At 73.4% G+C, this 113331-nt stretch carries 104 protein-coding genes and 3 pseudogenes (2 of these 107 cut by a window edge); 50 read left to right on the forward strand and 57 right to left on the reverse strand.

Annotation, left to right across the window (positions count from 1 at the left end; translation table 11 throughout):
* The 10 genes from aroB to PYR91_RS01985 all read right to left on the reverse strand — a co-directional run.
* Positions 1-88 carry the beginning of a 3-dehydroquinate synthase gene (gene aroB / locus PYR91_RS01940; RefSeq protein ID WP_279777275.1) on the reverse strand. 989 nt of this gene lie to the left of the window's left edge, so the window shows 88 of its 1077 coding nt (coding positions 1-88); its start codon is at positions 86-88; its stop codon lies beyond the left edge, outside the window.
* Positions 85-591 carry a shikimate kinase gene (locus PYR91_RS01945; RefSeq protein WP_279777276.1) on the reverse strand — a complete coding sequence of 169 codons (507 nt, stop codon included), beginning with the start codon at positions 589-591 and terminating at the stop codon, positions 85-87. Before PYR91_RS01945 ends, aroB begins: the two co-directional genes overlap by 4 nt.
* The gene (aroC, locus tag PYR91_RS01950) at positions 588-1766 is read right to left on the reverse strand and encodes a chorismate synthase (protein ID WP_279777277.1); all 1179 of its coding nucleotides are present in this window, start codon (positions 1764-1766) and stop codon (positions 588-590) included. Before aroC ends, PYR91_RS01945 begins: the two co-directional genes overlap by 4 nt.
* A gap of 130 nt (positions 1767-1896) precedes the next feature.
* Positions 1897-2556: an A24 family peptidase gene (locus PYR91_RS01955; protein ID WP_279777278.1), complete on the reverse strand. Its 660-nt coding sequence runs from the start codon at positions 2554-2556 to the stop codon at positions 1897-1899.
* A 287-nt stretch (positions 2557-2843) separates the two neighbouring features.
* Positions 2844-3416 (reverse strand): SseB family protein, encoded by a 573-nt coding sequence (locus tag PYR91_RS01960; protein WP_279777279.1) that lies wholly within the window; start codon positions 3414-3416, stop codon positions 2844-2846.
* Between the two features lie 214 nt (positions 3417-3630).
* Entirely contained in the window at positions 3631-4737 is a 1107-nt protein-coding gene (locus tag PYR91_RS01965) for a ring-opening amidohydrolase (RefSeq protein ID WP_279777280.1), read from the reverse strand.
* 72 nt (positions 4738-4809) lie between these two features.
* On the reverse strand, positions 4810-5679 hold the full coding sequence (locus PYR91_RS01970) for a carbamate kinase (RefSeq protein WP_279777377.1): 870 nt from the start codon (positions 5677-5679) through the stop codon (positions 4810-4812).
* A gap of 167 nt (positions 5680-5846) precedes the next feature.
* Positions 5847-6245, reverse strand: a complete 399-nt coding sequence (locus PYR91_RS01975; RefSeq protein WP_279777281.1) for a Fic family protein — start codon at positions 6243-6245, stop codon at positions 5847-5849.
* Complete coding sequence (locus PYR91_RS01980; protein WP_279777282.1) at positions 6242-6445, reverse strand: CopG family transcriptional regulator; 204 nt, start codon at positions 6443-6445, stop codon at positions 6242-6244. The genes PYR91_RS01975 and PYR91_RS01980 overlap by 4 nt, the downstream gene beginning before the upstream one ends.
* Before the next feature lie 71 nt (positions 6446-6516).
* Positions 6517-7701 carry a pyridoxal phosphate-dependent aminotransferase gene (locus PYR91_RS01985; RefSeq protein WP_279777283.1) on the reverse strand — a complete coding sequence of 395 codons (1185 nt, stop codon included), beginning with the start codon at positions 7699-7701 and terminating at the stop codon, positions 6517-6519.
* An 85-nt stretch (positions 7702-7786) separates the two neighbouring features.
* On the opposite strand from PYR91_RS01985, the gene PYR91_RS01990 reads away from it, so the two are divergent.
* The 4 genes from PYR91_RS01990 to PYR91_RS02005 are packed head-to-tail and all read left to right on the forward strand — an operon-like array spanning position 7787 to position 10556.
* Entirely contained in the window at positions 7787-8773 is a 987-nt protein-coding gene (locus tag PYR91_RS01990; RefSeq protein ID WP_279777284.1) for a DUF418 domain-containing protein, read from the forward strand.
* 40 nt (positions 8774-8813) lie between these two features.
* Positions 8814-9653: a carbon-nitrogen hydrolase family protein gene (locus tag PYR91_RS01995; protein ID WP_279777285.1), complete on the forward strand. Its 840-nt coding sequence runs from the start codon at positions 8814-8816 to the stop codon at positions 9651-9653.
* Positions 9654-9663: 10 nt separating this feature from the next.
* Positions 9664-10122 (forward strand): hypothetical protein, encoded by a 459-nt coding sequence (locus PYR91_RS02000; protein ID WP_279777286.1) that lies wholly within the window; start codon positions 9664-9666, stop codon positions 10120-10122.
* Complete coding sequence (locus PYR91_RS02005; protein WP_279777287.1) at positions 10119-10556, forward strand: hypothetical protein; 438 nt, start codon at positions 10119-10121, stop codon at positions 10554-10556. The genes PYR91_RS02000 and PYR91_RS02005 overlap by 4 nt, the downstream gene beginning before the upstream one ends.
* Here the strand turns inward: PYR91_RS02005 and PYR91_RS02010 are convergent.
* The 4 genes from PYR91_RS02010 to PYR91_RS02025 all read right to left on the reverse strand — a co-directional run bounded on the left by PYR91_RS02010 (position 10529) and on the right by PYR91_RS02025 (position 15049).
* Positions 10529-12085, reverse strand: coding sequence for a carboxyl transferase domain-containing protein (locus tag PYR91_RS02010; protein ID WP_279777288.1), 1557 nt, complete (start codon positions 12083-12085; stop codon positions 10529-10531). The genes PYR91_RS02005 and PYR91_RS02010 overlap by 28 nt on opposite strands.
* A gap of 145 nt (positions 12086-12230) precedes the next feature.
* A complete protein-coding gene (locus PYR91_RS02015) occupies positions 12231-13388 on the reverse strand; it encodes a CoA transferase (protein ID WP_279777289.1) in 1158 nt (385 codons plus the stop codon).
* A gap of 203 nt (positions 13389-13591) precedes the next feature.
* The gene (locus tag PYR91_RS02020) at positions 13592-13735 is read right to left on the reverse strand and encodes a hypothetical protein (protein ID WP_279777290.1); all 144 of its coding nucleotides are present in this window, start codon (positions 13733-13735) and stop codon (positions 13592-13594) included.
* 279 nt (positions 13736-14014) lie between these two features.
* Complete coding sequence (locus PYR91_RS02025; RefSeq protein WP_347942822.1) at positions 14015-15049, reverse strand: sensor histidine kinase; 1035 nt, start codon at positions 15047-15049, stop codon at positions 14015-14017.
* A 479-nt stretch (positions 15050-15528) separates the two neighbouring features.
* On the opposite strand from PYR91_RS02025, the gene PYR91_RS02030 reads away from it, so the two are divergent.
* Together PYR91_RS02030 and PYR91_RS02035 are read left to right on the forward strand one after the other, a co-directional pair.
* The gene (locus PYR91_RS02030; RefSeq protein ID WP_279777292.1) at positions 15529-16329 is read left to right on the forward strand and encodes a DUF2786 domain-containing protein; all 801 of its coding nucleotides are present in this window, start codon (positions 15529-15531) and stop codon (positions 16327-16329) included.
* Between the two features lie 159 nt (positions 16330-16488).
* Positions 16489-18453: a DUF6571 family protein gene (locus PYR91_RS02035; protein WP_279777293.1), complete on the forward strand. Its 1965-nt coding sequence runs from the start codon at positions 16489-16491 to the stop codon at positions 18451-18453.
* A gap of 926 nt (positions 18454-19379) precedes the next feature.
* On the opposite strand, the gene PYR91_RS02040 is transcribed toward PYR91_RS02035, so the two are convergent.
* Entirely contained in the window at positions 19380-20747 is a 1368-nt protein-coding gene (locus PYR91_RS02040) for a hypothetical protein (protein ID WP_279777294.1), read from the reverse strand.
* Between the two features lie 281 nt (positions 20748-21028).
* Between PYR91_RS02040 and PYR91_RS02045 the strand changes: the two genes are divergently transcribed.
* From PYR91_RS02045 to PYR91_RS02055, 3 genes are all read left to right on the forward strand, one after another.
* A complete protein-coding gene (locus PYR91_RS02045) occupies positions 21029-21457 on the forward strand; it encodes an ATP-binding protein (protein WP_279777295.1) in 429 nt (142 codons plus the stop codon).
* Positions 21458-21600: 143 nt separating this feature from the next.
* Positions 21601-21957 carry a hypothetical protein gene (locus PYR91_RS02050; protein ID WP_279777296.1) on the forward strand — a complete coding sequence of 119 codons (357 nt, stop codon included), beginning with the start codon at positions 21601-21603 and terminating at the stop codon, positions 21955-21957.
* Complete coding sequence (locus tag PYR91_RS02055) at positions 21954-22382, forward strand: MerR family transcriptional regulator (protein WP_279777297.1); 429 nt, start codon at positions 21954-21956, stop codon at positions 22380-22382. The genes PYR91_RS02050 and PYR91_RS02055 overlap by 4 nt, the downstream gene beginning before the upstream one ends.
* Positions 22383-22549: 167 nt before the next feature.
* Here the strand turns inward: PYR91_RS02055 and PYR91_RS02060 are convergent.
* From PYR91_RS02060 to PYR91_RS02085, 6 genes and pseudogenes are all read right to left on the reverse strand, one after another.
* Positions 22550-23071, reverse strand: a pseudogene (locus PYR91_RS02060) (putative protein N(5)-glutamine methyltransferase); the annotation flags it as partial.
* Between the two features lie 369 nt (positions 23072-23440).
* Positions 23441-23707, reverse strand: a pseudogene (locus PYR91_RS02065) (putative protein N(5)-glutamine methyltransferase); the annotation flags it as partial.
* A 535-nt stretch (positions 23708-24242) separates the two neighbouring features.
* Complete coding sequence (locus PYR91_RS02070) at positions 24243-26069, reverse strand: hydantoinase B/oxoprolinase family protein (protein WP_279777378.1); 1827 nt, start codon at positions 26067-26069, stop codon at positions 24243-24245.
* 53 nt (positions 26070-26122) lie between these two features.
* Positions 26123-28234: a hydantoinase/oxoprolinase family protein gene (locus tag PYR91_RS02075; RefSeq protein WP_279777298.1), complete on the reverse strand. Its 2112-nt coding sequence runs from the start codon at positions 28232-28234 to the stop codon at positions 26123-26125.
* A gap of 96 nt (positions 28235-28330) precedes the next feature.
* On the reverse strand, positions 28331-29233 hold the full coding sequence (locus tag PYR91_RS02080) for a hypothetical protein (protein ID WP_279777299.1): 903 nt from the start codon (positions 29231-29233) through the stop codon (positions 28331-28333).
* Between the two features lie 300 nt (positions 29234-29533).
* Positions 29534-30202 carry a carbon monoxide dehydrogenase subunit G gene (locus tag PYR91_RS02085; protein WP_279777300.1) on the reverse strand — a complete coding sequence of 223 codons (669 nt, stop codon included), beginning with the start codon at positions 30200-30202 and terminating at the stop codon, positions 29534-29536.
* Between the two features lie 184 nt (positions 30203-30386).
* On the opposite strand from PYR91_RS02085, the gene PYR91_RS02090 reads away from it, so the two are divergent.
* Positions 30387-31391 (forward strand): methyltransferase, encoded by a 1005-nt coding sequence (locus PYR91_RS02090; protein WP_279777301.1) that lies wholly within the window; start codon positions 30387-30389, stop codon positions 31389-31391.
* 17 nt (positions 31392-31408) lie between these two features.
* Here PYR91_RS02090 and PYR91_RS02095 read toward each other — a convergent pair whose 3' ends face one another.
* The 4 genes from PYR91_RS02095 to PYR91_RS02110 form a co-directional block, all read right to left on the reverse strand.
* Complete coding sequence (locus tag PYR91_RS02095; protein WP_279777302.1) at positions 31409-32368, reverse strand: NAD-dependent epimerase/dehydratase family protein; 960 nt, start codon at positions 32366-32368, stop codon at positions 31409-31411.
* 468 nt (positions 32369-32836) lie between these two features.
* Positions 32837-34378 carry a tetratricopeptide repeat protein gene (locus PYR91_RS02100; protein ID WP_279777303.1) on the reverse strand — a complete coding sequence of 514 codons (1542 nt, stop codon included), beginning with the start codon at positions 34376-34378 and terminating at the stop codon, positions 32837-32839.
* A 36-nt stretch (positions 34379-34414) separates the two neighbouring features.
* Positions 34415-35179 (reverse strand): hypothetical protein, encoded by a 765-nt coding sequence (locus PYR91_RS02105; protein ID WP_279777304.1) that lies wholly within the window; start codon positions 35177-35179, stop codon positions 34415-34417.
* A 52-nt stretch (positions 35180-35231) separates the two neighbouring features.
* Positions 35232-35978, reverse strand: a complete 747-nt coding sequence (locus PYR91_RS02110) for a Crp/Fnr family transcriptional regulator (protein WP_279777305.1) — start codon at positions 35976-35978, stop codon at positions 35232-35234.
* Between the two features lie 285 nt (positions 35979-36263).
* On the opposite strand from PYR91_RS02110, the gene PYR91_RS02115 reads away from it, so the two are divergent.
* Positions 36264-37751: a cytochrome ubiquinol oxidase subunit I gene (locus PYR91_RS02115; RefSeq protein ID WP_279777306.1), complete on the forward strand. Its 1488-nt coding sequence runs from the start codon at positions 36264-36266 to the stop codon at positions 37749-37751.
* Between the two features lie 9 nt (positions 37752-37760).
* Complete coding sequence (cydB, locus tag PYR91_RS02120) at positions 37761-38714, forward strand: cytochrome d ubiquinol oxidase subunit II (RefSeq protein ID WP_279777307.1); 954 nt, start codon at positions 37761-37763, stop codon at positions 38712-38714.
* A gap of 50 nt (positions 38715-38764) precedes the next feature.
* On the opposite strand, the gene PYR91_RS02125 is transcribed toward cydB, so the two are convergent.
* From PYR91_RS02125 to PYR91_RS02155, 7 genes are all read right to left on the reverse strand, one after another.
* A complete protein-coding gene (locus PYR91_RS02125; protein ID WP_279777308.1) occupies positions 38765-39151 on the reverse strand; it encodes a peptidase inhibitor family I36 protein in 387 nt (128 codons plus the stop codon).
* A gap of 248 nt (positions 39152-39399) precedes the next feature.
* The gene (gene cutA / locus PYR91_RS02130; RefSeq protein WP_279777309.1) at positions 39400-41790 is read right to left on the reverse strand and encodes an aerobic carbon-monoxide dehydrogenase large subunit; all 2391 of its coding nucleotides are present in this window, start codon (positions 41788-41790) and stop codon (positions 39400-39402) included.
* A gap of 13 nt (positions 41791-41803) precedes the next feature.
* Positions 41804-42301, reverse strand: a complete 498-nt coding sequence (locus PYR91_RS02135; protein WP_279777310.1) for a 2Fe-2S iron-sulfur cluster-binding protein — start codon at positions 42299-42301, stop codon at positions 41804-41806.
* Entirely contained in the window at positions 42294-43166 is an 873-nt protein-coding gene (locus PYR91_RS02140) for an FAD binding domain-containing protein (RefSeq protein WP_279777311.1), read from the reverse strand. Before PYR91_RS02140 ends, PYR91_RS02135 begins: the two co-directional genes overlap by 8 nt.
* Positions 43163-44533, reverse strand: coding sequence for a solute carrier family 23 protein (locus tag PYR91_RS02145; protein ID WP_279777312.1), 1371 nt, complete (start codon positions 44531-44533; stop codon positions 43163-43165). The genes PYR91_RS02140 and PYR91_RS02145 overlap by 4 nt, the downstream gene beginning before the upstream one ends.
* 247 nt (positions 44534-44780) lie before the next feature.
* The gene (locus PYR91_RS02150; protein WP_279777313.1) at positions 44781-44906 is read right to left on the reverse strand and encodes a hypothetical protein; all 126 of its coding nucleotides are present in this window, start codon (positions 44904-44906) and stop codon (positions 44781-44783) included.
* Positions 44907-45174: 268 nt separating this feature from the next.
* Positions 45175-46740 (reverse strand): PucR family transcriptional regulator, encoded by a 1566-nt coding sequence (locus PYR91_RS02155; RefSeq protein ID WP_279777314.1) that lies wholly within the window; start codon positions 46738-46740, stop codon positions 45175-45177.
* A 147-nt stretch (positions 46741-46887) separates the two neighbouring features.
* Here PYR91_RS02155 and PYR91_RS02160 point away from each other — a divergent pair, with 147 nt between their 5' ends.
* The 4 genes from PYR91_RS02160 to PYR91_RS02175 all read left to right on the forward strand — a co-directional run bounded on the left by PYR91_RS02160 (position 46888) and on the right by PYR91_RS02175 (position 53486).
* Complete coding sequence (locus PYR91_RS02160; protein ID WP_279777315.1) at positions 46888-47805, forward strand: DUF2877 domain-containing protein; 918 nt, start codon at positions 46888-46890, stop codon at positions 47803-47805.
* 145 nt (positions 47806-47950) lie between these two features.
* Complete coding sequence (locus PYR91_RS02165) at positions 47951-49276, forward strand: FdrA family protein (protein WP_279777379.1); 1326 nt, start codon at positions 47951-47953, stop codon at positions 49274-49276.
* Entirely contained in the window at positions 49273-50655 is a 1383-nt protein-coding gene (locus PYR91_RS02170; RefSeq protein WP_279777316.1) for a DUF1116 domain-containing protein, read from the forward strand. Before PYR91_RS02165 ends, PYR91_RS02170 begins: the two co-directional genes overlap by 4 nt.
* A 176-nt stretch (positions 50656-50831) precedes the next feature.
* Entirely contained in the window at positions 50832-53486 is a 2655-nt protein-coding gene (locus PYR91_RS02175) for a serine/threonine-protein kinase (protein WP_279777317.1), read from the forward strand.
* Between the two features lie 27 nt (positions 53487-53513).
* Here the strand turns inward: PYR91_RS02175 and PYR91_RS02180 are convergent, their stop codons facing one another.
* Together PYR91_RS02180 and PYR91_RS02185 are read right to left on the reverse strand one after the other, a co-directional pair.
* On the reverse strand, positions 53514-55316 hold the full coding sequence (locus PYR91_RS02180) for a metallophosphoesterase (RefSeq protein ID WP_279777318.1): 1803 nt from the start codon (positions 55314-55316) through the stop codon (positions 53514-53516).
* Between the two features lie 262 nt (positions 55317-55578).
* Positions 55579-57171, reverse strand: coding sequence for an FAD-binding oxidoreductase (locus tag PYR91_RS02185; protein ID WP_279777380.1), 1593 nt, complete (start codon positions 57169-57171; stop codon positions 55579-55581).
* A 188-nt stretch (positions 57172-57359) separates the two neighbouring features.
* On the opposite strand from PYR91_RS02185, the gene PYR91_RS02190 reads away from it, so the two are divergent.
* The 3 genes from PYR91_RS02190 (at position 57360) to PYR91_RS02200 (ending at position 60434) form a co-directional block, all read left to right on the forward strand.
* A complete protein-coding gene (locus tag PYR91_RS02190) occupies positions 57360-58880 on the forward strand; it encodes a glycerol-3-phosphate dehydrogenase/oxidase (RefSeq protein WP_279777319.1) in 1521 nt (506 codons plus the stop codon).
* Positions 58881-59095: 215 nt separating this feature from the next.
* Positions 59096-60010 (forward strand): sucrase ferredoxin, encoded by a 915-nt coding sequence (locus PYR91_RS02195; protein WP_279777320.1) that lies wholly within the window; start codon positions 59096-59098, stop codon positions 60008-60010.
* A 112-nt stretch (positions 60011-60122) separates the two neighbouring features.
* Positions 60123-60434: a WhiB family transcriptional regulator gene (locus PYR91_RS02200; RefSeq protein WP_093171423.1), complete on the forward strand. Its 312-nt coding sequence runs from the start codon at positions 60123-60125 to the stop codon at positions 60432-60434.
* Between the two features lie 134 nt (positions 60435-60568).
* Here PYR91_RS02200 and PYR91_RS02205 read toward each other — a convergent pair whose 3' ends face one another.
* The 5 genes from PYR91_RS02205 to PYR91_RS02225 all read right to left on the reverse strand — a co-directional run bounded on the left by PYR91_RS02205 (position 60569) and on the right by PYR91_RS02225 (position 66046).
* Entirely contained in the window at positions 60569-61255 is a 687-nt protein-coding gene (locus tag PYR91_RS02205) for a phosphoribosyltransferase family protein (RefSeq protein WP_279777321.1), read from the reverse strand.
* Positions 61256-61370: 115 nt separating this feature from the next.
* The gene (rsgA, locus tag PYR91_RS02210) at positions 61371-62480 is read right to left on the reverse strand and encodes a ribosome small subunit-dependent GTPase A (RefSeq protein ID WP_347942832.1); all 1110 of its coding nucleotides are present in this window, start codon (positions 62478-62480) and stop codon (positions 61371-61373) included.
* 206 nt (positions 62481-62686) lie between these two features.
* On the reverse strand, positions 62687-63940 hold the full coding sequence (gene glyA / locus PYR91_RS02215; RefSeq protein WP_279777323.1) for a serine hydroxymethyltransferase: 1254 nt from the start codon (positions 63938-63940) through the stop codon (positions 62687-62689).
* A 121-nt stretch (positions 63941-64061) separates the two neighbouring features.
* On the reverse strand, positions 64062-65099 hold the full coding sequence (locus tag PYR91_RS02220; RefSeq protein ID WP_279777324.1) for a YihY/virulence factor BrkB family protein: 1038 nt from the start codon (positions 65097-65099) through the stop codon (positions 64062-64064).
* 146 nt (positions 65100-65245) lie between these two features.
* A complete protein-coding gene (locus tag PYR91_RS02225) occupies positions 65246-66046 on the reverse strand; it encodes a TIGR03084 family metal-binding protein (RefSeq protein ID WP_279777325.1) in 801 nt (266 codons plus the stop codon).
* Positions 66047-66125: 79 nt separating this feature from the next.
* Here PYR91_RS02225 and PYR91_RS02230 point away from each other — a divergent pair, with 79 nt between their 5' ends.
* The 8 genes from PYR91_RS02230 to PYR91_RS02265 all read left to right on the forward strand — a co-directional run bounded on the left by PYR91_RS02230 (position 66126) and on the right by PYR91_RS02265 (position 72104).
* Positions 66126-66251, forward strand: coding sequence for a hypothetical protein (locus PYR91_RS02230; protein ID WP_279777326.1), 126 nt, complete (start codon positions 66126-66128; stop codon positions 66249-66251).
* 315 nt (positions 66252-66566) lie between these two features.
* Positions 66567-68249: a nitrite/sulfite reductase gene (locus PYR91_RS02235; protein WP_279777327.1), complete on the forward strand. Its 1683-nt coding sequence runs from the start codon at positions 66567-66569 to the stop codon at positions 68247-68249.
* A gap of 28 nt (positions 68250-68277) precedes the next feature.
* A complete protein-coding gene (locus PYR91_RS02240) occupies positions 68278-68421 on the forward strand; it encodes an Insertion element protein (RefSeq protein WP_279777328.1) in 144 nt (47 codons plus the stop codon).
* Between the two features lie 58 nt (positions 68422-68479).
* On the forward strand, positions 68480-69208 hold the full coding sequence (locus tag PYR91_RS02245) for a phosphoadenylyl-sulfate reductase (protein ID WP_279777329.1): 729 nt from the start codon (positions 68480-68482) through the stop codon (positions 69206-69208).
* Complete coding sequence (locus PYR91_RS02250; protein WP_279777330.1) at positions 69190-70092, forward strand: sirohydrochlorin chelatase; 903 nt, start codon at positions 69190-69192, stop codon at positions 70090-70092. Before PYR91_RS02245 ends, PYR91_RS02250 begins: the two co-directional genes overlap by 19 nt.
* A gap of 217 nt (positions 70093-70309) precedes the next feature.
* Positions 70310-71191: an SPFH domain-containing protein gene (locus tag PYR91_RS02255; protein ID WP_279777382.1), complete on the forward strand. Its 882-nt coding sequence runs from the start codon at positions 70310-70312 to the stop codon at positions 71189-71191.
* Positions 71188-71466 (forward strand): hypothetical protein, encoded by a 279-nt coding sequence (locus PYR91_RS02260; protein WP_279777331.1) that lies wholly within the window; start codon positions 71188-71190, stop codon positions 71464-71466. The genes PYR91_RS02255 and PYR91_RS02260 overlap by 4 nt, the downstream gene beginning before the upstream one ends.
* A gap of 5 nt (positions 71467-71471) precedes the next feature.
* Entirely contained in the window at positions 71472-72104 is a 633-nt protein-coding gene (locus PYR91_RS02265) for a GPP34 family phosphoprotein (RefSeq protein ID WP_279777332.1), read from the forward strand.
* 36 nt (positions 72105-72140) lie between these two features.
* On the opposite strand, the gene PYR91_RS02270 is transcribed toward PYR91_RS02265, so the two are convergent.
* The 3 genes from PYR91_RS02270 to PYR91_RS02280 all read right to left on the reverse strand — a co-directional run bounded on the left by PYR91_RS02270 (position 72141) and on the right by PYR91_RS02280 (position 74555).
* Entirely contained in the window at positions 72141-72959 is an 819-nt protein-coding gene (locus PYR91_RS02270; protein WP_279777333.1) for a DUF1707 domain-containing protein, read from the reverse strand.
* A 94-nt stretch (positions 72960-73053) separates the two neighbouring features.
* Entirely contained in the window at positions 73054-73995 is a 942-nt protein-coding gene (locus tag PYR91_RS02275) for a maleylpyruvate isomerase family mycothiol-dependent enzyme (RefSeq protein ID WP_279777334.1), read from the reverse strand.
* 2 nt (positions 73996-73997) lie between these two features.
* Complete coding sequence (locus PYR91_RS02280; RefSeq protein WP_279777335.1) at positions 73998-74555, reverse strand: sigma-70 family RNA polymerase sigma factor; 558 nt, start codon at positions 74553-74555, stop codon at positions 73998-74000.
* A 131-nt stretch (positions 74556-74686) separates the two neighbouring features.
* Between PYR91_RS02280 and PYR91_RS02285 the strand changes: the two genes are divergently transcribed.
* Positions 74687-76315: an isovaleryl-CoA dehydrogenase gene (locus PYR91_RS02285; RefSeq protein ID WP_279777336.1), complete on the forward strand. Its 1629-nt coding sequence runs from the start codon at positions 74687-74689 to the stop codon at positions 76313-76315.
* A gap of 363 nt (positions 76316-76678) precedes the next feature.
* On the forward strand, positions 76679-77059 hold the full coding sequence (locus PYR91_RS02290; RefSeq protein ID WP_279777337.1) for an STAS domain-containing protein: 381 nt from the start codon (positions 76679-76681) through the stop codon (positions 77057-77059).
* Between the two features lie 10 nt (positions 77060-77069).
* On the opposite strand, the gene PYR91_RS02295 is transcribed toward PYR91_RS02290, so the two are convergent.
* The 4 genes from PYR91_RS02295 to PYR91_RS02310 form a co-directional block, all read right to left on the reverse strand.
* Entirely contained in the window at positions 77070-77798 is a 729-nt protein-coding gene (locus PYR91_RS02295; protein WP_279777338.1) for a GAF and ANTAR domain-containing protein, read from the reverse strand.
* 85 nt (positions 77799-77883) lie between these two features.
* Positions 77884-78615 (reverse strand): GAF and ANTAR domain-containing protein, encoded by a 732-nt coding sequence (locus PYR91_RS02300; RefSeq protein WP_279777339.1) that lies wholly within the window; start codon positions 78613-78615, stop codon positions 77884-77886.
* A complete protein-coding gene (locus tag PYR91_RS02305) occupies positions 78615-79106 on the reverse strand; it encodes an STAS domain-containing protein (protein ID WP_279777340.1) in 492 nt (163 codons plus the stop codon). The genes PYR91_RS02300 and PYR91_RS02305 overlap by 1 nt, the downstream gene beginning before the upstream one ends.
* A 265-nt stretch (positions 79107-79371) precedes the next feature.
* Positions 79372-80244 carry an aldo/keto reductase family oxidoreductase gene (locus tag PYR91_RS02310; protein ID WP_279777341.1) on the reverse strand — a complete coding sequence of 291 codons (873 nt, stop codon included), beginning with the start codon at positions 80242-80244 and terminating at the stop codon, positions 79372-79374.
* A 131-nt stretch (positions 80245-80375) separates the two neighbouring features.
* Between PYR91_RS02310 and PYR91_RS02315 the strand changes: the two genes are divergently transcribed.
* The 4 genes from PYR91_RS02315 (at position 80376) to glgX (ending at position 84364) form a co-directional block, all read left to right on the forward strand.
* Entirely contained in the window at positions 80376-80819 is a 444-nt protein-coding gene (locus tag PYR91_RS02315; protein WP_279777342.1) for a helix-turn-helix domain-containing protein, read from the forward strand.
* 155 nt (positions 80820-80974) lie between these two features.
* The gene (locus PYR91_RS02320) at positions 80975-81358 is read left to right on the forward strand and encodes a YchJ family metal-binding protein (RefSeq protein ID WP_279777383.1); all 384 of its coding nucleotides are present in this window, start codon (positions 80975-80977) and stop codon (positions 81356-81358) included.
* A gap of 226 nt (positions 81359-81584) precedes the next feature.
* Entirely contained in the window at positions 81585-82013 is a 429-nt protein-coding gene (locus tag PYR91_RS02325; protein WP_279777343.1) for an OsmC family protein, read from the forward strand.
* 236 nt (positions 82014-82249) lie between these two features.
* Positions 82250-84364 (forward strand): glycogen debranching protein GlgX, encoded by a 2115-nt coding sequence (glgX, locus tag PYR91_RS02330; protein WP_279777344.1) that lies wholly within the window; start codon positions 82250-82252, stop codon positions 84362-84364.
* Between the two features lie 9 nt (positions 84365-84373).
* Here glgX and PYR91_RS02335 read toward each other — a convergent pair whose 3' ends face one another.
* A complete protein-coding gene (locus PYR91_RS02335; RefSeq protein ID WP_279777345.1) occupies positions 84374-84772 on the reverse strand; it encodes a hypothetical protein in 399 nt (132 codons plus the stop codon).
* Positions 84773-84945: 173 nt separating this feature from the next.
* Here PYR91_RS02335 and PYR91_RS02340 point away from each other — a divergent pair, with 173 nt between their 5' ends.
* The 4 genes from PYR91_RS02340 (at position 84946) to PYR91_RS02355 (ending at position 87843) form a co-directional block, all read left to right on the forward strand.
* Positions 84946-85668: a pyrimidine reductase family protein gene (locus tag PYR91_RS02340; RefSeq protein ID WP_279777346.1), complete on the forward strand. Its 723-nt coding sequence runs from the start codon at positions 84946-84948 to the stop codon at positions 85666-85668.
* 32 nt (positions 85669-85700) lie between these two features.
* On the forward strand, positions 85701-86771 hold the full coding sequence (locus PYR91_RS02345) for an ATP-dependent DNA ligase (RefSeq protein ID WP_279777384.1): 1071 nt from the start codon (positions 85701-85703) through the stop codon (positions 86769-86771).
* Between the two features lie 272 nt (positions 86772-87043).
* On the forward strand, positions 87044-87280 hold the full coding sequence (locus tag PYR91_RS02350; RefSeq protein WP_279777347.1) for a hypothetical protein: 237 nt from the start codon (positions 87044-87046) through the stop codon (positions 87278-87280).
* Positions 87277-87843 carry a Clp protease N-terminal domain-containing protein gene (locus tag PYR91_RS02355; RefSeq protein ID WP_279777348.1) on the forward strand — a complete coding sequence of 189 codons (567 nt, stop codon included), beginning with the start codon at positions 87277-87279 and terminating at the stop codon, positions 87841-87843. Before PYR91_RS02350 ends, PYR91_RS02355 begins: the two co-directional genes overlap by 4 nt.
* Here the strand turns inward: PYR91_RS02355 and PYR91_RS02360 are convergent.
* On the reverse strand, positions 87840-89189 hold the full coding sequence (locus tag PYR91_RS02360; RefSeq protein WP_279777349.1) for a 6-phospho-beta-glucosidase: 1350 nt from the start codon (positions 89187-89189) through the stop codon (positions 87840-87842). The two genes, PYR91_RS02355 and PYR91_RS02360, sit on opposite strands and share 4 nt — an antisense overlap.
* A gap of 25 nt (positions 89190-89214) precedes the next feature.
* The gene (locus PYR91_RS02365; protein WP_279777350.1) at positions 89215-89982 is read right to left on the reverse strand and encodes a DeoR/GlpR family DNA-binding transcription regulator; all 768 of its coding nucleotides are present in this window, start codon (positions 89980-89982) and stop codon (positions 89215-89217) included.
* Positions 89983-90115: 133 nt separating this feature from the next.
* On the opposite strand from PYR91_RS02365, the gene PYR91_RS02370 reads away from it, so the two are divergent.
* The 5 genes from PYR91_RS02370 to PYR91_RS02390 all read left to right on the forward strand — a co-directional run bounded on the left by PYR91_RS02370 (position 90116) and on the right by PYR91_RS02390 (position 94483).
* Entirely contained in the window at positions 90116-91273 is a 1158-nt protein-coding gene (locus tag PYR91_RS02370) for a PfkB family carbohydrate kinase (RefSeq protein WP_279777351.1), read from the forward strand.
* Positions 91274-91399: 126 nt separating this feature from the next.
* Positions 91400-92236, forward strand: coding sequence for an LLM class F420-dependent oxidoreductase (locus PYR91_RS02375; protein WP_279777352.1), 837 nt, complete (start codon positions 91400-91402; stop codon positions 92234-92236).
* Between the two features lie 119 nt (positions 92237-92355).
* The gene (locus PYR91_RS02380; RefSeq protein WP_279777353.1) at positions 92356-93264 is read left to right on the forward strand and encodes a hypothetical protein; all 909 of its coding nucleotides are present in this window, start codon (positions 92356-92358) and stop codon (positions 93262-93264) included.
* Between the two features lie 155 nt (positions 93265-93419).
* Positions 93420-93728 (forward strand): hypothetical protein, encoded by a 309-nt coding sequence (locus PYR91_RS02385; protein WP_279777354.1) that lies wholly within the window; start codon positions 93420-93422, stop codon positions 93726-93728.
* The gene (locus tag PYR91_RS02390; protein ID WP_279777355.1) at positions 93725-94483 is read left to right on the forward strand and encodes a hypothetical protein; all 759 of its coding nucleotides are present in this window, start codon (positions 93725-93727) and stop codon (positions 94481-94483) included. Before PYR91_RS02385 ends, PYR91_RS02390 begins: the two co-directional genes overlap by 4 nt.
* Positions 94484-94497: 14 nt before the next feature.
* Here PYR91_RS02390 and ligD read toward each other — a convergent pair whose 3' ends face one another.
* The gene (gene ligD, locus PYR91_RS02395) at positions 94498-95511 is read right to left on the reverse strand and encodes a non-homologous end-joining DNA ligase (RefSeq protein ID WP_279777356.1); all 1014 of its coding nucleotides are present in this window, start codon (positions 95509-95511) and stop codon (positions 94498-94500) included.
* Between the two features lie 101 nt (positions 95512-95612).
* Here ligD and msrB point away from each other — a divergent pair, with 101 nt between their 5' ends.
* On the forward strand, positions 95613-96014 hold the full coding sequence (gene msrB / locus PYR91_RS02400) for a peptide-methionine (R)-S-oxide reductase MsrB (RefSeq protein ID WP_279777357.1): 402 nt from the start codon (positions 95613-95615) through the stop codon (positions 96012-96014).
* Positions 96015-96295: 281 nt separating this feature from the next.
* Here msrB and PYR91_RS02405 read toward each other — a convergent pair whose 3' ends face one another.
* The 3 genes from PYR91_RS02405 to hemG form a co-directional block, all read right to left on the reverse strand.
* A complete protein-coding gene (locus PYR91_RS02405; RefSeq protein WP_279777358.1) occupies positions 96296-96919 on the reverse strand; it encodes a hypothetical protein in 624 nt (207 codons plus the stop codon).
* A 138-nt stretch (positions 96920-97057) separates the two neighbouring features.
* Entirely contained in the window at positions 97058-97699 is a 642-nt protein-coding gene (hemQ, locus tag PYR91_RS02410; RefSeq protein ID WP_279777385.1) for a hydrogen peroxide-dependent heme synthase, read from the reverse strand.
* A gap of 168 nt (positions 97700-97867) precedes the next feature.
* Positions 97868-99313 carry a protoporphyrinogen oxidase gene (hemG, locus tag PYR91_RS02415; RefSeq protein WP_279777359.1) on the reverse strand — a complete coding sequence of 482 codons (1446 nt, stop codon included), beginning with the start codon at positions 99311-99313 and terminating at the stop codon, positions 97868-97870.
* 218 nt (positions 99314-99531) lie between these two features.
* On the opposite strand from hemG, the gene PYR91_RS02420 reads away from it, so the two are divergent.
* Positions 99532-100545, forward strand: coding sequence for a DUF4349 domain-containing protein (locus PYR91_RS02420; protein ID WP_279777360.1), 1014 nt, complete (start codon positions 99532-99534; stop codon positions 100543-100545).
* A gap of 210 nt (positions 100546-100755) precedes the next feature.
* On the opposite strand, the gene hemE is transcribed toward PYR91_RS02420, so the two are convergent.
* Positions 100756-101793: a uroporphyrinogen decarboxylase gene (hemE, locus tag PYR91_RS02425; RefSeq protein ID WP_279777361.1), complete on the reverse strand. Its 1038-nt coding sequence runs from the start codon at positions 101791-101793 to the stop codon at positions 100756-100758.
* Between the two features lie 721 nt (positions 101794-102514).
* On the opposite strand from hemE, the gene PYR91_RS02430 reads away from it, so the two are divergent.
* The 5 genes and pseudogenes from PYR91_RS02430 to PYR91_RS02450 all read left to right on the forward strand — a co-directional run bounded on the left by PYR91_RS02430 (position 102515) and on the right by PYR91_RS02450 (position 107904).
* Positions 102515-103117, forward strand: a complete 603-nt coding sequence (locus tag PYR91_RS02430; protein ID WP_279777362.1) for a DUF3000 domain-containing protein — start codon at positions 102515-102517, stop codon at positions 103115-103117.
* Entirely contained in the window at positions 103114-104364 is a 1251-nt protein-coding gene (locus PYR91_RS02435) for an HRDC domain-containing protein (protein WP_279777363.1), read from the forward strand. The genes PYR91_RS02430 and PYR91_RS02435 overlap by 4 nt, the downstream gene beginning before the upstream one ends.
* A 209-nt stretch (positions 104365-104573) precedes the next feature.
* Positions 104574-105716 (forward strand): annotated as a pseudogene (locus PYR91_RS02440) (Gfo/Idh/MocA family oxidoreductase); the annotation flags it as partial.
* A gap of 215 nt (positions 105717-105931) precedes the next feature.
* On the forward strand, positions 105932-107068 hold the full coding sequence (locus tag PYR91_RS02445; protein ID WP_279777386.1) for a DUF993 family protein: 1137 nt from the start codon (positions 105932-105934) through the stop codon (positions 107066-107068).
* Positions 107065-107904, forward strand: coding sequence for a sugar phosphate isomerase/epimerase (locus PYR91_RS02450; protein WP_347942837.1), 840 nt, complete (start codon positions 107065-107067; stop codon positions 107902-107904). The genes PYR91_RS02445 and PYR91_RS02450 overlap by 4 nt, the downstream gene beginning before the upstream one ends.
* 13 nt (positions 107905-107917) lie before the next feature.
* Here PYR91_RS02450 and PYR91_RS02455 read toward each other — a convergent pair whose 3' ends face one another.
* The 3 genes from PYR91_RS02455 to dxs form a co-directional block, all read right to left on the reverse strand.
* Entirely contained in the window at positions 107918-108928 is a 1011-nt protein-coding gene (locus PYR91_RS02455; RefSeq protein WP_279777364.1) for a LacI family DNA-binding transcriptional regulator, read from the reverse strand.
* A 111-nt stretch (positions 108929-109039) separates the two neighbouring features.
* Positions 109040-110515, reverse strand: a complete 1476-nt coding sequence (locus tag PYR91_RS02460) for an amino acid permease (RefSeq protein ID WP_279777365.1) — start codon at positions 110513-110515, stop codon at positions 109040-109042.
* 314 nt (positions 110516-110829) lie between these two features.
* Positions 110830-112734: a 1-deoxy-D-xylulose-5-phosphate synthase gene (gene dxs, locus PYR91_RS02465; RefSeq protein ID WP_279777388.1), complete on the reverse strand. Its 1905-nt coding sequence runs from the start codon at positions 112732-112734 to the stop codon at positions 110830-110832.
* 245 nt (positions 112735-112979) lie between these two features.
* Between dxs and PYR91_RS02470 the strand changes: the two genes are divergently transcribed.
* A protein-coding gene (locus PYR91_RS02470) for a neutral zinc metallopeptidase (protein ID WP_279777366.1) crosses the window boundary here: on the forward strand, positions 112980-113331 show its 5' portion. Its footprint extends 443 nt past the window's final position; 352 of the gene's 795 nt are visible here — the first part of the coding sequence; the start codon lies at positions 112980-112982; the stop codon falls past the right edge of the window.

A 113331-nucleotide genomic window follows, 5' to 3' on the forward strand; every position in this document is an offset into this window, starting at 1 on the left:
GCAGGCCGGGCAGCTCCGCCAGCACGCCGGCGCCGACGACGACGTCGTACGGCCGCTCGCCGCGCACGGTGATGCGGGTGCTGGTCAAGCCGGGAGCCCCTTCACGATGTCGTCGGCGATCTCCTCGGGCGCGCGCCCGTCGGTGCCGACCGTCAGCGAGGCGAGCCGCTCGTACACCGGGCGGCGCTGCTCCATGAGCTTCCTGAGCGTGCTGCGCGGGTTGAGCACCAGCAGCGGCCGCGCCTGGGCGAGGCCGACGCGCTGCACGGCGTCGGAGAGGCCGACCTGCAGGTAGACCACGAAGTGGCCGGCGAGCTGCTCCTGGGTGCCCTCGTCCAGCACGGCTCCGCCGCCGAGCGACAGCACGCCGTCGTGCTCGGCCAGGGCGGCGCGGACGGCGGCCTTCTCGAGCTCGCGGAAGCGCTCCTCGCCGTCGTCGAGGAAGATCTCGGACACCGGCTTGGCCGCCACGGCCTCGACGTCGGCGTCGGTGTCGCGGAAGCCCGTGCCGAGGCGCTGGGCGAGCAGGCGGCCGACGGTGGACTTGCCCGACCCGGGAGGGCCGATCAGCACGGCTCGGGGAGAGGTCACTTGATCACCATGGAGGAGAGGTAGCCGGACAGGTTGCGGGCGACCTCCTCGGCCGAGTCGCCGCCGAACTTCTCGACGGCGGCGTCGGCGAGGACCAGCGCGACCATCGCCTCGGCCACGATGCCGGCGGCCGGGACCGCGCAGACGTCGGACCGCTGGTTGATGGCCTTGGCGGGCTCGCCGGTGAGCACGTCGACCGTGGACAGGGCCCGGGGCACCGTGGAGATCGGCTTCATCGCCGCGCGGACGCGCAGCGGCTCGCCGTTGGTCATGCCGCCCTCGACGCCGCCCGCGCGGTTGGTGACGCGGCGCACGCCGCCCGGCGTGTTCTCGATCTCGTCGTGGGCCCGCGAGCCGCGGCGGCGGGCGGTCTCGAAGCCGTCGCCGACCGCGACCCCCTTGATCGCCTGGATGCCCATGAGGGCGGCCGCGAGGCGGGAGTCCAGGCGGCGGTCCCAGTGGACGTAGCTGCCGAGGCCGGGCGGGAGGCCGTAGGCGACCACCTCGACGACCCCGCCGAGGGTGTCGCCCTCCTTCCTGGCGTCGTCGATCTCCTCGATCATCGCCGCGCCGGCCTCGGGGTCGAGGCAGCGGGCGGGATGGTCGTCGACCGCGGCCAGCTCGGCCGGGGAGGGGATCACGCCGTCGGGCGCCTCGGCGGCGCCGATGGCCACGACGTGGCTGACGATGTCGACGCCGAGCGCCTGCTTGAGGAAGTTGCGCGCGACCTCGCCCAGGGCGACGCGCGCGGCGGTCTCGCGGGCGCTGGCGCGGTCGAGCACCGCGCGGGCGTCGTCGAAGCCGTACTTCTGCATGCCCGACAGGTCGGCGTGGCCCGGGCGGGGGCGCGACAGCGGGGCGTTACGGGCCTGCGCGGCGAGCAGATCGGGATCCACCGGGTCGGCCGCCATGACGGTCTCCCACTTGGGCCACTCGGTGTTGCCGACGCGGATGGCGACCGGGCTGCCGAGGGTCTGGCCGTGGCGGACGCCGCCGACGATGGTGACCTCGTCCTGCTCGAACTTCATGCGGGCGCCCCGGCCGTAGCCCAGGCGGCGCCTCGCCAGCGCCCGCTGGACGTCGGCGGTGGTGACGCCCACCCCCGCCGGCAGCCCTTCGAGGATCGCGACGAGCTCGGGCCCGTGGGACTCGCCTGCGGTCAGCCAGCGCAACATGGTGACAAGTCTTCCACGTGCCGCCCACTGCCCTCGCCGCCCGCCACCACCGACCCAGCCCGCAGGAACGACCCACGGCCGGGCCCCTCAACCGGAACCGGACCCCGAAGCACCCGGCGCGACGTGAGCTTCAGCGCCAGGCGGCGGCCAGGGTGGCGAGCAGGATGAACGGGCCGAGCGGGAACTGGGTGCGCAGCGTGCCGCGCCGGGTGGCCAGCAGGCCGACGGCGTACAGCGCGCCGAGTAACTGCCCGCCCAGGGCGGCGACGAGCCAGGCGTCCAGCCCGAGCGTGCCGGCCAGCAGCCCCGCCAGGCCGGCCAGCTTGACGTCACCGAGGCCGAGCGCCTCCGGCCGGGCGAACCACAGGACGGCGTAGGCGCCGCCCAGGGCCAGCGCGCCCAGCAGCCCGTCCGCCAGGCGCCCGGTGGGCAGCAGCAGGGCGGCCAGCACGGGGTAGGACGGCAGCGTCAGGACGTCGGGCAGCCGGCGGGTGCGCCAGTCGATCATCGCGAGCGCGCACCCGGCGACCGCCGCGTACAGCCAGGCGGCGAGCCATGGCGTCCCGGCGAACCTCCAGGCCAGCAGCGCGCACACGGCGCCGCCGGCCACCTCGGCCACCGGCGGCCACGCCCACCGCGGCCCGCGCGCCGACCGCCGGAACGCCTCGCGGGCCTCCGCGCGGCGCTCCTCGCGTGTCCCGCCCTCCGGCCCGAACCCACCGGCCAGCCGCCGGGCCCAGGCGCCGGCGACCACCCCCAGGACGGCGGCCGCGACGACGATGAACCCCACCCGCCGACCCTAACCAACCCACCCCCCGCCGACCCCGGGAACGCAGGACTGTCAGCGTCCGCCCGTGAGCCGCGGTCGCGGCGAGACGACAGGCCGCCGCCGTGACATGGCGCCTCCGGCGCAGCCCTCCAGGGACCCGGCCCACAGCCCACCGTCGCGCGAGCGACCGCCCTCAGCCGTCCGGACGGTCGTCAGCGACACCCATGCCGGTCCCCCGGGCGCGCGCCGTCGATTCCGACGAAGGGGAAGCCCGCACCGCCCTATGGCGGGTCCCCCGTGACGAAGGGTCAGCGGCTGCCCCGGCGCAGGCGGTGGAAGAGGCCGCGCTTGGGGGGAGGCACCCGGGCGACGGTGACGTCGGCGTGCTGGGCGAGGCCGCGCAGCAGCGCCTGGACGCCTTCGGGCCCGGCGACGTCGCCCGTGGCGGCCAGCGCGTGCAGCAGGGCGCCCTCGATGACGAACGGGACGGGACCGGCGACGTCGAGCACCACGGCGGCGGCGTCCTCGCCGAGCGCCGCCCCGCACACCTGCGGGGTGCGCGCCTGGATAGGACGGGCGTCCGCGCGCCAGAGCCGCATGGAGGCCGACCCGGTGAACGCGGGCACCGCCTTGCGGCCGTCGGCGCCTACCAGCACCGGCAGCGCCATCTCGCTCTCCTTGTCGCGCCGCAGCCCGTGCTCCCCGGTCTCCGACGCCGTGAGCACCGCCACGACGGGGACCAGCAGGCGCGCCGCGCCGAGCGCCGACGCCACGACCGCCGCGTCGGCCTCCCCGGCGGCGTAGGCGGCGAGCGCCGAGGCCACCGACGGATCGGCGGCGCCGTCGTCGTCGGGCACGGGCGGGCGCGGAATGGCTGGCACGACCCGGGAGCTTACCCGCCGCCACACTTCACGACCCACGCCCGCCGTCCACCCACGACCGGGCCGGCGGGTCGGCCAGGGCCGGACCGGCCAAGTCGCTCCTGCGGCGCGGGGGCGGCCCGCCTCCCACACCGGCGACGCCGGTGGTGCCGCCCATCGCCCCTTGGAGGTTTTCCGCGGGTGTGCCGCCGGCCCCGGGCCGGCGCCTCGCGGGTCAGCCGAGGTCGGCGATGGCGGCGACGGGGCCGCCGCCGGAGGGGCCCTGGTGCACGGCGGCGACGGAGACGAACACGGCCGGGTCGCCGGTGACGCTGGCCGCCACGCCGCCGACCGTGGCCTTGATCTGCCGGTGCCAGTGCACGTCGGAGTCGTCGAGCATGATGTTCCTGCGCCCGCGCACCCGCCCGCTCGGGTCGGCCTCGCATTTCATGAAGACGTTGACGAGCCTGCCGCCGAGGTCGCTCGGGTGCGGCCGGTCGGGCAGCTCGATGCCGCTGGCCCTGATGGCCTCCCAGATGCCGTCGGCGTCCAGGGCGTCCTTCATGACGCTGTGCCCGATGCGGTACCGGCCGCCGATGCCGCGCACGTTGCCGACCACGACGATCTGCGCCCGGTCGAGCTCGACCCCGGAGGAGCAGGACGCGACCGCCGAGTACAGCGACAGGTCGCGGTGGATCTGGTCGGCCCGGGGGGTCTCGATCTCGCCGAGCGCCACCGCGATGCCGAGGGCGGTGGTGGAGTTGGAGATGTCCATCGAGGGGCCGGTGTCCTCGATCACGACGTCCTGGCCGCGCGACCTGGCGTCGGTGATGGTGGCGAGGGTCAGCAGCGGGGTCTTGGTCTGCACGTAGTGGACGTCGGCGGGGTCCTCGATGCCGGCGATCTTCATGGCCTCGCGCACCCCGGCGGCGACCTTCTCCACCATCGCCGGGCGCCCGATGTCCTCGGGCAGGATGACCTCGCTCATCGCCACGCCCACCGAGACGCGCGGCTCGTCCGACGGCTCCACCCGCGCCGGGTCCACGGAGGCGAAGATCGTGGCGTGCGGGCTCAGCACGCCGTCGGTGCCGCCCGACCACACCAGCGGCACCTGCGCGACCTCCTCCGGGGTGCGCGTCCCCTTGTTCAGCAGCACCTCGCGGAAGGCCCGGTCGGCGAGGATGCGGGTGTAGTCGTTGACGCCGCCGTTCCCCTCGGTCTTGCCGATGACGGCGAGCACGCGGTCGGCCTCGATCACCCCCTCGTCGATGAGCGCGGCGAGCCCCGACGCGTCGGTGACGCTCTCGATGGCGACCTTGCGCACCTCGATCGGATCCGGCATGTCAGCTACCTCCAAAGTCGTCACGAATGAAAGCCCGGGTGGGCGGCCGTCCCCGGCGTGGCCGTGCGGGGGTCACCCCTCCACGACGGTGCCCGCGCCGCCGGTCAGCGCCTCGCCGAGGTGTTCCAGCGAGGTGATGACGGCCCGGCCCCCCTCGGCGGCGAACTCCAGGGCCGCCGCGACCTTGGGGCCCATGCTGCCACTGGCGAAGTGCCCGGCCGCCTGCAGCTCACGCATCCGCGCGGCCGTCGTCCGGCCGATGGGGCGCGCGGCGGGCGTGCCGAACCCGGCGACGGCCGCCGGCACGTCGGTCGCGATGACGAGCACCGTCGCCTCGACGGCGCGGGCCAGCACCGACGCGGCGGCGTCCTTGTCGACGACGGCCTCGACGCCGGTGAACGACCCGTCGTCCCGCCGGACGACCGGCACTCCCCCGCCCCCGGCGACGACCACCGTGTAGCCCGCCGCCATGAGGGCGAGGGCCGCGGGGGCGTCCAGGATCTCCAGTGGCCGGGGCGAGGCGACGACGCGCCGCCACCCCCTGCCGGGGAACTCCCGCCAGGTCTCGCCCAGCGCCTGGAAGCGGCGGGCCTCGGCCTCGGCGAAGTAGCGGCCGATGGGCTTGACGGGGTCGCGGAAGGCCGGGTCGGCGGCGTCGACGAGCGTGCGGGTGACCACGACGGCCGTGCGCGGGCCGAGCGCGTTGAGGATCAGGACGCCGATCGTGGCCTGCGTCTGCGCGCCGCACCAGTCGAGCGGCACGGGCGGCACCACCGCCGCCGCGATCTGGTTCTTCAGCAGCAGGTTGCCCACCTGGGGGCCGTTGCCGTGGGTCAGCACGACCCGGTGGCCGGCGGCGATCAGGGCGGTGACGTGGGTCATCGCGCGCTCGACCGCCCGCCGCTGGACCGCCGGCGAGGCGTCGCCGTCCGGCCCGGTCATGGCGTTGCCGCCCAGAGCGATCAGCACCCGTTCACCCACGATGCGAAGCTATCCAGCCGGGACGTCCCGCTCATGGGCCATCATTGCCCACGAACCCCCGTTTCTTCGGAAAGTCTCGCCAGCGCCAGACCGCTCCCGGCCACGTGGCCGTCACACCGGCGCGGCCGTCACACCAGGGCGGTGAAGCTGCGCAGCACCCGGGCGATCTCGTCCAGCTCGGCGTACCGGCCGCGGGCGACGGCGGTGACCAGGTCGTGCGCGGCGTCGTCGCCGGTGTCGAGCTCGACGCCGTTGTAGGCCAGGAACACCACCGTGCAGATCCAGGCGGTCTTCGCGCCGCCGGTGGCGAACGGCCGGTGCACGGCCAGCGACTGCAGCAGCGCCGCCGCCTTGACCATCACGTCGCCGTACGCCTCGTGGCCGAACATCGACGCCTGCGGCCGGTGCACGGCCGACTCGAGCAGGCCGGGGTCACGCAGCCGCGGGGCGGCGCCGAGGACCAGCCCGGCCAGCTCCACGACCTGCCCGGCCGTCAGGTAGCGCGTCGCGGGCGCGCCCCGCGTCAATCGCCGAGCCGGTCGAGGACCGGCCGCCAGCGGCACGCGGCGGTGGAGCCGAGGCGGCGCACCTCCTCGTCGGCGTCGTGGCGGGCGATGTACTCCTCCACGGCGGCGTGCACCACCTGCTGGACGCTGCGCCCCTCCTTGTCGGCGCGCAGGCGCAGGGCCTTGAGGTGCTCCTCGCTGAGGCGAAGCGTCATGGTCATACCCTCCACGGTGCGCGTGCGGTACCGGTCGGCTTCGGCACGGTGAGTGTATGACTATTTACACAGGGTTGTCAGCCGATTTCCCGGCGCAGGCCGGCGAGGCGGCCCACGGCCTCGTCGATGATCTCGTCCCGCTTGCAGAACGCGAAGCGGATGAACCGCCTGCCCTGCTCGGGGCGGTCGTAGAACACCTGGGTCGGGACGGCGACCACGCCGATCAGCTCGGGCAGCCGCCTGGTCAGCTCCATGCCGTCGGTGAGGCCGAGCGGCCGGATGTCGGCCTGCACGAAGTACGTGCCCGCAGGCCGGAAGGTGGTGAACCCGGCAGCGTCCAAGCCCGCGATCAGGCGGTCGCGCTTGCCGGCGAGCGCCGCGCGCAGCCCTTCCACCCAGCCGAGCTCGTGGCGCAGCGCGTACGCCGCCGCGAGCTGCCAGGGCCCGCCGGAGGTGAAGGTGAGGTACTGCTTGACGCGCTGGACCGCGGACACCAGCTCCGCGGGCGCGCAGAGCCAGCCGGTCTTCCAGCCGGTCACCGAGAACGTCTTGCCCACCGAGGAGATCATGATCGTGCGCTCGCGCATGCCGGGGAGCGAGGCGAGGGGAACGTGCTCGACCCCGTCGTAGACGAGGTGCTCGTACACCTCGTCGCTGATCGCGACCAGGTCGCGCTCCTGGCAGACGGCGGCGATCGCCGACAGCTCCTCGCGGGTGAACACGGTGCCCGTGGGGTTGTGCGGGGAGTTCACCATGACGGCCCGGGTGCGGGGGCCCACCGCCGCGCGCAGCTCGCCGGGGTCGAAGGTGAACCTGCCGCCGTCGGGGCGCAGCGTCACCGGCCGGCGCACGGCCCCGGCCAGCGCGATGGCGGCGGCGTAGGAGTCGTAGTAGGGCTCGAAGACGACGACCTCGTCGCCCGGCTCGCACAGCGCCAGCACCGAGGCCGCCAGCGCCTCGGTGGCGCCCACGGTGACCAGCACCTCGCCGTCGGGGTCGTACAGGAGCCCGTAGTGCTCCTTGCGGTGCTCGCAGACCGCCTGCCGCAGCTCGGGGACGCCGGGACCCGGCGGGTACTGGTTGACCCCGGCGCGGATCGCCTCCACCGCCCGCTCCAGCATGCCCTCGGGCCCGTCGGTGTCGGGGAAACCCTGCCCGAGGTTGATCGACCCGGTGCGCACCGCCAGGGCCGTCATCTCCGCGAACACCGTCGTGCCGAACTCGCGCATGCGTGCGACCAGAGGCTCGTTCACGCCGGACATCCTAGCGAACCACGACACGCTACCCTCGTCGGATGACCGCCAGGCCCGCGCCCGCCCCCGGCCCCCGACGCCCGGGCCGCGGCGGGTGAGCCGGGTACGCGAGCTCGACGTCGTGCGCGGCTTCGCCGTGTGCGGCATCATGCTGGTCAACACCTGGCAGCTCACCGTCGAGCACGTCGAGCGGGAGAGCGCCACGGCGCCCGACTGGATCGTCGAGAACCTCATGCAGAGCAGGTTCTACCCGATCTTCTCCTTCCTGTTCGGCGTGAGCTTCTGGCTCTTCATGCGCTCGGCCGCCGAGCGCACGCCGTACCCGAGCGTGGTCATGCTGCGCAGGCTCGCCGTCCTGGCCTGCCTCGGGCTGGCGCACCAGTTCGTCAACCCCGGCGAGGTGCTGCTGCCGTACGCGCTGACCGGCGCGGTCCTGCTGCTGCCGCTCTCCTACCTGCCCCGGTGGGTCGTGGCGGCGGCGGGGGCGGCGGGCACGGTTTGGGCGGTGCTGGCCCACGCGGGCGGCATCTGGCTGGTCCCCGGGCTGTGCGTGCTCGGCATGGCCGCGGCCCGGTTCCGCCCGCCGCGGCGGGCCCTGCCGCCCGTGTTCGTGGTCGCAACGGTGCTCGCCGTGGGGCTCACCGCGCTGTGGGAGTACCTGTACGCGCGTCCCGCGCAGTTCGCCGCCTTCCCGTACGCGCTGAGCCTCTACTCGCTGGCCGGTCTGGCCGCGGCCGTGGCGTACTGCGCCGGGCTGCTCCTGCTGCTGCGGCTGCGTCCCGGCTCCTTCGCCGTCCTGGAGTCGCTCGGGCGGGTGGCGGTCACCGCCTACCTGTCGGGCACGCTGCTGATCATGGCCGCGCTGCCGCTCCTGGTCCGCGACCCCACCCGCGTCGGCGCGCTGGTCGCCGGCGTGCTCATCGCGGCGGCGCAGGCGGGCCTGGCCTGCTGGTGGCTCGCCCGGCACCGGTACGGGCCCCTGGAGTGGGCGTGGCGGTGCGCCACCTGGGGGGAGATCGTCCCCAACCGCCGCGCGCCCGCCGCTCCGGCCGGTGAGAAGGTCGTGCCGCCCGCGGGGTAGACCGCCGGTGCGCCGCGGGCCCGGGCCTTACGCTTGAGCCGTGACCCGCATCGCCCTGTGCCAGATCCCGGTCTCCGCCGACCCCAAGACCAACCTCGAACGCGTGCGCGACGCCATCGGGCGGGCCGCCTCCCGGGGCGCGGCGCTCGCCGTCTTCCCCGAGGCCACGCTGAGCCGGTTCGGCGAGGGGATCGCCGAGTCGGCCGAGCCGCTCGACGGCCCCTTCGTGACCGCCGTCGCCGACGCCGCGCGCACGCACGAGGTGGCCGTCGTGCTCGGCACCTTCGAGCCGGCCGGCGAACGGGTGTACAACACCGCGGTCGCCCTCGACCGGCGCGGCCGGCTGCGGGCCGCGTACCGGAAGATCCACCTGTTCGACTCCTTCGGCGCCCGCGAGTCCGACCTGGTCGCGCCGGGCGACACCCCGGTCGTCGTCGAGCTGGAGGGCCTGCGGCTTGGCCTGGTCACCTGCTATGACATCCGCTTCCCCGAGCTGGCGCGCGCCCTGGTCGACCGGGGGGCCGACACCTTCGTGGTGATCGCGGCGTGGGGCTCGGGCCCGCTGAAGGAGGAGCACTGGCACACGCTGGTCAAGGCCCGGGCCATCGAGAACACCATGTGGACGGTCGCCGTGGGGCAGGCGCCCAGCCCCGAGGCCCGCGACGGCTTCGGCGTGGGCAGGAGCATGCTCGTCGACCCGATGGGCGTGGTGCGCGCGGACCTCGGCCCGGCGGCCGGCGTCCAGGTGGTGGAGGTCGACCAGGCCGAGACCGTGCGGGCGCGCGCGACGCTGCCCAGCCTGGCGCACCGGCGCCCTGATATCTGCCGGGGCGAGGATATTTCTCCGGGCGGGCCGATCGCCGAGGTCGGCAGATCGTAAACTACCGGTTGTGAGTGAGCTGGCGCCCGGAACCCCGATGCAGAAGGTCATTCCGCCCCGGCTGCTCGTGCCCTATCTCTCGGGGCAGCGCACGGTCATCTCCGGGTACGTCTACCGGGTTCAAGACTGCTCGCGGCTGTCCAGCCCCGAGCAGCTCGTCTCGGCCCTCGACCTCGCGTTCGAGGGCTCGGAGCTGACACCGTCGGTTCCCGAGCTGTACGTCATGCGGTGGCATTCGCGCGACATCGATGCCTATGTCGTCCCCTACGGCGCCCACATGGGCGGAGATTGGAACGATTCGCCGCCGTTCGCGGGCAACGGCTTCACCACCTCGCGCCAGCACGTGGTGCCCCAGTTCCACACGACGCCGATGCCCATCCCGGCCGGAGCGGAGATCCAGCACGTGACCGAGCGGGGCGAGCGGCGGTTCGCCGACTACGACGGGCTCACCTGGCGGCCCGCGGCATGAGCCCCATCGAACCCGTGGGCCTCGGCTTCATCGCCCACCAGGCGGAGCAGACCTACGCCGCCGCGCTGGGCCCCGGCCCCGACGACGTCATCCTGTTCAGCGAGGAGTCCCGCGAGGGGTTCGGCAGCGCCGGCGGCTACTGGTGGCGGCAGGTCCGCCGCGAGGAGCTCGAGTGGCTGGTGCTGCTGCGCACGGTGGGCGCGTTCGGCGGTGAGCCCTGCGTGGTGCTCGACGAGGACGACGACGGCCTGCACATCGCCTACACCGGCCACAGCGGGCTGAAGGCCGAGGCGCTGGGCTACTGGATGGTCGACCACGGCGCCTACGAGGTGGTGGTCCCGCACGAGGAGGTGCACAGCATCCGCGTCGAGCGGGTCCCCATCCCCTGCCGTCCGGCCCGGCCGGGTCAGCCGGCCGCGCCGAGCGCCCTGTAGCGGGCGACGCGCGCGGCCAGGCGGTCGCCGGGCGGGCGGCGCGTCAGCGCGGTGATCTCCTCCTCCAGCGCGCCGGCGACCCGCGCGCAGAACGCCTCGGGCTCGTAGGCGGCGTCCGGAAACTCCGGCACGATGCGGTCGACGATGCCGGAGCGCCGCAGGTCGGACGCGCCGACGCCCTGGGCGGCGGCGATCTCGGCCGCGAACTCGGTGGTCCGGTAGAGGATCACCGAGGCGCCCTCGGGCGGGAGCGGGGACAGCCAGCCGTGCTGGGCGCACAGCACCCGGTCGGCGGGCAGCAGCGCCAGCGCCGCACCGCCGGCGCCCTCGCCGAGCAGCAGGCACACGGTGGGCGCGTCCAGCATCACCAGGTCGGCCAGCGAGCGGGCGATCTCGGCGGCGAGCCCGCCCTCCTCGGCCGGCTTCGACAGCGCCGCCCCGCCGGTGTCCACGACGGTGACCAGCGGCAGTCGCAGCTCCGAGGCGAGCTGCATGCCCCTGCGCGCCACCCGCAGGCCCGCGGGGCCGAGCTTGCCGCCGTCACGCCGCCGGCGCCTGTCCTGCCCGATCACGACGGCGGGAGCCGCCCCGAACCGCGCGAGCGCGAGCAGCACGCCGGGGTCGTTCTCCCCCTCGCCGGTGCCGTTCAGCGGGGTGACGTCGCGCGCGCCCAGCCTGAGCAGCGCCCGCACCCCCGGCCGATCGTCGCGCCGCGACCGCGTGATCGCCTCCCACGCGCCGACGGCGACCCCCTCGGCCGGGGAGCCGCCGTGCCCCGCCGCCGCGCGTTCGCCCGGCGCCGGCTCCGGCGTCCCCGGCCCGGGCCGCGGCGCGTCCTCGGCCTCGCCGGGCGCGCACAGCACCGCCAGGACGCGGATCGCGACCTCGCGCGCGTCGCCCGCCGACACCACGGCGTCGACGAGACCGCGCCGGAACAGGTTCTCCGCCGTCTGGACGCCCTCGGGGAACGGGTGGCCGTGCAGCGACTCGTACACCCGGGGGCCCAGGAAGCCGATCAGCGCGCCGGGCTCCGCGGCGGTGACGTGGCCGAGCGAGCCCCACGAGGCGAACACCCCGCCGGTCGTCGGGTGCCGCAGGTAGACGATGTACGGCAGCCCGGCGGCGCGGTGGGTGGACACCGCGGCGCTGATCTTCACCATCTGGACGAAGGCGAGGGCCCCTTCCTGCATCCGCGTGCCGCCCGAGGCGGGCGCGGCCAGCAGCGGCAGCCCCTCGGCCGTCGCGCGCTCGACGGCGCGCACCAGGCGCTCGGCCGCCGCCACCCCGATGGAGCCGGCCAGGAAGCTGAACTCACACGCCATGACCGCCACGCGCCGCCCGCCGAGGAACCCCTCGCCGGTGACCACCGACTCGTCGTACCCGGTCTTGGCGCGGGCGGCGGCCAGCTCCTGCGCGTACGGCGAGCCCGGCGCCGCGGCGTCCTCGACCGGCTCGTCCCAGGACTTCCACGACCCGGCGTCGAGCACCGTGCCGATGAGCGTGCGCGCGTCGGGGCGCTCCGGCCTCATCGGCGGCCCCCGCCGCACCCGGCACGCCGACGGAGCCCCGGCACCGGCACGCCTCCCGCTTCGCCGGCCGGTCGAGCACGGCCCGCCCGCCCGCCACCGGCGCGGGTGGCGCCGCCCCCGGCCCGCTGGCGGAGCACCGGCACCGTCACGCCTCCCGCTTCGCCAGCCAGTCGAGCACGGCCTGGTCGTCCGCGCCCAGCTCGGGGGGTGCCCTGTGCTCGGCGGGCGGCTCGCCGTCGAACCGCAGCGGCGAGCCCGGCAGCTCGACGGTGCCCAGCACCGGGTGGTCGACGGTGACCACGAGGTTCTGCGACCGCGTCTGCTCCCAGGCGTACACCTCGTCGAGGGTGCGGACCGCGCCCGCCGGGATGCCCAGGCGGGACAGCTCGGCCAGCCAGTGCGCGCGGTCGTGGCGGGTCAGGGCCTTCTCCATGTCGGCGACCAGCTCGTCGCGGTGGGCGAACCGCTGCCTGTTGACGGCGTACTCGGGGGCCTCGGGGTCGATGCCGAGCAGCGGGGCCAGCCTGCGCCACTGGGCGTCGTTGGCGGCCGCGATCTGGATGATGCCGTCGGCGCAGCGGAAGGCGCCGTAGGGCGCGATGGAGGCGTGGTGGTTGCCGTTGGCCCCGGGGACCTTGCCGCCGACCGTCCAGGCCGTGCCGTGATAGGAGTGCACGCCGACCACCGAGGCCAGCAGGGAGGTGCGCACGACCTTCCCCCGGCCGGTGCGCTCCCTCTCGTACAGGGCTGCGAGCACGCCGTACGCGCCGTGGATGCCCGCGAGCAGGTCGGCGATGGAGGCGCCCACGCGGTAGGGCTCGTCGGGCGAGGGGCCGGTGAGGCTCATCAGGCCGGCCTCGCCCTGGGCGATCTGGTCGTACCCGGGCCGGCCGCCTTCGGGGCCGTCGTGGCCGAAGCCGGTGATCGACAGGACCACCAGGCGCGGGTTCAGCTCGTGCAGCCGCTCCACGGGGAAGCCGAGCCGGTCGAGCACGCCGGTGCGGAAGTTCTCCACCAGCACGTCGCTCTGCCGGACCAGACGGGTGAGCAGCGCGGCCCCCTCCTCGGTCTTCAGATCGAGGGTGATCGACCTCTTGTTGCGGTTGGCCGCCAGGAAGTACGTGGAGATGTCGCCGTCGGGGCCGGCGAACGGCGGACCCCAGCCGCGCGACTCGTCACCGCCGCCGGGATGCTCCACCTTGATCACCAGCGCGCCGAGGTCGCCGAGCATCTGGGTGCCGTGCGGTCCGGCGAGTGCGCGGGAAAGGTCGAGGACGACGATGTCGCTGAGAGGTCCCTGCAAGGTCAGCCTCCACGGGTCGGGGAGAGCCGCGCCGGTGGCGCTCCGCCCTCCACCCGCAAGCCTGCCAGGTTCCGGCCGTCGCTCGACACCCCGGTTCCCCACCCCACCCGGCCGCCCGTCTCATCCCGGGGCGGCCGGTCCGTCCACCCCGGCCCGTCACCCACGCGGGTGGTGGCCTCCGGCGGCGGGCGGGCGCCCGTGGCTCAGTGCGTGCGGCGCGAGCGCAGCCGGTCCATCAACTGGCGCAGCCTCTGCTGGTTGCGCGGGTCGCGAGCCATCGTCTTGGCGCGCGCCACATGCTGCTGCCCCTTGGGGCTGCGAAAGTAGAGCTTGATGCGGTCGATCATGGTCGCCATCTCTCCACCACCGTTCCTCGGTCACTGTTTCACAGAGACGGCTACCCCCAACGCCGCTTATCAATCACACAAAGTGCACGCCAGCGATAAAACAGGACAACGAGTGACGTTTGATGACCGCTCCCTATAGCTCGCCTTCCCAGCCCACCGGCGCGCCCCGCACCGGCCGGCACGACCACCGGACGACGCGACGATTCGCCGACCGCCACGGGGCGGCGGGCAGGTCAGAGCGCGGCCGGGGGACGTTCCGGCACGACGGCCGCCGCACCGTCACACGGTGAGGGGCAGGTCGAAGTACAGGCGGGTGGACATGCCGGCGGCATGGTGGTGGACACGCGTCAGATCGGCCAGCTCGTTCACGATCAGCAGGCCGCGGCCCCGGCCCGCGCCGTCGTCCGCCGGGAGCCGTCCCGCCAGCGGGTCGGAGATGTGCCCGGTGTCGTCTATCTGGCACACCAGAGCGCCGTCCTCGGTCCACACCGACAGCGTCCCGGGCGCGCCGGTGTATTCGGCGGTGTTGGTGGCCAGCTCGTTCACCGCGATGAGCACCTCGGTGACCCGGTCGTCGTCCAGTCCGGCGGCCCGCGCCCGGGCGGCCGTGAAGCTCCTGAGCACCGGAAGCATGCCGACCCCCGAGAACCGGTGCGTCGCGGCGTGCTCGGGCGGCGCGGGAAGCGGCCGGTCGAACAGGGCGGCGGCCTCCAGCGGGTCGGTGTACGACGGGCTGTCCCAGACGGCGGCCCCGTCCCCCAGCAGCGGATGGGTGCGGGCCGCGTCGGCGATCGCCTGCTCGGTGAGCCGCGAGGTGTCGTAAGGGCACAGGAGCGCGGCGTCGTGTCCGGCGAAGGCGAGGTTGATCAGGGCCTCGTGCACCACGCAGGGCGGGTACGCGAGGTCGCTGCGCCCCTTCCACACCGGCTCCCCGATGATCCACACTCGACGGCCCGGATGCCCGGCGGCGAAGGCCAGCAGCACGGCCGGGATGATGCGGGCGGGGTTGCGCCCTTCGACCGCCATGTCCGCGAACCGCACACCGCCGCTCCGGGGCCCGAGCTCCGCGCGGATGCGCTCGCCGCCGTCCCCCGGCACGACCACGAGCACGGGCTCCCGACGCTCCAGCGCAGGTGCGAGCCATCCCGCGCACGCCCGTGCGTAGTGCTCCTCATCCCGGTAGAGAAGCCCGATGTGACGGAAGAATCCCCCGGACGAAACCGGTCCAGCCTTCGACGACGCCGTCACGAAACGCCCCCCGCCCCGCCGCGACACCGCCATGGCCCGTGGACCATCCTGCGGTGACGCCCCCATTCCGCCACTACCGCTCCGCCGCGACGGCGTCACGCCTCGACCCGCCCGGCGCCCGCACCGCGGTTCCGCGACCGCCGCCCCGCGACGAGCGCGTCATGCCGGTGCGGCCGTTCGCCGCTCGTCAGCGCTCGCCCGCCAGACGTGCCCGCCAGGCCGCGACGTCTCAGCAGACGGGTGCATGGACCCCCTTCATCGAAGCGCCACGGCGTGACCTATCACGACATAAGTGATCTTGACCGCAAGTCACCCAAACTACGTTAACCGAACCCGTCAGAATCGGTAATGCCCCATCCGGCGCCCGCCCCCGCCGTCCACTAGGTTGGGACCACTCCTGAGACCTGAGAGAAAGAAGAGGTCAGCGTGCCCCTTCGTGCGGCCCCCACCCTTCCGGCCCGCACCCGTGCGCCCCTCCGCCTCCATCCCGCCCCGGCCCCGGCCCGCCGGTTCCGCGAGGCGGCGCGACGGCGTCGGCGGTCCGGTTGACCCGCGGTACGGGCGGCACCCCCGGCAAGATCACCGAGCGGGTCCGGAGGCTGCTCGACCTGGCGGAGCACCCGAACACGGGCGAGGAGGAGGCAGCGCTCGCCTCCGCGCACGCGGCCGCGCTGATGCTCAGGTACGGCCTGGTCGCCTCCGCCGTCAGGCGCGGCGCCACCGGGCGCGCGGAACACATCGACGGCATCGAGTTCGAGGTCTCCAACCGCGGCGGGCACGCCCGCGAGCGCTGCTGGGCCCTGCACCTGATCTGCGACGCCCTCGGCTGCAAGGGCGCCCAGCGCTGGACCGGCGTCAAGGGCCGCGGCATCCGCGGCGCCAAGCACGTCACGATGACCGTCATCGGCCCCGAACCCGTGCTCGACAGCCTGCGCGTCCTCCTGCCCTCCCTCACCCTGCAGATGGAGAACCAGGTCGCCCCCGCCCTGCGCCGCTTCACCGCCACCCGACTGGCCCACCTGACCGCCAAGGACCACCGCGCCCGCGCCACCGCCGACTTCCGCCGCGCCTTCTACGTGGGCTTCGGCTCCGGAGTCTCGGCCAAGCTCCGCGCCCGCGTAACCGAGATGACCGCCCAGGTGAAGGGCACCAGCGCCGAACTCGTCCTCCTCGACCGCACCCCCCTGGTCCAAGCCGAGTTCACCCGCCGCTTCCCCGGCCTGAGAAGAGCCCGCACCACCCCCCTCGACGCAGACGGCTACACCACCGGCCAAACAGCCGGCCACCAAGCCGACCTCAACGACCACACCCTCGACACCGATCCGACCGCTCGGCGCAGCCTTTGACATCCCGCTTCATGCCGCGCTGAACGGCGCTGCGCCGACTGTCTCAGCTGACGAGAGCATGGGCCGGCGTCCCTTTGATGGGTTCGGAGTCATCGGTAGCTCGCTTTGGGTTACGTTGGTGAGCTGGCGTATCGGTGTGCCGGAGGGGGCGAGAACCGCGTGACCACAGTGCCACCGGGGACAGGGCCGCTGTCGCCCGACTTCACGGGCATCGACCCGGACCTGATGGACACTCTGATCTCCGAGATGAGCCGAGCCCGCGGTGTCATCGGCGAACGCACCGAAGCCATACGTCGCCTGTTCGCCGCCAACGGCGTCCCGGCGACGTCCCTGGCCCCGATAGGCGAGGTGGAACGCTGGATCGACGAACACCTCCCGGACCTCCGCCGCCGCAACGATGTGGCTCGTAGAACCGCCGCCCTCCCCACCTGGTCCCCCGCCGCCTTGGGCGCCCTCACCTCCTACGACGAGACCGCTCTTCTCCCGGCCACCGAGGCACAGCGCCTCGGCCGTCAACTCGCCGCGGAGTACAAGCGGCTCGACCCGGACGCCATCTGGAATTCAGGCCTGAAAGAGAGATACCAGGCGATCGTCGAGAAACTGGCCGCCCACGCCAACGACCCAGCTTTCACGACCGCCTTCTACGCGGCGCTCGGTCTGGAAGGGACGCTCCAGTTGCCTGTGATGCTGCGGCAGAACCTCGGCCCGCCGGGCGAGGCCACCCTGGCAGCGCCGCGCCCCGACGATGAGGTCATCGGCGCAGCGAGTCACGCCTTCGCGACGGCTGTATCGGCAAGCTCACCCGCGCCAGGATTCTCCGCCATCAAAGACGCACTGACCGGGCCGGCCTTGTCAGGCCCCCAGCGGTTCGGCATGAGCCTGTTGCTGAGCGCAGGAGCATTTCCCACCGAATGGTTGTCACAGGCGGTACTGGCACGGGGATTGGCTGAGCCCCGCAAAGTGAACCCGGGCTTCCTCTACGCCCTAGGCAACAATCCGGCGGCTGCGCGGCTGGCGATCTCAGCTGTAACCAGTGGCGATCAGGCGAAGTTGACCCATTTCATCAAGGAACTCAGCTCGCGAACCACCCATCCATACGCCACCGACGGCGAGGCTGACGCGTTCGGGCGCATGCTTGCGGCCATCTCCGGCGCCTACGACGAGAAGGACGGCGAACACAGCAAACAGGCCGCCATGTACGCCTTCACGGTTATGACCGTAATCAATGATCTAGAGGTCGCGGCGGCAACCCGGGTACATCTGGCGGAGATCGCGGGTGCCTACGCCACGGAGATCGCTGAGGGCGCCGACCTGGGCGACGAGAACCAACTGCTGCCCAGTGCTTTCGGAGATGTGAACTCCTCAATTCCTGGCCTGAAGCCCGCATTCCGCTTGAGCCCGGAAGACACCTATCGTTTCATCAAGACCTTCGCCGACGGCGAGGCGAACCAGCTACCCTTCACCGAAGGCATGGGCAATCTGACCCGCCGCCTGGTAGCCGAGGGCGTTCCCGCCATGCTGAAAGAAGAAGACACGACCCGACTGGACGAAGTATTCGCCGCGCTAGGCAACGTACGCGGCCTGCAGCTCGCCGCCGAGGAAACGATAGCCACAGCCAAGGACGAAGCGACGGAACGCACCGGAAAGATGTTCAGTTGGGGATCAGGAAACGCATTAGGTGTTGTGGGCCTGGTTGTGCCACCCGCCGGAGCCCTTGCGTGGACCACCCTAGGTGCCGTCTGGTCCACCGCAGACACTCTGAAGCCAGAGAAGAAGAAGGAGGCGGACAAGGTTGAGGAGTTCGATGATCTGGAAACACTCGGCCGCCGTCACGCAATCGCGCAGTTGCTCATGGATGGCGGCTTCTCACCCAACGTACCTGCGCACGACTACCAGTCGAGCAGTCATCCTCGAAACCTCATAGCTACGCAGAACGGAAAGCTTCGCCCATTTCCTGAGATCGCACAAGATTCAGATGCCTTGCGAAGCTTCGAATCCTGGCTCATCGAAAATGGCCTGGGAAAGGCCAAGCGAAGCTTCGCGAGCATTGCGGACGACTTTGCCGCGAACTTCGACGGCCACAAGAGTCACGCGCGAGCACGATCAACACATTTCAAACAATAGCACCTCAAGAAGAGGCCAAGCAAGTCGTTTCACCGGCTATGGCATATATGCCACTGGATGGCGAGTCCAAAGTGAGCGCCACCTTCAACGATTCATCAGCTACCCTTATCGGGCTGCTCATGTCACCGGAACCTACGATCCGGTATGACGCCAAATGGCTTACGGTGCCAAGGAGCATCGACCGAAGGGTTTCAGCATTTCGCTCAGGCAGGTCGTTTCCAGTCGCCGCAAAGGTCTGCCTGTATTTACCGTCAGCACACGGGATATTTTTACCCCCGGGGTCCACTATTCTGACATTCTGGGCGTTACGCTCTTCTAGCACACGAAGAACATGTTTTTTCAACGTCTGACCGGCTTGTGCAGCAGTAGGCCCCTGATCGGTCGTGCAGCCAGCCATGGGCAGGAGCACCAGCATCAGCGGCCAGACGAGACTACGTTTGAATGGTCTGGACCTGAGCGCAGTTCGCACAATCTTCGCCTCCACGTCTGGCCGAAACCAGGCTTTCGCCTTCATAATCTCAGACAGAACCAGTGTGCATCTAGTATCCATGTGCTCAGCTGTACTCATCCCGGCAGGAGGTCGGCGTTGCCGATCGACGACGATCTGGTACCGAACCCCAGGTACCTGGAGTTGGAGGCAGCGCTTGCGGCCGTCCGCGCGCATCTTCATGTGCTGGAGACCGCCCTTGATCCCGTCGCTGCGCACTTCGGCGGAAGAGCAGTGTGGGTCGGACCGACGGCGCGCGCTTTCGGAGAGGAACTGAACGGCCGTAGAGCACGGATCAAGATAGTGACACAGCATGTCCTAGCAGAGTTAGAAGATGCGTTGAGCACGACTCCACGCAAGGTCTCCCGTACAGTGGCAGCCGGTTTGAGCGGTTGGTCCTAACTGGTGGGTGTGCCCCACCCGGCGCGCGTCGTGGGGATCATGCCATCGCGTCGCTCGACCTGGCCCGGAAGGGATAGCTCCCCAGCAGTACTTCCGGGTCTGGCGCACGTAGATCCGCGAGCGCCTCTCTCCATTCCACCGTCGCGGAGCCGGACCGAGCGAGCAACCTGTCGAACTCATGGGCGCGCACGACGACACTGATGACCGGAAGCGTGTGGGGGTCGCGTACGGCCGCCGTTGCGATTCGGCAGGCCTCCTCGATCTCATAAGCTTTGGCGAGAGCCGTGGCGTGGGCGAAACGAACGAGAGCCGGGTCACTGGAAACAGTCGGGTCATACACTGCCAGGGCACGATTTGTCGCCGCCCCGGCACCGAGAACATCGCCCAGGTCTGCGCGCCCACGCGCCTCGTAGAACGCGTGTCGCTCTGGTTGGAACGACAGAATCCCAGGGTGTACAGAATCGGGTGCACATCGATCAAGCGTGATCCGAGAGCTGTTGATCGCCCGTTCGAACGCGGCGCGGTCGCCGAGGTTAGCGTGTGCAAGTGCGGCCAGTCCCCAGAGCCACGCGAGAGCCGGCGTAGCCCCTGTGGCCTGTTCGAGCCGGGGTGTCACCAGGGCTAAAACCCCTCGGGGATTGCCGGAATACGTCGGCGCCAGTGCGGCACTCGTCAGCGCAAGATCACTAAGATGCCGGGCCCCTGCCTCATCGGCCGCACGTGCCGCAGCCATCCACCAACGATTGGCCAAAGTGAAGTGGTTGCCGCTGAACAGAACCTCTCCCACGACGATGGAGAGCTTGGAGCCGATCATCGCCAGACGTCGCTGCGCCGCTATGGGCTGCCGTTGCGCGAGGAGTTCCCGGATACCGGCCAAATGTAGCGCCAGCTCGGGCAGCAGGCTCGCGGGCTGAACCTTTTCGACCTGCCGGCCTAGACGATCAGCCTCGGTCTCCAAGTACGACAGGCGGTTCGCTCCCACTGTCGTCGAGTCAAAAGCTTGCTCGAGGAGGTCGGGGCCTCGGGTGAGGGTTTCGGTCAGGGTCAGGGCCATGGCGGCGGCGCCGAGGTGGAAGACTTCTCGTCGGTTCGTTGTCGCCTCCGGAAAGTTGAGGCGCGTGTCGGCAGCGCCTGGGGCCTTTCTTCCAGGGTCGTACGGGGCGAGCAGTTCCGCAACGGTGTGGCCGGGGAACATGCGTTCCAAAACGCGGCAGTGGTCGGGACGCGGCTTGGTTTTGAGGTCTCCTTTCAGCCAGCGTCCGAACGCCTCCCTGCTGGGAGACGATCCGATGAGGTTCCGGTCGATGCTCCGGGCCACCTTGTCGTACTCCCAGCAGAAGGCTCTGTGCGTCTCTTGGTGACGCTTTTGAAGGAGAGCCTTCAGCAGGGTGTGCCGGCTGGACACGGGGGCCACCTCCGCAATCAATCGATTACTCCGCGTTGCCGACTCTCACAGTAGGTGTCCCAGAGCCCGTAGCGCCCTGCTTTGCCGTCCATGACCGGCCAGGACAGGCCTACGACGCGTGCGGGGCACATCCGCGACCGTTCGGGCCACGGATGAACGCTGCTCAGGACCGTATCCGCCCCTCTACGTTCGGCACGTGGGACCAGTGGTCAGCCGGCGCGGGATACGCGCATCGCTTTCGACCACGAGAGCCGCCTTTTCCGAGAAGGACGTGTGACCGGATGTACGACGACACGATGGACGACACCCAGCGGGGAGGGCTCGTGGAGAGGGCGGCCTTTCCGGCTACCGAGGCGGCCGTGGCGGAGGCACGGCGATGGCTGCGGAAGCTGCTCGCCGGCCACTCATGCACGGACGACGCCGTCCTGCTGCTCTCCGAGACGTTCACCAACTCCGTGGTGCACACTCGGTCGGCCGCTGTGGGAGTCGTGCTGATCGTGGACGGGGACGGTGGCGTCCAGATCGAGGTGATCGACGAGGGGGCGGAGACGTCCCCGTGCGTGTGCCGCCACGCCGAGCGCGGTGACCTCACCGAGTCGGGGCGCGGCGTGCGCCTGCTGCGCGCTCTGTCCAGCCGATGGGGCTTCTTCGAGGAGAGTCCGCGGTGCGTCGTCTGGTTCGCTCTGGACCGTCCAGTTGGAGGACGGTAGATGCCGATCCGGCGACTGGGTTGCCATGCCCGTCGGACCGCCCAGTGCGATGCGTGCCCACCGGAGTCATGTGAGCGGTCCAATGGGGATCGGCCGCTCTGGGGCTTGCATCCGGTACCAGGGTCCAGGTTTACCGTCGGAGCATGGACGGGAGCAAGAGCAGCCTTGAGCACGGGTGGGTACCGAGCACGTGTACGTTGTCCGCCGACCGACGGCCATTACGCCTGGCGGAGTTCGACGCTCTCTTCGCGCGATCTGTGCGGGTTGTGGACCGGGTGGGAGCTGACCGCTTACGACTCGAGCTCGCGTTCAGCCCTGCGGTCGCGGCGGCCACGGCCGAGTTGATGGCACGGGAGAGCGGCTGCTGCTCCTTCTTCGTCTTCACCCTCACCATCAGCGGTGAGCGTCTGGGGCTGGAGGTGGGAGTGCCCGAGCGGAACGTCAGCGTGTTGGACGCTCTACAGGAACGCGCGATGGTGTCGGCGGGGAGGCCCTTGTGACGCGGTTGCGTAGTGGGCAGCTTGCGGCGGCGGCGGGGGTGAGTGCGCAGACGTTGCGGTATTACGAGCGGCGGGGGTTGCTGGCGGAGCCGGAGCGGAGTTCTGGGGGGCATCGGCTGTATCCGCGGCAGGCCGTTACGGTGTTGCGGGTGATCAAGGCGGCGCAGCGGCTGGGGTTCACGTTGGAGGAGGTCGCCGAGTTGCTGGAGGCCGGCGATCGGCTTCGTGCTCACCGTCGTGGGCGGGGGGACGCCGGGCTGCGGACGCGGGCGCGGCGCAAGCTCGCCGACGTCGAGGCCAGGATCGCGGAGCTGACAGTCATCGCCGGCACCCTGCGTCAGGCGCTGGATGCCGGCTGCGACGACCTGGTGGCCTGCGCCGGTGAGCCGGGCTGTCCGCTGCCCTTCGCCGAACCGGCCGGCTGACGCGGTGTCCATCCGGGCCCCGCCTGACAGCTCTTCCCTTTCGTCGGCGACGTGCCTCGAAGCCGTGGCACACCGGGCAGGGCCTGCCTGGCCTGCCTGGGCTACCTGGGCTACCTGGGCTACCTGGTCGGACGGGGCGCGGCGGCGTTAGGTGGTCGGTTGGCGCCTCACTTGCCCGGGGGGTTCTGGTGGGTGGGTCGGGTGCCGATGATGACGGTGGCGTCGAGATCGTCTGAGGTGGCTACGCGCGGGATGAGGCCGTTGCGGGTGAAGGCTTGGATGGCGGCCGGGACTTGGCGGTCGCTGGTCTCCACCAGGAGGGAGCCGCCGGGGGCCAGCCAGAGGGGGGCGGCGCCGGTGACGCGGCGTAGGACGTCGAGGCCGTCGGTGCCTCCGTCCAGGGCTACGCGGGGTTCGTGGACACGGGCCTCCGAAGGGAGTAGGGCGAGCTCCTCGGTGGGCACGTAGGGGACGTTGGCCGTCAGGATGTCGACGCGGCCGCGCAGGGTGGCGGGGAGCGGCTCGTAGAGGTCGCCTTCGTATACGCGCCCGCCCCTGGCCTCGACGTTACGACGGGCGCAGCGCACCGCGGCCGGGTCGATGTCGACGGCGTGCAACTCGGCATCGCCGAGGACCGCGACCAGCGCCGCGCCCACCGCGCCCGAGCCGCAGCACAGGTCGACGACGACCATCCTCCGCGCCCCCGCGGACGACCGGTCCGCGGGGGCGGCGGCCCGGATGACCCCCGCCGACGACCGGTAAGCGCGGTCGTCGGCCCGATCGTCCCCCGCGGATGGCCAGCCGGTGGGGGCGGTGGCCCGATCGTCTCCCGTGGATGGCCAGCCGGTGGGGGCTGTGGCCCGGACGCCCCCCGGCGACGGCCGGTCCACTGGATCGGCGGACCCGAGGACAGCCTCGGGCGACCGGTCGGCGGGATGTGTGGCTCGGACGATCCCAGCGGATGACCGGTCGGTGGGCGCGGTGGCCCGGACGGCACTCTCGGGCGCCTGGCGGGGGGCGTCGGCCAGGTGGAGGGGGGGTGCGGGGTGGAGGGTGGCGGCCTGGTGGACGAGGAGTTCGGTGCGGGGGCGGGGGACGAACACTCCCGGGTCCACCGATATTCGGAGGCCGCAGAACTCCGCCCAGCCCAGAACGTGTTCCAGGGGGAGGCCGGCTACCCGGCGGTCCACCATGGCGGCGAGGTCGGACGGGGTTCTGGCCGTGCTGATGAGCAGGCGTGCCTCGTCCTCGGCGAAGACGCAGCCGGCGGCTCGCAGCCTCGTGACGATGACGGACGGGGGCAGGGAAGACGAAGAAACCGACATGAGCGCCTTTCGGGATGCCGATGGGCGCTTTCCTCCGTCGCCTAAGCCGGGTGGGACACCCGGCCGCGCGGAGGGAGCACCCGGCCTGGTCTGGCGTTGATGGGTCTCACCTCCTAAGGACGTCCATTGCTGGAGACCGCAAACGATACCCGAGCCGCCTCCCGCCGCACACGAGGGGGCTGGACATCGGTGACGCATCCGACAGAGCACCGTCCACAGCTGCCGCGCCGGCGCGGCCGAAGCGGTGCGGTTCATCTCGCCCCCCGGGTCTTCACCACGCACGCGGGCGACGTCAGCGGTGGGCGAACGTCGCTTATCACCGCGCGCCCAAGCCGGGCGGCGGCGACACGGCCGGGGTTTCCACCGAGGGCGGACCACCACGGTCGCGAACAGCGCACGTCGCCGCGCGCCCAAGCCGAGCGGCGGCGACACGACCGGGGTTTCCACCGAGGGCGGACCACCACGGTCGCGAACAGCGCACGTCGCCGCGCGCCCAAGCCGGGCGGTGGTTATACGGTCGGAGGGCCGGGCGGGGTTATGTGGGTGGGGTGGTGTCTACGGGGGCGTGGGTGGGGCCGCCGGAGAGGAGGGGGTAGCCGGGGCCTCGGTCGAAGAAGGCCGGGGGGTGGGCGGGTCTGAGGGTGGCGCGGAGGCGGGTGGTGGCTTCGGCGTCGATGTCCAGGCTGTCGAGGACTACGCCGTAGTCGTCGCGCGCGGCTTGCGGGGAGACCTTGCCGTCGCGGACGTCGGCGGCCACCAGGGCGGGGTCGCGGTCGAGGGGGGAGCCCCAGCCGCCGCCTCCGGTCGTGCGGACGCGGACGATCTCGCCGGCCTTCACCGGGAAGTCGTCCACCAGGCCCTCCATCTCCTGGTCGCCGACGGTGACCAGGAACGGGCGTCCGGCGCGGCCGCCGTTCACACCCCAGCACGCAAGGATCGACCGGTCGGCGATGGACATAAAGGAGGCGTCGCGCAGCATCCGGATGTGCTTGTCGTAGCCCAGGCCGCCCCGGTAGAGCCCGGGGCCGCCGGAGTCGCGCGCCAGCCCGAGGCGTTCGACGCGGAACGGCCAGCGGGACTCGGCGAACTCCACGGGGATGTTGCGGGAGTCGGGCACGACGTGGATGGTGTCCTCGCCGTCGGCGTACCAGCGTCCTCCCGAGCCGCCGCCCAGCACCTCGCGCATGAGGTACGGACGGCCGTCGTGGTCCTCGCCGTACACGCCGGTGTACCTGATGGTCTCCTGGTCGGCGGGCATGCGCCCGCCGGTGGCCTTGGCGAGCACCCCGGCGAGCACGCCCAGCAGGCGCAGGATGACGAAGGTGCGGGCGTTGGTCGGCGCCGGGAAGATCGGGGTGAGCAGGGTGCCCTTCTCGGGGAACCGCATCTCGATCAGCGGGACGACGCCCTCGTTGACGTCCAGCTCGGCCATGCGCTCAGGCGTGTCGGCGAGGTTGCGCAGGACGGGCGCCAGCCACTTCTTCAGGAACACCCCGCCCGCGTAGTCGCCGGCGTGGTTGATCGGCCCCTTGGCCTGCGGCGAGGTGCCGGTGAAGTCGATGATCAGCGGCGCGGCGGCGGCGTGGTCGACGGTGAGCGTGATGCGCTGGGCGTGCAGGCGGGGCTCGTCCACGCCGTCGTGCTCGGCGTAGTCCTCCCACACGTACGTCCCCTCGGGGATCTTGGCCAGCAGCTCGCGCCGGAACGTCTCGGTGGTCTTGGAGATGATCGCGTCGAAGCACGTCTCGATCGCCTGCCTGCCGTACCGGTCGAACAGCTCGCCGAGGCGCCGGGCGCCCATCAGGCAGGCCGAGCACTCGGCGTCCAGGTCGCCGGCCAGGGAGTCGGGCATGCGGGAGTTCCGCGTCATGATCGTCAGCGCGGCGCGGTTGGGCACGCCGCGGTCCCACAGCTTGATCGGCGGGACCATCAGCCCTTCCTCGAAGGCGCTGCGCGCGTGGGACGGCATCGACCCGGGGACGGAGCCGCCGATGTCGTCGTGGTGGCCGAACGCCTGCACGAACGCGACCACCTCGCCGTCGTGGAAGACCGGCACGGTGACGCACAGGTCGGGCAGGTGGCCGATGCCGCCCTCGGACAGGTAGACGTCGTTGTGGAAGAAGACGTCGCCCGGGTTCATCTCCGCGACCGGGAAGTCGCGGACGATCGGCTGGACGAGGGCGGAGTAGGAGCGGCCGGTGAGCTTGCGCAGCCGGACGTCGTGGATGCCGGCGCGGAAGTCGTGCGCGTCGCGGATCATCGGCGAGCGGGCCGTGCGCGCGATCGCCGTCTCGACCTCCTTCTCGACCGACGCGAGAGTCCCCTCGACGATCTCCACCATGATCGGGTCGACCCGTGTCATCCGTCCGTTCCCCTCCGCCGCGCCGTCGCCGTACGCCCGATCGCCGTGGTCGCTCACAGCGGGATCGTCTCCCGCCGGACCACCAGGTTGCCGCGGTCGTCGACCTCGACGGTGAAGCCGGGGTGCACCGGCAGCGTGGAGCCGTACTCCTCGATCACCGCCGGGCCGGTGACGACGTCGCCGCGGCGCAGGTCGCCGCGCTGGTGGACGGGCGCGGTCCACCAGCCGTCCTCCGGGTAGGCGGGCGGCGGCTCGGCGTCCGGGGGCGGGGTGAAGGTCGTGGGCCCGGGCGGGCTCTCGTCGAAGTACACGCGCCGGGTCGCCGGGGACGGCGGCGGGCCGTCGCCGGGCGGGCCGAGCTCCGGGATGGCGGGCCGGGTGATGGGCCCGATGCCCGAGACGCGAAGGTTGACCCATTCGACGGCGTGCCGGGGGTCGTCCCGGTAGCCGTACCCGTAGAGCGTGCGGTGGGCTTCGTGGAAGCGGTCGAGCACCTCGGCCCGCCACGCGGCGTCCACCGGCCCCGCGGGCGCCGGGACGCGGACCTCGTAGGCCTGGCCGTAGTAGCGAAGGTCGGCGCTGCGCGCGTAGACGTGCCGCTCGGCGGGGAAGCCCTCGCGGTCGAGCGCGACGGCGGCCTGCGACTCCAGCTCATCGAAGACCTCCGCGGCCGTCTCGGCCGGGAGGTCGCGGGTGACGCGCGTGCGGACGTAGTCGTTCTTGACGTCCACCGTGAGCAGCCCGAACGCCGAGACGTTGCCCGGGTTCCGCGGCACGATCACCGCCGGGAGCGACAGGATGTCGATCAGGCGGCACACCAGGAGCGGGCCCGACCCGCCGAATGCCACCATGGGGAAGTCGCGCACGTCCAGGCCGCGTTTGACGGTGATCTGCCGGATCGCGTTCGACTGGTTGAACGCGCTGATCTCCAGGATGCCCGCGGCCGTGCGCTCGGGTGACAGGCCCAGCTTGTCGGCCAGCGCCTCGACGCCGGCCCGCGCCGCGTCCGCCGACAGCGGGATCTCCCCGCCGAGCAGGTGCGGCGGCACGCGCCCGAGGAAGACGTGCGCGTCGGTCACGGTCACCTCGGTGCCGCCCCTGCCGTAGCAGATGGGGCCGGGGTCGGCCCCGGCCGACTTGGGGCCGGCCTTGAGCGTCCCCTCCGGGGAGATCCAGGCGATCGAGCCGCCGCCCGCGCCGACCGTGACGATGTCGATCATGGGGATCTTGCACGGGTAGCGGCCGATCGACCCCTCGGTGGTCAGGGACGGCTCGCCGTCGACGACCACGGCGACGTCGGTCGAGGTGCCGCCGCCGTCGAGCGTGATCACCGACGGGTGCCCGGCCGCGTCCGCGATGAGCGCGGCGCCCAGCGCGCCGGCCGCCGGGCCCGACAGCACGGTCGTGATCGGCTGGTGGACGACCTCGGACGCCGACAGCACGCCGCCGTTGCTCTTCATCACCGAGAACGGCATTCCGAGGCGGGAGGACAGGTTGTCGATGTAGCGGCGCATGGCCGGCTTCACCGCGGCGTCGACCAGGGTGGTGACCGAGCGCTCGTACTCGCGGTACTCGCGCAGCACGTCGCTGGAGATCGACACGACCGCGCCGGGGTGCTCGCGCTCCAGCACCTCGCGCATGCGCCGCTCGTGCCCGGGGTCGGCGTAGGAGTGCAGGAAGCACACCCCGATCGTGCCGACGCCCTGGTCGCGGAACCACCGCGCCACCTCGGCGGCCTGGGCCTCGTCGAACGGGCGCACCTCCCGCCCGAGGTGGTCGAGCCGGCCGCCGACCGTCCTCACCCGGTGGACCGGGACGATGCGGGGCGGCTTGACCCAGAAGTAGGAGTTGCCGTAGCCGTCGGGGACGCTCTGGCGGGCGATCTCCAGGACGAACTCGAACCCCTCGGTGGTGACGAACCCGAGGTCGAGCGGCCGGTCTTCCAGCAGCTGGTTGGTGGCGACCGTGGTGCCGTGCACGATGCCGTTGACGTCGGCGAGGCTCCGCCCGGACAGGACCTTGTGCACGCCGTTCATGAAGCCGTCCGCGGGGTCGGCCGGGGTGGACGGGGTCTTCGTCGTGGTGATCTGGCCGGTCTGCTCGTCCACCGCGACCACGTCGGTGAACGTGCCTCCGGTGTCGACGCCGATACGGACGCTTCGCATGCTCCCAGTGTTTACTGTTCGCCTCCCGCCTGGCGAACCAGCAACGTTCGCCAAGGAATGGGCCGAGGGTGGGCACTTCTCGTCCGGCGGCCGCCGTCACGGGGCGGAGGAGATGTCCTCCATGCGGGCCGCCAGCTGCAGGGGGTCGCCGGTCAGCAGGGCTGAGGCGGCGCGCCACCAGGCGAACCACTCGCCGCTGCGCCACATCCAGTCGGCGCGCTCGATCGCGGCGATGACGTCGCCCTTGGCCTGCCATCGCGCGCCGACCTGCTCGACGGTGGCGCCGTTGCGCAGCGCCCACCGGCGCAGGGTCTCCGACGCGTGCGGGTCGACGGTCTCGGCGTAGGGGTCGGGGTCCTCGCCGGGCAGGGCGTGCGGGCCGAGGCCGGCCGCGACGCCCCAGCTCCACTGGGCTTCGGCGGGGCCGGAGTACCGCAGCGAGGAGAAGTCGAGGTCGGACCCGGGCACGCCGCCGGGCCGCGTGACGACGACGGCGTCCAGCCGCCCGCCCGCGTCGAAGGAGACGACGAGGCGCCGGCCGGGGGCCGCGCCCTCGGGGAGGGCGAGGCGGTCCTCGGCCTGCCAGGAGTTCAGGTCGACCGTTCCGACAGGCGGGCCCCAGGCCAGGTCGGCGGTGTCGTCGGCGATCCAGGCCGCCAGCATCTCGAGCACGGTGAGGTCGGTCCAGGGCTCGATCGCCGTGGTGGCGGCGAGCACCTCGTCGGGCGCGGGGATCTTGCCGCCACGGCCGGCGGACCACCAGCCGGCGCCCAGGGCGCGCGTGCCGATGAGCAGCCCGGCGACGGCGGCCAGCTCGGAGGAGCGCCTGGTGAGCGCCGCGCCCTGAGCCAGCTCCACGCAGCGGGCCGTCCGCTGCTCGCCGAGCACGTCCGCGGCCTCGTCGAGGAGCAGCCGGGCCGTCGGATGCTCCTGGTGGAACAGGTCGCGAATGAGGCGTCTTGCCTCGTTTCGAGCGTCCTCCGCACGGAACTCTCGCATATGTGCCACGTTACGCCGGGAGATCCTCTTCCGCGAGATCTCCCGGGCCGCCGGGATCTACCTGGACGGACGGCACGCTCCTGGCCTGCGGCGACGCTCCTCACGTCCCGATCCGGACACGGCGGGGGCGCCGGGCCCTTGACCGCCCGCAGGCCTGACCGCGCGATACCGCGGCACGCACGGGCACGCCGGTGCCATGGCCTGCCGCCGCCACGTCCCGCCCCAGGCGCGCGCGTTGCGTGGAGCGGGGCAAAGATCTAAGGACGAGGAGCCGCCCGGCGCCGGGCGAGGCGGCCGGCGTCAGCGGCGGCGGCCGGAGCGGCCGAGGAGCCAGCCGATGACGACGCTGCCGAGCGTGATGCCCGCGCCCATGCCGAAGGCGGCGAGCACCGGCCAGGCGGGCCCGCCGGAGCGCGCGCGGCGGGGCGGCCGCTGGAACACCTGCCCGAGCGTGTAGCCGGCCACCCGATCGAGGGCGCCTCCGCCCGCGGGGACGAGCTCGCCCGGCTCGCCGGCCGTCTCCTCCCCGCCCGACCGCAGGTGGTCCTCGACGGCGGTGAAGAACTCCTCGGCGGTCTTCTTGGCGACCGAGCCGAGCATGCGCTGCCCCACGCCGCCGATCATGCCGCCGACCACGGCCTCGGCGTCGTAGTCGACCCGGGTGGCGCCGTCGTCCACCTCGCTCAGCCGGATGTGCACGGTGGCGTCGACGGTGCCCGGCGCTCCGGCGCCGCGGGCGCGCAGCGTGAAGCGCTCGGGCTGCTCGGGATCGGACAGGGCGACCTCGCCCTGGTAGACACCCTTGATGGAGGCGACGCCCGCGGTGACCGTCATGCGGTAGGTGTCGGCTCCCGTGGCCTCCAGGCGCTCGCACCCCGGGATGGTGCGCACGAGGACCTCCGGGTCCTGGAGCGCGTCCCACACACGTCCCCGGTCGACGCCGACGACAGCACTGCCAACAACCTTCATGGACACCTCCGATGCCGAGAGACTAAAGACTCCCGCCCGGCGCGCGGAAGAGCAACTCCAGCCGGCCCCGGCGCGGCCCGCGCGGCACCGGGCGGCGCCGCTCCCCCGCGGTTTAACCGGTTGCGCGGCCCGCCGGGCGCGGCCATGCTGGCCCGCCGGTGCACCGAGGTGAAGGGGAGACGTGATGACGGGCGAGGCGGAGCGGGGCCGGGGGCTGGGGACGATGGCCGACCTGGTCACCCCGATGGCGATCCGGACGGCGGCCACGCTGCGGATCGCCGACCACCTAGCGGGCGGCCCGCGCACCGCGGCCGAGCTGGCCGCGACGGTGGGCGCGCACCCGGGCGCGCTCGACCGCCTGCTGCGGCACCTGGCCGCCGAGGACGTGCTGCGCCGCGACGCGTCCGGGCGGTACGAGCTGACCGGGCGCGGCGAGCAGCTCCGCGACGACCACCCGTCGGGGCTGCGCGCCATGCTGGACGTCGAGAGCGCGATCGGCCGCGCCGACCTGTCCTTCGTGCGGCTCCCGGAGGCCGTGCGCACCGGCGGCCCCGCCTTCCCCGTCCACTTCGGCCGTTCCTTCTGGGACGACCTGGCGGCCGACCCCGCGCGGAGCGCCTCCTTCAACGCGCAGATGGGCGTCGACGTGGCGGGCGACGCGCCCGCCATCGTCGCCGGCTACGACTGGGGCTCGCTCGGCCACCTGGTGGACGTGGGCGGCGGGGACGGCACGCTGCTGGCGGCCGTCCTGGCGGCGTACCCCGGCCTGCGGGGCACGGTCTTCGACCTGCCGTCCGCCGCCGGGGCGGCCCGCGCGACGCTGGAGGCGGCGGGCCTGGCCGGCCGCGCCGACGTCGTCTCGGGGAGCTTCTTCGACCCGCTGCCGCCCGGGGCGGGCGGCTACCTGCTGTCGGCCATCGTGCACGACTGGGACGACGAGCCCGCGCGCGCCATCCTGCGCCGGTGCGCGGAGGCGGCGGGCGGGCGCGGCTCCGTGCTGGTGGTGGAGAAGATCGGCGCGGACGGCGAGTCGCCGCGCACCGCCATGGACCTGCGCATGCTGGCGTACTTCGCCGGCAAGGAGCGCGGCGTCGCCGAGCTCACCGCCCTGGCCGCCGGCGCCGGTCTGCGCCCGGTGGCGGCGCACCCGGCGGGAGACCTGATCGTACTGGAGCTGGCCGCCGCCTGAGCCGGGCGGTTCGGGGGTCAGCGGCCGGCCTGGGCGGCGAGCCAGTCGCCGTACCAGGCGAGGGTGGCGTCCAGGGTCCGCGGGAGCGGGGTGGGGCTCGTGCCGAAGGCCCGCTCGAAGGCCGAGGAGTCGACGATCTGCGGCTCGGTGTGCTGGTAGAACATCTCGTCGTACTCGTTCATGAACACCTCGTCGAACGGGCCGATCGGGCGGGCCCGGTCGAGCACGACGACGTTCAGCGGCCGTCCGACGCGCTTCTCGATCATCTCGTGCACGTGGCGGGTGGTGGTGGCGGGGGCCGTCGGCAGGTGCCACACGCGGCCGTCGCCCTCGGGGCGCTCGCCCAGGGTGGCCAGGCCGGCGGCGACGTCGCCGATGGAGCTGTAGCTGTGGGGCAGGTCGATGTCGCCCAGGGCGAGCACCTCCCCGCCGGTGAGCGCGCCGGGGAAGACGGCGCCGCCGAGCGTCGAGTTGAGCACCCCGGGGCCGACGAAGTCGGCGGCCCGCCCCAGCACGACACGCGCGCGGCCCGCCCGGTGGGCGGCGAGGTAGCTCTCGTCCAGCCGGGCCCGCAGGAGCCCCTTGCGCGTGGTCGCGCGCCAAGGGGTCTCCTCGGTCATCACCGCGCCGCCGGTGCGGCCGTAGGGGTAGAGGGTGTCCAGCACCACGAGCCGGGTGGGCTCGGCCTCGACGGCGGTCATGATCGACTCCTGGATGCGGGGCAGGAGGTCGACCTGAAGGTGGTAGGCGACGTTGACGCAGTGGTACACGACGGCCGCCCCCTTGATCGCGGCGCGCGTCTCCTCGACGGAGCTGACGTCGGCCGCCGCGCGCTCCACCCCCTCGGGCGCGGGGCCCTCGCCCCGCCGGTCGACGAGCCGCACCAGGTGGCCGCGGCGGGCGAGCTCGCCGGCCAGGGTGGTGCCGGCCGGGCCGGATCCGAGGACGACGTGCAGGTCGCGCTTGCCGGAGGACATGAGGGCTCCTTATGGATACGGGGTGACACCTGAACTACTGCTAATCACCTTTGTTACTAGCTATAACAAATAGCATAACCCATCACAGCACGACGGCGCCACACCCCGCGGGCGCGCGCCGCGGCGGGGTGGGCGCACGGAGGCCGATCGGGCGTCTTCGCCGGTCGTCGCCGGGGAACGGAGGCGTCCGACGGCATGCCAGATCGGGCCCCCGCCGAAGCGGGGACCCGATCACGGCGGGAGCCGGGAGACGGCCGGCGGTGTCAGGCCGGCAGGCGGGACCAGAAGTCGCGCCACCACTGGGCCACGCGGGCGATGAGGTCCGAGACGCCGACGACGCCGACGACGGGCGGCCGCCTGCTCAGCTCGTCCAGGATGACCTCCCTGAGACGGTCCGCCTCCCGGGGCGTGAGGCCCCCTCGCGGCCGCGCCGGGACGTGGATCCTTCGCGCGCGTCCACGCCCGCCCCTACGAGCCCCGCCGGTCGTCACCGGTGATCTCGGCCCACAGCCGCGCCACCAGTGCCGCCAGCCCGGCGTCGTGCGCCACCTCGCGGTTGATCCTGGCCAGGGCGTCACGCACCTTGGCCTCGTCGAACCGGCGCCGCTGCCCGACCTCGTTGCGGATCTCCCCCAGCTCGAACAGCGCGTTCCCGCGCCGCTCGGGGTCCAGGCCGCTGGAGGACACCTCGCGTTCCAGGTCGTCGACGCGGCCCACGATGTGCCCGTTGATCTGGACGCGCTCGATGTGCGAGAAGTCCCCGGCGCTGACGTTCAGATGGTGCCCTTGCCCGCTCTGGTTTCCCGACATGGGTGTCCCTTCGTGGTCACGGCTCATCGCGGCGCCCGCCCCCACGCTGAACAGGCCGATCTCGGAGATGCTCGCGTGGTCGCCGGCGATGATGCCGTGGTTGTTGTAGATGGTGTGGTGGGTGACCTTCGACCGCTCGCGTTCGGAGCGGTTGTGCTCCCAGTTGTTCAGCCGCCGCCGCAGCTCCTCGCCGCCGATGAAGCGGGCCTCCGCGAGCGCGGTGAGCGTCATGTCGCCGTAGACGCTGGAGTGCGAGCCGCTGACCAGGTGCGCGACCAGGCGCGCGTCCGTGCGGGGGATCCTCGCCACCGCGTCACGGATGTGCCGCCCGAACTCGGCGGGCCGGCGCAGCTCCTCGTCGACCACCGCCAGGTTGACCAGCGGGTACGGGCTCTCGGGCCACAGCCGCGCCGACGCCTCCAGGTACGCGGTGGCCTGCCCGGGCTCGCGGGGCGGGTCCAGGGCGATGAGCCCGGCCTCCATCAGCAGGAAGGCGGCGCCCTGCCGGGCGGCGGCCCCCGCGGGCGTCGCCTCGGCCGCGCCCCGCGACAGCAGCAGCGTGTGCCCCTCCACCAGCAGCCGGTAGGCCGCGGGCCGGTCGGTGCGCGCCAGCAGGTGGGCCAGGCCGAGCCTGGTCTCGGCCGCCAGCGGCCGCAGGCGCAGCGCCGTCTCGAAGGCCTGCCGGGCGGTGACGGTGTCCGACAGCTCGGCCCGGCAGGCCGCCAGCAGGTGCCACGCCGCCGGCAGCGGGTCGTCCCCTGAGCCCGGGAAGGCGGTGAGGACGGGCACCAGCGCGGCGGACGCCTCGGCGTACCGGCCGTGCGCCATGAGCAGCCGGGCGCGCTGCACCGTCACGAACGCGCCCGTGGCGGGATCGGCCGCGGCCGCCGCCGCCCGGTCCAGCGCGATCCCCGCCTCCTGGAGCAGCGCGCCGTGGTCGATCCAGATCTGCGCCGTGTTGGTGAGCACCACCGGATCGTCCGGCGCCTCCTGGAGCAGCGCGCCGTACCCCCGCAGGGCCTCCTCGTACCGGCCCGCCGCGTGATGCCCGATCGCCTCGCCCAGCGCCCGCGCGTACTCACGGCGCCGGGCCTCGCGCTGCCGCACCCCCTCCTCCCTTCCGCGCGCGGCCATGCGGGAGCGGAGCACCCTTATGGCGGTGAAGCTCGCGGCGGCGGCCAGCGTCGCGCCGGTGCTCACCCGTTCACCGCCATCCCCGCTCCCGTGCCTGGCGCATCAGTCCTCGATGTTGACGATGGGCGCGAGCCGTACGACCCGCGCCGGCGGGCCGGCGTGCCGGTTCCCGGGCGCCGCGCCCGGGGACGGGCGCGGCACGGCTCCCGGCACGCTGCCGGACGGCCTGCCGCCGGCGGCGTCCGGGACGCTGATCCACGCCGCGACGGAGCCCTCCTTGGCGTGCACCGTCACCGGGTGGAACGCGTCTTTGCGCAGGTCGCGGTACTCGTGCTCGATGACGTCCTCGAACAGGGCGCCCGAGACGATGACGGCGAGGTCGGCCTCGGGGTGGCGCGTCAGCGCGCGGCGCAGCTCGTCGCTGTCGCGCAGGCGGCACACCGTGTTCACCGCACGGCCGGCGAAGCCGTTGTCCCCGACCCGGGTCGGCCCCTGGTGGTAGGCCAGCCGCAGGCGCAGCCGCACGGGCGCGTCGCCGCCCAGGTGCCGGTTGTGCTGGCGCAGGGCGATGCGCAGCTCGCTGGTGAACCCGGCGATGATCCGCGACTCGCTCACCCCGGACGGCAGCAGCAGCAGGGACCCGTCGCCCTGCTCCTGGTGGAACATGACGGCCTCCGAGCCCGCCTCCACGTACGCGGCGCGCTCGGCGAGATAGAGCCGGTCCAGGCCCGCCTCGCGGCCGGCCGCGCCGATCACCTCGACGAGACGGCGCTGGATCTCCCGCTGTTCGGGGTCCGAGCGCCGGCTGTACCGCTCGACGTCGAGCGCGACGCACAGCCGGCGGACCTCTCCGCTCAGGTCGTTCACCGGTGTTCTCCTTCGGGCGAGACGGCTGGATCGCTCCAGGGTCTCGCCGCGCTCACGCCGGAACCTCATAATCCAACGGGTTGTCGCCGAGACCGGCGAACGCCTGCAGACGGCGCATGTCGTGGACGACGATGCGGCGGTAGCCGGTGCCCAGCACGCCCTGCCGTCGCAGCAGGGTGAGCGTCTTGTGGACCGTCGGATCGGCCGCTCCCACCAGGGCGGCCAGCTCGGGCTGGGTGAGGGCGACGCCGATCATGATTCCCTCACGCACGGGCTCCCCGTACGACCAGGCCAGCTCGACCAGGACGCGGGCCAGCCGCGTCGGGGTGGAGAAGGTGCCGAACTCGACGCGCCGGCGGGTGGTCCAGCGCACCTTGTTCACGACGGCGCGGTTGACGGCCAGCGCCGCCTCGGGCGAGCGCTGCAGGAAGCCCAGAAAGGCGTCCTGGGAGATGAGCTGGACCAGGCACGGCCCGGCCGCGGCGACGGTGGCCCCGCGGGGAAGGCCGTCCAGGGCGGCGAACTCCCCCACGAGGTCGCCGCCGACGCGGATGCCAAGCAGCGCGACCCTGCCGCTCTCGGTGTTGGCGGTGACCTTGACGCACGCGTCCACCAGCAGGAAGACGTCGGTCGACCGGTCGCCTTCCAGGATCAGCGTCTCGCCGGTGGTGAACTGCCTCGGGCGCCCCAGCCCGAGCATCTCGTCTCTGACCGGCTCCGGCAGGCTGCCCAGGAGGCTGCCGCGGGGCCAGTTGCCTACCTTGCGGATCACGCGGCGCCCGGGCTCGGAGCCGATCATGATGGTCCTCCAGCGTGTGTGGCGGCCGTTGGGCCGACGGTCGCGACCCGGTCCCCGCCTGGGCCTGCTGCGTTTTGGTTGTGCTCTTCAACTATGGGAGCGCTTGCTTGCGGACGGCTTGCGGGCAGCCGACAAGGCTCACCGGGCCGTCGCGGGGCTCATGGCGACCGGGGCGCACCCCTGTGTGACGAAGATCATGGCCGGACGCCGGCGGTTTACTCTACGTCTCGTAGTACTACTAGAAGTAGAACTACAGCCTGTAGAGCTTCGCACGTGAGAGGGCGCATGGACGCACTGGACCTGGCACGGTGGCAGTTCGGGGTCACCACCGTGTACCACTTCCTCTTCGTACCCCTGACCATCGGCCTGGGCGTCTTCGTCGCGGGGCTGCAGACGGCATGGCACCGCACCGGCCGGGAGCACTACCTCAGGCTGACCAGGTTCTTCGGGAAGCTGTTTCTGATCAACTTCGCCATGGGCGTGGTCACCGGCATCGTGCAGGAGTTCCAGTTCGGGATGAACTGGAGTGAGTACTCCACGTTCGTCGGCGACGTCTTCGGGGCCCCGCTGGCGCTGGAGGCGCTGCTCGCGTTCTTCCTGGAGTCGACGTTCCTCGGGCTGTGGATCTTCGGCTGGGACCGGCTGCCCAAGCGCGTCCACCTGGCGTGCATCTGGGCCGCCGCCATCGGGTCCAACCTGTCGGCGTACTTCATCCTGGCGGCCAACGCCTGGATGAAGCACCCGGTCGGGTACGAGGTCACCGGCGGGCGGGCGCGGATGACCGACATCGGGGCCGTGCTGACCAACTCGACCGCCCTGGCCCAGGTGCCGCACGTCATCGCCGCGGCCTTCCTCGTGGCGGGCGGGTTCGTCATCGCGGTCAGCGCGTACTGGATCCTGCGCGAACGCCGCGCGGACGCGGCCTCCAGGGACGGCGCCGGAACCGCCGGGGCGCCCGCCGCGCCGGGCGCCCGCTCCCCCGCCGGAGGCGGGCCGGGCCCGCGGGCCGCCGGCCCCTCGATGTGGCGCACCAGTCTGCGGGCCGCGCTGGTCATGACGGCGATCGCCGGCGTGGTGGTCGCCGGCAGCGGCGACCTGTCGGCCCGGCTGGTGCACGAGCAGCAGCCCATGAAGCTGGCCGCCGCCGAAGGCCTGCGGCACGACGAGAACGGGGCGCCGTTCTCCCCCGTCCCGGGCGTGGAGGTGCCGAACCTGCTCAGCCTGCTCGCCGCGCACGACCCCCGCGCGCGGGTGCAGGGCGTCGAGGACATCCAGCGGCGGTACGCCGAGCAGTTCGGCCCCGGCGACTACACCCCGAACGTGCCGGTCGTGTACTGGTCGTTCCGCGTGATGATCGTCTTCGGCATGGCGGCGGCGAGCCTGGCCGCCCTGGGGCTCTGGCTGACCCGGCGCCGCCGCCCGGCGCCGGCGTGGTTCGCCCGGGCGTGCCTGTGGGCGCTGCCGCTGCCGACGATCGCGGTGATCGCCGGGTGGCTGCTCAGCGAGATCGGGCGCCAGCCGTGGACCGTGCAGGGCGAGCTGCTCACGGCGGCGAGCGTCTCCCCCGGCGTCTCGCTCGGCGAGGTCGCGACCTCGCTCGCCGTCTTCACCCTGCTGTACGGGGCCCTGGCGGTGGCCGAGGCCAGGCTGCTGGTTCGCCACGTCAAGGCGGGCCCCGCGCCGTCCGCCCCGCCGCCGGGGGCGGAGCCCGGCACCGGGCCCGGGGACGCCCGCGCGGCGACCGCCCCGCTCGCCCCGACCCTGATGTACTAGGAGGCCGCCGTGGAGCTCACGACCGTCTGGTTCCTCGCCATCGCCGTCCTGTGGACGGGCTACTTCGTGCTGGAGGGCTTCGACTTCGGCGTCGGCGCGCTGCTCGGCGTGCTGCCCCGGGGCCGGGCCGAGCGCGGGCAGGCGCTGGAGACGATCGGCCCGGTGTGGGACGGCAACGAGGTCTGGCTGATCACCGCCGTCGGCGCCATGTTCGCCGCGTTCCCCGCCTGGTACGCGGGCCTGCTGAGCAGCTTCTACCTGCCGCTGGTCGCGGTGCTCGCGGGGCTCATCGTGCGGGGCGTCGCCCTGGAGTGGCGCGGCAAGGTGACCGCCCGCGAGCGCCGGCTGTGCGACGCGGGCATCATGGCCGGCAGCGCGCTGACGGCGTCCCTGTGGGGTGTGATCTTCGGCCATCTGGTGTCGGGCACGGTGACGGCGGCCCTGCTGGGCGGGGCCTTCTCGCTGTCGCTGGCGGTGCTGCACGGCGCGGTGTTCCTCGGCCTGAAGACCGCCGGCCCGCTGCGCGCCCGCGCGCGCGGCGTCGCGCTGGCGGTCTCGGCGGGGGTGCTGCCGGTCGCCGCCCTCGTGCTGCCCGCGCTGGCCCGGGCGGCCTCGACCGGCCCCGGCGGCCCCGCGGCCGGTGCGGCGGCCTGGGCGGCGAACCCGCTGCCCTGGGCCACGGCGCTGGGCGCGATGGTCGCGCTGGCCGCCGCCGTCGCGCTGGTCTGGCGCCGCCGGGAGGGATGGGCGTTCACCGCGACCGCCGCGGCCATCGCCCTGACCAGCGCGACCCTGTTCGCCGGCCTGTGGCGGGCGCCGCTGCCCGGCCTGACCCTCGCCGAGGCCGCCTCGGGCCCCTACACGCTGGGCGTGCTCACCTGGATCGCCCTGGTGGCGCTGCCGTTCGTGCTGGCCTACCAGGGCTGGACGTACTGGGTGTTCCGCAGGCGCGTCACCGCCTGAGAAGGCGGGCGGGCGCCCCCGCCACGAGGGCGCCCGCCCGCGGCGCGGCGTCAGCACATGTCGGGCAGCCCGACCGCGTCGATCCTCCTGCCGAAGTTGGTGTCGTAGGCCTTGGCGTAGTCGCCGGGGTTCACCCTGCGGCGCTCGGCGGGGTCCCAGTCGATGAAGCAGCCCGTGGCGTTGGAGTAGAAGGAGTAGACGTGGTCGTGCAGGTTGGACGGCATGTCGCGGTAGCCGCTGGCGGGGGTCCACCGCCACGGCGCCCCCGCGTAGTCGCGGTCGCGCCAGAAGCAGATCTCCCCGCTCCCGCACTGCTCGGCCGCCCGCCGCAGCGCCGCCGGCTTCTCCCCCGGCGACAGCCGGGCGGACACCGGCCCGTCCGGCGCGGGCCCGCCGGCGGCGCCCGCCTGGACGGGCGTGGCGGCCGCCAGCACCATGCTCGTGAACCCGATCGCGGCCGCTGCCGCCCGAACCCCTCGCCTGTGTGGTCTCACTGTCGGCGTCCTCTCGTGACATGGCGCCGGAGGCCGGCCACCGTCGGCGGCGATCTCCCGGCGCACCAAGACAGTCACGGAATGTAGCAATGACGGCACTCAGCGTGACATGACCGCCTGGTCGCATGACGGTCGCCGCGACGGCAGCCCCTCCTTACCTCCGGGCCATGGAAGCGGCCCCGGCCGGGTCGTCAGGGGGCGGTGGCGCGGCGCAGCTCGTACAGCTCCGACGGAGAGATCGGCATGCGGTCGACCGTGATGCCCTCGGCGTCCTCGACGGCGGCGGCGATGACGGCGGACACCGGGATCACGCCGGCCTCGCCCGCGCCCTTGACGCCGAGCGGGTTCAGCGGGGACGGCGTCTCCAGGTGCGCCGTCTCCACGAACGGGATCTCGGTGGCGTACGGCATCAGGAAGTCCATGAAGGAGGCGTTGAGGAGCTGGCCGTGCCCGTCGTACACCATGCGCTCGTACAGCGCGCCGCCGACGCCCTGGGCCACCCCGCCATGGATCTGCCCCTCGACGATCATCGGGTTGATCAGCCTGCCGCAGTCGTGCACGACGGCGTAGCGCAGGATGCGGATCTCGGCGGTGTCCGGGTCGGTCTCCACGATGGCCGCGTGCATGCCGGAGGCGAACGTGGAGCGCACAGGGGAGTAGTAGTCGCGGCCCTCCAGCCCCGGCTCCTCCCCCGCCTCCACCGGCGGCCGGTCCATCGACGCGGGCCCGGCGAACTGGGTGGCCCTCTTGGCCTCCTCGTCGAAGGCGTACCGCAGCGGGTTGGACAGCACGGCCACCGTGGCCAGCGAGATGGACGCCTCGGGGTCGCCCGCCACTCGCACCACCCCGTCCTCGATCTCCAGGTCGCGCGGGTCGGCCTCCAGCGCCTCGGCGGCGATCCTGAGCGCCTTGTCGCGGACCTTGCGCGCGGCCAGGGCGATCGCGTTGCCGCTCATGACGGCGGCCCGCGAGGCGAACGTGCCGACCGCGTAGCCGAACCGCCGGGTGTCGCCGGTGACCACCGAGACGCGGTCGAGCGGCACGCCCAGCTCGGTGGCGGCGATCTGCGCGAACACGGTCTCGTGGCCCTGGCCCTGCGAGGTGAGGCCGGTCGAGACGTGCACCCGCCCGTCGGAGGTCACCTGCACGTGGCCGCCCTCGTACGGCCCGACGCCGGTGCCCTCGACGTAGCAGGCCAGGCCGATGCCCAGCCGCCTGCCCTCGGCCGCGGCGCGCTCCTTGGCCTGCGGGAAGGCGTCCCAGCCGATCAGCTCCTTCAGCATGCTCAGCGACTTCGGGTAGTCGCCGCTGTCGTAGATGAGCGGCCGCCCGTCCTGGAAGATCAGGCCCTGGTCGTAGGGGAACTCGCCGGGCTGGATGAAGTTGGCCGCGCGCACGGCCGTGCGGTCGAGGCCGAGGTGGGCGGCGATGCGGTCCATGGTGCGCTCCATGCAGAACACGCCCTGCGGGCGCCCGGCCCCGCGGTACGGCGTTACCTGCACGGTGTTGGTGTAGATCGAGGAGAACTCCACCCGGTAGGCGCCGATGCGGTAGGGCCCGAGGAGCTGGGTGGCGGTGATGATCGGCACGATGATGCCGTACGGGGTGTAGGCCCCGTGGTCGTGCAGGATCGTCACGTCCAGGCCGAGGACGCGGCCCTCGTCGTCGAAGCCGACCCGCACGTGCTGCACCTGGGCCCGCTCGTGCGCCGAGGAGATGAAGTGCTCGCGGCGGTCCTCGGCCCACTTGACCTCCCGGCCGAGCAGCATCGCCGCCCACGGCACCAGCACCTCCTCCGGCCACGGATGCACGATCTTGACGCCGAACCCGCCGCCCACGTCGGGCGCGATCACCTCGACCGACGGCAGCGGCAGGCCCAGCTTGGCGGCGACCGCCATGCGCACGCTGGTGGAGGTCTGGGTGGAGCTGTACACGCGCAGGGAGCGGTCGTCGGCGTCCCACCGGGCGTAGACGCCGCGGCCCTCCAGGGGCGTGGAGGCGCTGCGCTCGATGTCGAGCCGGAACGCCAGCACGTGCGGCGCGGCGTCGACGGCCTCGCGCGCCCCGGCGCCCCCCGGCGAGGGCACCTCCTGCACCAGGTGCGCGCCGACGTTGCCGGGCACGTCCTCGTGCACCAGGTGGACGCCCTGCACCGCCTCCTCGATGCCGACGACCGGCTTGAGGAACTCGTAGTCGACCTCGATGAGCGCGGCGGCGTCCTCGGCCAGGTAGCGGTCGCGCGCCACGACCATGACCACCGGCTCGCCGACGTGGCGCACGACGTCCCTGGCCAGCGGGTAGGCGGTGCGGCCGTGGGTGAGCGCCGGGTGCGGAATCAGCAGCGGCAGCGGGTCGCGCACCCCTTCGGGAAGGTCCTCCCAGGTGTAGACGGCGACCAGGCCGTCCACCTCCAGCGCGCCCGACACGTCGATGCCGCGGATGCGGGCGTGGGCGTGGGGGGAGCGCACGAACGCGGCGGCCAGCGCGTCCTTCCCGAGGTCGTCGAGGTAGCGGCCCTCGCCCGTGATCAGGCGGAGGTCCTCCCTGCGCTGGACCGGCTCGCCGAACAGCTTCGTCGTCACGCCTCATCACCCATCAGCTTCGCCCTTCGGCCTCGCCCATCAGCTCGGACGCGCGGTGGACCGCCTTCACGATGTTCTGGTAGCCGGTGCACCGGCACAGGTTGCCCGAGATGCCCTCCACCACCTCGTCGTCGCTGGGCGCGGGGTTGTCACGCAGCAGGGCGGTGACCGTGCACAGGAAGCCGGGGGTGCAGAAGCCGCACTGCAGCGCGTGGCTCTCGGAGAACGCGCGCTGCACCGGCGACAGCGAACCGTCGGGCTCGCGCAGCCCCTCCACGGTGGTGATCTCGCGGCCGTCCACGGTGACCGCGAAGGTCAGGCACGAGCGCACGGGCTCGCCGTCCAGCAGCACCGTGCAGCACCCGCAGACGCCGTGCTCGCAGCCGACGTGGGTGCCGGTGAGCCCGAGGTCGTGGCGCAGGCAGTCCGACAGCAGCCGCCGGCCGGGGACCCTGGTCTCGCGCGGGACGCCGTTGACGGTCAGGCGGATCTCGTGCAGCTTCTCACCCATCGGCGGCCTCCCCGGCGGCGACGCGCAGCGCGCGCTCGGCGAGCACCCCGGTCAGGTGCCGCCGGTAGCCCGCGGTCGCGTGGATGTCGTCCCCGGGGTCGACGCGCAGGCTCACCGCGCGCGCCACCGAGGGCCAGTCGACGGTCGCGGCGGGGCGCCCGCCGCACTCCTCGGTCACGTCCAGCGGCGCCGGGCGCGGGCCGACGCTCACGCAGGCCACCCGCGCCGACCGGATGCGCAGGTCGTCGTCGAGGCTCACGACGGCCGCGACCCCCGCGACCGCGTAGTCGCCGTGCCTGCGGGCGACCTCGGCGAAGGCGGTGCCGGTGCGCGGCGTCAGGGCGGGGAAGAACGCCGAGACGGCCAGCTCCCCGGGCTCGGCCGCCGACTCCATCGGGCCGGTGAAGAAGTCGGCGGCCGGGACGTCGCGCTCGCCGCCGCCGTGCCGGGCGAGCCGCACCGACCCGCCCAGCACGACGAGCACGGCGGGCATCTCGGCGGACGGGTCGGCGTGCACCAGGCTGCCCACCACGGTGCCCCGGTTGCGGATCACCGGGTGCGCCACGTGACGCAGCGCCGTGCGCAGCAGGGGCTGGGCCCGCGCGGCGGAGTCGGACCGCTCGACGGCGGCGTGCCTGGCCAGCGCGCCCACCCGCACCCCGGCGCCGCCGGCCTCGATGGTGTCAAGCTCGGGGACGCGGTTGATGTCGACCAGGTGCGCGGGGGCGGCCAGCCGCATGTTGAGCAGGGGGATCAGGCTCTGGCCGCCGGCCAGCACCTTGCCGTGCGGCGCGGTCGCGGCGAGGATCTCCAGAGCCTCGCCGACGTCGCGCGGCGCGTGGTAGTCGAACGCCGAAGGCTTCACGTGCTCCTGTCGCTCCCCTCCGCCGGCACCGGGGCCGGGTGGTCCGGCGCCGGGCGGCGCCCGGCGATCGCCCGCAGCAGGTGGTACCCGCCGAGCACCACGATCGTGCCCAGGGCGATGCCCGCCAGCGAGAACTCACCGGTGATCTGGTGGGAGACCGGGCCGATGGCCAGAATGATGCCCGCTCCGGTCGGCACCATGTTCACCGGGTCGGAGAAGTCCACCCGGCTCTCGATCCAGATCTTCGCGCCGAGAAGGCCGATCATGCCGTACAGGATGACGGTGATGCCGCCCAGCACGCCGCCGGGCGTGGCCGCCACCAGCGCGCCGAACTTCGGGCACAGGCCGAACAGGATGGCCACGACGGCGGCGATGTAGTAGGCGCCGGTGGAGTAGACGCGGGTGGCGGCCATGACGCCGATGTTCTCGGCGTAGGTGGTGGTGGGCGAGCCGCCGACCGCGCTGGCCAGCGCGGTGCCGACGCCGTCGGCGAAGACGGCCCTGCCCATGTACGGGTCGACGTCCTGGCCGGTCATCTCGCCGACCGCCTTGACGTGGCCGATGTTCTCGGCGATCAGGGCGATGACGGCGGGAAGGGCCAGCACGATGGCCGAGACCGCGAAGTTGGGCGCGTGGAAGTCGGGCAGGCCGAACCAGGGGGCGTCGGCCACGCCCTGGAAGCTCACGCGCGGGTGGGTGTCGATCTGCCCGGTGCCGGCGTTGAGCGCGGTGATGTTCCCGAACAGCCGGTCGGCCACCCACGAGAGCAGGAAGCCGATCACCAGGCCGAGCAGGATGCCGATGCGGCCGACGAACCCGCGGAACGCGACGATGATCACGAAGGTGACCACCATGGTGATCAGCGCGATCCACTGGTCCTGCGGCCAGTAGATGTCGGCCACGACGTAGGCCAGGCCGAAGCCGATGAGCATGACCACCGCGCCGGTGACCACCGGCGGGAAGATCTTGTTGATCGACCGGACGCCGAGGTAGTGGATCGCGATGCCGCACACCGCGAGCACCGCGCCCGCCACGAGGATCGCGCCGGTGACGGTGCCGCTGTCGCCGCCGCCCGCGCGGATCGCCACCACGGCCCCGACGAACGACGCCGAGGTGCCCAGGTAGCTCGGGATCCTGCCCTGCACGACCAGCAGGAACAGGATCGTGGCGACGCCGGACATCATGATCGCGAGGTTGGCGTTCAGCCCCATCACCAGCGGGAACACGAACGTCGCGCCGAACATGGCGATGACGTGCTGCGCCCCGAACCCCACCATGCGCGGCCAGCTCAGCCGCTCGTCGGGCTTGACCACCTCGCCCGGCGCGAGCGTGCGCCCGTCGCCGTGCAACTTCCATCCGAAGGCCATGAGAGCCCTTTCACTTACCGGGCCGGGTGTCGGCGGCCACCCCCGCACGGCGGACCTCCGCGGCGTTCTGCTCCATCGTCGTCGGCGCTCCCCCCGGCGCGTGGCACCGTGGGGATCGTCGTCCGTTGCGGGCACATTAGACCCATCGGGACCCGCCCGCATGGTAAGGATCTGCCAAACGTGCCGTCCCCACCGGCACTCCTGTTGCGCACCACCACACCGCACGACGAGTGAGCACCCGCGGCCGTCACGACGCGCCGACGGCGTACGCGACGCCCCCGGTCGTCTCCTCCCGGGTGACGGGCTCACCGCTCCGTCGAAGGCGGGCCGGTCGCGGCTCGTCCCAGACGTCCCGCGCGCGCGATCCGGTCATGCGGGCGGCGCCTGCCGCGCGGCGGTGAGGTAGGCCCACACCCTGTGGCCGGTGGCGGGGGTGCCCTGGTGGCCGGCGAGCGCGGCGAGCGCGGCGACGATCGGAACACAGTCCGAGCGAAGCGAGGCCCGTTCGGCGGTGACTCGTCAGTTTCCGCTCGCAACGGCGATGAAGGGTTTCGGACGTGCGCTGGGGGCCGGGCGGGGCTCCCGTAAATGGGGGTCGAGCGGAGCTGGGGCCCGTTCGCGGGGCGGGCTTGACAGGGTTGTCAGATTCCTCGCATCCGCAGGACGTGGAGGGCCAGGGTGAGGTTGAGGCGGAGGTGGGCGTCCTCGGTGAAGTTGCCGAGCATGCGCTCCAGCTTGCCGATGCGGTAGCGCAGGGTGTTGTAGTGGAAGTGCAGGCGGCGGGCGGTCTCGGCGACGTTGAGGTTGGTCTCCAGCAGCACCTGCAGGGTGCGGCGCAGGTCGGCGTTCTCGGCGTCCTCGTCGAAGGCCAGCGGGCCGAGGGTCTCCTTGACGAACGAGTGCAGCTCGGCGGTGTCGTTCACCAGCGACAGCAGGCGGTAGACGCCTAACTGGTCGAAGTGCGCGACGGCGCCCGAACCGTGCAGCTGGCGGCCCACCCGCGCGGCCTTCAGCGCCTGGGCGTAGGCGTCGGGCAGCGTCTCGGCGCCCTGGGCGACGCGGCTCATGCCGGTGGAGAAGGTGGCGGGGCGGGCGTCGGCGAACGCGGCCACGGCGTCCCTGGCCAGGCGTCCCATGTCGGTCTCCGAGCCGACGACCGCGACCACCTCGTGCGAGAAGCCGGCCACGGCGCCGCGCGGGTCGTGCCGCCTCAGCGCGGTCACCCAGGCGGTGAGCAGCCGGTCGGGCGGGATGTCGCACTCTGGGTCGATCTCGGCGACCAGCACGCCGACGGGCCGTTCCAGGTCCCAGCCGAAGGCCCGGGCCCGCGCCGGGACGCGGACCCCGCCCCGGCCGGTGAGCACGTCGCGCAGGAAGTCTGCCCGGTACTTGCTCTCGACGGCGTTGACGGCCTCCTGCCGGGTGACCACCAGCGCCGCCACCGTGGCGGCACGTTCCAAGATGCCGATGTCGCCCTCCCGGATGGCGCCGCCGGGGCTGTGGGCGACGATGCGCCCGTGGTGGTGCCCGCCCGCGACCACCGGGACGACCGTGTAGTCGCCGGCCGAGACGGCGGGCGCGACGCGCAGCACGGCGGCGTCCCCCTCGGCCGACAGGACGTGGCCGGCGGGGTCGACCACGGCCACCGCCACGTCCAGCAGGCCGGCGACCTCGGCGACCACCTCGCGGAGGCCGCCGCCGGCCAGCACGATCTGCACCAGCGCCCGGTGGGCCTCCTCCGTGCGGGCCAGCAGGGCGGCCTGCCGGTTGAGGATGTCGGTGAGCACCTGGTTGAGGATGTCGTCGAAGCCGACGTCGTTGGGCAGCAGGATCAGCGGGAAGCCCAGCCGGTCGGCCTGCTCGACCATCTCGGCGGGCAGTTCGTCGACGTACCTGCCGAGCTTGATGCCGAGCGCGGCCAGGCCCCGCTCGTCGAGGTCGGCCACCAGCCGGTCGAGCGACTGGGGGGTGTTGCGCAGCGGGTAGCCGGTGGTGAGCAGCAGTTCGTGCGGCTTCACCCAGGCCAGGATGTCGGGCACCTCCATCACGTTGAGCCGCTGCACGATGCGGCCCAGGCCGTTGGCGCCGCCGATCAGGCGGGCCTTGGCCAGGGTGGAGACGCCGAGCACCTCGCCGACCGAGATGCCGTGAATGATGGTGCCCGTGGAGGCCAAACGCATCGCCGGGGGTGCTGGGTCAGCAGACATGGTCATGCTCCAGGGTGGAACGCCGTTTCGCGCATTGTGGCGGAACAGGGAGTCTGTCAACAAGAGCCAACTCATCGAAGAACTGTTGTCAGCTTTCTCCGTACGGTCACCCACCGGACCGTTCTACGTTTCCTCGCGGGAGGCCGAGTGACACTGGGGACGGGCACGAGGGTTCGCCACCGGCTGCCGGCGCACGTCGAGGCGTTCGGGGCGGCGAGCACCGCCATCCGCGCGGCGCTGGAGTCGCCGAGGCGGCCGGCGCGGGTGCTCGCGGCGTTCCCGCTCGGCGTCTACCTGGAGATCCGCACCGAGACCGAGCCGTCCGTCGTCGCCATCGTGACCGGCGAGGCGACGCGGCTGCCCAACGCCGTCGTGGTGGGCGAGCCGCTGCCGCCGGTCTCGGCGGGCGACGAGGCCATGGTGGGCGACGGCCGCATCGACGTCGGCCGCTTCACCGTCCGAGTGCGCCGCTGGTGGGACCCCTCCCCCGTTCTGGGACGGCTCGACGTCAAGGCGCTGCCCTCGGCGGGGGCGCGGTTCGACGACGTGTGCCGCGCGTCCGCGCGCCGCCCCGGCCTGGAGCAGGGCGGCGCCGGCGCGCTGCTCGCCGAGGGCTGCCGGCGCGGCTCGCTGGTCATGACGCTCACCGCCGCCGAGCAGCTCATGGGCCTCGGCCCGGGGCTGACGCCCAGCGGCGACGACATGCTGGCCGGCGTGCTGGTGGCCCTTCGCCACCTGGGCCGCGCGACCGGCACGGGCAGGGCCGTGTGGCTGGCCGACTGGCTGGCCGCCACCGTGGCCTTCGACGCCCGCACCCGCACCACCCCGATCTCGGCGACCCTGCTCCACTGCGCCGCGCGCGGCGAGACCTGCGCGGACGCGGCGACCGCGTTGCAGGCCCTCGCCGGACGCCGGCCGCTGGAGCCGGCGGTGCACCGCCTGCTCCACCTGGGCCACACCTCCGGCGCCGACCTGGCGTGGGGGCTGCGGACGGGACTGTCGGCCGTCGTGGCGCTCAGCGGCGACGCACGCGCGCGCGGCGACCACATGCGACACGACGTGTGAGAGACCGTGTAAGAGATCGCATGAGAAGCGATGATCCACCGATCAGAGTTGGCGACGCCATGGGAGGGGCGGTGAGCGACAGTTGAGTACGAGCACCGACAAGGTGGAGGTGCGCACCGGCGTGTACCACGACTCGGTGAGCCTCATGCGGGTCAGCCAGGCGCTGGGCTCCCGCCCGGGCGTCACCGTGGCGATGGTCGCCATGGCCACCGAGCTGAACGTCGGCATGGCCCGCGAGGTCGGGTTCGAGGTCCCCGCGGCCGGCCCGTCCGACCTGCTGGTGGCGGTCCGCGCCGAGTCCGAGGAGGCCCTCGGCGGCGCCGCCGAGGAGCTGGAGCGCCAGTTCGCCCTCCTGGGCCGGGCCGCGACCTCCGGCGGAGCCGGGGCCGAGGCGGCGCCGCGCACCACGCGCGCGGCCGCCCGTGCGTGGGACGCCACGCTGGCGCTGGTGTCGGTCCCCGGCGAGCACGCCTTCGCCGAGGCCATGGACGCCGTCGAGGCCGGCCTGTCCGTGATGATCTTCAGTGACAACGTCTCCCTGGAGCACGAGATCCTGCTCAAGGAGCGCGCGGCCGAGCACGGCGTGCTCGTGATGGGCCCCGACTGCGGCACCGCCGTGGTCGGCGGCGCGGGGCTCGGCTTCGCCAACGTGCTGCGGCCCGGCCCCGTCGGCGTCGTCGCCGCCTCGGGCACCGGGGCCCAGCAGGTCACGTGCCTGCTCGACCACGCGGGCACCGGCGTCAGCCACGTGCTCGGCGTCGGCGGCAGAGACCTGTCGGCGGCGGTCGGCGCCCGCTCCACCCTCGTCGCCCTGCGCGCCCTGGACGCCGACCCCGCCACCGAGCTGATCGTGCTCATCTCCAAGCCGCCCGCCCCCGAGGTCGCCGCGACCGTGCGCCGGGCCGTGGAAGACCTGTCCACGCCGGTCGTCACCGCCCTGCTCGGCCCCGGGCAGGACGACCTGACCGCCGCCGCCGAGAAGGCGCTGGGCGCCCTCGGCCGGCCGGTCCCCGAGTGGCCGTCGTGGCCGATGCCCGCCGGGGAGCGGCCCGGCGGCCCGCTGTGCGGGCTGTACTCCGGCGGCACGCTGTGCGCCGAGGCCGAGATCATCGCCGGAGGCGGCTCGTTCACCGACTTCGGCGACGACGAGTACACCCGCGGCCGCGCCCACCCGATGATCGACCCCTCCACGCGCCTCGCGGCGCTGGGCGAGGTCGCGGGCGGCGTCGTCCTGCTCGACGTCGTGCTCGGCCACGCCGCCGACCCCGACCCCTCGGCGCGGCTGGCGCCGGCGGTCCGCCGGGCGCGCGAGCGGGGGGCCGCCGTGGTCGTCGCCCTGGTCGGCACGGACACCGACCCCCAGGGGCTCGGCCGCCAGGCACAGGCGCTCCACGAGGCCGGCGCGTCGGTGTTCGTCTCCAACGCGGCGGCCGCCCGGCACGCCGCGAGCCTGACCGGGGGTACGCCGTGACGCTGTCCATGCTCGACGGCGAGCCGCGGGTGATCACCGCCGGCGCCGCCGTGCTCGCCGAGTCCCTCGCCGGGCAGGCCGTGCCCGCCCTCGCGGTCGACTGGCGCCCGCCGCTGCCGGGCACGTCGGCGGCCCTGGCCAAGGTGCTGGCCGACCCCCGGCGCGAGCGCGCGAACACCACCGCGGTGGGGCGCATGCTGTCGGCCCGCCCGCAACTCGTGGCGGTGCGGCCCGCGCGGGAGGTCCTCGACCTCCCGGCCGGCACGTTCTTCCACGCCGGCCCGCCCATCGACTGGGAGCGCGCCTCCGGCCCGATGCGCGGGGCGCTGATCGGCGCCGCGCTGTTCGAGGGCCTGGCCGCCGACGCCGAGGAGGCCGAGCGGCTGCTGGTTTCGGGCGGCGTGAAGCTCGACTCCTGCCACCACCACCGCACCGTCGGCCCGATGGCCGGAGTGGTCAGCGCGTCGATGTGGATGTTCGAGGTGGTCGACGGCGAGCACGGCGGCACCGCGTACTGCTCGCTCAACGAGGGCCTGGGCAAGGTCCTGCGGTACGGCGCCTACGGGCCCGAGGTCGTCGAGCGGCTGCGCTGGATGGGCGAGGTGCTCGGCCCGGTGCTCGCCGCCGCCCTGGCGCTGAGTGGGCCGATCGACCTGCGCTCCCTCATCGCCCAGGCCCTGCAGATGGGCGACGAGCTGCACAACCGCAACCGGGCCGCCACCTCACTGCTGGCGCGCGAGCTGGCCCCGTCGGTGGTCGACGCCTCGCCCCGGTACGCCGCCGAGGTGCTGCGCTTCGTCTACGGCAACGACCACTTCTTCCTCAACGCGGGCATGGCCGCCGGCAAGGTCAGCGCCGACGCCGCGCGCGACGTGCCCGGCTCCTCGCTCGTGGTCGCCATGGCACGCAACGGCACCGACTTCGGAATCCAGGTGTCCGGGCTCGGCAACCGGTGGTTCACCGGCCCCGCGGGCGTTCCGGACGGCCTCTATCTGGGGGCGTACGGTCCCGGCGACGCCAACCCCGACATCGGCGACTCCAGCATCACCGAGACCTGCGGGCTGGGCGGGTTCGCCATGGCCGCGGCCCCGGCGATCGTCCGTTTCGTCGGCGGCGACGTCTCCGACGCCGTCGACGCCACCCGGTCGATGTACGAGATCACGCTGGCCGAGCACCCGGCGTACCAGATCCCCACCCTGGGCTTCCGGGGCACGCCCACGGGGGTCGACGTCACGCTCGTCGCGCGAACCGGCCGGCTGCCGGTCGTCAACACCGGCATCGCGGGCCGCGTCGCCGGAACCGGCCAGGTCGGAGCCGGTCTGGTGAGCCCTCCGGCCGAGGCGTTCACCGCGGCGCTCACCGCGCTCGCGAGTGCGTAAAGGAAGACCGAATTCCCATTGACCACTCTTTGACCCTAATATCAGTGGCCAGTCTCACAGTCTTGCAGACGCTCATGATCAACGATCATCATCCGAACCTGGGGATATGACGCGGACAAGCGTGAATTGGGGACCGCGGTATGACAACCGATCGCGTGCTCGGGAGGTCGCCCTCGATGGCTGAGGGTAGGAGCCCGGCGGGCGCGGGGGTGGCACCGGAGGGTCAGGGCAGGCTGGTCGGCAGGCGGTACCGCCTGCTGTCACCGGTCGGCCGTGGCGGCATGGGCATGGTGTGGCACGCCCATGACGTGCTGCTCGACCGCGACGTCGCCGTCAAGGAGCTGATCCTGCCCCTCGGGCTCGACCACGCCGGCACGCAGGTCGCCCACCGGCGCATGCTGCGCGAGGCCAGGTCCGCCGCGCGGCTCAGCCACCCCGGCATCGTCACCGTCCACGACGTCGTGGAGGAGGACGGGCGTCCCTGGATCGTCATGGAGCTGGTCCGCGCCTGGTCGCTGGAGCAGGCCATCCGGCAGAGCGGGCCGCTGCCCGTGGTCCAGGCGGCCGAGATCGGCGTCCGGGTGCTCGACGCGCTCAGGCACGCCCACGCCGCCGGCATCCTGCACCGCGACGTCAAGCCGGGCAACGTGCTGCTCACGGCCGACCGCGTCGTGCTCACCGACTTCGGCATCGCCGCGATCGAGGGCGACGTGACGGTCACGCAGACCGGCCTGCTCATGGGCTCGCCCGCCTACATCCCGCCGGAGCGCCTGCAGGGCCGCCCGATCACGCACGCCGCCGACCTGTGGTCGTTCGGCGCGACGCTGTACGCCGCCGTCGAGGGCAGGCCGCCCTACGAGGGACCGGACGCCGTGGCCGTCCTGGGCGCCGTGCTGACCCAGGAGCCCAACCATCCGCAGCGCGCGGGCGCCCTCCTGCCGGTCATCGACGGGCTGCTCCGCAAGAACCCGGCCGACCGCATGCCAGCGGGGCAGGCCGCCGACCTGCTGGAGCGCGTGCTGCGCACGCACGGCTCCGGCCTGCCCATCCGCGGTGCCGACGGCCACATCGCGACCCCGCTGCCCACGCGGGGCGACCCCACCCCGATGCAGATGCTCCCTCCGCTCGACCCTCCCTCCGGCCCGATCCCGTCGCGCATCATCGAGACCCCCTCGGGCCCGGTGCGCGTCCCGATCGACCCCCGCGCTTCCGGCGCCCCGTCCGGTCCCTTCCCCGCGCGCGGCGGCGACCCCTCGGGGCCGCACCGCATGCCCTTCCCGACCCCCGCCGGGTACGACGCGCTCGACGGCCCGACCGAGGGCAACCGGCGCGGCCCGTTCGACGCCGAGCGGAGCGGCGGGTTCCCCGACCCGCTCGCCGGCCCGTCGGGCGGGCACCCCGCCGCCTACGACGCCCTGCGCAGCGCCTCCGGGCCCCAGACGGGCGGGTACGGCGGCCCCCCGCCCAACCCGTACGACGCTCTGCGCAGCCAGTCCGGCGCCTACGAGATGCCGGGCGCCTCCACGGGCCCGCACCGCGCCGGCGGGCCCTACGACGCTCTCGGCGGCCCCTCCGGGCCCCAGCGGCCCGGCGACGACTACGACGCGCTCGGCAGCCCGTCCGGCTCCCAGCGGGCCGGCGGCTACGACGCGCTGAGCAGTCCCTCGGGCGGCCAGCGGCCCGGCGGCCCGTTCGAGGGCCTCGGCGGATCCACCGGCCCGCACCGCGCCGGCGGGTCCTACGACGCCCTGGGCAGCCCCTCCGGCGGCCAGCGGCCCGGCGGCCCGTTCGAGGGCCTCGGCGGATCCACCGGCCCGCACCGCACCGGGGGGTCCTACGACGCCCTCGCCGGCCCCTCCGGGCCCTACGACGCCCTGGGCGGCGCCTCCGGGCCCCAGCCCGGCCTCTACGACGCTCTGCGCAGCCCGTCCGGCCCGTTCGAGGCGCCGGGAGGCCCGGGCGGCGCACGCTCAGGCGACGACGTGCTGGTCGCGGGCTCGGGTGGGCGGCGCGGGGCGGGGTCGCCGAACCTGGCCGACCGGCTCGCCCGCGACCTTCCGGCCGACAACCCGTTCGGCCTGCCCGACCCCCGGGGCCCCGAGCCGCGCCCGGGCGACACCGGCCCCGGGCGCCGGGTTCGCGTCGACGACGTGACGGCCGAGCCCGCGCGCGAGGGCCGTTCCCCCCTGCTGCTCATCCTGGCCGGCGTCGGGGTGGTCGGCGTGGTCGCCGCGCTGCTGTTCGTGCTGTGGCCGAGCGGCGGCACCGCGCCGTCCGAAGACCTCGCCGCGCCGCTCGTCGCCACGAGCGCCCCGCCGGCGCCCTCCGGCGGGCAGCCGCAGGAGGAGGAGGACGCTGTCACCGACGAGCCCTCTGCGCCGTCCACCGAGATCCCGTCCGACTTCCGGGCGCGCGAGGCCGCCGGGGTGTCGGTCGCGGTCCCCGAGGACTGGACGACGTCGGCCTCCGACGCCGCGGTCACCTACACCGGCCCGAAGAGCTCGGGGCGGCGCATCCAGATCAAGCGGGTGCCCGCCACCGGCGACGACGGGCTGCAGGCGCTCACCCAGGCCAAGGACCAGGCGACCCTCACCGACTACGCGCAGGCCCGGCTGGAGTCCTCGCCGTTCGGGGAGTGGCGGTCGAGCGTGTGGGAGTACACCTACACCTCGCTCAACAACGTCACCACGCACGCCGTCACCCGGTTCATCGCCGTCGACGACGACCACGCCTACCAGGTGACGTTCACCGCCCCCGACGCCGAGTGGGAGCAGGCGGACAACCGCCAGACGATGGCCGTCCTCTGGGCCACCTTCAAGCCCGCCGGCTGACCGCCCCGGTCGCCGGGCCGGACCGCCTTAGGCGGGCGCCGGGCCGGTGAGCGGGATGGCGACCTCGTCCTCCAGCGGCGGCTCGATCTCCTGGGGACGGCAGCCGGTGGCCGCGAAGCAGCGGATGCGCAGCGTGCCGCCCTCCACCGAGACGTGCAGGAAGCTCTTGAAGAACGGCGGCTCGTCCCAGTCGGACAGCTCGGAGAACCAGCGGTGGAAGGTGCGCCCGACCGGCAGCCGGAACGGCATCGGCCAGCCGCCGAGCACCCGCGCCGCCCACTTCATCCGCGCGGTGATCTTCACGTTCGGAGGCGAGAGGTCGGCCACCGGAGCGGCCCCGGCCGTGCCGCCCGCACCCGCGAGGGACGGGGCGCCGGCGCCGGGAGCGGTCGAGGGTGGCGGCCCCGATACCGGTGAGGAGTCCGAACCTGGGCCGGGCGGGACGTCCGTGGCGGGGGCCGGCGGGGCGGTGGGGGCGCCCTCGGCGGCGCCGGTCGGGGGCGGAGCCGGAACGGGCGGGACGTCCGTGGCGGGGGCCGGCGGGGTGGCGGCGGGGGCGCCGCCGGAGACGCCCTCGGCGGTGCCGACGGGGCGCGGCGGGCGGTTGCCGATCTGGCGCGACATCAGCACCAGGCCCTCGTCGGGGGTGAGGTACAGCCAGGGCATGCGGAGCCGGTCGCGGTAGAGCTTGCTGTAGAACGACAGCGAGTCGCCGCGCAGCGGGTAGCACTTGAAGCGGTCCTCGTGCACGCCGCCCACGTCGACCCGGCGGATGGTGTGGGTCGCGTGCGTGAACGCCCCTCCCCCGCCGGAGACGATGTACTGGATCACCCGGCCGTCCACCTCGACGGGATACCGCTGGTAGTTGTGGGTGTCGCCGCCGATGGCCGCGACGTAGTTGTGCGCCGGGTCCCTGACGATGTCGTCGACCGTGCCGCCGTCCTCGATCGGGCAGGGGTGGTAGGAGTTGCGGTCGTAGATCGGCTTGCCGGTGATCAGCACCTTGGGCCGGGGGTCGGCCGACACCGCCCGCAGCCAGGCCCCCTGGTCGCGGTCGACGGTGCCGGTGATGCCGGTGTCGATGCCGACGAGCATCAGGCCTGGCAGGTCGATCACCCAGTACGGGGCGGGCTGCTCGGCGCGCTGCTCGGGCCGGGAGCGCAGCGCGCGGGCCTTGGCGAGCCGCGCCTCGTCGATCGGCTCCGGCTTCCGCCACAGCAGACCGCGCAGCCCGGCGGGCGAGAGCGAGAACTTCGGCCGCCCTCCGGACAACGCGGGCGCGTCGCAGAAGACGCGCATGAAGCCGCCCAGGCCGTCGTACCAGTCGTGGTTGCCGGGGATCGCGTAGATCGGGGCCTTGTAGTCCTGGTAGGGCCGGAAGAACTTGTCGCCGTACTCGTTGCCCGACCCGGTGGGGTAGATGACGTCGCTGACCACGACGGCGAAGGAGGTGTCCTCCCCGATCTTGAGCAGGCCGGGCACCACGGCGTACTGCGAGGCGTCGCCCTCGCCGGTGTCGCCGATGACCAGGAAGCTGTAGTCGGCGCCCACCTCGGGCTTGACGCGGAAGCCGGGGTCGGCGCCGCGTTCCTCGCGCGCGGCGATCCAGCGCCTGCGCACCTCGTTGGACGGGTCGCCGAGGAGCTGGGCGAGGATCTCGTTGCGCGAGCGCCACAGCGTGCGCGGATGCAGCCACGAGAAGCTGTGCTCGCCGGTGGGCCGCAGCGCCTGGAACGCGCCCATCTCCTCGCACGCCCACCCGGCGCCCTCTTCCGACACCCGCGACGAAGCCCGCCGCCCGCGCGCCGCCGCCCGCTCGACATCCACCATGGCCCTATCTTGGCCATGATCTTCCCCCGGCGCACGCCGGATCCTCAGGCCGGCAAGGCGATCGCGACCTCGGGGCCGGGCGTCCGGCGGCGCGCGCCGGATCCCGAGCCCGCCCGGGAGAGGGCCCGACCTGGTCCTTCGGCGGGGGGCCGGCCGCTCCGGGCTGCGGATCGGGGCACCGGGGGCCGGGACATCGACCGGGCCACCTGCCGTCAGCGGATCAGAACACCGAGGCCCAAGACACCGGCCCGACCACCTGCCGTCAGCGGATCAGGACGCCGGGGTTGAGGATGCCGGCCGGGTCCAGGCGCTCCTTCACCGCGCGCAGGATGTCCACGCCCAGTTCCCCGATCTCGGCCGCGAACGCCTCGCGGTGGTCGGTGCCCACGCCGTGGTGGTGGGAGATCGTCCCGCCGGCCAGGCCGATGGCCTCGCTGACGGCGGCCTTGGCCGTCGCCCACTGCTCCACGGGGTCGCCGATCTGCGCGGCGACCACGGTGAAGTACAGCGACGCGCCGGTGCCGTACACGTGCGAGACGTGGCACATGACCAGCGGCGCGTACCCGGGCCCGGACGTGAGGGTCGCGGCCAGGGCCTGCCTGACGGCGTCGTACAGCCGGGGGATGCCCGACCAGAAGCAGGCGGTCTCCACCGTCTCGACGACGGCGCCGGCCGACAGCAGGGCGTCGCGCAGGTAGGGCGCGCCGAAGCGGCCGCGCGCCCAGGCCTCGCCGGGCTCGGGGCCGAGCGGCACGCCGCCCATCTCGGACAGGATGCCGTCGGCGCGCTCGCGCCGGTAGGCGACGTCGCCCGCGTCGCCCTCGTACCCGACCACGGCCAGGCAGCCGCCGCCGGACTGAAGGCCGTCCAACTCGCCGAGCTCTCCCGGCTTGGCCAGGCCGACCGCGGTCTCGGTCTCGTCGGACAGGCGGAGCACGGTGGGCGCCGGCCCGGCCTGGACCAGCCGCCGCAGCGCCGCCGTGCCGGCCGCGAAGGACGGGAACCGCCAGCCCTCGTACACCTTCACGGCGGGCGCCTCGCGCACCCGCAGCCGCAGCGAGGTGATCACGCCGAACGCCCCCTCGGAGCCGAGGACCAGGTGGCGCAGGTCGGGGCCGGCCGCCGACCGGGGGGCGCGCCCGAACTCCATGGCGCCGCGCGGGGTGGCGACGGTGACGCCCACCACCATGTCGTCGAAACGGCCGTACCCGGCCGACGCCTGGCCGCTGGACCGGGCGGCGGCGAACCCGCCGAGGGTGGCGTACTCGTACGACTGGGGGAAGTGGCCGAGCGTCAGCCCGTGCCCGGCGAGCAGGCGCTCGGCCTGGGGGGCGCGCAGCCCGGGCTCCAGGCCGGCGACCATGGACTCGGCGTCCACCGACAGCAGCCGGTCGAGCCGGGCGAGGTCGAGCGCGACCACCCCGGCGAACCCGTCGCGGGAGGCGACCAGCCCGCCGACCACCGACGTGCCGCCGCCGAAGGGGACCACCGCGACCCGGTGGCGCGCGCACACGCGCAGCACCTCCAGCACCTCGTGGTGCGAGCCGGGCAGCAGCACGGCGTCGGGCGCGTCGGAGCCGTCGCCCGCGCGCATGCGCAGCAGGTCGGGGGTCGACTTGCCCCGGGTGTGGCGGATACGGGCGTCGTCGTCGAACCGGACGTGCTCGGCGCCCACGGCCTCGCCCAGGTCGGACAGCACGAGCGGCGACAGGGCCGCCGCGTTCAGCCTGACCTCGCCGAAGGTCGCCGGCGGGCCGGCGGGCTCGCGGACGCCGAGCACCTCGCGCAGGAGCGTGAGCACGGGCTCGGGCAGTCCGGCGGCCTTGGCGGGGTCGCCCCAGCCCGACCAGAGCATGGGTTCGGGCGATATGTCGGGAGTCTCCACGTCCTACACTTTGACACGCCCCGCTGTGGGACCGGCGCACGTCCCCGCCGCGCCGGTGCGGAGGGGCGGGAGGCCGGTCCGTTCCGCAGACCGCTTCGACCCGGGCCTCACCCGGCGGCCCTCGCGGGCCCGCGAGGCCGGCCCGTGGAGGTGCCGCCGTGAACGCCTCGCTCAACGCCGCACGCCGCACGCGCGAGCTCGCGCGTGCGGCGGAGACGGTCTCGGACCTGCTGGTGGTGGGGCTCGGCGCCACGGGCGCGGGCGTGGCCCTGGACGCCGCTTCGCGCGGCCTCTCCGTGACGGCGATCGACGCCCACGACCTGGCCTTCGGCACCTCGCGGTGGAGCTCGAAGATGATCCACGGCGGCCTGCGCTACCTGGCCAAGGGCCAGGTGGGCGTGGCCATGGAGAGCGCGGCCGAGCGCGGGGTGCTGCTGTGCCGGACCGCCCCGCACCTGGTGCGGGCGCAGCCCTACCTGCTGCCGCTCACGCCGGAGGTGCCGGGCGGGCTGGCCGCGACCGTGATGGCCGGCTACCGGATGGGAGACCTGCTCCGGGCGGCGGCCCGCACCCCGCGCCGGGTGCTCCCCGGCCCCTCGCGCGTGCCGGCCTCGCGCGCCCTGGCGATGGCGCCGGCGCTGCGCGCCGAGGGCCTGCGGGGCGCGCTGGCGTCGTTCGACGGGCGGGTCGTCGACGACGCCCGGCTGGTCGTCGCCATCGCGCGGACGGCCGCCGCCCACGGGGCGTCCGTCCTCACCCGCTGCCGGGCCCTGTCCCTGAGCGGGGACGGCGCCCGGGCCCGCGACGAGCTGACCGGCGAGACGTTCACGCTGCGCGCCCGCAGGGTGATCAACGCGGCCGGCGTGTGGGCGGGCGGGCTGACCGACGCCGTGACGCTGCGGCCGTCCCGCGGCACCCACCTGGTGCTGCGCCCCGGCGTCCTGGGCGGGATGCGCGCAGGCCTGCACGTGCCGATCCCGGGCCACCCCGGCCGGTTCGCCCTCGTCCTGCCGCAGGAGGACGGCCGCGTGTACGCCGGCATCACCGACGAGCCGGTGGAGGGCGCGATCCCGGACGTCCCGGAGGCTCCGGAGGCCGACGTCGCCTTCCTCCTCGGCGTCCTGCAGTCCACTTTCGCCACTCCAGTCACACGCGAGGACGTGGCCGGCGCCTACGCGGGGCTGAGGCCGCTGCTGGCGGCCGACGGGCGCACGGCCGACCTCTCCCGCAGACACGCGGTCGTGAAGGGCTCTGACGGCGTCGTGACGGTGGTCGGCGGCAAGCTCACCACCTACCGCAGGATGGCACGGGACGCCGTGGACGCGGCGTTCCCCGGCGCCGCCCCCTCGCGGACCTCCCGCCTTCCCCTGACCGGCGCCCCGGGCGGGCCGCGCGCGGCCTCGCCGGACACCGGCGCGCGCCCCGGCCCGCCGGCGCCGTCCCGTCTGACCGCCCGCTACGGGTCGGAGGCGGCGGCCGTGCACCGGCTCGCCGATCCGGACGCCGAGACGCTGCCGCTGGGCGTCACCACGGCCGAGCTGGTGTGGGCGGTGCGGCACGAGGGGGCGCTGGACGCCGGGGACCTGCTCGACCGGCGCACGCGCATCGGCCTGGTGGCGCAGGACCGGGCTGCGGCGCTGCCGGCGGCCGAGCGCGTGCTCCGCGAGCACCTGGGGTAGCCGCCCCGCGGCGCCCGAACGGGCGGGCGCGTGACCCGGGTTCCGACCACGGCCGGCCGCGCCCTCGGGCCGCCGGCCCGCGCTCCTCGGAGAGTGAGCTATCTCACTCTCGGCGTCCCCCATGTTCACGCCGGACTCTTCGGGGCATCTCGTCCCCTCACCGAAGAGGACGGAGGACATAGGTTAGTCTTACCTAAGTGAGCGGGGAGGGACGCGTGAAGGTCGAGCGGATGCGGGGGTGCGACCACCCCGCGGGATGCCACACCGGCGAGGTGCCGACGCACGCCAGCGCGACGGTCGGCGCGCGCTTCTGGCTGCTGGTCGAGCACAACGGCCCATGGGCCTCCCACCTCGACGACTGCGACCTGCCCCCCGAGATCCACGCCCTGATCGACCAGGCCTCTGAGCTGGGCGTTCGCCCCCAGCTCATCCGCCGCCCCGGGCGCCGCCCGGGGACGGACGCCCCCTACCGGATCATCGTGGCCGACTCCGCCGCCCGCGCCCCGTGGGCGGCCGTGGGGTTCTTCGAGAATCCCACCGATCTTGACCTGCGGTCACTCGTGCGCGGAGTGGTTCCGGAGTCCTGCATACTGGTGAAGGAGCCGCTGTTCCTGGTCTGCACCCATGCCAAGCGCAACGCGTGCTGTGCCCGGCTCGGTATTCCCCTCGCGCGGGTTTTGGCCGACAGCCAGCCGGGAAGGGTGTGGGAGACCACCCACGTCGGCGGCGATCGATACGCCGCCAACCTTGTGTGCTTGCCACACGGGCTTTACTACGGCAGCATGTCTCAGGCTGCCGCGATCGCGGCGGCAAACGCGTACCGGCACGGCGAGATCGTTCTCGACCGCTTCCGGGGACGCGCGGGCATCCCTGAGCCATCGCAGGCCGCCGAGCATTTCGTCCGGGTTCATACGGGCGAGCTCTCGGTAGGCGGAGTGGCCGTGGAATCCACCAGGTCGGACGGTGACGTCACCAGGGCGATCGTACGCCTCGGTAACGTCCGGTTCCGGGTTGTGGTCGAGCGTGCGGTGTTCACGACGCCGTGCGGTACGGCATGTGCCGACACGATCGCGACCTACAGGCTGGCGGCGCTGGAGCCATTCCAGTGCGGCACGCCCGTCCTGACCTGAGGCTCCCCTAGGAGCCGGGAACACCGCGGGCTATCACGGCGTTGGTACCAGGGACGCCAGAAGCGTCCATCGCGCCACAAACACGCAAAAATTACACCTAAGGTGGTTTCTCATGTCTCAGGTACGTCGGCAGATCGCCCGCCCGCGCCCCAGTTGGGGTTGGCAGGATGATGCCGCGTGCCGGGGAGAGGACCTCGTGCTGTTCTTCGGTCCTGACGGCGAGCGCCAGCCTGAGCGTGACATCCGCGAGCGCAAGGCCAAGGCCATCTGCGCCCAGTGTCCCGTCCGCGCCGAGTGTCTCGACTACGCCCTCTCCCGTCCGGAGAAGTACGGCACGTGGGGCGGTCTGAACGAGGACGAGCGCGCGTCCGAGCGCCGTCGGCGCATGAGGCGCGCGGCCAGCGCCGGCATCAGCGCCGCTTGAGCCTCCTCCACCGGCATGCACCTTTCAGCGTGATCATGCGGCTCCCCCGCTTCCGCGCGCCTTCGGGAGCAGAACGGCGCCGCATGATCACGCGGACGTCCCCCGCTCGCGGGCGGCGCCCGGCAACTCCCTCGTCACCGGCCAAGGCGCATCCTCTCGTCATGTTCCCGGCCCCGCCGCAGCAGGCGGAGCACGTCGGCGTCGGTCAGCTGGTCGAACCGCCGGTACCACTGGCCGACCGCGTGAAAGTCGGGCGGGGTGGCGACCACCATCACCTCGTCCGCCTCGTCGCGTAGCGCCCTGACCGTCTTGCCGGCTCCCACGGGAACCGCCAGCAGCAGCCTGCGGGGCCGAGCGCCGCGCACGGCGCGCAGCGCCGCCCGGGCCGTCGCCCCCGTGGCCAGCCCGTCGTCCACGACGACGACATCACGCTTCGCCAGGCGCGGCAGCGCACGCTCACCCCGGTAGAGCTCCACCCTCCTGGCCAGCTCCCGCCGCTCGTGCTCCACGACGGCCGCGACGTCCGCCTCGGTGATCATCAGCCGCTCCAGCAGCGGGGCGTCGAAGACCGGCTCCCCGCCCTCCGCGATGGCGCCCACCCCGAGCTCGGGCTCGCCCGGATACCCGATCTTCCTGGTCACCAGGACGTCCACCGGCGCGCCCAGCCGCTCGGCCACCGGCACGGCGACGGCCACGCCCCCGCGCGGCAGCGCGAGGACCACCGGATCGGCCAGGCCGATGTCGGCGAGCATCTCGGCGAGCTGCTCCCCCGCCTCCGCCCTGTCGGCGAACGGCAGGGACACCCGCCGGCCGGCGCCCATGCCTCCAACGTACCCGCCCACCCGCGATGGCAAAGCCGTGCGCGGGCGGGCACGGAACCGCCCGGCGGGGCCGGGCCCCCGCCGGGCCGGTCGGCGGCCCCCGCGCCCCGGTCGCTCAGGGGCGGTTCCTGCCGCGCATCGACTTGTGGATGATCTTCCACTTGCGCGCCTGCTCCGCCCGCAGCCGGGCGTCGGTACGGCCGGCCATCCAGGCGGCCTCCCGCTGGAGCTTGCGCCAGCTCGCGAGGCGGCGCTCGGGCAGCTCGCCGGACTCCATCGCCGCGAGGACGGCGCAGCCCGGCTCGCTCTCGTGCGCGCAGTCGCCGAACCGGCACCGCCCGGCGAGCTCCTCGATGTCGGCGAACACCAGGTCGACGCCCTGGCTCATGTCGTACATGCCGACCCGGCGGATTCCGGGCGTGTCGATGATCAGGCCGCCGCCGGCCAGCGGCACCAGCTCGCGGTGCACCGTCGTGTGCCGCCCCCGGCCGTCGACGGCGCGCACCTGCTGGGTCTCCATCACCTCGGCGCCGGCGAGCGCGTTGACCAGCGTCGACTTGCCCGCACCGGACGCGCCCAGCACGACGGCGGTGCGCGAGCCCGCCAGGTGGGCGCGCGCGAGGTCGACGCCCTCCCCCGTCATCGCGCAGACGCCGTGGACGTCCACGCCGGGCGCGGCCCGCGCCACGTCGTCGAGCAGGCCGGCGAGGTGCTCGCCGATGAGGTCGGCCTTGGTGACGAGCACGACCGGCAGCGCGCCGCTCTCCCAGGCCAGGGCGAGCAGCCGCTCCACCCGGCCGAGGTCGGCGAAGTCGCCGCCGTGCATGGCGGGCTCGGCGACGAAGACCACGTCGATGTTGGCCGCCAGCACCTGCCCCTGCGAGTCGCCGGACAGGCCGCCCCGCGAGTCGCGGCTCACCCCGCCTCGTACGAAGGCCGTGCGGCGCGGCAGGACGGAGTCCAGTTCCCAGCGGCCCTCGGGCAGCAGCCGCAGCGCGGCCCAGTCGCCCACGCAGGGCAGGGCCACGGGGTCGCCGGCCGCGGCCCGGCGCAGCCGGGCGCCGTAGGTGACGTGGTGGTGGCCGTCGGCGGTGAGGACGTCCGCGGCACCGCGATCGACGCGGGCCACGCGGGCGGGGACGGCGCCGCCCGGGAGATCGGCGGAGAGGGACTCGTTCCAGCCGAGAGTTGAGAGGTCGAGACCAGGAGAGGTCAACTGAGGCACCCTTCGAGAACCGGGTGCCTGGCTTCAGCGCGTCGGCGGCACCCGGGTGGAGACTGACAGGAGTCTGGGCATGCTCATGCGAAAGACCCGCATCGGTCCTCACCTCCTCTCGAAGTGCCGCCCATCGAAGGGCGGCCTGGCCGGGCCCACTTTATCGCGGGCCCGGCGGCCGGGCGCAAGCGTATTTCGCGCGCCCGGCGTCGTGCTCAGCTCAGGCCGGGAACCGGGAACGTGCCGGTCAGCTCGCTGACCTCCGCGTGCACGCGCGCGATGACGTCCTCGGCGTCGCCCTTGGACACGGCGGTGACGACCTCGTCCATCCAGGCGCCGATCTGCCGCATCTCGGCCTCGCCCATGCCGCGGCTGGTCACCGACGGCGTGCCGATGCGCAGGCCCGACGGGTCGAACGGCTTGCGCGGGTCGAACGGGACGGTGTTGTAGTTGGTCTCCAGGCCGGCGCGGTCGAGCGCCTGCGCCGCGGGCTTGCCCGCGACGCCCTTGGAGGTCAGGTCGATCAGGATCAGGTGGTTGTCGGTGCCGCCGGACACCAGCGAGAACCCGCGGGACGACAGCTCCTCGGCCAGGGCCTTGGCGTTGGTCACCACCTGGTGGGCGTAGGCCTTGAAGTCGTCGCCCGACGCCTCGCGCAGCGCGACCGCGATGGCGGCCGTGGTGTGGTTGTGCGGGCCACCCTGCAGGCCGGGGAAGACGGCCTTGTTCAGCGCCTTGGCGTGCTCGTCGTCGGAGGCCATGAGCATCGCGCCCCGGGGGCCGCGCAGGGTCTTGTGCGTGGTGGTGGAGATGACGTCGGCGTGGCCCACCGGCGAGGGGTGGGCGCCGCCGGCCACCAGGCCCGCGATGTGGGCGATGTCGGCGGCCAGCACGGCGCCGACCTCGCGGGCGATCTCGGCGAAGGCCGGGAAGTCGATCGTGCGCGGGATCGCGGTGCCGCCGCAGAAGATCAGCTTGGGCCGGTGCTCCAGGGCGAGCGCCCGCACCTCGTCCATGTCGATGCGACCGGTGTCCTCGCGCACGCCGTACCGCACCGGGGAGAACCACTTGCCGGTGGCCGACACCGACCAGCCGTGGGTCAGGTGGCCGCCGAACGGCAGGCCCATGCCCATGACGGTGTCGCCGGGGTTCAGGAACGCCAGGTAGATCGCCAGGTTGGCGGGCGAGCCGGAGTAGGGCTGGACGTTGGCGTGGCCCACCCCGAACAGCGCCTTGGCGCGCTCGATGGCCAGCGTCTCGATCTGGTCGATGACCTGCTGGCCCTCGTAGTAGCGCTTGCCGGGGTAGCCCTCGGAGTACTTGTTGGTGAGGACGGTGCCGGTCGCTTCGAGCACGGCCTTGGAGACGTAGTTCTCCGAGGGGATCAGCTTGACGGTGTCGGCCTGGCGGCGCTCTTCGGCGGCGACGAGCTCGGCGATCTGGGGATCGACATCGGCGAGAGAACTCATGGCTCTACCCTTCGTTGGCTCAAGTGATGAACTCCTTGGCTCCGCGAAGACCCAGGCGCCCGGCCTCCGCCCTTCTCGCTCCCCGGTGGTATCCCACCTCAACGCGCCAGTCACGTCTCAGTCAGACGATAGCGGACCCGGGCTCGCTCTCACTTCTTCCAGCGGGCCACAAGCGATCGACCTCGGCGTTGAGCGTCGCCCCGATGAGCACCGCGAGCGCCGTGATGTACAGCCACAGCAGCACGGCGATCGGGGCGGCCAGCGACCCGTAGACCGACAGCGGCGTGAACCAGGCGGCCAGCACCGCGCGCAGGACCGCCGCGCAGGCGATCCAGATGACCAGCGCGAGCAGCGCGCCCGGCAGCTCGCGCCACCAGCGCGTGCGCACGGGCACGCTGACGTGGTACAGCAGCGTGAGCACCAGCACCGAGCCCGCGACGAGCACCGGCCAGTACAGGACGTCGACCAGCCCGCCGTACCGCGACAGGGCGCCCGACAGCATGGTGGGGCCGAGCACGAGGATCGGCATGACGATCAGGCCGAGCAGCAGCGCCGCCAGGTACAGGCCGAACGACATGATGCGCGTGCGGATGATGCCGCGCGTCTCGCCCAGCCCGTAGGAGATCGAGATGAGGTCGACGTAGACGAACAGCGCCCGTGAGCCCGACCACAGCGCGAGCAGGAAGCCCACGGAGATCAGCGACACCTGCCCGCCCTTCAGGACGTCGTCCAGGAGGGGCTTGACCACCCGGTCGACGGTGTCGCCGCTGAACAGCAGGTGCGACTGGTCGAGCACCCAGGCGCGGCTCTCGGCCACGGTGCCGGGGCCGACGACCGGGGTGAGATGGCCGAGCAGGCCGATCAGGCCGAGTACGAACGGGGGCAGCGACAGCAGCGCGAAGAAGGCCGCCTCGCCGGCCAGGCCGGTGACCCGGTAGGTGAACCCGGCGACCGCCGTCGCGCGGACGACCGCCCACAGCGGCGAGCGCCCCACCCAGGCCCACACGGACGACCCTCGGACGGCCGACAGGCCCGCGGACGCCACGGAGGCGCCCGCCCTGGCCTTCCTCACCAGCCGGCGGCGGATACGCGTGCGCCGCCTGGGCAGGGCGGCCCGCGTGTCGGCGGACGTCACGGCATCCACGGGAATGCGCACCATGCTGTTACCACGACCCCACCGCGTAGATGTGCGTGCACGGCGCCTACCCGCAGGGACGCGGCTGTATCAGGCACTCCGTCGGCTGATTTTCCATGCTATCGATTCCGGGCACCTGAAAACGGCGTGCGGTGCGGTTCAGGTCCAGGTCAGCCCAGCGCCTTGGCCAGCCCGGCCGGGCGTCCGCCGCCCGGCGGGCCGGCGAACGCCTGGGCCCGCGACATCCAGCGCCGCGCGGTCTCCCCGCGCACCTCCAGCGCGGTGTCGGCGAGGGCGCAGCGCTGGGTGACCAGCAGGCAGAAGTCCAGGGCGGGGCCGCGCACCAGGTCGGCGGCGTCCTCGGGCCCGTAGGCCCACGGGGTGCCGTCCGGCAGCGCCAGCTCGACGCGCACCGGGTCCGCCGGCGGCTCCTCGCCGCGCACGGTGAAGCCGTAGGGCAGGGCGCGCGCGCCGAGCAGGGCGACGTGGCGCAGCCGCGCGGTCGGCACGCGCGACACGCCCAGGGCGTCGGCCACGTCCTGCCCGTGCGCCCACGTCTCCATGAGCCGGGCGGTGACGAACGACGCGGCCGACATGTCGAACCCGTACCAGGGCAGCCGCGCCCGGGGGTCGAGGCGCTCGAAGACCTCCAGGCTGCGGGCGCGGGCCGCCAGGAACCATTCGAGGACCTGCGCGGCGGACAGGGCGCGGGCGGTGGCGGCGATCTCGTCCACGGCGTTCTCCCGGCCTAGCACGCCGGGCACGGTGGCGCGGAAGCCCTCGGGGTCGGTGGCCGCCGCGGTGGCGGCGTCGTCGAACCAGGCCAGGTGGCTGATCTGGTCGCGCACCGCCCAGCCCTCGGCCGGCGTCGGCAGCTCCCACGCCTGCGGGGGGATCCCCCTGATCACGGCCGTCAGCTCGTCGCCCTCACGGCGGAGGTCGGCGAGCAGCTCGGACATGGGCACCGCCACGGGCCACCTCCAGGTCACGTAGGCACACGCCAGCGTAACCGAGCGATGTTCTGGAATGAAACGGGGGAAGGATGGAGGGGTGATCTGCGAGAAGTGCAAGATCGACCGGCACGAGGAGTGCCGGGGCGGCTCGTGGTGTGACTGCCAGCACCGCCCGCCCGGCGAGCCCGCGGAGCCGCGGCTCGGCTGGCCCGGCCAGGGGTGACGCCGCCCTCGCGGGCCACGCCGATGTCCATACTCTGGACCCGCCGTTGGCTATCGGGCCCGGGAGGGGTATCGTCTGGAACATGCCAGCGGATCCGCTTCTCGTCGTGCGACGCCACGTCGACTTCCTGCGTGTCCGCAGTGCCATCTGTATCGACGCTTGTTGACCGCCGCCCCGCTGTCTTCTTCTGCCAGCACGGGCGCGTGAACAGGCGTCTTTTCGCGTGTTCCCCCGGACTCCTCCTCATGGAGCCGGTAGGACCCTGCCTGCGCGCGTTCGTGCGACCTGATGACCATTCTCGGCAAAGGACGCACCATGACCAGCCCGCCCAGGCCTGCGAACCGCCACCACAAGCGCCCGCGAGGTGAAGGCCAATGGGCTCTCGGCTACCGTGAGCCGCTCAACAAGAACGAGGAGAACAAGAAGAACGACGACGGGCTGAACGTCCGTCAGCGGATCATCGACGTCTACTCCAAGAGGGGCTTCGACTCCATCGACCCGGCCGACCTCCGTGGCCGCATGCGCTGGTACGGGCTCTACACCCAGCGCAAGCCCGGCATCGACGGCGGCAAGACGGCGATCCTGGAGCCCGAGGAGCTCGACGACCGCTACTTCATGCTCCGCGTCCGCATCGACGGCGGCCAGCTCGACCTCGCCCAGCTCCGCACCATCGCCGACATCGCCAACCGGTACGCCCGGGGCACCGCCGACGTCACCGACCGGCAGAACGTCCAGCTCCACTGGGTGGAGATCGAGTCGGTGCCCGCGATCTGGGAGGCGCTGGAGGCCGTCGGGCTGTCGACCACCGAGGCGTGCGGCGACACCCCGCGCGTCGTGCTCGGCTGCCCGCTGGCCGGCATCGACGCCGAAGAGGTGCTCGACGCCACCGAGCAGATCACCGACACCGTCGCCCGGTACGTCGGCGACAAGGCCTTCTCCAACCTGCCCCGCAAGTTCAAGTCGGCGATGAGCGGCTGCCCGGCGCACTGCACGGTCCACGAGATCAACGACGTCGCGTTCGTGGGCGTCGAGAACGAGGCCGGCGAGAAGGGCTACGACCTGTGGGTGGGCGGCGGCCTGTCCACCAACCCGATGATCGGCAAGCGGCTGGGCGCGTTCGTCCGGCCCGAGCAGGCCCACGAGGTGTGGGCGGGGGTCATCGGCATCTTCCGCGACTACGGCTACCGCCGCCTGCGCCACCGGGCGCGCATCAAGTTCCTGGTCAGCGACTGGGGTCCCGAGCGCTTCCGCGAGGTGCTCGAGAGGGAGTACCTCGGCTACACGCTGGCCGACGGCCCCGCGCCCCAGCCGCCGCGCGGCGACCGGCGCGACCACGTCGGCGTGTTCCCGCAGAAGGACGGAAACTTCTACGTGGGCTTCGCCCCCAAGGTGGGCCGGCTCGACGGCGACAAGCTGCACCTGATCGCCGACGTCGCCGAGCGGTACGGCTCCGGCCGCGTCCGCACCACCGTCGAGCAGAAGATGGTCATCCTGGACGTCGCCCCCGACAAGGTCGACGGCGTCGTGGCCGACCTGGAGGCCGCCGACCTGCAGGTCAGGCCCAGCACGTTCCGGCGGCAGACCATGGCCTGCACCGGCATCGAGTACTGCAAGCTGGCGATCGTCGAGACCAAGGCCCTGGCCTCCGACCTCATCGACGAGCTGGAGCGCCGCCTGCCCGACTTCACCGACCCGCTGACCATCAACGTCAACGGCTGCCCGAACTCCTGCGCCCGCATCCAGGTGGCCGACATCGGGCTGAAGGGCCAGCTCGTCACCGACGCGGCCGGCAGGCAGGTGGAGGGCTTCCAGATCCACCTGGGCGGCTCGCTCGGCCTGTCCGCCGGCTTCGGCCGCAAGGTGCGCGGTCTGAAGGCCACCGCCGAGGAGCTGCCCGACTACATCGAGCGCGTTCTGAAGAACTTCCAGAGCCAGAAGGACGACGGCGAGAGCTTCGCGGCGTGGGTGCAGCGCGCCGAAGACGCGGACCTCAAGTGAGCCCGCGCACGAGGGCCGGAGCGGGCTCGTGAGCGAGCGCGCGGTGCCCTTCCACTGCCCGTACTGCGGGGATGAGGACCTCGAACCCTACGAGGGCGACGGCGGCTGGTACTGCCGGTCGTGCGCCCGCGCCTTCCGGCTGAAGTTCCTCGGCCTAGGCGTCCGATCATGAGCGGCCGCTCGCGCCCCGAGCGCCCGCACACCCAGTCCAACGAGGAGCGGTGAGCACCATGACCATTGTGGAGATCGAGACGGGGTTAGAGCGTCAGCGCGGTGTGCTGGACCTGCGGGGGATCGCCGACTCGGCGTCCGACTTCCTGGAGGAGGCCTCCGCGCGCGAGATCATCCGCTGGGCGGCCGCGACGTTCGGCGACCGCCTGTGCCTCACGTCCTCGATGAGCGACGCGCTGCTGATCGACCTGGTGAGCCGGGTGAAGCCCGGGGTGGACGTGCTGTTCATCGACACCGGCTACCACTTCGCCGAGACCATCGGCACCCGCGACGCCGTGCAGCAGGTCTACCCCGTCAACGTGATCAACGTCCAGCCGTCCCGCACGGTCGGCGAGCAGGACCGCGACCTGGGCCCACGCCTGCACGGCCGCAACCCCGACCTTTGCTGCTACCTGCGCAAGGTGGAGCCGCTCAACCGCGCGCTGGAGCCGTACCTGGCGTGGATCTCCGGCATCCGCCGCGACGAGTCGCCCACCCGGACGTCCACGAAGGTCGTCGAGTGGGACGCCAAGCGTCAGATGATCAAGGTGAACCCGATCGCGCGCTGGACGCAGGACGACGTCGACAACTACATGGCCGACAACGGCGTGATCGTCAACCCGCTGCACTACGACAACTACCCCTCGATCGGCTGCTCCCCCTGCACCCGCAGGGTCGCCGACGGCGAGGACGTGCGCAGCGGCCGCTGGGCCGGCATGGGCAAGACGGAATGCGGCATCCACCTCTGATCCCGCTCCCCGTCCCCGCCCCGGCCGCGCGGGCCGAGGCGGCGCCCCGCCGGTTCCCCTCCCCGCCCGGGGAGGCGCCGGGCCGATCCTCGCCGTCACCCGCGGAGGCCGGCCACGGGCCGCCGCCGCCGCTCGTCGCGGTCGCCCACGGGTCGCGTGACCCGCGCGCCTCCGCCACGGTGCAGGCCCTGCTGGACGCCGTGCGGCTGGCGAGCCCGGCCCTGGACGTCCACGAGGCCTATCTCGACCACACGCGGCCGTCGCTCGGCGAGGCACTGCGGGGGCTGGAGGAGGCCGTGGTGCTGCCGCTGCTGCTCACCGAGGCCTACCACAGCCGCGTCGACATCCCCGCCGTGATCGCCGAGGCCGGCGCGGGCGGGCACGCGCCGCGCGTCCACCAGGGCGCCACCCTCGGCCCGCATCCCCTGCTCGTCACCGCCCTGGAGCGCCGGCTGCGCGAGGCCGGCGTCGAGATCGGCGACCCCGGCACCGCCGTCGTGCTGGTCTCCGCCGGCTCCAGCGACCGGCGGGCCAACGCGGTCGTCGCCGAGATGGCCCGCGACTGGTCACGGGCCCGTCCCTGGCACTCGGTCACCCCCGCCTACGCCTCGGCCGCCTCCCCCACCCCCGAGCAGGCGGTCCGCGCCGTGCTCGACGGCGCCGCCCGCCGCAGGCGGGCCGCCCCCCGCGTCGTGGTGGCCCCGTACCTGCTCGCCTGCGGCCACTTCGCCGACAAGACCCGCCGCACGGCCATGGGGGCCGGCGCCCACACCGTCGCCGACCCGCTCGGCCCGGCCCCGGAGCTGGTCGCCGTCCTGCTCTCCCGCTACGCCCAGGCCGTCCGCGCCTTCCGCGCCGCCGGCCCCGCGCCCGCGCGCGCCTGACCCCGCGCGCCCGCCGCTCCGCCCGCGGCCGGCCCCCGCCGCATGAGGCGAGGGTCTGGAACGCCATGCGCACGCGTGTCCCCGTTGCGTCACGCCACGATCCGGCACGGGCGACCCCTTCTCTAAAGTGATATCACTTTGCTATTGTCGTGCCATGAGCGAGACAACGGGAGGAACGATGACGGCGGTGCCGAAGATCGAGGACGTCGACGTGGAGATGCCCCCGGCACAGGTGAGCGAGCGCCGGCCGATGGAGACGACGGGCTGGCCGTGGCTGGGCCTGGGGGTCGCACTGGTGGTCGGCGGCGTGGTCGCCTTCGTCCGCGGCATCGCGGACACGGCGCCCGGGGTGGTGGTGACCGGCATCGCGCTCGTCCTGCTGGGGATCCTGGTGCTGCTGGGCCTCATGGCGATCGCCCCGGGTGAGGCGCGGGTGGTCCAGCTGCTCGGCCGCTACATGGGCACCGCCCGCAGCGACGGGCTGCGCTGGACGATCCCGTTCACCTGGCGGACCAAGATCTCCACCAGGATCCGCAACCACGAGACGGGCACCGCCAAGGTCAACGACGTCGACGGCAACCCGATCGAGATCGCCGCCGTCGTCGTGTGGCAGGTGCAGGACACCGCCAAGGCGAAGTTCGAGGTCGACGACTTCGTGGAGTTCGTCGCCATCCAGACCGACACCGCGGTGCGGCACATCGCGGGCAACTACCCCTACGACTCCCACCAGGAGAACCAGCTGTCCCTGCGCGAGAACGCCGACGAGATCACCGGCAAGCTGTCGGCCGAGATCGCCGCCCGCGTGCACTCGGCCGGGGTGCGGGTGATCGAGTCCCGCATCACCCGGCTCGCGTACGCGCCGGAGATCGCCCAGGCGATGCTGCGGCGCCAGCAGGCGGGCGCCGTGGTCGCGGCGCGGCGGCAGATCGTGGACGGCGCGGTCGGCATGGTGGAGCTGGCCCTTGAGCGGCTCGACAGCACCGACGTCGTGCACCTCGACGACGAGCGCAAGGCGGCCATGGTCAGCAACCTGCTGGTCATCCTCTGCGGCGACCGGGACGCGCAGCCGGTCGTCAACACCGGCTCCCTCTATCAGTGACCGAACGCAAGAAGATGCTCCTGCGGCTGGACCCCGTGGTCCATGACGCGATCACCCGGTGGGCGGGTGACGAGCTTCGCAGCACGAACGCGCAGATCGAGTTCATCCTCCGCAGGGCGCTGGCCGGCGCGGGCCGGCTGCCCCGCGAGGTGGGGCGCATGCCGAAACGCGGCCGCCCTCCCCGCAACGACCCGGCCGCGGACGACGCCCACGAGGGCGGCGACGCGACCACCGGCGACGGCCACGCCGCCGGCGACGACGAGGCGAAGGAGTGACAGGCGTGGACCTCCCCCCGACCCTGCCCGAGCGGCTCTACCTGCTGGCGTACGACACCTCGCGCGGGCGGCTCACCGGGCGCATGCAGCTCGGCCTCGTGATACGCGCCGGCATCCTGGGCGAACTCCTCATCCAGGGCCACATCAAGGACGCCACCGGCGGGCCGTCCGTCACCACGGGGGCGCTGGCGGACCCCATGCTGGACGCCGTGCTCCAGCAGATCGCGGCCTCCCGGCGGCGCAGCTGGCAGCACTGGGTGAGCCGGGGCGGCGGGAAGGGCGTGCGCGCCGTGCGCGACCGGCTGGAGGCGGGCCGCTGGATCCGGGTGGAGCACCGCCGGATCCTCGGCCTGTTCCCCTCGACGAAGGTGACCGTGCGCGACACCCGCGTGGTGAAGCACCTGGTCGCCACCGCGACGGCGGCGCTGCGCGGAGGCGTTCCGATCACCCGGCTCCACCAGCGGGACGCCGCCCTGGCCGCCCTGGCGGGCATGGCCCGCATGCGCACCGTGCTGCCCGGGAAGGAGTGGCGCGCCAAGCGCCGGCGGGTCGACGACCTGGCCGAGAGCATCGCGCCGGTCCCCCGCGCCCTGCGCAAGGCCATCGCGGCGGCGGAGGCCGCCGCCGCGGCGGGCTGAGACCGCTCACCGGCGGCGTACGGCCGGCCGCGCCGGTCAGTGGCGCGGCGGGTAGGGCGGGTCGGGGGGCCGCGGCGGGGGGTTGGCGTGGTCGGGGTCGGGGTCGGGGTGCGGGAGGCCCCAGCCCGAGTGGTGCAGCCCCATTGCGCGGCCGTCCATGGGCGGCAGGTGGAGCAGGGAGTCGAGGTGGGTGCGGAGCTGCTCGGCCACGCGAGGGGAGGCCCCGCCCCGCCGCTCCAGCCACCACCCGGTCCAGTCGGACAGGGAGCGTTTGATGGGCTTGGCCCGGGAGTCACCGACGATCTTGACGTCGCCCATCAGGACGTACGCCCGCACCCGCACGACCGGCACGTTCATGCCCTCGGGGGCCTCCTGGACGTCGACCCGCTTGTCGCCCATCACGGCGACGCCGCTCAGGTCGACGTCCACGCCGTCGGGAACGATGATCTTCACGTTGCCCATGACGGCGGTGGCGACGATGTCGATCTCGTTGGTGCGGACCTCCGCCTGGCGCAGGTCGATGGTGACGTCGCCCATCACCGCGACCGCGGCGATCTCCTGGTCGATACGCCACTTGCCGCGCCGCTTGGTGTCGCCCATGACCGCCACGAACCAGCGCCGGGCCTTGCCCGAAGGCGGGGCGACGGCGCCCGCCGGCCGCGGGGGCGCGGCGCCGCCCGGGAGGTCGGCGGTGATCTGGGCCAGCTCGGCCTGGGTGGCGGCCAGGTAGGCGGCCTCGGTGCGGTCGGTCAGCTCCGACAGCGTCAGGCGCCCCTCCACCGAAGCCTGCCTGAGCGCCTCGACCACGGCTTCACGCTCGGCGTCCGAGGCGCGGATACCACCCGGCTCGTTCATGCCATGAATCTAACGCGCCGCCGCCGAGACGCGCTCCTCCCGAAGGAGGAAATCGCGATGCTCCCAACGGACGAGAACGCGCGACCCGCGCCGCTCAGGGGCCCGAGAGGGCCGGCGCGGAGGTGAGGACGTCGCGGGCCAGGGCGGCGTCGCCCTCGACCTCGGCGGGAAACGTCGCGGGGGCGCCCCGGCCGCCCAGCAGGAAGCAGAAGGCGGCCACCTCGGCGGTGATCGCGGCGTCGGCGGGCGAGCCGTCATCGGGGACGGCCGTCGCGCCGACGTCCAGCGGAACGTGCCACACCCCTCCCCCGGGCCCGGTGAGGGTCAGCCGCAGGGCGCGGCCCCCGGCGTCCATGCCCGACAGCAGCATCGTCCACGGGAGCAGCCGCGCGCAGAAGTCGGCGGTGGGGCGGATGTGGCCGGGCAGCGGGCGGGGCAGGGAAAGGCCCAGCACCGTGGCCGCGTCCTGGGTGTGGATCCAGGTCTCCAGCATGCGGGCCAGCAGGTGGTCGGCGATCGCGAAGCTTAGGCCGCCGGGCTCGACCGGGGTGGCGGGGTCCATCGAGGCGGCACGCCCGCAGATCGCCTCGGCCTGCCCGCGCCAGTCGGCGCGGGTCTCCTCGGGCGTCTGCCCGCGCACGAAAGCGATCATGCCGGCGGTGCGGCCCAGGACGTCGTTGGCGTCGACCGGGGGCCCGGCGACCGGGGCGCCCATCTGGGCGGCGACCAGGCTGTCGGTGGCCGCCAGGTGGGCGACCAGCTCCTGGAGCCTCCAGCCCTCGACGATCTCCCGCGACCACCCCTCGGGCGGCGCCGACGCCAGCAGGGCGTCCATCGCCGCGACCCGGGCCGCGTACGGGGCGGCGAACCCGGCGGCGGACGCCGGCGGGCGTGCCGAGCGCGCGGCGGCCAGGAGCCGGGAGAGCGTGCCGGCGGGCGGCTCGGGGGCGGCTTCGACGAGGGCGTCGAGGGTCAGGCGCGTCACGGGGTCGGAGGTGCCGGGCACCCGGTCACCGGAGCCGGTGTGGTGATCCACGGTCACACCTCCTCGTCGGCGAGCTCGTCGGCGAGCCTGCGCAGCCCTTGCCGGATGCGTGACTTGACCGTTCCCTCCGGCAGGCCGAGCTCCTCGGCCGTCTGACGGTAAGTACGTCCACGGTAGTAGGCGAGTTCGATCGCCTCGCGCAACCCTCCTGGAAGGCGGCTCACCGCCTGCCGCACGCGGGCGGCCTCGTCGGCGGCGAGGATCCAGTCCTCGGGCGGGTTGGACTCCGGGTCGGCCAGGCGCGGGCCGATCGCCGACACGCGGCGGCGCTCCTCGGTGCGGACGTGGTCGACCGCGCGCCGGTGGGCGATCGTCGAGAGCCACGAGCGCAGCGAGCCGCGGTCGGGGTCGAAGGCCAGCGGGCGCTGCCAGAAGGTGACGAAGACCTCCTGGACGATGTCCTCGGAGACGACGCGGTCGCGGGTGACGCGCAGCGCCAGCCCGAGCACCAGGGGGTAGAGCCGTTCGTGCAGCTCCCCCAGGGCGCTTTCGTCCCCGCCGACGACGCGTTGGTGCAGCAGCCGGTCGTCGGTCGTTCCAGGCGCCTCCAACCGCTTTCCCCTCCCTAGGTCGGCACCTGAGCATCCCACTGTTGACGGGAAATGTTGAGATGGATGACGAAGCGCGCATCGGCGGGAGCATCGAGGCACCGCCATGCGCACCGATACGTCCGGAGGCTCCCTTGACGCACGAGGTTTTCAACCAGGCCCCCCCGCTCACCGGCCATGACGTCTCCGCCGACCCCGCGCTGCTGGAGGGCGTGGCGAGGGAGGCCGCCGACTGGGCGCTCGGGGGACTGCGCGGCCTGGGAACGCTCGCCGGGTCGGTGAAGGCGCAGGAATGGGGCCGCCTCGCCAACGAGCACCCGCCCGTCCTGCGCACCCACGACCGCTACGGCACGCGGATCGACGAGGTGGAGTTCCACCCCGCCTGGCACGAACTGCTGTCGGTGGCCGTGCAGAACGGCCTGCACGCGGCGCCGTGGGCGGCCGCCCGGCCGGGTGCGCACGTCGCGCGCGCGGCCAAGTTCTACGTGTGGTCGCAGGTCGAAGCCGGGCACGGGTGCCCCATCTCGATGACCTACGCCAGCGTCGCCGCACTGCGCCACACCCCGGCCCTGGCGGCCGAGTGGGAGCCCTTGCTGGAGTCGCGCACGTACGACTTCGGGCTGCGGCCCGCCGCGGCCAAGCGCGGCGTGCTCGCCGGCATGGCGATGACCGAGAAGCAGGGCGGTTCTGACGTGCGGGCGAACACCACGCGCGCCGAGCCGCTCGGCGACGGGACGTACGCCGTCACCGGCCACAAGTGGTTCAACTCGGCGCCGATGTGCGACGTGTTCCTGGTGCTGGCGCAGACCCCGGGCGGGCTGTCGTGCCTGCTGCTGCCGCGGGTGCTGCCCGACGGCTCGCGCAACGCCATGCGGATCATTCGGTTGAAGGACAAGCTGGGCAACCGGTCCAACGCCTCGGCCGAGGTGGAGTACGAGGGCGCCCGCGCCCACCTCGTCGGCGAGGAGGGACGCGGGGTCAGGACGATCATCGAGATGGTGAACATGACGCGGCTCGACTGCGTCATCGGCTCGGCGTCCGGCATGCGGCTCGGCGTCACCCAGGCCGTGCACCACGCCCGCCACCGCCGGGCCTTCGGCAAGGCCCTGGCCGACCAGCCGCTCATGCGCAACGTGCTGGCCGACCTGACCCTGGAGTCCGAGGCCGCCACCGCCCTCATGATCCGGCTGGCGGGCGCCGCCGACCGCGGCATCCGGGGCGTCACCGGCGAGGGCGCCTTCCGGCGCACCGCGCTGGCGGCGGCCAAGTACTGGGTGTGCAAGCGCGCCCCCGTGCACGCCGCCGAGTCCCTGGAGTGCCTGGGCGGCAACGGCTACGTCGAGGAGTCGGCCATGCCCCGCCTGTTCCGCGAGTCCCCCCTCAACGGCATCTGGGAGGGCTCGGGCAACGTCGCCGCGCTGGACCTGGTGCGATCGGTCGTGAAGGAGCCGCACGCCGTGGAGGCCTTCTTCGAGGAGGTCGACCTCGCCGCCGGCGCCGACCCCCACCTCGACGCGGCCGTCGACCGCGCCAAGAAGTCCCTGGCCGACACCGCGACCCTCGAATGCCGCGCCCGTAGGCTGGCCGAGGACCTGACCCTGCTTCTCCAGGCATCCCTGCTGGTCAGATACTCCCCCGCGGCCGTGGCCGACGCCTTCTGCGCCTCCCGCCTCACCCCCGACCGGGGCCACGCCTTCGGCACCCTGCCCACCGGCCTCGACCTGGACCCGATCATCGAAAGAGCGACCACCGAGATCGCCTAGCGCCTCGTCACCCCGCCACGACGAGACCGGTCGAGCGCACGACGAAGACGGACGACGCGGCCGGCGGCAGCCCGCCGGCCGCGAGCGTCTCCTGGGAGACTTCCATGTCTGTGACAGCGCACCACGACGGGCGATCCGGCCCCCGCGGCCGGCATCCGGTGCGGGCGCGCGCCACGAGCCGCGTGTCGCGAGCGGTTCCGTCCGCGCTCGGGCTGGCTTCCCGGGACGCCACACCGTACTCTACAGAGAGTAGGCGACTCTCTACAGAGAGTCGCTTTCCGTACATTTCGCTTTTTCGTACATCGTCATCTCCCTGGGCCGTCTTGACCCCGCGTCCTTCAGGTGATGCAACAGGGAGACACCATGGGTCCGTTTCTGGCCATCCACTCCACGTACGACGACGTCGACGACCGCACCGTGGTCGAGGTCGGCGGCGAGATCGACCTGGCCACCGCGCCCCGCCTGCACGCCCACCTCGCCCGGCTCCTGGACGGCGCCACCGGCCCGGTGACCCTCGACCTCGGTGCGGTCACCTTCATGGACGCCCGCGGCCTGGCCGCTCTCGTCGCGATCAGGACCCACGCGGACACCGCGATGATCCCCGTCCGGCTGACCGCGCTTCCCCCGCTCGTCGAGCGGCTTCTGCGCCTGACCGGCCTGGAGAACCTCTTCACCATCGAGACCGGCCCGGAACACCAGCCGGCCACCCCCAAGCCCTCGGCGCGGGAGCGACCGGCCGCGTGAGCGTCGCCGGCTACGAGGGCGCGGGGTCGAGCAGCTCGGCCACGATGCCGTCCTGGTTGATCACCTGGCGGGCCACGACCGACAGTTTCCGGTTGTGGTTGCGGGCATGGGTGCGCATCAGCGCGAACGCCTCGGCGATGGAGATCTGGCCGCGCTCGGCAAGCATGCCGCTGGCCTGTTCGATGACGATGCGGCTGTTGAGGGCGTGTTGCAGCTGCTCGGTGACGAGCTGATGCTGGCGCAGGGTGCGCTCATGGGTGATGCCGATGGTGGCCACGTCCGCCAGCGCCTGGGCCACCGATGTGCTGTGGGGGGAAGGGAGGCCGGCGGTGGCGCTGAACATGTTCATCGCTCCCAGCACCTGGTCGCGTAGCCGCAGCGGGAAGGCCTGCACCGAGGCGAAGCCGGCTTCGTGAGCCGCCGCCGCGAACCGCGGCCACTGCTGCGGTTGGGCGGTCAGGTCGGAGCAGGCCACCATCCGCCCGCTCTGATAGCAGTCCAGGCAGGGGCCCTCCTCGTCCTGCAGCTGGAACAGCTCCAGCAGGCGGGCCTGTTCGGTGGAGGCCGCCACCAGGGTCAGGGATCCGCGCGGGTCGGCCAGCAAGATGCCGGCGGCGTCCACGTCGAGGAGGTCCACGCAGCGCTCGGCCAGCGTCTGCAGGAGATCGATGACGTCGAAGCCGATCACCAGCGTGTCAGCCAGCTCCACGAACGTCTGCGCTGTCCGTTGGTCGAGCACACTCTCACCTTCGTCTCAGCGTCTCGGGATGCATGCCCATCCGGCGGTCCATCATCCACGGTCTCTCATACCGACTTCATCCGCATCAGTCCGGTCCGTTGCGATCCGGTGCGAATCGCAGCCGTCGCGCCACCACGTCGCGGGCCACCTCCAGCAGGCTGCGCTCCTCCGCGAAGGCGTAGGCGCGCAACCGGGCGAAGGCGGCACTCACGTCGGTGCCGGACTGGACCGCGACCATGCCGGTGGCCTGGTGCACCGGTGACCAGCGCTCAACCGTGCCCCACCGGAGTTCCTTCGGCTCACCGGCGTCGTCCGGGGACGCCAGTCGCTGCACCTGCACCAGAAGCGCCGCGTCGGCGAACACCAGCGCGTCGGCCGACTCCTGCGGCGTCAGCCAACCCCGCTGGGCGCGGCTGATCTCCAGCACGCCGAGCGAGATCACCCCGAGCAGCAGCGGGAACACGAAGATCGCACGAACGCCTGCCTGCACGGCGGCCGGAGCGAACATCGGCCAGCGTCGCCGCGTGCCGTCGTCGGTCAGGTCGCCGACCAGCACGGGCCGGTCGTCGGCGAGCGCGTCACGTCCCGGGCCCTCGCCCAGCGTGACATGCAGGTCCATCAGCCGGTAGGCCCCCGGACCGCTCGCGCACACCGGTTCGTAACCCATGAGCCGGTCGTTGAGGGCCACACTCACTCCTTGGGCGCGCAGCGTCCGCGCGCAGACCAGGCAGACCGTGTCGATGGAGACCGGTCCGCCGTCGGCACGGGCGTGATCGTTGATCGCCGCCCACACCGCCGCCGAGCGCTGCTTGTCCATCAACCTCCGTCGTCTTGTGCGACGGTATCCGAGGCGGCCGGAATCGAGCGGTGTTCGCCGGCGCCGGGCCGTACGTGCCGCGTGCGGGCGGCCGTCGCGGACATCCGATCGTCGCCGGGCGCTTCGCCCCAGCCCGGCATCGTGTCCCAGCCCGTGAGCTTCAGCAAGCGGCGTGCCGCCGCCGAGACCGCCGCGACCCGGATCACACCCGCGCCGCCGCCACCCGCACCGAAGCCGGCAGCGACCAGCACCCGCAGGCCGCTCACGTCGACGAAGTCCAGCCCGCTCAGATCGACGTGGAAGACGCCGTCGCCGCGAGCCGCCCGGCGAGCCAGTGAGGTCAGCGCCGCCGTCACGGCGGGCACGCCACCTCTGTCCAGCTCTCCCTCCAGCCGCATTCCCAGCGGATGAAGCGTCATGGGGATGCGTAACGACCCAGACGACCCGTCGTCGTAGGCCGGTGCCCAGGGGATGTCCTCGTTATCGTGCATGCCTCTTCCTCCAGGGGCTCGCCGGAAAGACAAGCCGCGAGGTCAAGACGGCACGACATCAGCAGGCGGCAGACCGCAGCTCGTCGGCCCACCGGTGGAGACATCCGCTCTTGAAGGCTACTCGCCGGCGCGGTGTCTGACCACCGCCACGACAGCGCCCGCGCCACACGGCGGATCCTCGCGGGCGGCGCCGAGAACACCCGCGCTGATCCTCACCATCCACGGCCTCGACCACGCGTGTACGCCGCGTAACGACCCCCGGTGGCTAATGGCCGATCGCGTCCAGCTCGGCGAGGTCCTCGCCGGAGAGCGGGAGTCCCGCGCCCGCGACGTTCTCCCGCAGGTGCCCCACCGCCGAGGTGCCCGGGATCAGCAGGATGTTCGGCGACCGCCGCAGCAACCAGGCCAGCGCGACGGACATCGGCGTCGCGTCCAGCCGGGCGGCCACCGTCGAGAGCGTCGTGGACTGCAGGGGACTGAAGCCGCCGAGCGGGAAGAAGGGCACGTAGGCGACGCCCTGTCCGGCGAGCTCGTCGACCAGCTTGTCGTCCTGGCGGTGGGCGAGGTTGTACATGTTCTGCACGCATACGATCGGCGCGATCGCCTGTGCCTCGGCGACCTGCTCCGCCGTCGCGTTGCTCACTCCGAGGTGCCGGATCAGGCCCTGCCGCTGGAGCTCGACCAGCGTCTCGAACGGCTCGGCGAGCGAGCCGGGCCGGGGGCCCAGGGCGTCGCCGATCCGGAGGTTGACCACGTCGAGCACCTCGAGGCCGAGGGATCTCAGGTTCTCGTGGACGGAGCGGCGCAAATCCTCCGGCTCACGGGCCGGAGGCCAGCCGCCCTCCCGGTCGCGGGTCGCGCCGACCTTGGTCACGATGCGCAGCGACTCGGGGTATGGGTGCAGCGCCTCACGGATGAGCTGGTTGGTGACACGCGGCCCGTAGGCGTCGCTGGTGTCGATGTGGGTGACGCCGAGGTCGACGGCCTCGCGCAGGACGGCGAGCGCGCCCTCACGGTCGGCGGGCGGACCCATGACCCCGGGGCCCGCGAGCTGCATGGCGCCGTAGCCGAACCGGGTGACGGCCAGGTCGCCCAAGCTCCAGGTGCCGCCGGGAAGCGCGGTGGAGTGCGTACTCATACCTCTGTCCTTCGCGTGGAGCCGGATGTGGTGCCTGACGGCCCCGTTGCACCATCTTGGATGGGTAACATCCTCACGGGAAGCAGGCACCTCAGAGTGCGTAACACACCCACGCGTGAGAGGTGCGGTGGATGGCGACGATGACGGCAGCCCAGAAGAGAGCGCTGGCCAAAGCAGAGTACGACGCCTTCCTGGCGGCGTGCCCGAGCCGCAGGCTGCTCGACCGGATCTCCGACAAGTGGGTCGCGCTGATCCTGTCCGCGCTGGGCGGCGGCGGCTCGCGCCGGGAGGGCGCCGGCTGCGCCGGTGAGCCAGGGCCGATGCGCTACTCGGAGCTTGCCCGCCTGCTGGCGGGCGTCAGCCAGAAGATGCTCACTCAGACGCTGCGCTCCCTGGAGCGTGACGGCCTGGTCACCCGCACAGCGACGCCGACCGTGCCCGTCACGGTCTCCTACGAGCTGACCGACCTCGGTCTGTCGCTGCACCAGATGATGCGCGGCCTCAAGACGTGGGCCGAGACGCACATGGACGACGTGCTCGCCAACCGCGAGGCCTACGACGGCCGCACCGCCTGAACCGCGGAGCGGAAGCGTCCGCACCGCCCCCGGACGGGCCGCCTCCCCGGCGGGGACGCCGGGCCGGACGGGTGAACTCCGGCGGTGGGATCGGGCCGATCGGGTAGCCTCGCGTGGTGCCCGGCGCCTCACGTTCGCGGCCCGTGTCCGACCGCATGCGGGCGCGGGCGTGTCCCTGTGGGCTGCCCGCCTCGTACGGCGAATGCTGCGGGCGGTTCCACGCCGGTGGTGCGGCGCCGACGGCGGAGGCGCTCATGCGGTCGCGCTACACGGCGTTCGCCGTCGAGGACGAGGCCTACCTGCTGCGCACGTGGCATCCGGCCACCCGGCCGCCGCGGGTGGAGTTCGAGCGGGGGCTGCGCTGGACGGGGCTGCAGATCGCGGGCGTCTCCGGCGGGGGTCCGGCGGACACGCGGGGCACCGTCACGTTCGAGGCGCGCTACACCCACCTCGGCCGGTCCGGCGAGCTGCGCGAGCGCAGCCGGTTCGCGCGGCACGAGAGCGCCTGGGTCTACGTCGAAGGCACCGCCACCGGCTGAAGCCCGCGCGAGAACTCCTTCCCGAGCCAAGCGCGCCCGCCAGGACGCCACCTTCCAGGTGACGCACCAGACGCCGCCCGTCGGGGCCCGATCGGGCGTAGTGAGGGCGGCGTGACGGAGCCGCGCGGGCGGAGGGGGCGGTCTCGCCCGCGCCGGGCGCCGGGCGCGGGGCGCGGCGGGCACGCGTGTAGGTTACGACGTGTCTTCGGTATCGAAAGGATGATCAATGGCGACCACACGCACGGCGACCACCCAGTGGAAGGGCGCGCTGCTCGACGGTTCCGGGGCGGTCTCCCTCGACAGCTCGGGTGTCGGCACCTTTGACGTCTCCTGGCCCTCGCGGGCCGAGCAGGCCAACGGCAAGACCAGCCCCGAGGAGCTCATCGCCGCGGCGCACTCCTCGTGCTACTCCATGGCCCTGTCGCACGGCCTGGCCCAGGCGGGCACGCCGCCGCAGACGGTCGAGACCCGCGCCGACGTGACCTTCCAGCCCGGCGAGGGCATCACCGGCATCGTGCTGTCGGTGCGGGCCCAGGTCCCGGGCATCACCGCCGAGCAGTTCCAGACCGCCGCCGAGACCGCCAAGGCGGGCTGCCCGGTGAGCAAGGCCCTGGCGGGCACCACGATCACGCTGAACGCCGAGCTGCTCGCCTGACGTCCGGCCGCTCCAGGCCCCCGCGCCGCACGTGCGCGGGGGCTTCGCCATGCCCCAGCCGGGCGGGTGAGGGCCCCCTGCGATCTGGTAATCGGCCCCGGCGGCCCTACCATCGACAGTGGCGCCGGACGGGAGCCCCCGCGCGGCGGGCGAGACCGCGGGAGCGAGCGGACGGCGCCGGGTGCCGGCGCGGGTTCGTCCCCCGCCGGATCGGAACACGACGACGATGAGGCTGCATGCGCGAGGTCTGGCCGGGAGTGCCGTACCCCCTGGGCGCCGCCTGGGACGGTAGGGGAACGAACTTCTCGCTGTTCTCGGAGGTCGCCGAGCGGGTGGAGCTGTGCCTGTTCGACGACGGCACCGAGACACGCGTCGACCTGCCCGAGGTCGACGGCTTCGTCTGGCACGGCTACCTGCCCGCCGTCTCGCCCGGCCAGCGGTACGGCTACCGGGTGCACGGGCCGTACGACCCCGCGCGCGGCCACCGCTGCGACCCCGGCAAGCTGCTGCTCGACCCGTACGCCAAGGCGGTGGAGGGCGAGGTCCGCTGGGACCGCTCGCTGTTCTCCTACCAGTTCACCGATCCCGGGCGGCGCAACACCGACGACAGCGCCCCGCACATGCCGAAGAACGTCGTGGTCAACCCGTTCTACGACTGGGGCGACGACCGCCCGCCCCGGACGCCCTACCACGAGACCGTGATCTACGAGGCGCACGTGCGCGGCCTGACCATGCGCCACCCCGACGTGCCCGAGCGGCTGCGGGGCACATACGCGGGCCTGGCCCACCCGGCGGTCGTCGGCCATCTGGTCAGCATGGGGGTCACGGCGGTCGAGCTGATGCCGGTGCACCAGTTCGTGCCCGAGCACACCATGGTCGCCCGAGGGCTGACCAACTACTGGGGCTACAACACGATCTCCTTCCTGGCGCCGCACAACGCCTACTCCGCCTCCGGCCAGCGCGGTGAGCAGGTGCTGGAGTTCAAGTCCATGGTGAAGACGCTCCACGAGGCCGGCATCGAGGTCATCCTGGACGTGGTCTACAACCACACCGCCGAGGGCGACCACATGGGCCCGACGCTCGCCTACCGGGGCATCGACAACGCCTCGTACTACCGGCTGCTCGACTCCGACCGGCGCCTGCTGCTCGACTACACCGGCTGCGGCAACTCCCTGAACGTCCGCTCGCCGCACGCCCTGCAGCTCATCATGGACTCGCTGCGCTACTGGGTCCTCGAGATGCACGTCGACGGCTTCCGGTTCGACCTGGCCGCGGCCCTGGCGAGGGAGCTGCACGACGTCGACCGGCTGTCGTCGTTCTTCGACCTCATCCAGCAGGATCCCGTGATCTCCCAGGTCAAGCTGATCGCCGAGCCGTGGGACGTCGGCCCGGGCGGTTACCAGGTCGGCAACTTCCCGCCTCTGTGGACCGAGTGGAACGCCAAGTACCGCGACAGCGTTCGCGACTTCTGGCGCGGCAGCCCCTCGGTGCTGCCGGAGTTCGCCTCGCGGCTGGCCGGCTCCTCCGACCTCTACGCCACCAGCGGGCGGCGTCCGGTGGCGTCCATCAACTTCGTGACCTGCCACGACGGCTTCACGCTCGCCGACCTGGTGTCCTACGACCACAAGCACAACGAGGCGAACGCCGAGAACAACCGCGACGGCACCGACGACAACCGGTCGTGGAACTCCGGCGCCGAGGGCCCCGTCGAGGATCCCGCGATCGCCCGGCTGCGCCGCCGCCAGCGCCGCAACTTCCTGGCGACGCTGTTCGTGTCCCAGGGCGTGCCGATGATGCTGCACGGCGACGAGCTGGGCCGCACGCAGGGGGGCAACAACAACGCCTACTGCCAGGACAACGAGGTCTCCTGGGTCGACTGGTCGCTGGCACGCGGCGAGTCCGGCATGCTGGGCTTCGTCCGCACGCTGGCGCGGCTGCGCAGGAAGCACCCGGTGTTCCGGCGGCGGCGCTTCTTCCAGGGGCGGGTGCCCGAGGGCGACGTCCGCGACATCGTGTGGCTCACGCCGTCGGGCAAGGAGATGACCTCCGGCGACTGGCAGAGCGGGTTCGGCAAGGCGATGGGCGTGTTCCTCAACGGCCAGGCGATCAGCGAGCCCGGCCCCCGGGGCGAGCGCATCACCGACGACTCGTTCCTGCTGCTGTTCAACGCCCACCACGAGAACGTCTCGTTCACGCTGCCCGGCCCGGAGTTCGGCCCCGGCTGGCGCGTGGTGCTCGACACCACCGACGAGGGCCCCGAGCACGAGCGGGTGGCCGAGCCGGCGCGGGTGCCCGGCGCGGCGGTGGTGCTCACCGGCCGGTCGATGCAGATCCTGTGCTCGACCGCCTGAGCCCGCCGTTCACGAGAGGGTCGTGGCGGCGAGCAGCACCAGCACGAAGGTGATCACGCCGGCCACCCCGTGCAGCAGCACCGCCACGACCGGGAACCCCTGCTCGGCGCCCCTGGCGTGCCGCCCGCCGCCCAGCCAGCGGGTGAACATGGTGAACCCGAGCAGGATGGCGACGCTCAGCAGCCCCAGCGCCAGCCAGGCGTAGCCCCGGTGCCCGGTGAGCGCGAAGGTCACCCACGAGGCCAGCGAGGTGAGGCCGAGCACGGGGTGCATGACGATCAGCGCGGTCGGGAACGTCGTCACCTTGGTCTTCTGCCGGCGCAGCCCGCCGCCGGCCAGCCACAGGCAGAAGAGGTAGACCCCGATGCCGGCCGACACCACCCACAGTCCCACCGTCAGCAGCCGCACGCGTGCCTCCGTCGTCGTCCGCGCCCGTCGTTCCTCTCCTACATCCGCCGGCGGCGCGGTAACGCTACGCATCCCATATCTCACGAGTCGCTATTTATAGTGATTTGGTACTTCGGTCGCTCCCCCGCACCGCGTGCGGGCGGGCCGAAAGTCCGTGTGCCAAGGTAGAGAGCGTGCGACGCATCCTTCCCACCCCCGCCGCGGAGGTCGACCTGGCCGAGGCCTACGCCTACCCCGGCGACCGGTGGCTGCGCCTGAACATGGTGAGCGCCGCCGACGGCGCCGCGTGGCTCAAGGGCCTGTCGGAGGGCCTGTCCGGCAAGGGCGACCGGCGCGTGTTCGGGGTGCTGCGCGGCCTGGCCGACGTCGTGCTGACCGGCGCCGCCACCGTGCGCGCCGAGGGCTACGGCCCGGCGCGCCCGCGCGCCTCCTGGGCCGGGCTACGCGAGGGGCGGCCGCCCGCGCCGCCGATCGCGGTCGTCACCCGGCGCATCGACCTCGACCTCGCCGGTCCGCTGTTCTGCGAGGCCGACCCCGCGGCGCGCACCATCGTGCTCACCACCGAGCGGGCGCCGAAGGAGCGCCGCGACGAGGCCGCCAGGCACGCCGAGGTGATCGTCGCCGGAGACGAGCACGTCGACCCGGCGCTCGCCCTGCGGGAGCTGGCCGCGCGTGGCCTCGGCAGGATGCTGTGCGAGGGCGGCCCGCGGATCAACGCCCAGCTCGCGGCGGCCGGCCTGGTCGACGAGCTGTGCCTGACGATCAGCCCGTTGCTGACCGGGGGCGACGCCGCCCGCATCCTCGACGGCGTCCCCTCGCGCACGCGGCTCACCCTGTCGCACCTCCTGGAGGAGGACGACTTCCTGTTCTGCAAGTACACCCGGGAGCCCGCATGAATCTTCCCGCGCCGGTGGAGCCGCCGCCGGAGATGAACCTTCCCGTCCGGCCGCCCGTCGCGCCGATGCTGGCCAAGGCCGTCAAGGCGCTGCCGTCCCAGGACGGCGGCCTGCTGTACGAACCGAAGTGGGACGGCTTCCGGTGCATAGTGTTCCGCGACGGCGACCAGGTGTACCTCGGCAGCCGCAACGAGCGGCCCTTCACCCGCTACTTCCCCGATCTGGTCGAGGCCGTGCGCCGCGAGCTGCCCGGCCGGTGCGTGGTCGACGGCGAGATCGTGCTGCGGCGCGGCCAGATCCTCGACTTCGACGCCCTGCAGCAGCGCATCCACCCGGCCGCGTCGCGCGTGCGGCTGCTCGCCGAGCAGACCCCGGCGTCGTTCGTCGCCTTCGACCTGCTGGCGTCGGGCGACGAGAACCTCATGGAGACCCCGTTCGGCGAGCGCCGCGCCCGTCTGGTGGACGCGCTGTCGGGGGCCGGCGGCCAGGTGCGGCTGACGCCGGTCACGGCCGACGAGCGGCGGGCCGGCGAGTGGTTCGAGATGTTCGAGGGCGCCGGGCTGGACGGTCTGGTCGTCAAGCGGGCCGACCAGCCGTACGAGCCCGACCGTCGCGTGATGCTCAAGGTCAAGCACGAGCGCACCGCCGACTGCGTGGTGGCCGGGTACCGCGAGCACAAGAAGGGCCCCATCGTGGGGTCGCTGCTGCTCGGCCTGTACGACGACGCGGGCGTGCTCCACCACGTGGGCGTGGCGGCCTCCTTCCCGATGCAGCGCCGCGCCGAGCTGGTGGAGGAGCTGAAGCCGTACCTCATGGACGACCTTTCGGGGCACCCGTGGGCGTCCTGGATGGCGCAGGGCGACGGCACGACCCAGCGCATGCCCGGCGCGATCTCGCGGTGGAGCGCCGGCAAGAACCTGTCGTTCATCCCGCTGCGGCCGGAGCTGGTGATCGAGGTGGCCTACGACCACATGGAGGGCAACCGCTTCCGGCACACCGCGCAGTTCCGCCGCTGGCGCACCGACCGCACGCCGGAGTCGTGCACCTACGCCCAGCTCGAACAGCCGGTCGGCTACAACCTCGACGACATCCTGGCCCGCTGAGCCGCCGGTCCCCCGGCGCGCCCCCGCCTGCGCGCGAGCCTGCCGTCCTGGGCCAGCGACATCGAGCCCGGCCCCGTCCCGCGCCCGCCCGCGCGCGGGACGGGCTCACGCCCGGTCGCGGGGAAGGCGTCGTGCCGCGCCCCCGCCCGCGCGCGGAGCGGCCCGCGAGCGGTGCGTACTCCTTGGGCGTGACGGCCGCGCCCGCGCCCGCGCGCGGAATGGTCGTCAGCTTGTGCTGACACGAGGGTGTCTGTCAGCCTATGCTGACAGACATGGGATCAGTCATCGAACTGGCCGAGGCCGTCGACAGCCGCGACCCGGCCACCGGCCTGGCCGCCGTGGCGGCGCTGCGGCGCCTGCTGGAGGAGCTGGAGGCGGCGCACGTCGCCCACGCCAGGGCGCGGGGGTGGTCGTGGGAGGCCATCGCGGCGGCCCTGGGCGTCCGGCGGCAGTCGGCGCACCGCAAGCACGCCCACCGGGTCGTCGACGAAGCGGGGAGTCACGAGTGAGCATGTTCACCAGGTTCACACCGCCGGCCCGGCGGGCCGTGGTGCGCGCGGGCCTGCTGGCGATGGACGCCGGGCACACGGCGCTGGACGACAGGGCCATCCTGCTGGCGCTGGCCGAGCTGCGCCCCTTCCAGGAGCCCCTGGACGCCTTCGGCGTCACCGCCGCGGCCGTCCGCGCCGCCCTGGCCGGCGAGGCCGGCCGGCCGCGGGACGCCGACCTGCTCGCCGGGCTGGGCATCGACCTCGCCGAGGTACGCCGCCGCATGTCGGGCCTGGTCTCGGTGGACGACCCGGCGCGGTGGCGCCTGACGCGGGCGCGCCTGCGCCCCCTCAGGGTCGTCCTGTCCGGCCCCGCCGCCGACCTGCCGCTCACCCCCAAGGCGCGCAAGGTCGTCGAGGTGGCCCTGCACCGGAGCGGCTCCACCGGCCGGGTGACCGGCGAGGACCTGCTCCGGGGCCTGCTGGCCGACGGCTCGAACCCCTCGGTGCGCATCATGCGCCGCGACGGCGCCGACCTGGGACGCCTCGCCGCCGCCCTCGGCTTCGCGCGCCGCGCGGCCTAGCGGGGGCCGAGCGTGGCGGCCAGCTCGGGGACGCGGGAGCGGTAGCCGTCCAGCAGGAGGCGGGCCGCCGTCACCGAGTCGACCAGCGGGTGGGTGGCGAAGGCCTGCAGGGCGGTGCTCGCCGAGCCGGTGACCGCGGCCTCGATGGTGAGCTGCTCGACGGCCTTGACCTGCTGGACCAGCCCGAGGAACAGGCCGGGCAGCGGGCGGGTGGCCAGCGGGCGCACGCCGCCGGCGTCCACGGCGCACGGGACCTCCACGACCGCCTCCGGAGGCAGGCCGGGGACGGCCGAGCCGTTGCGCACGTTGAGGATCATGGTGGCCGTGGCGCCGCGCCCGAGTGCGCCCATCAGCGCGAGCGCCACGCCCTCGTACCCCCCGGCGTCAAGGTCGGCCCGCTCGCGCTCGCCCGCCTGCGCGGTGTCGCGGGTCTCGGCCATGTAGGAGGCGTCGCGCTCCTCGCGGGTGCGCCGCCACTTCTCCAGCGCGAACCCGGGGTCGGCCAGGACGTCGGCGTAGAAGCGCTCCTGCTGGCGCTGCAGCGCCTCGCCCCGGGTCTGGGGCGCGCCGCCGATCGCCGCGACGGCCTCCCGAGTGAAGTAGTAGTAGTACAGGTACTCGTTGGGCAGGGCGCCCAGGGTGCGCACCCACTCGGTGCCGAACAGCCGGGCCTCCTCCACCCGCTTGAGCGCGGCGTCGTCGGCGATCAGGTCGGGCAGCACGTCGCGGCCCTGGTACGACAGCCCGCGCAGCCAGCCGAGGTGGTTGAGCCCCACGTAGTCGGGCGCGGTGCGGGCGGGGTCGACGCCGAGGGCGTGGGCGGCGCGGCGGATCAGCCCCACCGGGGAGTCGCAGATGCCGACGACACGCTCGCCGAGGATGCGCTGCATCGCCTCGGTGATCATGCCGGCCGGGTTGGTGAAGTTGATCACCCAGGCGCGGGGCGCCACCGCGGCCACCCGCTCGGCCACGCGCAGGGCCACCGGGACGGTGCGCAGCCCGTAGGCGACGCCGCCAGGGCCCACGGTCTCCTGGCCGAGCAGGCCGAGGTCGAGCGCCACCCTCTCGTCGGCCGTGCGGCCCGCCAGGCCGCCCACCCGGATCGCCGAGAACACGAACGCGGCGTCGCGCAGGGCGTCGTTCAGATCGGTGGTGACCCGCACGCGCGGCGGTGCGGCGTGCCCGGCCGCCAGGCCGCTCAGCACGTGGCCGACGGCGGCCAGGCGCTGCTCGGACAGGTCGTGCAGCACGACCTCCTCCACCCCCGGCCCTCCGCCGTCGCGCAGCAGGGCGCCGTAGACCAGCGGGACGCGGAAACCGCCGCCGCCGAGAATGGTCAGCTTCATGGGGACCCCCTGTACGCGAGACCGGTCACGCCGTCACGACCTGCGCGCCCGAGCCGGTGAAGACCCGCAGCGTGGCCGGGTCGGCGCCCGTGTTGGTGACGACCACGTCGAGCTCGCCGGGGCCGCACACACGCAGGGCCCCGGTGCCCGGGAACTTGTGCCGGTCGACCAGCAGGACGACCTGGCCGGCGGCGGCGATCATGGCCCGCTTCAGCGGGACCTCGGCGATCGTGGTGTCGGTGACCTGGCCGTCGGCGCGCACCCCGCCGGCGCTCAGGAAGAGGCGGTCGGCGCACACGTGGCGCAGCGCCTCCTCGGTCAGGACGCCGCCCAGCGAGTGGTGGGCGCGCCGCAGCATGCCGCCGAGCAGCAGGAGCTCCACGGCGTGGTCGTCGCGCAGGGCGTCGAGCACGGCGAGGCTGGAGGTCACCACGGTGACCCGCCGCCCGCGCAGGTGGCGCGCGAGCCTGACCGTGGTGGTGCCGAGGTCGAGCAGGACGACCTCGCCGTCTCGCACCAGGGCGGCGGCGCGGGCGGCCACGGCGTCCTCGTCGTGCTCGTCGTGCTCGTCGACGCCCGCGACCCGCGCGAACGGCGGGCCGGTGTCGGGGCCGGGGTTGGCGAGCGCCCCGCCGCGCACGCGCGTGAGCGTGCCGTCGCGGTCGAGCAGCTCCAGATCGCGGCGGATCGTGGAGGGGCTCACGCCGAGCTGCGCCGCCAGGTCGCGCACGCTCGTCGCGCCCGCGAGGCGGACACGCTGCATGATCTGGGCATGCCTGACGTGCTGGAGCACGGAAGGATGGTAGCAGTCAGCTTCGAGCACAACTGAGCAAAAACAACCATCGACGCCCGCCAACTCTTGATATGTGCAGCAAGGACATGCAAGATGGCGCACATCTTCGCGCCGCCGAGGAGGAGTCCGCTTCGTGTCTGCCCAGGCCTACGACCCGCTCGCCGACCAACGCGGCCCGGACGGGCCTGAGTTCGACGTGTTCACCACGGGCACCGTCTTCCTGGACATCGTGTTCACCGGGCTGCAGGCGATGCCGGCCGCCGGCACCGAGGCGTGGGCGGAGGGCATGGGCTCCTGCCCCGGCGGCATCGCCAACCTGGCCATCGCCTCCAGCCGCCTGGGCCTGCGCACCTCGATGGCCGCCGCCTTCGGCGACGACGACTACGCCGACTTCAACTGGCGCATCCTGTGCGAGCAGGAGTCGGTCGACCTGTCGCGCTCGCGCCGGTTCCAGGGCTGGCACTCCCCGGTCACGGTGTCGATGGCCGTGAACCGCGACCGCAGCATGGTCACCCACGGCCACCCGCCGCCCATGACGGCCTCGGAGCTCATCGGCCGCCCGCCGCGGTCGCGCGCCGTCATCACGCCGCTGTCGATCGAGGAGCCGCTCGGCGACCGCGGCGCCCCCACCTGGGCCGACCTCGCCCACCAGGACGGCGCGCTGATCTTCGCCGACGTCGGGTGGGACCCCTCGGAGACGTGGTCGTCGATCCTGCTCGACCAGCTGGAGGTCTGCCACGCCTTCATGCCCAACGCCGTCGAGGCCATGGCCTACACCCAGACCGAGACGCCGCGCGAGGCCCTGTACGCCCTCGCCGACCGCGTGCCGCTCGCCGTGGTCACCGACGGCGCCAACGGCGCGATGGCCATCGACTCCACCACCGGCGAGGAGGCGTACGCCCCGGCCCTGCGGGTGACCGCGCTCGACCCGACCGGGGCGGGCGACGTCTTCGGCGCGGGCATGGTCCTCGGCACGCTGTCGGGCTGGCCGCTGGCCGACCGCCTGGCGTTCGCCGGGGTGTGCTCGGCCCTGGCCGTCCAGCAGTTCGGCGGGTCGCTGGCCGCGCCCGGCTGGGGGGACATCGCCGACTGGTGGAACGGCATCCGGGCCGCCGCCGGCCACAGCGGCGCCTACATCGACTCCCTGGCCCGCAGGTACGCCTTCCTCGACAGGCTCGTGCCCGCCGTCCCGGTCGGCGCCGTACGCCGCGCGGCGGCCACCATGTCGCGGCACGCCGACGTCGAGGCGGGGGCCCTGCGGTTCGCCGACGGCAAGAAGCCCGGCGAATAGGCGCCGCGCGGCCCTCCCGTCATGATCCCGGGGCGCGCGGCGGGTGTCGAGCGTGACACCGCCGGGTAGCAGGCTCCTGAGCGGCGGCCGGCCGCCCGCGCGGACGACCCGGAGGGGACGGGGACGATGACACGGCCTGAACTGGGCAGGATCGGCGTCTGGCAGTCCTGGCGCACGCTCACTCCCGAGCTGGCGGCGGCGGTGGAGGGGTTCGGCTACAGCACGCTGTGGGTCGGCGGCTCGCCCCCCGCCGACCTGGAGATCGTGGACAAGCTGCTGCACGCCACCTCGACGATCACCGTCGCCACCGGCATCGTGAACATCTGGACGGCCGACCCGCGCGCGGTGGCCACCTCCTTCCACCGCATCGAGTCCCGGCATCCCGGGCGTTTCCTGCTCGGCATCGGCGCCGGGCACCCGGAGGCCGTCGACCGCTACGCCAAGCCCTACTCGGCGCTGATGGAGTACCTCGACGCGCTCGACGGGGCCGGGGTGCCGTTCCAGCGGCGGCTGCTGGCCGCGCTCGGCCCGAAGGTGCTGCGGCTGGCCGCCGAGCGCAGCGCGGGAGCCCACCCCTACCTCACGACGCCCGAGCACACCCGGCGGGCCCGCGAGATCCTCGGCTCCGGACCGCTGCTGGTGCCCGAGCAGATGGCGGTGCTCGTGGACGACCCCGAGCGGGCCAGGGCCATCGCCCGGGGGCCGCTACGGCCCTACCTCGGGCTGACCAACTACACCAACAACCTGCGCAAGTTCGGGTTCGACGACGACGACTTCGCCGGCGAGGGCAGCGACCGCCTGCTCGACGCCCTGATCGCCCACGGCGACCGCCCCACCGTGCGCCGCCGCATCGAGGAGCACCTCGCCGCCGGCGCCGACCAGGTGGCCGTCCAGATCCTCTCGGCCCCCGGCGCCGACCTCCACGCCGAGCACGAGGCCCTGGCCGCCGCCCTCCTCACCTAGCCCGCACACGGCGCTCCGCTTCCGCCTCTCCCTCCCCCCACTCCCGATCAAGGTTTATCGTCACGGGAAGTGCCTACTGCACTCACCTTCGTGATCGATGAGCCGAGGGAGCGGACACCTTGCTGAAGTGCTTCCTGATGACCCCCTTCGCGCCGGAGTTCCACGACGTCAGCGACACGGTCGCCGACGCGGTCAAGGAGGCGGTCGCGGGCGAGGAGATCACGTGCGTCCGCCTGGACGAGCGCCGGCACGCGGGCCGGGTCACCGACGAACTACTGGCCGAACTCCGGGGCGCGACGCTGTGCGTCGCCGACGTGAGCGGCGCGAACCCCAACGTGATGTGGGAGGTGGGCTACGCCTCCGCCCTGCAGAAACCTGTCATCGTGATCTCGCAGGACGCGGGCCCGGCTCCCTTCGACATCAGCGACATGCGCACGCTGCGGTACGACAGGTCACGGCTCACCGCCTCCCTCAAGGGGGAGCTCGTCGAGGCCGTCAGGCAGACCCTCTCCCACTACGAGGTGCCACGGGCCAACCTCACGTTGCGGCCCCAGAGCCCCAAGGGCACCGTCTACGCCGTCACCGGCACGTCCGTCATACGGCCCGCCTCCGCTCGGAGGCGGATCGAGCGGCTGCTCAGCCCCTACCTCAGCGCCGATGCCACCTGGTACTGCGGGACGGTCGGAACCGCCGACGAGGTGGCCGCCGAATGGCTGCTGGACAACGGGCAACGAGTCATGCCCGTCGGGTACAACGCCTACGACCTGTCCGCGCGCATGCTGGGGATTCTGCAGGAGCACGGCGGCCACTTCATCGACGCGACCCTGGAACAGCTTCCCCGCAGCCCGGGCGCCCCGAGCGCGCGCGACCTCCTGTTCGCCGGCAGGGCCGATCTTCTCTTCCTCATCTGGGACGGCCGGAGCGCCGGCGTCAAGCGGCTGCTGGCCTGGCTGCGCGAGCAGGGCAAGGATCACGTCATCGGGTACACCGGCAGTCCGGAGGATTGGGAACGTCGCGGGAGCTGGTGAGGCTGCGCTCCCGTGCGCGTGCGGCAGCGGCGGGCACGATGTGTAACGGAATAGCGACAAAGGTCCGTTTTACGGTGAGACGTGAAATGAAATACCGTTCTGTGGATACACGGCTGGGAAGCGCGTCCCGCCCACCCTCAAGAGGCTGCCACCACATGCACACACCCCCCGGCGAAACCGGCGACGCCGACGACGTCACCGATCCCTACGGAACACCGGCGCCGCAGTTGCTGCGGGCGTGGCAGAGCGGTGGTCAGGCGGCGGACGGCGAGCCGCCGGCGCGGCTGCTGCACGCCTGGCAGCGGGGCGACGCCGAGCACAACCCCGTGGAGCTCGAGATCGACGGGGTGCGGGTGATGTTCGTGGTCGGCGGCGGTCGGCGGCCCGACCCGGCGCGCGACTCCGCGGCGTGGCGGGCCACCCTGTCCGCCATGCGCGAGGCACGGCGGAAGGGGCGGCGGTGACGACGCGCCTCCACCACCGGGAGCTGCCCGAGGACGTCCACGTGCTGGTGTGGACCGAGGGCGGCGAGACGGTCGTCGTGCTGAACTCGGCGCTGCCCGCCGGGGAGCGCCGGGCCGCCCTGCGCGTCGCGCTGCGCGCCGACCGGGCGCGCCGCGGGCACGTGCTGGTGCCCCTGCCGCTGCTGCTGGCCTACCTGCACGGCCGCGACTGGGTGCGCGGCCACCCCGCCGCCTCGCTGGGCGGCACCGCCGTGGCGGCGGTCGCCGCGACGGTGGCCGCGTTCACCTTCACCACCACCGTGCCCGAGGCGCCGGTGGCCCAGCCCGCGCCCGTGCCGGTGGTCACAGAACCGGGGGGAACGCCCCCGGCGGAGCCCACGGCCTCCCCCGGCCGCACCGCCCCCGCGCGCACGGCCGAGGCCACCGCCCCGGCGCGGCCGACCGGCGGCACGACGCCCGGCCCGAGCGAGAGCGGCGAGAACGGCGACCGGGACGACACGTCCCCGCGTACCGACCGCTCGGCCCCGGCGGTTCCCCCGCCGGACGCGGACGTCCGGCCGCCGTCGCAGGACTCCCCGCCCCGCTCCACGCAGGCCCCGCCGCCGCGCGCCACCCCGGCCCCGCCGCCGCGCGGGCCGAGCCCGACCACCAGCCCCAGGCCGTCGCCACCGGCGCCCACCCAGCAGGCGAACGACTGCGACGGCCTGCACCTGCGCCTCGACCCCCTGAACCTCGACGCCTGCCTGCTCGACTGAGCGGCGAGCCGGGCTCAGCCCGCCTCGTCGCCGGACGACCTGGCCTTGCTCGGCTGGACGCGCATCGGCTCGCCCGGCATCTTGGGGTAGTTCGGGGGGTAGGGCATGTCGCCGCGCTCGTCCTTGGCGTACCACTCCAGGAGCATCTCGATGGAGTGGTGGTGGTCGTCGATCTCGCGGTGGACGTCGCCCATCTCGGCGAACCGGGGCGGCACGGTGCGGATGTCGAAGTCGCGGGGGTCCAGGTCGGCCAGCTCCAGCCAGGTGACCGGGGTGGAGACCGGGGCCGCCGGGAAGGCCCGTACCGAGTAGGCGCCGGCCACGGTGCGGTCGCGGGCGTTCTGGTTGTAGTCGATGAAGACCTTCTCGCCGCGCTCCTCCTTCCACCAGGCGGTGGTGACCAGGTCGGGGCGGCGGCGCTCGACCTCCCGGGCGAAGCCGATGGCGGCGTGGCGGACCTCGGTGAACGACCAGCGGGGCTCGATGCGCACGTTGATGTGGATACCGCGGTTGCCGGAGGTCTTGGGGAAGCCGCGGATGCCCAGCTCCATCAGGACCTCGTGGACCGCGAACGCGACGCGGCGCGCCTCCTCGAAGCCCGTGCCTGGCTGCGGGTCGATGTCGATGCGCAGCTCGTCGGGGTGCTCGACGTCGCCTGAACGGGTGGGCCAGGGGTGGAAGTCGATCGTGCCGAGGTTCGCGCAGTACGCGATGGACGCCACCTCGGTCACCTTCAGGGCGTCGGCGCTCCGGCCGCTGGGGAAGCGGACGGTGACGGTCTCCAGCCAGTCGGGGTGGCGGGGCGGCAGGCGCTTCTGGTAGATCGCCTCCGACCGCACGCCGTCGGGGTGGCGCTTGAGGTAGGTGGGCCGGTCGTACAGGGCGCGCAGCGCGCCCTCGCCGACCGACACGTAGTACTCGACCAGCTCACGCTTGGTGGCACCGATGTCGGGAAAGTAGATCTTGTCAGGGTTCGTGACCTTGACGATCCGGCCCCCGACCTCCAGCTCGATGAACGGCGACGGCATGCCACCGACGCTACCCCCCGGCGGCCCCGCGCGACCCGGCGGGCTCGCGCGGCCCGCCCCTGGCAAGGTCACGTTTTGCCCCGGACGCATAGGCTTGGGGCATGGACAAGGTTGTCAAGAGCGAATCCGAGTGGCGGGTCCAGCTCTCCCCCGAGGAGTTCCGCGTGCTGCGGCAGGCCGGCACCGAGCCGGCGTTCACCGGCGAGTACGTCGACACCAAGACCGTGGGCGTGTACTCCTGCCGCGCCTGCGGGGCCGAGCTGTTCCGGTCCGAGACCAAGTTCGAGTCGCACTGCGGCTGGCCGTCGTTCTTCGAGCCGTCGAAGTCGGAGGCCGTCACCCTGATCGAGGACCGCTCGCTGGGGATGTCGCGCGTCGAGGTCCGCTGCGCCCGCTGCGACTCCCACCTGGGGCACGTCTTCCACGGCGAGGGCTACGGCACGCCCACCGACGACCGCTACTGCATCAACTCGGTCTCCCTGCGCCTTCGGCCCGTCGAGTAGTCCTGCGCCCGGCCCGCCCCGCGAGGCGGGCCGGGCGCGCCCCCAGAGTGATGGAAGGCATGCGCAAAGTAACGGGCGACGCATGCCCGCACCACGCCGAGGGTAGGAACGCGTACGGGCGGCCGGCTCGCACGACCGGAAAGGCGCGCCCCGTACGGGGGCCGCGGTGCACTTACGCCACAGGTGGGAGACCATCGAGGCCATCGGCCAGGTGGTCACCCAGTGCTGCGGCGTCTGCGGCAAGACCCGGGTGCGCGTGGTGACGCCCCCGATACCGCCTCCTACCGAGGGTCGGGGTAGGTGAGCCGGCACGTGGTGTCGCCCGGCCCCATGATGTTCGCCAGCACCGGGTTGCCGTTCATGCCGTACTTGGCCTGCACGAACACCACCGGCGCCTCGTCGCCCCGCTCCTGCACTAGGTACTCCAGCCCGCGCTTGCACAGGTCGAGCGCCGGCTTGGAGTTGCGCCCGGACTGCGGGAGGTCGGTGTAGATGCGCAGGTACTTGCCGACGGTCCTGATGTCGGTGATGCGCTTGACCGACTTGTCGGCGACCCACCGCTTCTTGAAGTAGCCGACGGCCTCGGTGTCGGTGTGCTTGGACGGGCCGCCCGCGGTCTTGGCGTCGCGGCTCTTGCGCACCCCCGCGCTCGCCGTCGTCGCCTGGCCGCCGACGGCCGCCTGCCGTGCCGGGGCGGCGCTCGCCGCCGCCGTGCTCCCCGGCGGGACCGCCTCGCCGGACGCGGCCGTGCCGTCGCCCGTACGGAAGAACACGCCGCCGACCGCCAGCGCGGCCACCGCGACGGCGGCCGCGCCCACCCCGGCCTCGCGAACGACGGTCGCGCGGGACTTGCGCCGCCGGTGCCCCCCTCGCCTGGACCGTGCCAGGCCACTGCCGCTGCTCACCTATCGCCTCACGTCGACGTGGAATCACCCCGAGTATGGCAAAGATCGATGACTTGCGCGGCTTGTTCGCTCAATATCAGATCTGCAGCCCATTGGGGCATAAGTTGAGCAAATCAACCTATGCCGGATTTGTCGGGGTTACGGGAGGGCGGCGACCAGCTCGGCGAGCGGCTTGCGGGTGCCGGTGTAGAACGGCACCTCCAGGCGGGTGTGCCGGCGTGCCGTCGCCGCGCGCAGCGCCCGCATCAGGTCGACGATGCGGTGCAGCTCGTCGCCCTCGAAGGCGAGGATCCACTCGAAGTCGTTGAGCGCGAACGACGCCACCGTGTTGGCCCGCACGTCGGGGTAGTCGCGGGCGAGCATGCCGTGCTCGGCCAGCATGGCGCGGCGCTCGTCCTCCTCCAGCAGGTACCACTCCAGCGACCGCACGAACGGGTAGACGCTGACGTACCCGCGCGGCTGCTCGTCGGCGAGGAACGCCGGGACGTGCGACTTGTTGAACTCGGCGGGACGGTGCAGCGCCATCACCGACCACACCGGCTCGCTGGCCCGGCCGAGCGCCGTGCGCCGGAAGCGTCCGTAGACGTCCTGAAGGTCCTCGGGGGTGGGGGCGTGCCACCAGAACATGTAGTCGGCGTCGGCGCGGAAGCCCGCCACCTCGTACGAGCCGCGGGTCACGACGTCCTTCTCGGCCGCCTGCGCCAGCAGGGCCTCGACCTCGTGCGTCACGCCCTCACGGTCGCCCGGCAGCGGGTCGCGCAGCCGGAACACCGACCACATGGTGTAGCGGATGAGCTGGTTCAGATCGCGGGCCTTCGGCCGCGCGCTGGTGTCCGTCACTGGTCGCACTCGCTTTCCGTCAACGGCTGTTCGTCGCCTTCGCCCGGCGCGGCTCCCGCGGAGCCGCCGCCCCACCGGCCATCCAACCGGCCCGCCCGGGTGGACCGCTCACCGGGTGCCGGCCGCGGGCCGGCCCGTGGTCCATTCTCCCCCGCGCCGCTCGGCCAGGTGCGCCAGCACCGACGCCGCCGCGGTGCGCCCGGTGGAGACGCACGCCGGGATGCCCAGGCCGTCGTAGGCGGCGCCGCACACCGCGAGGCCCGGCTGGACCGCCACCGCCGCGCGGACGCGGGCGACCAGGTCGAGGTGGCCGACGTCGTACTGCGGCAGGGCCCCGCCCCAGCGGGTGACCCGGCTGTCGAGCGGGAGCCCCCGCACGCCCATGACCTCGGCCATCTCGCCCATGGCCAGCGCGACCAGCTCGTCGTCGCCGCGTTGCAGCACGTGCTCCTCGCCGAGGCGGCCGACGGAGCAGCGCAGCGCGAGCACGCCGGAGTCGGCGTCGGCCAGGTGCGGCCACTTCACCGAGCTGAAGGTCACGGCCTTGACGGGCCGCCCCTCGACCGGCGGGACGAGGTAGCCGCTGCCGCCGGGCGGGGCGGGGAAGGCCGAGCGCGGGTAGGCCAGGGTGATGATCGCCATGCTCGCGTACTCGACGCGCGCCAGCTCGGCCGCCGCCTTGGGCGCCTCGGCGGCCAGCAGCCTGGCGGCCGCGACCGCGGGCACGGCGACGACCACGGCGTCCGCCTCGATGATCTCCGGCTCCCGGGCGGGGCCGGCGACCAGGCGCCACCCCTCGGGCGTGCGGGCCAGCTCGCGCACCATGACGCCCGTCCTGACGTCGGCGCCCGAGGCCGCCGCCAGTGCGGCGGGCAGGCCGCCCATGCCGCCCCTGAGGGTGGTGAAGACGGGGCCGGCGTCCTTCGGGGAAACTTGGGCGGCGGCGCGGGCGCCCTTGAGCAGCGAGCGCTCCGTGCGGGCGATCGCCGCGACGCGCGGCATGGTCGCGTCCAGGGACAGGCGCTCGGCGCGCCCGGCGTAGACGCCGCCGAGCAGCGGCTCGACCAGCCGATCGACCACCTCGCCGCCCATGCGCGCCCTGATGTAGGCCGCGACCGAGACGTCGGAGGTGATCATCGTGGCGGGCAGCACCTGGTCGAGCGGCACCCGGGCGAGGCCGGCCGCCGACAGCACGCCCGAGCGTGCCAGCTCCCGCACGTCGGACGGGACCCCCATGAGGTTCGCCTTGGGCATGGCCCGCAGCGCGCCCCTGCTGTAGATGGAGGCGCCCACCGGAGCGGGGTCGACCAGCTCGCCGCCCAGGCCGAGCGCGCGCACGAGCTCCTTGCCCTCGGGGCGCCGGGCCAGCATGGCCTCCGCGCCCTCGTCGACCGGGACGCCGGCGATCTCGGAGACGCGCAGCTTCCCGCCGACCTGTGGCGCGCCGTCGAGCACGGTCACCCGGACGCCGCCGTCGCGGCCCAGGTGCCAGGCGGCGGCCAGCCCGGAGATCCCCCCGCCCACGACCACGACGTGCGGCCGAGTCCCTTCCATGCCTCCAGACGTTACCCGGCCCCGCGCCCGCCCCCGCGCGCGGGCGGGCGGGACGGGATAGGGGCTCCAGACCCCCGCGGGACGGCCCTCCGGCGCGGGGCGGGGACAACGTGATGCCATTGTGACGCGGCTCCGCCAAACCGGGCGCCCCGCGCGCCCGTCATGAGGGCATGAGCAGATTACGGGGCAGACGACCGCGAGGCGGTCCGTTATCGGCGATGGTCCTGGGGGCCGTCGTCCTCCTCTCCGGGTGCGCCGGCGGCGCCTCGGACACGGCCGCGGGCGCGCCCGCCGCCAATCTGGCCGAAGACGCGGCCGGGCCCCAGTCGCGGCCGAAGCGGGCGCCCGCGGCCGGTGCGGCGTCCGACGCGGCACGGGCCGAGGGGGCCACCGGTGAGGCGGGGGCGCCCAAGGAGGGCGACGTGGCGGGGGTCGAGGTGGCGCCGGCCGACCGCGCGATCGTCTACACCGGCGAGATGACCGTCCGGGCGCGGGACGTCACGGCCGCGGCCGACCGGGCCAAGCAGATCGTCGCCGCCGCCGGGGGGCGTCTGGGCAGCGAGGAGTCCATGTCGTTCGGGCGCGAGGCCGGCGCGACGCTGGTGTTCAAGGTGCCCCCGGAGCGCTACCAGGCCCTGCTGACCCAGCTCGGCAAGGACCTGGGCAGGCGCGAGTCGCTGCGCCAGAGCACCGAGGACGTCACCGAGCAGGTGGCCGACGTCGACAGCAGGGTGCGGTCGGCCAGGGCCGCGCTGGAACAGCTGCGGTCGCTGCTGAGCAGGGCGAAGACCATCGGGGAGGTGCTGTCGGTCGAGCGGGAGATCTCCGGGCGGGAGTCGGAACTGGAGTCGCTGCTGGCCCGGCAGAAGACGCTCGCCGCGCAGACGGCCGAGGCGACGCTGACGCTGCGCCTGGTCGGCCCGGCGGCGGTCGTCGCCCGGACCGACCCCGAGCCTCCGCCGGGCTTCCTGAGCGGCCTGGAGGGCGGCTGGAAGGCCCTGAAGACCACCGCCAGGGTCGTGCTGCTGGTCACCGGCGCCCTGCTGCCCTGGCTGGTGCCGATCGCCCTGTTGTGGCTCGGCTACCTCGCCGTGCGCCGCCGCCTGCGGCCGGCGCCGCCGCTGGGCGGGTCACCCGCCGTCGACCCTGACCCGGACCCGCCCGCCGCCCCCGGCCCGCCGGTCGCGGTCGCGGCGCGGCCCGAAGGCGGTCGGACGGCCGGCGAGGACTGATCCGGGGGCCGTCCGCCCGCCGCGCCGGTCGCCCCTCCGGGCGCCGGGCGAGGTCGAGGACCGGCTCCCCTCCCCCGGCCGGGCGTGGGCGCCGGGCGAGGTCGAACACCCGCCTCCCCTGCCACGGCCGGGGGGGTGGGCGCCGCGCGCGGGGACCGGTCGCGTCGGCCCGTGGCCGCCGCGCCTGAGGACCCGGCGCGGCGGCCCGGGTCAGGAGGCCGAGGTCTCGTGCACGTAGTCGGTGAGGCGGGCGAGCTGGGCGGGGTCGGTCGACGGCAGCACGCCGTGGCCGAGGTTGAAGACGTGCCCCTCGGCCGCCCGCCCGCGGGCGAGGATGTCGGCGGCGCGGCCCTCGACCGCCTCCCAGGGGGCCAGCAGGATGGCCGGGTCGAGGTTGCCCTGCAGCGCCTTGCCCGGCCCGACGCGGCGCGCGGCCTCGTCCAGCGGGACGCGCCAGTCGACGCCGACGACGTCGGCGCCGGCCTCGCCCAGCAGGCCGAGCAGCTCGCCGGTGCCCACGCCGAAGTGGATGCGCGGCACGTCGAGATCGGCCAGGGCGGCGAAGATGCGGCCGGTGTACGGCAGCACGAACTCGCGGTAGTCGGCGGGGGCGACCGCGCCGACCCAGGAGTCGAAGAGCTGGACCGCCGAGGCACCGGCGTCCACCTGCAGGCGCAGGTAGGCGACGGTGAGGTCGGTGAGGCGCTCCATGAGGGCGTGCCACAGCGCGGGCTCGCCGTACATCATGGCCTTGGTGTGGTCGTGGTTCTTGGACGGCCCGCCCTCGATCAGGTAGGAGGCCAGCGTGAACGGCGCCCCGGCGAAGCCGATGAGCGGTGTGGGCCCGAGCTCCTTGACCAGCGCCCGCATCGCCTCGGTGACGTAGGGGACGTCGCCGGGCTCAAGCGGCCGCAGCGCGGCCGCGCCCGCGGCGTCGCGCACCGGCGCGGCGACGACCGGGCCGACGCCGGGCTTGATGTCCAGGTCGATCCCGATGGCCTTGAGCGGCACGACGATGTCGCTGAAGAAGATCGCGGCGTCCACGCCGTAGCGGCGCACCGGCTGCATCGTGATCTCCACGATGAGGTCGGGGGTGGCGCAGGCGGTGAGCATGGGGACGTCGGCGCGCACGGCGCGGTATTCGGGAAGCGACCGCCCCGCCTGGCGCATGTACCAGACCGGGGTGTGCGGCACGGGCAGCCGGCGGCACGCGCGGATGAAGGGCGACTCGGCGGTCTCGGGATTCACGTAGTCAAGGGTGCCACGGACCCGGGCCGGTACCCCACTCGCCGGGCCCGCCCGCGCCGACCGGCAGGGGCCCCGGCGGACGGCCGGGCGGGGTCCCCGCCACGGCGAGGAAAGAGATGTTTACTGACCTCTTGTTGGTTCATGACGATTGAGCCATGATGCGTGCAGTTTGTCTGGTTTAACCTGACCGGGGCACCCCTTCCCGGAGCTTCCCATGTCAACCAGCTCCCAGGCGGAGGTACAGTACGTCTCACACGAGGTCCGCGATCATGGTGTGGCCGGCCCAATTCTTCGTCAAGTCCCCGCGTGACGCCGATTCGGTGACCACTTTCGGGACACGCCGAGCGCGTTGCGGGGAAATGTCGCCGTCACGTGTCAACGTCGGACCAGCCCTCGACTTCACGGACGTGGCGCGCGCGGGGAGCGCCGGCCGGGCGGCACGCCGCCCTGTCCGTGCGAGCTCTCGTCCCTGGGATCCGACGAAAGGCCCGCGATGACCGCGATGTGGAGTTCCTCCGAGCACCGCACTGTGCATTGTGCGCTCCGTGCCGCCGAAGGGGAGGGCGGGCGGCCCTCCCCCCGCGCACGGCACCACTCATGCCGGGGACGGGCCTGCGGGTCACACGGCGGCGCCGCGGTGATGGCGGCTTGATCAGCGGCCATGTCACCAGCGCGTACCCCCCTGCTTCCCGGCCCGCCCGCCCCGGCCTACGCTGCCACCATGACCATCGGTGACGCCCCGCCGGCCCCGGCCGCGTTCCGCCGGGCGCTCGCCAGCCTGCGTCCAGCCGAGGTCAGGCCCGAGATCGAGCTGGAGGACATCCCGGCGCCGCAGCGGCTCGCCCCCTACTCCGGCGCCGTCGGCGCGGCCGTCCACCGAGACGACGACGAGCTCGCGATCGGCCGTCTCATCATGCTGTTCGACCCCGACGGCCAGCGCGGATGGGACGGCCCGTTCCGCCTGGTCGCCTATGTGCGCGCCGACATGGAGCCGGAGATCACCTCCGACCCCATGCTCGGGCCCGTGGCGTGGAGCTGGCTGACCGAGGCCCTGGACGCCCACGGCGCGCGCTACGCCGCCGCGGGCGGCACGGTCACCCGGGCGGTGTCGGAGGGGTTCGGCAACAAGGCCGACGACCCGGTCACCACCGAGCTGGAGCTGCGTGCCTCGTGGTCCCCGCTGGAGGACGACCTTTCCGCGCACGTCGCCGCGTGGTGCGACCTGATGTGCCTCGCGGCGGGCATCCCACCCCTGCCACCCGACGTCGCGGCGCTGCCGCAGCGGTCCGCGCGTCGCGAAGACCCGGAGTCCTTCAGGACGTGACCGACGACGACATCATTCCCGCGGGCGACTCCGTCGTGCCGCTGCTGGAGCCGCGCGAGGGCATTCCGCCGGTCATCGAGGACCCCGCCGCCCTGGCCGTGGTGGTGCGCGCCTTCGCGGCCGGCACCGGCCCGGTGGCCGTGGACGCCGAGCGCGCCTCCGGCTACCGGTACAGCGGCCGGGCCTACCTCGTCCAGCTGCGCCGGGCCGGAGCGGGCAGCGCGCTCATCGACCCCATCGGCTGCCCCGACCTGTCGGGGCTGGACGCCGCGCTGGCAGGCGCCGAGGTCGTCCTGCACGCCGCCACGCAGGACCTCGCGTGCCTGGCCGAGGTGGGGTTCACCCCCCGCGTGCTGTTCGACACCGAGCTGGCCGGCAGGCTGCTCGGGTACGAGCGCGTCGGCCTCGGGACGATGGTGGAGAACGTCCTCGGCCTGCGCCTTGAGAAGGGCCACTCCGCGGCCGACTGGTCGCACCGCCCCCTGCCCGAGGACTGGCTGCGCTACGCCGCGCTGGACGTCGAGGTGCTGATCGAGCTGCGCGACGCCCTGCACGATGAGCTGGAGGCCGCCGGCAAGCTCGGCTGGGCGCGGGAGGAGTTCGCCGCGATCCTGGCCGCTCCCCCGTCGCCGCCGCGCGCCGACCCCTGGCGGCGCACGTCCGGCATCCACCGGGTGCGCTCGGTGCGGGGGCTGGCGGTGGTCCGCGAGCTGTGGACGCTGCGCGACGAGATCGCCCGCGACGCCGACCTGGCGCCCGGGCGCGTGCTGCCCGACTCGGCGATCGTGACCGCCGCGCTCGATCAGCCGCGCACCACCAAGGCGCTGACCGACATCGCGCCGTTCACCGGGCGCAGCGCCCGCCGCCACCTGCGCGAGTGGCTGAACGCCATCGGCCGGGCGCGCATGCTGCCCGAGGCCAAGCTGCCGCAGCCGAACCTCGCCGGCGACGGCCCGCCGCCGGCGAACCGCTGGGCCGACCGCGACCCCGCAGCCGCCAAGCGGCTCGCCGCCGCGCGGGCCACCGTCGCGGCGCTGGCGACCACCCACCGCATGCCCACGGAGAACCTGCTGCAGCCTGAGGCCATCCGGCGCCTCACGTGGGAGCCGCCCGGCGACCTCGGCGACGAGGCGGTCGCCGCGCGCCTGCGCGACCTGGGCGCGCGCGAGTGGCAGATCGGCCTGACGGCCCGCCCTCTGTCCACGGCCCTCACCGTGCTGGCCGCCACGGGCGAGTTCGAGGCCTGACCCGTCCACGAGGACGTCACCGCCCGCACCGTGCGCGCGGCACGGGCCGTTTCACGCCTGCCCGGCCCGGCGGGGAATGTCTCGCCCGCCCGCCGGCCAAGCGACGGTGTGGGCGGCGCGCGCGGTCCCGACCGGCGGGATCTTGACGCATCACGTGCGCTTCTTTAGGTTGGAACTTGGGAAAGCGCTTTCCAAGGCTGGGAGACGTGATGAGCGAGACCGTCGTCGGCGTCGTGATGAACGGCGTCACCGGGCGGATGGGGTACCGCCAGCACCTCGTCCGGTCCGTGCTCGCGATCAACCAGCAGGGCGGCGTGACGCTGTCGGACGGCCGGCGGGTGACGCTCCGGCCCGTCCTGGTCGGCCGGGACGCCGCCAAGCTCGCCCGCCTCGCGACCGCGCACGGGATCGACGACCACACCACCGACCTCGGCTCGGCGCTCGCCGACGACCGCAACCTGATCTACTTCGACGCCCAGGTGACCAGCGCCCGCGCCGCCGCCGTCCACCGGGCGATCGAGGCCGGCAAGCACGTCTACGCCGAGAAGCCGCTCGCCGCCACCCTGGAGGAGTCCCTCGGCCTGGTGCGCGCCGTCGAGGCGGCCGGGGTCCGGGGCGGCGTCGTGCAGGACAAGCTGTTCCTCCCCGGCCTGCTCAAGCTCCGCCGGCTGATCGACGGCGGCTTCTTCGGCCGCGTGCTGTCGGTGCGGGGGGAGTTCGGATACTGGGTGTTCGAGGGCGACTGGCAGAGCGCGCAGCGCCCGTCCTGGAACTACCGGGCGGCCGACGGCGGCGGCATCGTCCTGGACATGTTCCCCCACTGGCACTACGTGCTGGAGAACCTGTTCGGCACGATCGAGACGGTGACCGCGCACGCGGTCACCCACATCGGCGAGCGGGTCGACGAGCGGGGCGCCGCCTACGGCGCCGACGCCGACGACGCCGCGTACGGCATCTTCGAGCTGGCCGGCGGCGTGGTGGCTCAGATCAACTCCTCGTGGGCGGTCCGGGTGCACCGCGACGAGCTGGTGGAGTTCCAGGTGGACGGCACGCACGGCAGCGCGGTGGCGGGGCTGCGCCAGTGCCGCGTCCAGCACCGCAGCGCCACGCCCAAGCCCGTGTGGGACCCCGACCAGCCGGTCGCCGCGCGCTTTCGCGAGCAGTGGCAGGACGTGCCGGACAACGCCGTGTTCGACAACGGCTTCAAGGCCCAGTGGGAGCTGTTCGTCCGGCACGTCCTGGAGGACGCGCCGTTCCCGCACGACTTCGCCTCCGGCGCCCGCGGCGTGCAGTTCGCCGAGATCGGCCTGCGCTCCTCGGCCGAGGGCCGCCGCCTGCGCGTTCCCGGCCTGCCCGGGCACGCCCCGTCCCCGGACGGCCGGGCGCCCGGCGTCACCCCGGCTCCCGGCGCGCCCGGCCTAGCGCGGGGCGCATCCGGGGCCGCGGCCCCGCAAGGCGCGCCCGGCCCCGGGCCGCGGACGTCCCCGCCCGGGGCGCCGCGAGGGACCGCAGCCGACGCCGAGGGGGCGCCCGCGTGAGGATCGAGCTGCCGTCCGGGCCCTACACCATGCGCCCGGCGGCGAGCCCGCCCCCGCCTGGCCCCGCGCCAGCCGGCCGCGTCGCCTACGCCGCCGCCCACGTGGTCGCCGACCCGTTCGCCGAGAACACGCCCGGCTCGCCCGCCGCCGTCGACTGGGACGCCACGCTGCGCTTCCGCCGCCACCTGTGGTCGCACGGCCTGCGCGTGGCGGACGCGATGGACACCGCGCAGCGCAACGCCGGCCTCGACTGGGCGGCCACCCGCGAGCTGATCGGCCGCAGCGCGGCAGCGGCCCGGGCGTACGGCGACCCGGCGGAGCTGGTGTGCTGCGGCGCGGGGACCGACCACGCGCCGCACGCCGACACGCTGCCGCTGGTGGAGGCCGCCTACGCCGAGCAGATCGAGACCGTGCGGGAGGCGGGCGCCGGCGTGGTGATCATGGCCAGCCGCCAGCTCGCCCGCGTCGCGCGCGGCCCGGAGGACTACCAGGCCCTGTACGGCAGGCTGCTCGCCCGCGCGGGGCGGCCGGTCATCCTGCACTGGCTCGGCGCGATGTTCGACCCGGCGCTGACCGGCTACTGGGGCTCGCCCGACGTGGAGACCGCGACCGGGCACTTCCTCGCCCTCGTGCGCGAGCACGCGGCCATGGTCGAGGGGGTGAAGGTGTCGCTGCTGGACGAGGAGCACGAGGTGCGGTTGCGCGCCGCGCTGCCCGCCGGGGTGCGGCTCTACACCGGCGACGACTTCAACTATCCCTCCCTGATCAAGGGGGGTTCGCACGCGCTGCTCGGGGTGTTCGACCCGATCGCCCCGCTGGCGGCGGCGGCGCTGCGGGCGCTGGACGCCGCCGAGAGCGAGCCGGACCCGGCGCTCCGCGCGCGCCACATGGCGCGCTATGACGACCTGTTCGGGCGAACGGTGCCGCTGGCCCGGAAGGTCTTCGAGGCGCCGACGTACAACTACAAGACGGGCATCGTCTTCCTGGCCTGGCTGGCCGGGCACCAGGACGCGTTCACGATGGTCGGCGGGGCGCAGTCGGCGCGGTCGCCGGTCCACCTGGCGGAGGTGTTCCGCCTGGCCGACCAGGCGGGCCTGCTGCCCGACCCCGAGTTGGCCGCCCACCGCATGAGATCCCTGCTCACCGTCCACGGGATGGCCCGGTGAGGCGGCTGTCGCTGAACCAGTGGACGACGCGCCGCTGGTCGGTGCCAGAGGCGGTCGACGGCTGCGTGCGCCACGGCATCGAGGCGATCGGGCTGTGGCGCGAGCAGGTGGGCGAGTACGGGCTGGCCGCCAGCGTGGCGGCGGTGGCCGGGGCCGGGCTGCGGGTGTCGTCGCTGTGCCGGGGCGGGTTCCTCACCTCGGGCGGGGCGCTGCGGGACAACCGGCGCGCCGTCGACGAGGCCGCCGCGCTGGGCGCCGCCTGCCTGGTCATGGTCGTCGGCGGGCTCCCGGGCGTCCCGCCGGGCGGGGAGCCGCGGCCCGGCTTCTCCCGCGACCTGCCCGGCGCCCGGGAACGGGTCAGGGAGGCCCTCGACGCGCTCGTCCCGTACGCGGCCGAACGCGGGGTGCGCCTGGCGCTGGAGCCGCTGCACCCGATGTACTGCGCAGACCGGGCGGTCCTGTCGACCCTCGGCCAGGCGCTCGACCTGGCCGCGCCCTACCCCGCCGAGCGGGTCGGGGTGGTGGTCGACGCCTTCCACGTCTGGTGGGATCCGGCGCTGCCCGAGCAGCTCGCCAGGGCCGGCGCGGCCCGCCGCATCGCGAGCTACCAGGTGTGCGACTGGCCGCAGCCGCTCCCCGCCGACGTGCTGCTCGGCCGGGCGATGATGGGCGACGGCGTCATCGACCTCGGCGCCCTCACCGACGCCGTCGCCGCCGCCGGCTACACCGGCGACGTCGAGGTGGAGATCTTCAACGCCGCCCTGTGGGCCGCCGACCCCGACGAAGTCCTGACCACGATGAAGTCGCGCTACCGCAGCGAGATCCTGCGCGCCTGAGACCGGGGCGGGGTCAGGCCGGCGTCAGGTGGCGGACGCTCTCGCGCAGGACGACCTCGCCGGCGACGGGCTCCACGCGGGGGAACTCCGCCCACGACAGGGCCAGCTCCATGGCCAGGCCGCCCATGCGGGCCAGGGGCAGCCGGACCGTCGACAGGGCGGGGACCATGTCGCGCAGGGGGGCGATGTCGTCGAAGCCGGCCAGCGACAGGTCGCGCGGCACCTGGACGCCGCGGTGCCGGAAGGCGGCGAGCGCGCCCACGGCCATCACGTCGTTCACCGCGAACACGCACGTGGCGTCGGCCAGGCTGTCGACCAGCTCCATGGCCGCCTCGAAGCCGCCGTCGCGGTCGAAGCCGCCGTGCACGACGACCGGCGCGGGCAGGCCCAGGTCGGTCAGCGCCGCGGCGAAACCCTCCGCGCGGTCGGCGGCGGTGAGCAGGGTGCGCGGGCCGGCGAGCATGGCGAACCTGCGGTGGCCGCGGCCGGCCAGCGCCCGCGCCAGGTCGTAGCCGCCCTCGCGGTTCAGCGGCGCCACGGTGTCGGCGCCGAGGAGATCCTGCCCGATGACCGCGACCCGCCCCCCGGAGGCCCGGTAGACGTCGAGCTCGGCGCGCAGCCGCCGGATCATGTTGTCGTCGGTGACGCGGGAGCCGGCGATCAGCACCACCCGGGCCCGCTGGGCGTTGAGCGTGGCGACGTGCGCGATCTCGCGTTCGGGGTCGCGGAAGGTGGTGCCGAGCGTCACCACCATGTCGTGCAGGTCGGCCGCGCGGATGGCGCCGTCGGCGATGGCGGCGAAGTAGTGGTCGGTCAGGTCCTGGACGATCAGGCCGACGACGTTGCTGGCGCCCCGCGCGAGGGTCTGCGCGGTGGCGTCGACGCGGTAGCCCAGCCGGGCGGCGGCCGACTCGACCCGGGCCCGCATGTCCGCCCCCACCTGGCGCGTGCTGCCGTTGAGCACCCGTGACGCCGTCGCCAGCGACACTCCCGCGTCCCTGGCGACGTCCTCGAGCGTGACCATGGTCGTCCTCCCGTGCCCCGACGGCTTCCCTCCCATTGTCCAGCGGTTCGGGTGTCGTCGTGACCGCTTCCCGCGGCGGCCGGTTCGCGGCTCGCCGCGGGAAGCGCGAGGTCAGCCGGTGGTGACGGTGGGCTCGCTCTCTCGCATGCGGCTGTGGCGCACGCCGTAGGCGAAGTAGACCGCGACGCCGATCGCCATCCAGATCAGGAAGCGCAGCCAGGTCTCCACCGGCAGGTTGAGCATCAGGTAGAGCGAGGCCAGCGCCGCCAGGATCGGCACGACCGGCACCCACGGGGTGCGGAACGAGCGGGGCAGGTCGGGGCGCGTGCGGCGCAGGATCAGCACGCCGACCGACACCAGGATGAACGCGAACAGCGTGCCGATGTTCACCAGCTCCGCCAGCGCCGACAGCGGGATGAACCCGGCCATCAGCGCGGTCACCACACCGATGATGATCGTGATGACGTACGGCGTGCCGAACCTGGGGTGGACGGTGGCCAGGCGCGCGGGCAGCAGGTTGTCGCGGCTCATCGCGAAGAACACCCGGCTCTGGCCCAGCATGAGGATCATGACCACGGTGGTCAGGCCCGCCAGCGCGCCGACGCTGATGATGCTGGCCAGCCAGTTCTGCCCGACGGCGCGGAACGCGTTGGCCAGCGGCGCCGACCGGCCGAGCTGGTCGTAGCGCTGCATGCCGACCACGACCAGCGAGACGGCGACGTACAGGATCGTGCAGACGGCCAGGGAGGCGATGATGCCGATCGGCAGGTCGCGCTGCGGCCTGCGGGTCTCCTCGGCGGCGGTTGCGACGACGTCGAAGCCGATGAAGGCGAAGAAGACGATGGCGGCGCCGACGAACACGCCGAACACGCCGTAGGCGACCGGGCTGACGCCGAACAGCACCTGGATGAGCGGCGCCTGGACGCCCTCGACCGTCGCGGTCGCCTTGGCCGGCGGGATGAAGGGGACGTAGTTGGCCGCCCGCACGAAGAACAGGCCCGCGATGATCACCAGCAGCACGACGGCCACCTTGATCGCCACCACGACGAGGTTGACCCGGGCGGACAGCTTGATGCCGGCCACCAGGACGGCCGTCAGCGCGAGCACCACGACGACGGCCGGGACGTTGAAGGTGGCGTTCTCACCCGCGAACGCGGGCGGCAGGTTGACGCCCATGGTGGCGAGCAGCTCGGAGAAGTAGCCCGACCAGCCGACCGCGACCACCGCGGCGCCGAGGGCGAGCTCCAGCATGAGGTCCCACCCGACGATCCAGGCGGGGAACTCGCCGAAGGTCGCGAACGAGAACGTGTACGCCGAGCCGGCGGCCGGCACCGTGGAGGCGAACTCGGCGTAGCAGAGCGCGGCCAGCCCGCAGACCACGCCGGCGACCACGAACGACAGGGCGACGGCGGGGCCGGAGTTGTCCCTGGCGACCTGTCCGGTCAGGACGAAGATGCCGGTGCCGACGATGACGCCGATGCCGAAGACGGTGAGGTCGAGCGCGCTGAGGTGCCGGCGGAGCTGGTGCTCCGGGGCCTCGGTGTCCTCCATGGATTGTTCGACCGACTTGGTGCGGAAGATGCTCATGCTCACGCCCCTTGATCGCCGATGTCGCTGAAGAGGTCTTCCCCGGAAAGGTTAAGTCATGCGTAACCCCAGGTCAGACCAACCTTTCGACCTCCGGCCACCGGGCGCCCCGTTCGGCGGCCCACCTCGCGAGCGGCGGCGCCGGCGGCGCGGCCCGGCTCGGCCGCCGGCGACACGCCGCCCGGAGAGACGGGACGGTGGGACGGCCGCGGCCGTCGAGCCCCGCGCCGTCCAGCCGCTGGGACGGGGTGGACGGCACACGAAACCCTCCACGGGCGCGGCGCCCGTGGAGGGGTGGTCGTGCGGGGTGGTCGTCAGGCGACGGGGCCGGCCTCCAGGGGGGCCGAGCGGCGGGCGACGGCCTCGGTGATCTCGCGGGCGAGATCCTGGCCGGTGAGGCCGATGTCGGACAGGATGCGGGCGCGCTTGGCGTGGTCGAGGAACCGCTGGGGCACGCCGAAGGTGCGTACGGGCACCTCCGCGCCGGCGTCGCGCAGGCACCGGGCGACGGCGTCGCCGACCGCGCCCACGCGGCCGTTGTCCTCCACCACGGCGACCATCTTGTGCGCCGCCGCGGCGGCCATCAGGTGCTCGTCGAGCGGCTTGACCCAGCGGGGGTCGACGACAGTCGCCGAGATGCCCTGGGCGTCGAGCAGCGTGGCGGCCTCCAGGCACGTCGAGGCCATCGAGCCGACGGCGACGAACAGGACGTCGGCGCCCTCCCCGGCGTCACGCAGGACGTCGGCCCCGCCGATCTTCCCGACGGCCGGGATGTCGGCGCCGACGGCGCCCTTGGGGAAGCGGACGGCGGTGGGGCCGTCGTCGACCGCGACGGCCTCGGCGAGCAGCTCGCGCAGCCGCGCGGCGTCGCGCGGGGCGGCGATCGCGAGGCCGGGGACGAGCTGCAGGATCGAGAGGTCCCACATGCCGTTGTGGCTGGCGCCGTCGTCGCCGGTGACGCCCGCCCGGTCGAGCACGACCGTGACCGGCAGCCGGTGCAGCGCGACGTCCATGAGGAGCTGGTCGAACGCGCGGTTGAGGAAGGTGGCGTAGATGGCCACCACCGGGTGCAGGCCGCCGAGCGCGAGGCCGGCCGCGCTGGTGACGGCGTGCTGCTCGGCGATGCCGACGTCGTAGGTGCGGTCGGGGTAGGCCTCGGCGAAGGCCGCGAGGCCGGTCGGGTGCAGCATGGCGGCGGTGATCGCCACGATGTCGTCGCGCTCGGCGCCCAGGCGCACCATCTCGTGGCTGAACACGTTGGTCCAGCTGTGCGGCCTCGGCTGCTCCTCGCCGGTCAGCACGTCGAACGGCTGGGGCGAGTGGAAGCAGTCCTCGTCGTGGTTCTCGGCCGGCGAGTAGCCGCTGCCCTTCTTGGTGAGCACGTGCACGATGACCGGGCCGCGGAAGTCGCGCGCGCGGCGCAGGGCGGCCTCGACCGCCGGCTCGTCGTGGCCGTCGATCGGGCCGACGTACTTCAGGCCGAGGTCCTCGAACATCACCTGCGGCGCCAGGACGTCCTTGATGCCCTTCTTGACGCCGTGAAGGGTGTCGTACAGCGGGGGCCCGACCACCGGCACGCGGCCGAGGTTCTGCTTGACGAACTCCAGCGCGTGCTCGTAGTTCTGCGTCATGCGCAGCGAGGCGAGGTGGCTGGCCAGGCCGCCGATCGTGGGCGAGTAGGAGCGCCCGTTGTCGTTGACCACGATGACCAGCGGCAGGTCGGGGTCCTTGGCGTGGCCGGCGATGTTGTTGAGCGCCTCCCAGGCCATGCCGCCGGTCAGCGCGCCGTCGCCGATCACCGCGACGACGGTGCGGCCGATCGCGCCGCGCAGCTTGTAGGCCTTGGCCAGCCCGTCGGCGTACGACAGGGCGGTGGAGGCGTGGGAGTTCTCGATGACGTCGTGCTCGGACTCGGCCTGGCTCGGGTAGCCGGACAGGCCGCCCTCCATGCGCAGGCGGTCGAAGCCGGACGCCCGGCCGGTGAGGATCTTGTGGACGTACGCCTGGTGCCCGGTGTCCCACAGGATGCGGTCGTTCGGGGAGTCGAAGACGCGGTGCAGGGCGATGGTGAGCTCGACGACGCCCAGGTTGGGGCCGAGATGGCCGCCGGTGCGCGAGGTCGTCGAGATCAGGAGGTCGCGGATCTCGGCGGCCAGGCGCGGCAGCTCGCCGGCCTCCAGGCGCTTGAGATCCCCCGGCCCCTTCACCGATTCGAGCAGCTCACCCCGTTCCTCGCCCGAACCGTCGGCCCGCCGGGTCCGCTCGTTCACGGGATCATCTCCTCCGCCTGTCGTCGACCTGCCCGAGTCTATTTGCCGGATCAGCCGGTCCCACCGGCGCTCCGCCTTCCACAAGGTTCACACCCTTGCGGCGGTCTCGGGGGGAACTCCCGAAACACTCCCGGACTTGCCCACATTAGATCTGTTTTACGGCAAGTGGGCGGCTGTCGTACCCTTTCGGGACCATGCGCACGCCGTCGCTCGTCCTCGTCTCGCTCATCTTCTCGCTGGCCGCGCTCGTGCTCCCGAGCGGCGCCGCGACCGCCCAGACCGGCTACCCGATCGCGAACGCCGCCCCCCTGACCAGGAGCCCGCTGTACACGGCGGGGCGACTGCCGGGCGCCTCCTGCGCCGAGCGGCCGGTGAAGGCGGGAAGCGTCGTCTCGGTCAAGAGCTACCTCACCCCGCTGGTGAAGTGCCTGGACGCCGCCTGGACCGCCCAGTTCGCCCGCGCCCGGCTCCCGTTCGCCAAGCCGCGTGTGACGTTCATCACCAAGCCTCAGCGGATGTGCGGGTCCAACTGGGGCAAGGACGTCC

It is taken from the genome of Sphaerisporangium sp. TRM90804 (assembly GCF_029846175.1).
Lineage (GTDB): Bacteria > Actinomycetota > Actinomycetes > Streptosporangiales > Streptosporangiaceae > Sphaerisporangium.

Excerpts from the sequence above, each read along its gene's own strand:
- PYR91_RS01985 (WP_279777283.1), bottom strand. The coding sequence starts at position 7,701 with ATGTCCGGCGTGAACGAGCCTCTGGTCGCACGCATGCGCGAGTTCGGC.
- PYR91_RS02320 (WP_279777383.1), top strand. The coding sequence starts at position 80,975 with ATGCGGGCGCGGGCGTGTCCCTGTGGGCTGCCCGCCTCGTACGGCGAA.
- PYR91_RS02025 (WP_347942822.1), bottom strand. The coding sequence starts at position 15,049 with ATGGGGGCGTCACCGCAGGATGGTCCACGGGCCATGGCGGTGTCGCGG.
- PYR91_RS02085 (WP_279777300.1), bottom strand. The coding sequence starts at position 30,202 with ATGAAGGTTGTTGGCAGTGCTGTCGTCGGCGTCGACCGGGGACGTGTG.
- ligD (WP_279777356.1), bottom strand. The coding sequence starts at position 95,511 with ATGCCGTCGCCGTTCATCGAGCTGGAGGTCGGGGGCCGGATCGTCAAG.
- PYR91_RS02095 (WP_279777302.1), bottom strand. The coding sequence starts at position 32,368 with ATGTCCTCCGGCAAGCGCGACCTGCACGTCGTCCTCGGATCCGGCCCG.
- PYR91_RS02150 (WP_279777313.1), bottom strand. The coding sequence starts at position 44,906 with ATGACCGGATCGCGCGCGCGGGACGTCTGGGACGAGCCGCGACCGGCC.
- PYR91_RS02290 (WP_279777337.1), top strand. The coding sequence starts at position 76,679 with ATGGGTCCGTTTCTGGCCATCCACTCCACGTACGACGACGTCGACGAC.
- glgX (WP_279777344.1), top strand. The coding sequence starts at position 82,250 with ATGCGCGAGGTCTGGCCGGGAGTGCCGTACCCCCTGGGCGCCGCCTGG.
- PYR91_RS02200 (WP_093171423.1), top strand. The coding sequence starts at position 60,123 with ATGTCTCAGGTACGTCGGCAGATCGCCCGCCCGCGCCCCAGTTGGGGT.
- PYR91_RS02070 (WP_279777378.1), bottom strand. The coding sequence starts at position 26,069 with ATGACACGGGTCGACCCGATCATGGTGGAGATCGTCGAGGGGACTCTC.
- PYR91_RS02145 (WP_279777312.1), bottom strand. The coding sequence starts at position 44,533 with ATGGCCTTCGGATGGAAGTTGCACGGCGACGGGCGCACGCTCGCGCCG.
- hemQ (WP_279777385.1), bottom strand. The coding sequence starts at position 97,699 with ATGTGGTCGGTGTTCCGGCTGCGCGACCCGCTGCCGGGCGACCGTGAG.
- PYR91_RS02090 (WP_279777301.1), top strand. The coding sequence starts at position 30,387 with ATGACGGGCGAGGCGGAGCGGGGCCGGGGGCTGGGGACGATGGCCGAC.
- PYR91_RS02310 (WP_279777341.1), bottom strand. The coding sequence starts at position 80,244 with ATGAGTACGCACTCCACCGCGCTTCCCGGCGGCACCTGGAGCTTGGGC.
- PYR91_RS02385 (WP_279777354.1), top strand. The coding sequence starts at position 93,420 with ATGCACACACCCCCCGGCGAAACCGGCGACGCCGACGACGTCACCGAT.
- PYR91_RS02420 (WP_279777360.1), top strand. The coding sequence starts at position 99,532 with ATGGTCCTGGGGGCCGTCGTCCTCCTCTCCGGGTGCGCCGGCGGCGCC.
- PYR91_RS02220 (WP_279777324.1), bottom strand. The coding sequence starts at position 65,099 with ATGGTGCGCATTCCCGTGGATGCCGTGACGTCCGCCGACACGCGGGCC.
- PYR91_RS02165 (WP_279777379.1), top strand. The coding sequence starts at position 47,951 with ATGCGGGTCAGCCAGGCGCTGGGCTCCCGCCCGGGCGTCACCGTGGCG.
- PYR91_RS02360 (WP_279777349.1), bottom strand. The coding sequence starts at position 89,189 with ATGAAGCTGACCATTCTCGGCGGCGGCGGTTTCCGCGTCCCGCTGGTC.
- PYR91_RS02300 (WP_279777339.1), bottom strand. The coding sequence starts at position 78,615 with ATGGACAAGCAGCGCTCGGCGGCGGTGTGGGCGGCGATCAACGATCAC.
- PYR91_RS02205 (WP_279777321.1), bottom strand. The coding sequence starts at position 61,255 with ATGGGCGCCGGCCGGCGGGTGTCCCTGCCGTTCGCCGACAGGGCGGAG.
- PYR91_RS02430 (WP_279777362.1), top strand. The coding sequence starts at position 102,515 with ATGACCATCGGTGACGCCCCGCCGGCCCCGGCCGCGTTCCGCCGGGCG.
- hemG (WP_279777359.1), bottom strand. The coding sequence starts at position 99,313 with ATGGAAGGGACTCGGCCGCACGTCGTGGTCGTGGGCGGGGGGATCTCC.
- PYR91_RS02350 (WP_279777347.1), top strand. The coding sequence starts at position 87,044 with ATGGGATCAGTCATCGAACTGGCCGAGGCCGTCGACAGCCGCGACCCG.
- PYR91_RS02010 (WP_279777288.1), bottom strand. The coding sequence starts at position 12,085 with ATGAGGCCGGAGCGCCCCGACGCGCGCACGCTCATCGGCACGGTGCTC.
- PYR91_RS02110 (WP_279777305.1), bottom strand. The coding sequence starts at position 35,978 with ATGATCGGCTCCGAGCCCGGGCGCCGCGTGATCCGCAAGGTAGGCAAC.
- PYR91_RS01970 (WP_279777377.1), bottom strand. The coding sequence starts at position 5,679 with ATGACCGGGCCGGACGGCGACGCCTCGCCGGCGGTCCAGCGGCGGGCG.
- glyA (WP_279777323.1), bottom strand. The coding sequence starts at position 63,940 with ATGAGTTCTCTCGCCGATGTCGATCCCCAGATCGCCGAGCTCGTCGCC.
- PYR91_RS02080 (WP_279777299.1), bottom strand. The coding sequence starts at position 29,233 with ATGCGAGAGTTCCGTGCGGAGGACGCTCGAAACGAGGCAAGACGCCTC.
- PYR91_RS02005 (WP_279777287.1), top strand. The coding sequence starts at position 10,119 with ATGAGCCCCATCGAACCCGTGGGCCTCGGCTTCATCGCCCACCAGGCG.
- PYR91_RS01965 (WP_279777280.1), bottom strand. The coding sequence starts at position 4,737 with ATGCCGGATCCGATCGAGGTGCGCAAGGTCGCCATCGAGAGCGTCACC.
- PYR91_RS02185 (WP_279777380.1), bottom strand. The coding sequence starts at position 57,171 with ATGCTCTGGTCGGGCTGGGGCGACCCCGCCAAGGCCGCCGGACTGCCC.
- PYR91_RS02455 (WP_279777364.1), bottom strand. The coding sequence starts at position 108,928 with ATGGTCACGCTCGAGGACGTCGCCAGGGACGCGGGAGTGTCGCTGGCG.
- PYR91_RS02305 (WP_279777340.1), bottom strand. The coding sequence starts at position 79,106 with ATGCACGATAACGAGGACATCCCCTGGGCACCGGCCTACGACGACGGG.
- PYR91_RS02125 (WP_279777308.1), bottom strand. The coding sequence starts at position 39,151 with ATGGTGCTGGCGGCCGCCACGCCCGTCCAGGCGGGCGCCGCCGGCGGG.
- PYR91_RS01980 (WP_279777282.1), bottom strand. The coding sequence starts at position 6,445 with ATGACCATGACGCTTCGCCTCAGCGAGGAGCACCTCAAGGCCCTGCGC.
- PYR91_RS02255 (WP_279777382.1), top strand. The coding sequence starts at position 70,310 with ATGCCCCCGGCACAGGTGAGCGAGCGCCGGCCGATGGAGACGACGGGC.
- PYR91_RS02155 (WP_279777314.1), bottom strand. The coding sequence starts at position 46,740 with ATGTCTGCTGACCCAGCACCCCCGGCGATGCGTTTGGCCTCCACGGGC.
- PYR91_RS02460 (WP_279777365.1), bottom strand. The coding sequence starts at position 110,515 with ATGAGCATCTTCCGCACCAAGTCGGTCGAACAATCCATGGAGGACACC.
- PYR91_RS02235 (WP_279777327.1), top strand. The coding sequence starts at position 66,567 with ATGACCAGCCCGCCCAGGCCTGCGAACCGCCACCACAAGCGCCCGCGA.
- PYR91_RS02250 (WP_279777330.1), top strand. The coding sequence starts at position 69,190 with ATGCGGCATCCACCTCTGATCCCGCTCCCCGTCCCCGCCCCGGCCGCG.
- PYR91_RS02115 (WP_279777306.1), top strand. The coding sequence starts at position 36,264 with ATGGACGCACTGGACCTGGCACGGTGGCAGTTCGGGGTCACCACCGTG.
- PYR91_RS02045 (WP_279777295.1), top strand. The coding sequence starts at position 21,029 with ATGTACGACGACACGATGGACGACACCCAGCGGGGAGGGCTCGTGGAG.
- PYR91_RS02180 (WP_279777318.1), bottom strand. The coding sequence starts at position 55,316 with ATGGTGGATGTCGAGCGGGCGGCGGCGCGCGGGCGGCGGGCTTCGTCG.
- PYR91_RS02175 (WP_279777317.1), top strand. The coding sequence starts at position 50,832 with ATGGCTGAGGGTAGGAGCCCGGCGGGCGCGGGGGTGGCACCGGAGGGT.
- PYR91_RS02075 (WP_279777298.1), bottom strand. The coding sequence starts at position 28,234 with ATGCGAAGCGTCCGTATCGGCGTCGACACCGGAGGCACGTTCACCGAC.
- msrB (WP_279777357.1), top strand. The coding sequence starts at position 95,613 with ATGGACAAGGTTGTCAAGAGCGAATCCGAGTGGCGGGTCCAGCTCTCC.
- PYR91_RS02020 (WP_279777290.1), bottom strand. The coding sequence starts at position 13,735 with ATGATCGACCGCATCAAGCTCTACTTTCGCAGCCCCAAGGGGCAGCAG.
- PYR91_RS02245 (WP_279777329.1), top strand. The coding sequence starts at position 68,480 with ATGACCATTGTGGAGATCGAGACGGGGTTAGAGCGTCAGCGCGGTGTG.
- PYR91_RS02445 (WP_279777386.1), top strand. The coding sequence starts at position 105,932 with ATGCGCCCGGCGGCGAGCCCGCCCCCGCCTGGCCCCGCGCCAGCCGGC.
- PYR91_RS02135 (WP_279777310.1), bottom strand. The coding sequence starts at position 42,301 with ATGGGTGAGAAGCTGCACGAGATCCGCCTGACCGTCAACGGCGTCCCG.
- PYR91_RS02345 (WP_279777384.1), top strand. The coding sequence starts at position 85,701 with ATGAACCTTCCCGTCCGGCCGCCCGTCGCGCCGATGCTGGCCAAGGCC.
- PYR91_RS02325 (WP_279777343.1), top strand. The coding sequence starts at position 81,585 with ATGGCGACCACACGCACGGCGACCACCCAGTGGAAGGGCGCGCTGCTC.
- PYR91_RS02315 (WP_279777342.1), top strand. The coding sequence starts at position 80,376 with ATGGCGACGATGACGGCAGCCCAGAAGAGAGCGCTGGCCAAAGCAGAG.
- PYR91_RS02375 (WP_279777352.1), top strand. The coding sequence starts at position 91,400 with ATGACACGGCCTGAACTGGGCAGGATCGGCGTCTGGCAGTCCTGGCGC.
- PYR91_RS02270 (WP_279777333.1), bottom strand. The coding sequence starts at position 72,959 with ATGAACGAGCCGGGTGGTATCCGCGCCTCGGACGCCGAGCGTGAAGCC.
- aroC (WP_279777277.1), bottom strand. The coding sequence starts at position 1,766 with ATGTTGCGCTGGCTGACCGCAGGCGAGTCCCACGGGCCCGAGCTCGTC.
- PYR91_RS02050 (WP_279777296.1), top strand. The coding sequence starts at position 21,601 with ATGGACGGGAGCAAGAGCAGCCTTGAGCACGGGTGGGTACCGAGCACG.